Raw genomic sequence first — 115343 nt, 5'->3', positions numbered from 1 at the left:
AGCACCGGTGCCCCGCGCGCGGCCGCCTGCTGCAGTCCGGGATGGCGCTGCAGGTGTTTGGTCGCCAGCCGCTGCGCGTAGTCCTCGGCGCCGCCGAGGGTGTAGAGGTCGAGTTCGGCCGGCACCGGATCGGCCAGCGTGATCTCGACAACCTCGGCGTCGATGCCGCGCAGTCGCAGCCGCTGTCGCAGAACCACGGAATTGCCGCCGTCGCCGTAGGTGCCCATCACATCGGGCAGCACCAGCCCGATCCGCACCGTGGATTCGCTCATCGCGCCAACCGCCGATTGAGTTGGAGGAACGCCGTGTAGTTCGCGATCACCTCGACGTGGCCGGGCGGACACGACTTGATGGCGGCGAACGTGTCGTGCACCAGCGTGTGCTCGACGCCCGCGTAGCCCAGCCGCACCGCCAGATCGGTGCCGCGTTCACCGGCGGCGACGACCTGCGTGTCCTCGAAGTGTTCGAAGCGAACATCCCACAGCCACGACAGATCCTCCCCGTCGGGGACCTGCCCGTTGACCGCGATCACCACCCCGGCGCCGTGTTTGTCGACCATCGACAGCGCCTCCTGCCAGCCGGCCGGGTTCTTCGCCAGCAGCACCCGCGCGGTGTGCTCGCCGAGGTGCACCGTGCGGTAGCGCCCGGCCACCTCGTCGACCCCCGACACCGCCGCCACCGCCGCCGCCGGATCGGCGCCCATGGTCACCGCCGCGGCGACGGCCTGCGCGGCGTTGCCGCGGTTCACCGCCCCGGGCAGCGCCAGCGTCATCGGCAGCGCCAGCCCGTCGGGGCCATACAGGTGGGTGTCGTCGTACCACCACTGCGGCGTCGGGCGTTTGAAGTCGCACCCCGTCGAGTACCAGTCGTGGCCGTTGCGGACGATGACCTCGCCGGACCGGGGGCAGCTCACCGAGTCGTTGGCCCACCCGCCGCCCGCCGCGACCCAGACCACGTTCGGGCTGTCGTAGGCCGCCGACGTCATCAGCACGTCGTCGCAGTTGGCGACCACGACGGCCGACGGGTGCCGGGCCAGCCCGGCGCGCAGGGTGCGTTCGATGTGGTTGATCTCACCGACGCGGTCGAGTTGGTCACGGGACAGGTTCAGCAGGACGACGACGGCGGCCTCCACCGCGTCCAACACGTGCGGGACGTGCATCTCGTCGACCTCGAGCGCCGCCAGCGCTGCGTCGCGGTCGGCGGCGAGCGCGGCGACCAGGCCGGCGTCCATGTTGGCGCCCTCGGCGTTGGTCGCCACCGCGCCCAGGGTGCCCAGCGCCGCCGCGGTCATCCGCGTGGTGGTGGACTTGCCGTTGGTGCCGGTGATGACGGCGGTGCGCCGCCCCGCGCCGAGCTGGCCGAGGATCGTGCGGTCCAGCGTCATCGCGACGAGCCCGCCGATCATCGCGCCCGCGCCACGACCGGTGACGCGCGACGCCCATCGTGCGCCTGCGCCGGCCGCCAGGGCGGCGCGTCCTCGAGGGGTGACCATCCCCGGCAGTTTAGGGGGCCGACACGCACCGCTGCGATCCGAGATTGTCGGAGGGGCGTGCCACGCTGAGGTGGTGAGCCACGGTTGGGGAAGACCGGCGGTCGACACCGGTACAGGCTGGGCCGTCGTCGATGTCGAGACGTCGGGTTTCCGGCCCGGGCAGGCGCGCATCGTCAGCCTCGCCGCACTCGCGGTGGGTGACGACGGCAACGTCGAGCAGAGCCTGGCCACCCTGCTGAACCCGGGGGTCGACCCCGGGCCGACCCACGTGCACGGGTTGACCGCCGAGATGCTCGAGGGTGCGCCCCGCTTCGGCGATGTCGTCGCCGATCTGGCCGAACTGCTGCGCGGCCGCACGCTCGTCGCGCACAACGTCGGGTTCGACTACTCGTTTCTGACCGCCGAGGCCGAACTCGTCCGCGCCGAACTGCCGATCGACTCGGTGATGTGCACCGTCGAACTCGCCCGCCGCCTCGACCTCGGGACGGAGAACCTGCGGTTGGAGACGCTCGCCGCGCACTGGGGTGTTCCGCAGCTCAAACCGCACGACGCCCTCGACGACGCACAGGTCCTCGCGCAGATCCTCAAGCCGACGCTGGCCCGCGCCCGTGAGCGCCGCGCCTGGCTGCCGACGCGGCCGCTGAGCCGGCGGCGGTGGCCCAACGGCCGTGTGACCCACGAGGAGTTGCACCCGCTGAAGATGGTGGCCGCACGGCTGCCCTGCGCGTATCTCAACCCGGGCCGCCACATCGCGGGGCGTCCGATGGTGCAGGGCATGCGCGTGGCGCTCGCGGCGGAGGTCGCCCGCACCCACGAGGAGCTGATCGAGCGGATCGTCGCGGCCGGGCTGGCCTACACCGACACGGTGGATCCGGAGACCTCACTGGTCGTCTGCAACCAGCCCGACGTCGAACAGGGCAAGGGCTACCAGGCGAAGGAGTTCGGCGTCCCCGTGCTCTCCGACATCGACTTCCTGCGCGCGCTCGACCACGTGGTCGGCGGCACCGGCATCGAGGAGTTCTTCGACGCCACCACCGTGGGCGATCAGTTCGCGCTGTTCTGACCGGGGACGTACCGGCGGGCGACCTCCAGCCACGCGTCGAGGGCCGGCGATGTCTCGTACTCCGAGTCGAGCAGGTACAGGCTCGGCGCCGGGCAGCTCGCTCCGATCTCCACCAGCACCGGGCGCAGTGTCAGTTCCGGGGCGAGCGCATGGGTGGGTGAGCCGCCGAGCATGAGCGGGAACGTCGGGACCTGACCGAGTTCACCCTGGCCGAACTGGTCGAGGAACAGCTTCAGCAGCCCGGTGTAGGTGGCCTTGAAGGTCGGTGACGCGACCACCAGTGAGTCGGCGGATTTCACGATGTCCTTCGCCTCGGCCACCGTCGGGTCACCCCACCCGAGCAGCCCGGCGCCGAGATCCACGACATCGATGACGTGCTCGGCGGGTGAGCCGGTGAGCCTCTCGGCGACCAGTTCGGCGGCGGCCCGCGTCCGCGACTTCGGTTTCGGATTTCCCACGACGACGACGGTCACCTGGGCAGCCTCTCACGGTCAGCTGCGGGCGGCGCGGTTGACCGCGGACACCACCGCGCGCAGTGAGGCCGTCGTGATCGACGTCGCGATGCCGACACCCCACACCGTCTTGCCGCCGACCGAGGCCTCGACGTAGGCCGCGGCCTGCGCCTCCTCGCCGGCGGACAGCGCATGTTCGGAGTAGTCCAGCACGCTGATGTCGAATCCGATGGCCCCGAGGGCGTCGACGAACGCCGCCAGCGGACCGTTGCCCGCGCCGACGATCTCGCGTTCGACGCCGTCCACCTTCACCACCGCGGTGATCGTGTCGGTGCCGCCGTCGACCTCCGCGGCGTCCACGCGCTGACGCATCCGCTCGAGCGGCCGCACCGGCGACAGATACTCGTCGGCGAAGACGTCCCACATCTCCTTGGGCGACACCTCGCCGCCCTCACCGTCGGTGATCTTCTGGATCGCCTGGCTGAACTCGATCTGCAGGCGGCGCGGCAGCACCAGCCCGTGGTCGGCCTTCATGATGTAGGCCACGCCGCCCTTGCCGGACTGGGAGTTCACCCGGATGACGGCCTCGTAGGTGCGCCCGACGTCCTTCGGGTCGATCGGCAGATACGGCACCTGCCACAGGATGTCGTCTACGTCCTTGTCGGCCGCGTCCGCGTCGAACTTCATCGCGTCCAGGCCCTTGTTGATCGCGTCCTGGTGGCTTCCGGAGAACGCCGTGTAGACCAGATCGCCCCCGTAGGGGTGACGTTCGTGCACCGGCAGCTGGTTGCAGTACTCGACGGTGCGGCGGATCTCGTCGATGTTCGAGAAGTCGATCTGCGGGTCGACGCCACGGCTGAACAGGTTCAGGCCCAGCGTCACCAGGCAGACGTTGCCGGTGCGCTCACCGTTGCCGAACAGGCAGCCCTCGATGCGGTCCGCCCCGGCCTGGTAGCCCAATTCGGCTGCGGCGACGGCGGTTCCGCGGTCGTTGTGGGGGTGCAGGCTCAGGATGATGCTGTCGCGCGGGCTCAGGTGCCGGTTCATCCACTCGATCGAGTCGGCGTAGACGTTGGGCGTGGCCATCTCGACGGTCGCGGGCAGGTTGACGATCAGCGGGACCTCGGGGGTGGGCTTCACGACGTCGGCGACCGCGTTGCAGACGTCCACGGCGTATTCCAGTTCGGTGCCGGTGTAGGACTCCGGGGAGTATTCGAACCGCCACTGCGTGTCCGGGTACTTGGCGGCCTCCTCGACGCACAGACGGGCGCCCTCGACGGCGATCTGCTTGACGGCCTCACGGTCGGCGCGGAACACGACCCGCCGCTGCAGGATCGACGTCGAGTTGTAGAAGTGCACGATCGCCCGCGGCGCGCCCTGACAGGCCTCGAAGGTGCGGGTGATCAGTTCGGGACGGCACTGGGTCAGCACCTGGATGGTGACGTCGTCGGGGATCGCACCCTGGTCGATGATCTCGCGAACGAAGTCGAAATCGGTCTGGCTGGCCGACGGGAAGCCGACCTCGATCTCCTTATAGCCCATGCGCACCAGCAGGTCGAACATGCGGCGCTTGCGCTGTGGGCTCATCGGGTCGATCAGCGCCTGATTGCCGTCGCGCAGGTCGACCGCGCACCACATCGGCGCGGTCTCGACGACCTTGTCGGGCCAGGTGCGGTCCGGCAGCGTGACGTTCTCCACCTCTTCGGCGAAGCTGCGGTACCGGTGGACCGGCATGGATGAGGCGCGCTGGGTGTTCCAGGCCGGTTGGCCGGAATGCGGCGGGCCGGACGGAGTGGTGATGGCGCGGACGGACGAGTAGGCGTCTGGTGATTCAGGGGTGTTCATGGTCGATTGCTCCGGGAGTTTGGACGAGGGACTCGACCGGCGCATCGCGAAAACCCGCGACGGGAAGCCGGTCTGGTCAGACCCCGCCGCGGCGGCCGAGAAGAAGCACCCGCTGCACGTTGCCCACTGTAGCGTGCCGGGCCCCGACCGCCCAAACCCCGGTGTTCAGACGGCGGAGTCCGGGAACGCGATCACCGACAGGAATCGAATGGGAAGTTCGACCAGGTCGACGGGGCCGTGTGCACCTTCGCCGTCGATCTGCAGCGAGTCGCCGGGGTGCAGGCGGTACACCGACCGGCTGTGGCTGTAGTCCATGACGCCTTCGAGCATGTAGATGAATTCGGTGCCCGGGTGCTGGAACAGCGGGTAGGTCCGGCTCTTCTCGGACAGCGTGACCTCGAGGCACTCCAGCCGCTTGTGCTCACCGCGCAGCGACCCCAGCAGCTGGTAGTCGTGGCCTTCCTTGGTGCCGTTGCGCACGATCCGCGCGCCGGTGCCCGCCTTGACGAACGCGGCGGGGCGCTCGACGTCCGCGCCGCGGAACAGGCTGGTCACCGGCACGTCGAAGCCCTTGGCCAGCAATGCCAGGGTGGAGAGGCTGCAGGAGGTCTGCGCGTTCTCGATCTTGCTCATCATCGCCTTGGAGATGCCGACGCGGGCAGCCATCTCGGCGACGGTCAGACCGTGCTGCTGACGGAGCTGGCGCACGTTGCGCCCGATCGCCGCCTCGAACTCGGTGTCGGTGACCGGCTCCTGCGGGTCCCGGTCCCGCGCGGTGCCCGACACATTGCGCAGGAGTGGCGCGTGGTCGTCGGATGGGCTCACTGCACCTGTCTAACGCATCTCGCCGGCCCCGACGTACGGGTACGGCGTCGTGAGCAGATCACCCTCGGCGAAGCGCGACAGCCGGAAGTCGGTTTCGGGGATCCGCGGGTCGGCGCTGTGCCCGTCGACGATCAGGTCCGCCACCAGCCGGCCGACCGCGGGCGCGATCTTGAAGCCGTGGCCGCTGAACCCGGCCGCGACGATGAGCCCGTCGAGGTCGGTGCGGGAGATCACGGGGTTCCAGTCCGGGGTGACGTCGTAGCAGCCGGCGTAGCTGCTGGTGATCGACGCGTCCGGGAAACCGGGGAACCGGGTGCCCACCTTGTCGACGGTGATGTCGACGAAATCGTCGGTGGCCCGGTTGAGGTAGTTGTCCGGATCGGTGTCCTCGTTGTCGGCCAGATCGCTGTTGCCGAACAGTACGGTCCCGTCGGGTTCGGGCCGGATGTACTGCAGCGACACCAGATCGGAGAAGACCGGCACCTGGCCGAGTTCCACCCCGGGGTCGATCATCACGATCTGTTCGCGCACCACGCGGATCGGCACGTCGATGCCGTGCTGGGCGAGGAACGGCCGCGTCCAGGCGCCGGTGGCGACGACGACGGTCTCGGCCGAGATCTCGCCTCCGTCGGCCAGTTTGACCCCGGTGACGCGCTGACCGTCGGTGACGAGGCTCTGCACCGCGGTGCTCTGCCGCACCCGGACACCCGCGGAGCGGGCGGCGATCGCGAACGCCTGCGCCGTCTGATACGCATCGCCGTATCCGCCGCGCGGCTCCCAGCCGAAGGCGGCGAACGGCTCCAGGTCCGCGTACGGCCACATCTTCGCGACCTCGGCGGCGTCGATCTCCTCGGTCTGCACCCCGACCGCTCGCTGCGCGGCGAGGCTCTTGCGCATCGCGTCGACGTTCTGCGCACCGACGCCGACCACGTAGCCGGTCTGGCGGAACCCGATGTCGCCGCCGAAGAGCTGTTCGGCCTTCTCGAACGTCTCGAGGCTCGAGGTCGCCATCGCCGCCAGCGAGCTGACCCCGTAGTGGCAGCGCACGATACCGCTGGATTTGCCCGTCATCCCGGAGCCCACCGTATGGCGTTCGGCGACAACCACATTGGTGATGCCACGCTCGGTGAGTGCCCACGCGGCCGCGGCGCCTTCGAGTCCGCCGCCGACGATGACGACGTCTGCTGTGTCGCTCATCAGAAGCCTGCTCCGTTCTGTCCCGGAATCCAGTTCGTGCCCGCAAGGGGGATGCGTGCCATCGCGGCGGCCTCGATCGTGACGGCCACCAGGTCCTCGGGTTCGAGATGGCAGACGTGGGCCTTACCGCAGGCGCGGGCGATGGTCTGCGCCTCCATCGTGAGCACCCGCAGGTAGTTGGCGAGCCGGCGACCCGCCTCGACCGGATCCAGCCGCGCGGCCAGTTCCGGATCCTGGGTGGTGATGCCGGCTGGATCCCGGCCGTCCTGGAAATCGTCGTAACACCCTGCGGCGCTGCCGATCTTCTCGTATTCGGCGGCGTACCGGGGATGGTTGTCCCCGAGCGCGATCAGCGCCGCGGTGCCGATCGCTACCGCGTCGGCGCCCAGCGCGAGCGCCTTGGCGACGTCGGCGCCGGTGCGGATACCGCCGGACACGATGAGCTGCACTTTTCTATGCACACCGAGTTCCTGCAGCGCCTGCACCGCCTGCGGGATCGCCGCCAGCGTGGGGACGCCGACGTGTTCGATGAACACCTCCTGGGTGGCCGCGGTGCCGCCCTGCATCCCGTCGACGACCACGACGTCGGCGCCGGCGTGGACGGCCAGCTTGACGTCGTAGTAGGTGCGGGTGGCGCCGACCTTGACGTAGATCGGCTTCTCCCAGTCGGTCAGCTCACGCAGTTCGTTGATCTTGATGGTGAGGTCGTCGGGTCCGGTCCAGTCCGGGTGCCGGCACGCCGAGCGCTGATCGATGCCCTGCGGCAGCGTGCGCATCGACGCGACGCGTTCAGAGATCTTCTGGCCCAACAGCATTCCGCCGCCGCCCGGTTTGGCGCCCTGACCGAGCACCACCTCGATCGCATCCGCCTTGCGCAGATCGTCGGGGTTCATGCCGTAGCGCGAGGGCAGGTACTGGTACACCAGGTGCTTGCTCTGCCCGCGCTCCTCCGGCGTCATCCCGCCGTCACCGGTGGTGGTGGAGGTGCCGACCTCGCTGGCGCCGCGGCCCAGTGCCTCCTTGGCCTGGCCGGACAGCGCGCCGAACGACATGCCGGCGATCGTCACCGGGATATCCAGGTGCAGAGGGTATTTCGCATGGCGATCGCCCAGCACCACATCGGTGGCGCACCGCTCCCGGTACCCCTCCAGCGGGTAACGCGACATCGACGCGCCCAGGAAGAGCAGGTCGTCGAAGTGCGGCAGTGCCCGTTTGGCGCCCCAGCCGCGGATGTCGTAGATCCCGGTGTCCGCCGCGCGCTGGATCCCTGCGATGGTGGCGCGGTCGAAAGTCGCCGACTCGCGCAGTGCCCAGGTGCTCATCAGTAACTCCCTGTGTTGTCGACGTGGAAGTGGTACAGCTCGCGCGCCGAGCCGTACCGGGTGTAGGACGCCGTGTCGTCGTCCTCGAAACCCGCGGCCTTGAGCAGCCGTCCGAGTTCCTCGTGGTGCTCGGACCGCATCTCCTTGGCCACGCAGTCCGCGCCCAAGGAGGCGACCGATCCGCGCACGTAGAGCCGTGCCTCGTAGATCGAGTCGCCGAGCGCCTCACCGGCGTCGCCGCGCACGACCAGCCGGCCGGCCTGGGCCATGAAAGCACTCATGTGGCCGATGTCGCCGCCGACGACGATGTCGACACCCTTCATCGAGATCCCGCAGCGCGCAGCGGCATTTCCCTCGATGACCAGCAGCCCGCCGTGAGCGGTGGCGCCCGCCGACTGTGAGGCGTTGCCCTTGACCCACACCGTGCCGCTCATCATGTTCTCGGCCACGCCGGTGCCCGCGTTGCCGTCGATGACGACCTCGGCCTGCTGATTCATCCCGGCCGCGTAGTAGCCGACGTGGCCCTCGACGGTCACCCGGACGGGGGCGTCGATCCCGACGGCGACGTTGTGGGCACCGGCGGGATGCGAGATGACGAAGTCGCCGGCGAGATCAGGGGCGTGCAGCGCCGCGTTGACCTCGCGGAGCTTGGTGGTGCGGAGATCGAAGATCAACGGGTCCATGCGTACACCACCTCGGGTTCGGGCTCCCAGATCGCGGCGTTCTCGACGCCGGGCAGTCCGGACAGCGCGCGGTATTCACTGGCCATCGCGACCCAATCGGCCGTTTCTGCGATGACGGCGGGTTTGCAGGCGATCGCATCGCGGACGACCGCGAACGAGTCCCGGTTGGAGACCAGCAGCGTGTAGAAGCCGTCGAACGTGGCGCACAGCTCCTTGAGCGCGGTCTCGACGTCGCGACCCGCGGCCAGTTGGGTGGCCACGAACCGCGCCCCCACCTCGGTGTCGTTCTCGCTGTCGAATTCCACACCGGCGGCGCGTAATTCACGCCGGATGGTGGCGTGGTTGGCGAAAGACCCGTTGTGCACCAGGCACTGGTCGGGGCCCACGGCGTACGGGTGCGCCCCCGACGGGGTGACCGCCGATTCGGTGGCCATGCGGGTGTGTCCGACACCCTGCCAGCCCTCGGCCGACGCCAGCCCCCACGCCTCTGCCAGGGCACGGGGATCGCCGACGCCCTTGAGCACCGCCAGATCGGCACCGAAGCCGGCGACCAACGCGGTGGGGAACGCGGCGCGCGTCGCGGCCAGCATCGCCTCGGCCTCGGCCTCCGCGGTCACCAGGTAGGTGGCGTCGAGCACGGTCACCGCCACCGGCACGCCGAGTGCGGTGCCCACGGCGTCGGTCACCGACTCAGGGGACGCGCCGATCTCCAGCAGGGACACGCAGCTGTGGCCCGGTGGTGTCCAGGTCGGGTCGCCGTACACGGCGACACCCGCCGAATCGCTTCCGCGGTCGGACATTTCGCACAGCATTCCGGTCAGCAGTTCACCCAGCCGTGGATGGAGTTCGGGGCTGCGCAGGTGCAACCCGACGATCCCACACATATGTGTCGCTCTCTTTCGTTGTCAGGACTTCAGAACGCGGTCAGGTATTGGTCGACCTCCCACGGGCTGACCGTGCCGTGGTAGTCGAAGAACTCGCGTCGCTTGAGGTCGGCGAAATACCGTGCGACCCCATCGCCGGCGGCGTCGAGGGTGCCGGAGATGAGGGTGTCGCCCTCGAGTTCCTCCACGGCGTGCAGCAGGGTTGGCGGCAGTGTGGAACGGCTCTCGACCACCGCGCCGATCGCGCCCGGATCGGCCGAGCGCTTGATCCCGTCGAGGCCGGCACCCAGCGCCGCGGCGACCGCGAGGTACGGATTGGCGGAGCCGTCGCCGCCGCGCAGTTCGATGCGCTGGGGATCGGGCACCCGGATGTAGTGGGTGCGGTCGTTGCCGCCGTAGGTGGCGGTACGGGGCGCCCAGGATGCGCCGGAGGCGGTGCTGGTCGCCCCGGTCCGCTTGTAGGAGTTGACCGTCGGCGCGATCACCGACTGCAGCGCGCAGGCGTGGTCGAGTATGCCGCCGATGAACGCGTACGCGGTGTCCGACAGGCCGAGGCCGCGCTCGTCGGTGTCGCAGGGGAACACCGGAGTGCCGGCGCTGGTCAGCGACAGATGGAAGTGCAGACCGCTGCCGGTGCGGTCGCCGAACGGTTTTGGCATGAAGGTGGCGACCATGCCGCGCTCGGCGGCGATCATCGACAGCAGGTAGCGCAGGGTGATGACGCGGTCGGCGGTGGTCAGCGCCTCGGCGAAGTGGAAGTTCTGCTCGAACTGACCGTTGCCGTCCTCGTGGTCGTTGGCGTAGTTGCCCCAGCCCAGCCGATTCATGGCCGAGGAGATCGCGGTGAGGTGGTCGTACATGCGGGTGACCCCGCGGGCGTCGTAGCAGGGCTGGGCGGCGGTGTCGGCGCTGTCGGCGGTGGCGAGGCTACCGTCGGCGTTGCGGGTGAGCAGGAAGTATTCGACCTCGGCGCCGACCCAGGGCTCGAATCCGGCGTCGGCGGCCTGCTGAATGAGGGTCTTGAGGATGACGCGCGGCGCGTACGGCCACGGCTTGCCCTCCACGTGGGGATCGCAGTGCACGAGCGCCAGCCCCTCCTTGACGAACGGGATCGGCGTGAACGACTCGGGGTCGGGGATCGCGACCAGGTCGGGGTCCTTGGGCTCCTGACCCATGGCGCCGACGGCGTACCCGGCGAATCCGACGCCCTCGGTGGCGAGCTGATCGATGGCCTCAACGGGAACCAGTTTGGCGCAAGGCTTTCCGCGCAGATCGACGAACAACGCGAGGATGAACTTGGTGCCGGACTGCTCGGCGAGGGTGGCGAGGTCGGTAGTCATAAAGAGTAACCCTGTCTCTTGAGATGAATCACTGTATCACGATAGGAAACTCGATGGACATGCGAATGCGGCCGACACGAGGCCGTGGTGGCCCCGCGCCGGCCGCAGCACCCGATCAGACGGGTTGCATGTCGTAGGACGACTCCCGGTGGAACTTGGCGTCGATGCCCTGTTCCTCTTCGTCGGGGGAGATGCGGATGCCGACGGTCTTCTTGAGCGCGAAGGCGATCAGGTACGCCACCGCGAACGAGTAGAGCATCACCGCACCGGCCGCGACGGCCTGCTTCCACAGTTGGTCGATACCGCCGCCGTAGAACAGGCCGTTGACCCCGTTCGGCATGCCTTCGCTGGCGAAGAAGCCGATCAGCAGCGTGCCGACCACGCCGCCGACCAGGTGCACGCCGACGACGTCGAGCGAATCGTCATAGCCGAAGCGGGATTTGAGGCCGACCGCGTACACGCAGATGGCCCCGGCGATACCGCCGACGAAGATCGCGCCGACCGGCGTGACCGCACCGCAGGCGGGGGTGATGGCGACCAGGCCGGTGATCGCGCCCGACGCGGCGCCGACACCGGTGACGTGGCCGGTCTTGATCTTCTCGACGGCCAGCCATGCCAGCACCGCGGCGCAGGTGGCGACGAACGTCGTGACCATGACGATGGCCGCCGAGTTGCCCGCGGCGAGGGCGGAACCACCGTTGAACGCATACCAGCCGGCCCACAGCAGCCCTGCGCCGAGCAGGGTCAGCGGGACGTTGTGCGGTTTGCGCAGCTGACCGAACATCGCCGACTTGCCGAGCACGATCGCGACGGCCAGCGCCGCGGCGCCTGCGTTGATGTGCACCGCGGTGCCACCGGCGAAGTCGACGGCGCCGAGCGTGTTGGCGATCCAGCCGCCGACCGAGTTCTCGGTGACCACGCCGTCGAACGCGAACACCCAGTGCGCGACCGGGAAGTAGACCAGCACGGCCCAGAGCGTGGCGAAGCCCATCCAGGCGCCGAACTTCATGCGGTCGGCGACCGCCCCGGAGATGAGCGCGACGGTGATCGCGGCGAACAGCGCCTGGAAGACGGCGAACAGGCTGATCGGTAGGCCGTCGACGGTGGTCATCGGCTCGAGGAGATCCGTCATGCCGGCGAACTCGGTGAAGCTGCCGACGAACCCTCCGTACGAGGTGCCGAACACCATGGAGAAGCCGAACAGGACCCACAGCAGCCCGACGGCTGCGACGGCCCCGAAGGTCATCATCATCATGTTGGTCGAGCTCTTCACCGAGACCATGCCGCCGTAGAACAGGGCGAGGCCGGGGATCATCAGCGTGAGGCCGATGATGCAACACAGCATGAAGGCTGTGGTTCCTGTATCCATGTGAAACCTTTTCTGCGGGTAAGCGGCCCACGGCAGGCCGATCACTGGCAGTAACCGATGTTTCTGTTACAGAGGCAGGTCCGATTGTGTTGCAAGGGCGTTAATTGTGTTTCCGTCGCCGGGCTCCGAGCGCGGGGTGGCCCCATGTCCGGCTGAACGCGACGTCGTCGAGCGGCAGCCTGTCCCGCGGTCGCGCATCGCGCTCGGCGATGGCCTCGTCGACGTCCGCGTAGTCGCCGAGCACCCCGACCGCGACCACGGCCAGCGGGAGCACGCCATCGGGGACCCCGAACGCCTGTCGCGACCCCTCGGGGTCGAACCCGGCCATGGGATGGGTGACCAGACCGCGCGACACCGCCTCGACGGTGAGGTTGGCCACCGCCGCCCCCGCGTCGAACACGGCGTAGCGGGCGGTGCGCTCGTCGTCCCCCTCGTCGGCGCAGACCAGGATCAGTGCGCTCGCCGCCTTCGCGTAGCTGTTGCCGCGGCGCAGCACGCCGGCCAGTGCGTCGAACGTCGGGTCCCCGCGGCGGCCCACGACGAACCGCACCGGTTGCCTGCCGCCCCACGTCGCGGACCACCGCGCGGCCTCCAGCAGCGCGGTGAGGGCGTCCTCGTCGAGGACGGCCGCCGGGTCGAACGCGCGGGGACTCCAGCGCGCGGCGAGGTGGGGATGGATGGGGACGCGGGTGTCGGCGTGCCGATCGGTGGGCGGATTGGCCACGCGTCGACGCTACCGGGGTGGCCCTCGGCGCGACGGAGGGAAAAAGCAGGTGCGCGCAGCCCTTATCCTTGGTGGGACTTTTTCCCGCGCGAAAGGCTAGTTCAGTGGCGCTCGTCGTCCAGAAATACGGTGGGTCCTCGGTGTCCGACGCCGAGCGCATCCGCCGCGTCGCCGAACGCATCGTCGAGACCAAGAAGCAGGGCAACGACGTGGTCGTCGTCGTCTCGGCGATGGGTGACACCACCGACGATTTGCTGGACCTGGCCCAGCAGGTGTGCCCGGCGCCGCCCGCGCGTGAACTGGACATGCTGCTCACCGCCGGTGAGCGCATCTCCAACGCCCTGGTGGCGATGGCCATCGAGTCCCTCGGTGCGCAAGCCCGCTCGTTCACCGGCTCGCAGGCCGGCGTCGTGACCACCGGAACCCACGGCAACGCCAAGATCATCGACGTCACCCCGACCCGGCTGCGCTCGGCGCTCGACGAGGGCCAGATCGTGCTGGTCGCCGGATTCCAGGGCGTGAGCCAGGACACCAAGGACGTCACCACGCTCGGCCGCGGCGGGTCGGACACCACCGCGGTCGCCGTGGCGGCCGCACTGAACGCCGACGTCTGCGAGATCTACACCGACGTCGACGGCGTCTACACCGCCGACCCGCGGATCGTGCCCAACGCCCACAAGCTGGACACCGTCAGCTTCGAGGAGATGCTCGAGATGGCGGCGTGCGGCGCCAAGGTGCTCATGCTGCGCTGTGTGGAATACGCCCGCCGCTACGACCTGCCCATCCACGTGCGCTCGTCGTACACCGACAAGCCCGGCACCATCGTCACAGGATCGATCGAGGACATCGCCATGGAAGACGCCATCCTGACCGGAGTAGCCCACGACCGCAGTGAGTCGAAGGTCACCGTCGTCGGCCTGCCCGACGTCCCCGGATACGCCGCCAAGGTGTTCCGCGCGGTCGCCGACGCCGACGTGAACATCGACATGGTGCTGCAGAACATCAGCAAGATCGAGGACGGCAAGACCGACATCACGTTCACGTGCGCGCGGGACAACGCCCGCACCGCAGTCGAGAAGCTCACCTCGCTGCAGGACGAGATCGGCTTCACGCGCGTGCTCTACGACGACCACATCGGCAAGGTGTCGCTGATCGGCGCCGGGATGCGCAGCCACCCGGGCGTCACCGCGACATTCTGCGAGGCGCTCGCCGAGGTCGGCGTGAACATCGACCTGATCTCCACCTCGGAGATCCGCATCTCGGTGCTGGTCAAGGACACGGAATTGGACAAGGCCGTGGCCGCGTTGCACGAGGCGTTCGGCCTCGGCGGTGACGAAGAGGCGGTCGTCTACGCGGGAACGGGGCGGTAGCGATGGTTGCCATCGGAGTGGTCGGCGCGACCGGCCAGGTCGGCCAGGTGATGCGGACGCTGCTCGAGGAGCGCGACTTCCCCGCCACCAGCGTCCGCTTTTTCGCCTCGGCGCGCTCACAGGGCAAGAAGCTGCCGTTCCGCGGGCAGGAGATCGAGGTCGAGGACGCCGAGACCGCCGATCCGTCCGGTCTGGACATCGCGCTGTTCTCCGCGGGCGCCACCATGTCGCGGGTGCAGGCGCCGCGGTTCGCCGAGGCGGGCGCCGTCGTCGTCGACAACTCGTCGGCCTGGCGCAAGGATCCCGAGGTGCCGCTGGTGGTGTCGGAGGTCAACTTCGAGCGCGATGGCGGTAACCGTCCCAAAGGCATCATCGCCAACCCGAACTGCACGACCATGGCCGCGATGCCGGTGCTCAAGCCGTTGCACGACGAGGCAGGCCTGGTGCGGATGATCGCGTCGACCTACCAGGCGGTGTCCGGCAGCGGGCTGGCCGGTGTCGAGGAACTGTTCGGTCAGGCCAGCGCCGTCGTCTCGGGCAGCCGCGACCTGGTGCACGACGGTGGCGCGGTCGACTTCCCGGCGCCGGACAAGTACGTCGCGCCCATCGCGTTCAACGTCGTGCCACTGGCCGGATCGCTGGTCGACGACGGCTCCGGCGAGACCGACGAGGACCAGAAGCTGCGCAACGAGAGCCGCAAGATCCTCGGCATCCCCGAGCTGGCCGTCAGCGGGACGTGCGTGCGCGTGCCGGTGTACACCGGGCATTCGCTGTCGCTCAATGTCGAGTTCGCGCAACCGCTTTCGGTGCAGCGCGCCCAGGAGCTCCTGGTCGGTGCGCCGGGGGTGAGGTTGGTGGACGTGCCGACACCGCTGGCCGCCGCGGGTGTCGACGAATCGCTGGTGGGCCGGATCCGCCAGGACCCGGGTGTTCCGGAGGGACGCGGCCTGGCACTGTTCATCTCCGGCGACAACCTGCGAAAAGGTGCGGCGCTGAACACCATTCAGATCGCCGAGCTGCTGGCCGCCCAGCTCTGACAGGCGGGTGTACGGGGGCCGCGTGACCGCCGTGGCGATTCTGGCTGCCGCGCTGTCGGTGCCCGCCGCGCACGCGCAGCCACCGGCGCCCGTCCCGGGTCCCGTGCTGCCGCCGTTGGCGCCCGGGCAAGTGGTGCGCATCGGACCGACGGCCGGAACCGGAACGCCCACGCGCGATTACGGTATCGGTGCGACGGACCTGTGTGAGTTCATGGAGTTCCCGAGCGGGATCCTGCAGGTGTGCGGCGACAGCTTCGCCGGACAGGGCGTGGGGTTCGGCGGCTGGTACTCGCCGATCGCGCTGCACGTCGAAACCGACTCGATCCTCGACCCGGGCGGAGTGCGTTACGACGGCGTGACCGGGGTGGACGTGCCGCTGCTGGCCGATCCGACGCCGGCCGGGTCCTCGCAACTGCCTGCGGGTGTGGTGCAGATCAACCGCGAGAATTACATGCTGGTCACCACGACCAGCGATCTGCGGCCGCGGACCTCCCGGCTGGTCAAAGCCGAAGCAGGGCAGGGAAAGTGGCGCACGGTGCCCGGTTCGGAGCGAGACGCCGAATACGCGGAGGGGCGGCAGTCGCAGATCAGCGGGTACTACGACCCCATCCCGACCGCGGACTCACCGAGCGGGTGGGTCTACATGGTGGCCAACGACTTCGACCGCAGCGGCCCGGTGGTGCTGTATCGCGTTGCCCCGCAGGCTTTCACCGACCGTGACGCGTGGCAGGGCTGGTCGTCCGAGCGGGGGTGGGGGCACACGCCGACGCCGCTGTGGCCGGACCGCGTCGGGGAGATGAGCGTGCGCCAGATCGACGGTGAGACGGTGCTGTCGTACTTCAACGCCAGCACCGGCAACATGGAGATGCGGGTGGCCGACAACCCCGTCGGCCTGGGCGCCGCGCCGGTGACGACGGTCGTGGTGGCGGGGGACTGGCCGGACCAGGCCGAGTATCTGCCGCCGCCGGAAGTCAACCGGCTGGCCCAGCCCTACGGCGGGTACATCTCGCCGGGGTCGACGCTCGACGAGGTGCGGGTGTTCGTCAGCCAGTGGAACACCACACCCCTGGGCGACAACGCGCCGTACCGGGTGATCCAATTCGCGGTGAACCCGTTCAAGCGGTAGCCGGCCCACACGAGACCCGTTCACGCAACGGGGTGGCGGTTTTCGGCGCACATATCCGCCGTGGCGTCACGCAATCGACAGACCGCGCTCTTCACAGCGGATTCATAGCGCATACAGAACCTCCCCATCAGCAGCGCTCGCATGATCGGGCGTATGACCGAAACCCCGTCGACCCCCGCGTCGTCCCCCGATCCGCGTACCGAACCCGTCGTCACCGCCCCACCGCAGCCCACCTACGTCGAGACCCCCGAGCAGCGTCGCCGCCCGAACCGGGTGATCACCATCGCGGCCTGGGTCGGCATCGTCGCGGGCGTCGTCTTCATCGTCGCCGTCGTCTTCTTCTCCGGCTTCGTGCTGGGGAGGAGCTCCGACGGCGGCGGCCATCGTGGCGGCGGGCCCGGCCACGGCCAGATGTTCCACCGTGACGGGCCCGGCCCGATGATGGGTCCGCGCGGGCAGTTCGACCGTCCCGGCATGCCCTTCGGTCCAGGTCAGCCCGGTATGCAGACCCCGCAGCAGACCTCACCCGGCAGCCCGACGACCACCGCGCCCGCCCGACCGTGACGGGAATCATCCCGTTCGTTATCTTGACCAAGTCCAGAAACGGCGCATACTCGATGGCATGACCCCGGGGCGTGCCACCGAACCCGCGGCCCGTCTTCGGGCCGCGGGTCTGCGGGTCACCGCACCCCGGCTGGCGGTGCTGTCCGCCCTCGAAGAGGCACCGCACTCGACGGCCGACGATGTTTCCGGTCGCGTACGCGAGGCGCTCGGCTCGGTATCCACCCAGGCGATCTACGACGTCCTGCGGGCCTGTGTGTCGGCGGGCCTGGTGCGGCGGATCGAGCCGGCGGGTTCGTCGGCGCGCTACGAGACCCGCATCGGCGACAACCACCACCACCTCGTGTGCCGCGGCTGTGGCCGGGTGACCGACGTCGACTGCGTAGTCGGGGCCGCCCCGTGCTTGGACCCCGCGAGCGTCGAAGACGGGTTCACCGTCGACGAGGCCGAGGTCGTGTTCTGGGGCACCTGCGCGGATTGCCGGGCGCGGCAATCGGATTCCGCCCGTCGCATCGGGCAGTCCACCGACTGACCAGCCGGGAGGGAGCGGCGTCTTGCCGTCTGCGACCAGGCTGGCATGATCGGACACCATGAGCATCGAAGTGAAGTACACCGCAGAGTCGACGGCCAGCGGCGGCGGCCGCAACGGCCACGTCAAGTCCAGTGACGACAAGATCGATTTCGACACCCGCCCGCCCAAGGAGCTGGGCGGCAGCGGTGAGGGCGTCAACCCGGAACTGCTCTTCTCCTCCGGCTACGCCGCGTGCTTCCTGGGTGCGCTGCGCCTGCAGGCCAAGAACAACGACATCGAGATCGACGAGGCCTCCGCGATCACCGCGCAGGTCGGTTTCGGTCCCGACTCCGAGGGCGGCTTCGGTCTCACCGCGCACCTGATCGGCTACCTGCCCGGGCTCGAGCAGTCCGTCGCCGACGACCTGATGGAGAAGGCGCACGCGTTCTGCCCGTACTCCAAGGCCACCCGCGGCAACATCGACGTGAAGCTGTCGGCGAAGGTCTAGTCCGGTGCGGTTTTTGGCGGGCGTCGCCGTGGCCGGTCTCGCACTGGCCGCGGCGGCACCCGCGCAGGCCCGACCCTCCGACCCGGGCGTGGTGAACTACGCCGTGCTCGGGAAGGGGTCGGTCGGCAACATCGTGGGCGCCAACATGCGGTGGGAGTCGGTCTTCACCAATCCGGTGCAGGCCTTCTACGTCGACAACCCGGTCTGTAACAACTGGGCCGACATCGGCCTGCCCGAGGTGTACAACGATCCGGACCTGGCGTCGTTCAACGGCGCGGTCGCCCAGGAATCGCCCACCGACGCCACCCATCTGGTCAAACAGGCGGTCGGGGTGTTCGCCACCCCGGACGCCGCCGAACGCGCGTACCGCCGTGTCGTCGACCGCACCGCGGGGTGCGCGGGGCAGACCACCGCGATGCACCTCGACAACTTCACCACCCAGGTGTGGACGTTCACCGGCGGTCCGGCAGGTGCCGCGGACGCGGACTGGGTCAAACAGGAAGCGGGCACCGACCGGCGCTGCTTCACCACCACCCGCAAGCGCGAGAACGTGCTCCTGCAAGCAAAAGTCTGCCAATCAGGCAACGGCGGCCCGGCGGTCAACGTGCTGGCCGGCGCCATGCAGAACACACTGGGGCAATGACCGGGCGCGTGTGCACACGCATGTCACCAAGCTGTCACGCATAAATAGGGTGCAGTTGTCGGTCCGCTCTGGACAATGAGGACGGTAGCGGTGATCAGCCGATCCCGCTGCTGCCAACCAGCGGTCCAGTCACACGGCCCGGACCCGGGAGGGATGGGTGAGATGACTGTTCCGATCACCTGCGACCCGGGGTGCGATACGCCACCCGACGAATTCGCCTCGGCGGCCGACGCCGCCGAGCACATCACCGCGCACTGCCTCGACGACGGCCCGGTGGGGCAGGTCGGCCTGGAGATCGAGGCGCACTCCTTCGATCTCGCCGACCCCGGCCGGCGGCCCGGGTGGGGCGAGGTGACCGATGCGATCGCCGGTGTGCCGGCGCTACCCGGCGGCAGCAGGATCACCGTCGAACCCGGTGGCGCGGTGGAGTTGTCCGGCCCGCCCGCAGACGATGCGGTGACCGCGATCGCCGCGATGACCTCCGATCGGGCCGTCCTGCGAGCGGCCTTCGCGCAGCGCGGGCTCGGGCTCGTCCTGCTCGGCGCCGACCCGCTGCGTCGGCCGCGCCGCGTCAACCCCGGTGCCCGGTACTCGGCCATGGAGACCTTCTTCACCGCGAGCGGTACCGGGGCGGCCGGGGCGTTCATGATGACGGCGACGGCGTCCGTTCAGCTCAACCTCGACGCCGGTCCCCGGCGGGGTTGGGCCGACCGTGTCCGGTTGGCCCATGCGCTCGGCCCGACGATGATCGCCGTCACGGCCAACTCCCCGCTGCTCGCCGGGCGGTTCTCGGGTTGGCAGAGCAGCAGGCAGTGGGTCTGGGGCGAACTCGACGAGGCGCGTTGCGGGCCGGTGCTCGGCGCCAGCGGGGACGACCCGGCCAGCGATTGGGCCCGCTATGCGCTGCGCGCCCCGGTCATGCTGGTCAACACCCCGGGCGCGGTGCCGGTGACGGATTGGGTGCCGTTCGCGGACTGGGCCGACGGGCACACTCTCCTCGGCGGGCGGCGGCCGACGCGCGCCGACCTCGAGTACCACCTCACCACCCTCTTCCCGCCGGTGCGCCCGCGCCGGTGGCTCGAAATCCGTTATCTGGACGCGGTTTCGGATGCCCTGTGGCCGGCCGTCGCCTTCACGCTGACCACCCTGCTCGACGATCCGGTGGCTGCCGACATCGCCGCGGAGGCCACCGAGTCGGTGGCCACGGCCTGGGACCGGGCCGCGCGCATGGGACTGGCAGACCGCCGGTTGCACGCCGCGGCGACGCGCTGCGTCCTGACCGCGGCCGAACGGGCGCCCGACCCCGTGATGGAATCGATGCAGCAGTTGGTGCGTTCGGTCGAAGAAGGCAGGTCCCCGGCCGACGACTTCGCCGACCGGGCCGTCGCCTACGGGATCGGCCGAGCCGTACGCCAACTCGCGAAAGGTGAGTCTTGACCGCACGTGACACCCTGGCCGACGAACTGACCCGGGCGCGCGGCCGCACGTTGCGCCTGGTCGACTTCGACGACGCGGAACTGCGGCGGCAGTACGACCCGCTGATGAGCCCGCTGGTCTGGGACCTCGCGCACATCGGGCAGCAGGAGGAGTTGTGGTTGCTGCGCGACGGCGACCCCGGCCGGCCCGGGATGCTGGACCCGGGCGTCGAACGCCTCTACGACGCGTTCGTCAACTCCCGGGCGAGCCGGGCGAACCTGCCGCTGCTGCCCCCGACCGACGCCCGCGCGTACTGCCGGGCCGTGCGTGACCGGGTGCTCGACGCCCTCGACGCGATGCCCGACGACGCCGACGACAGCTTCCGGTTCGCGCTGGTGATCAGCCACGAGAACCAACACGACGAGACGATGCTGCAGGCGCTCAACCTGCGGACCGGGGCGCCGCTGCTCGGGCCCGGCGCACCGCTGCCCACCGGGCGGCCCGGCCTCGCGGGCACCTCCGTGACGGTGCCCGGTGGGCCGTTCGTCCTGGGCGTCGACGCCGTATCCGAACCGCATTCGCTCGACAACGAACGTCCCGCACACGTCGTCGACATCCCCGGCTTCCGGATCGGGCGCGTACCCGTCACCAACGGCGAGTGGCAGCAGTTCGTCGACGACGGGGGCTATCACCGCCCGCGCTGGTGGTCGGAGCGCGGATGGGCACACCGACAGGACGCCGGGCTGACGGCGCCGCAGTTCTGGAACGGGGACGGCACCCGCACCCGCTTCGGGCACGTCGAGGAGATCCCCGCCGACGAACCCGTCCAGCACGTCACGTTCTTCGAGGCCGAGGCGTACGCCCGGTGGGCCGGGGCGAGGTTGCCCACCGAGATCGAATGGGAGAAGGCCTGCGCGTGGGATCCCGCCGCCGGGCAACGCCGCCGCTATCCGTGGGGTGCGTCGGCGCCGACCGCGCACCTGGCCAACCTGGGCGGCGACGCGCTGCGGCCGGCCCCGGTCGGCGCGTACCCCGCCGGGGCGTCCGCGTACGGCGCCGAACAGATGCTCGGTGACGTGTGGGAATGGACCACCTCCACGCTGCGGCCCTGGCCCGGGTTCACGCCGATGATCTACGACCGGTACTCGCAGCCGTTCTTCGACGGCGCCGGCTCCGGGGACTACCGGGTGCTGCGCGGCGGGTCGTGGGCGGTGGCACCGGAGATCCTGCGGCCCAGCTTCCGCAACTGGGATCACCCGATCCGGCGGCAGATCTTCTCCGGGGTTCGGCTGGCCTGGTCGGACGCCGCCTGATGTGCCGCCATCTCGGCTGGCTCGGTGCCCCGCGCACCGTGAGCGCGCTGATGCTGGACCCGCCCTACGGCCTGCTGGTGCAGTCTTATGCGCCGCGCCGCCAGAAGCACGGTCTGATGAACGCCGACGGCTGGGGTGTCGGCTTCTTCTCACCCGAGCTCGGCGAAGGTGCGCCGCCCTGCCGGTGGCGCAGCGCCGCCCCGCTGTGGGGCGACGCGTCGTTCGCATCGGTTGCACCCGCGCTGCGCAGCGCGTGCGTGGTCGGGGCCGTCCGATCGGCCAGCATCGGCATGCCCATCGAACCGACCGCCTCGGCGCCGTTCACCGACGGGACGTGGCTGCTGTCGCACAACGGCCTCGTCGACCGGGCGGTGCTGCCGCTGTCCGCACACGCCGAATCGACCGTCGACAGCGCGCTGCTGGCCGCGTTGATCTTCGACCGGGGCATGGACCGGCTGGGCGACACCGTCGCCGAGGTCGCCGCCCGCGACCCCAGCTCACGGCTGAACATCCTGGCCGCCAACGGATCCGAGATGGTCGCCACCACGTGGGGCGACACCCTGTCGGTGTTGCGCACCGGTGACGGTGTGGCACTGGCCAGCGAACCCTATGACGACGACCCGCGCTGGGAGGAGATCCCGGACCGCCACCTGGTCCGCACCGACGGATCCGCCGTGCAGTTGACAGCGCTGAGAGGACCGGCATGACGTTCACCCTCGCCACCTACCTGGCGGCCGACTCCGCGGCGCAGGCGCTGCGCCGGGACGTGCGCGACGGGCTCACCTCGACCCCGAAGGCGTTGCCGCCCAAATGGTTCTACGACTCCGTCGGTAGCGATCTGTTCGACCAGATCACCCGGCTGCCCGAGTACTACCCGACCCGCACCGAGGCGCGGATCCTGCGCGACCGCTCAGCGGAGATCGCCGCCGCCACCGGAGCCGACACCCTCGTCGAACTGGGCAGCGGCACGTCGGAGAAGACCCGGATGCTGCTGTCGGCGCTGCGTGAGCACGGATCGTTGCGCCGGTTCATCCCGTTCGACGTGGACGCGGGCGTGCTGCGCAGCGCCGGGGCGGCGCTGGAGACCGAGTACGCCGGCCTCGAGATCGAAGCCGTCTGCGGCGATTTCGAGGAGCATCTCGGCAAGATCCCCCAGGGCGGACGCCGGGTGATCGCCTTCCTCGGGTCGACGATCGGCAACCTCACGGCCGCGCCCCGAGCGTCGTTCCTGGCCACCCTGGCCGACACCATGGCCGCCGGTGACGCGCTGCTGCTGGGCACCGATCTGGTCAAGGACACCGACCGGCTGGTCCGCGCCTACGACGACAGCCAGGGCGTCACCGCGCGGTTCAACCGCAACGTGCTCGCCGTGGTCAACCGCGAACTCGGCGCCGACTTCGACGTCGACGCCTTCGCTCATGTGGCCCGCTGGAACGCCGGCGAGCAGCGCATCGAGATGTGGTTGCGCGCCACCGGTCCTCAGCGCGTGCACGTCGGAGCGCTCGGCCTCACCGTCGACTTCGCCGACGGTGAGGAGATGCTCACCGAGGTGTCGTGCAAGTTCCGGCCCGACGACGTCGCCGCCGAACTCGCCGCCGCGGGCCTGCGCCGCACCCACTTCTGGACCGACCCCGCGGGCGACTTCGGGCTGTCGCTGGCGGTCAGGTGACCGAGACCCTGGCCGAGCGCTGGCGTGCGGCGCGGCCGCAACCGGCCGGCGTGCACCTCGACAGCGGAGCGTGCTCGCGGCAGGGTTTCGCCGCCGTCGACGCCGCCGCGCAGCACGCCCGCCACGAAGCCGAAGTGGGCGGCTACGTCGCGCTGGAGGCCGCGGCGCCGGCGCTCGACGCGGGCCGCGCCGCCGTCGCGGCACTGACCGGTCTGGCGGCCACCGACGTCGTGTTCACCACCGGGGCGAACCACGCCCTCGACCTGCTGCTGAGCAGCTGGACCGGGGTCCGCTCGGTGGCGTGCCTGGTCGGGGAGTATGGGCCGAACCTCGCGCTCATGGCGGCCAACGGGTTTCGGGTGTCGGCCCTGCCCGTCGACGACCACGGCCGGTTGCGCGTCGACGCCGCCGCCGACACGTTGGCCCGGGAACGCCCGGGCCTGGTGCATCTGACGCCACTGGGCAGCCACCGCGGCCTCGCGCAGCCGCTGAGCCCCCTGGCCGAGGTGTGCCGGGACCTCAAGCTGCCGCTCGTGGTGGACGCCGCCCAGGCCCTCGGCCACCTCGACTGCACCGTCGCGCCCGACGCGATCTACGCGGCGTCACGCAAATGGTTGGCCGGGCCTCGCGGTGTCGGGGTGTTGGCGGTCCGGCCCGACCTCGCCGAGACCCTGAGGCCACGGTTCCCGCCGTCAGAACCCGGCGCACCGCTGACCGTGTGGCAGCAGTTCGAACACGGCGAATCCAATGCCGCTGCGCGCGTGGGGTTTTCCGTCGCCATCGGCGAGCATCTCGCGGCGGGGGAACACCATGTCCGGGCGCGGCTCGCCGAAGTCGGCCGGCTGACCCGCGAGGCGATGGCCGACGTGCCCGGGTGGCGCGTGGTCGAACCGGTGGACGAGCCGACGGCCATCACGACGCTGGTGCCGACCGACGGCGCCGACCCGCACAAGGTGAGGGCCTGGCTGATCGCCGAACGACGCATCGTGACCACCGCCTGCGATGCCCGCCGCGCACCGCGCGAGTTGACGGCGCCGGTGCTGCGGCTCTCACCGCACGTCGACGTCACCGCCGGCGAACTCGATCTGACGGCCGCGGCACTGGCCGAGGCGGCGCGGCTCTGACCGCTAACCGGACTTGTGCGCGGCCAACAGGAACGCCGGGAACTTCAACCGGTCCTTCTCGTCGCGCTCGTACGGCATGTCCACGGGAGCTCCGGGCATCTGCAGCGCATTGGCGTGGATGAACGCCGGGCGGATGTCGTCGACGGTCCAATAGCGCGACACCGCGTCGCGCAGTTCGGCTTCCTCCACCTCGTGCGGCTTGGTCTCCAGGTGCGGCGGGAACGCCCCCTTGGCGAACGCCAGGATGAACAGCGTCGCGCCGGGGGCCGCGGCCCGGTGGATCGAGCGCAGATAGCCGTCGCGCCCCTCGATGGGCAGCGAGTGGAACAGCGTGCTGTCCAGGATCGTGCTGAAGCGCCCGTCATAGCCGGTGAACGCGGTGATGTCGGCCTGGGCGAAGCTCGCGGTGGCCAGGCCACGCAGTTGGGCGGCCTTGTTGGCCGCCGCGATCGCCGTCGGGCTGATGTCGAGACCGACCACGGTGTAGCCGTCCTCGGCCAACGCCAGTGACAACTCGGCGTGTCCGCACCCGGCATCGAGCACGTCGCTGCGGAACCGGCCCGCGCGGTGCAACGCGGCCAGTTCGGGCTGAGGTTCGCCGATGCTCCACGGCGGCGGGCCGCTGAAGACACCCTCGCCCCGGTACGCGCTGTCCCAATCCATCACATCCGACATGGGTCCAAACCTACGCGGGACCGTCCCAGGAGTGCACGGGCTCGTTGCTGTGCATGCGCTGGCAGTACAACCGCAGCATCTCGGCCAGCGCGGCGGGTCGGGCCAGGCCGCGTTCCTGCAGCGCGTGCACGGTGGCGATCTGCCAGGCCGCGCCGTTGCGGCCGGTCTTGGCCCGGCCCTCGATCACCCCGAGGTAGCGGTCGCGCACCTCGGTCGCGACGCCCCACCGGCGCAGACCCTCGTCGGCCATCGGAAGTAGCTGTCGCAGCACCAGTTCGTCGGGTGTCACCTCTCCCATTCCCGGCCAGTACAGCCGCGCATCCATCCCGTTCTGCGCGGCGTCGCGGAAGTTGTGCTCGGCCGCGGCGAAGCTCAACTTCGTCCACAGCGGCCGGTCCTCCTCGGACATCGTGCGCAGCACGCCGTAGTAAAACGCCGAGTTGGCGAGCATGTCGATCACCGTGGGGCCGGCCGGCAGCACGCGGTTCTCCACCCGCAGGTGCGGTTTGCCGTTCACCACGTCGTAGACGGGGCGGTTCCACCGGTAGATCGTGCCGTTGTGCAACCGCAGCTCCGAGAGTCTCGGGGTGCGGCCGGCGGCCAGTTCGGCGACCGGATCCTCGTCGGACACCTCGGGCAACAGCGACGGGAAGTACCGGACGTTTTCTTCGAACAGGTCGAAGATCGAGGTGATCCAGCGTTCGCCGAACCAGACCCGCGGCCGGACGCCCTGGGTCTTCAGCTCGTCGGGCCGGGTGTCGGTGGCCTGGGTGAACAGTTCGATGCGCGTCTCGGCCCACAGCTGATGGCCGAAGAAGTAAGGCGAGTTGGCGCCCAATGCCAACTGCGGCCCCGCGACGACCTGGGCGGCGTTCCAGTTACGCGCGAAATCGGCGGGGGAGACCTGCAGGTGCAGCTGCATGCTGGTGCACGCCGACTCCGGGGCGATCGACGCCGCCTGCAGGCTCAGCCGTTCCGGGCCGGCGATGTCGATGAGGATGTCCTCGCCGCGCGCGGTGAAGATCGAGTCGTTGAGCGCCTGGTAGCGCGTCGACTGGCTCATCCAGTTGCTCGCGAGGTGTTCGGGCATCAGCGTCGGCAGGATGCCGATCATCACGATGTGGGCGCCGTCGGAGTCGGCCTTGCCCTCGGCCGCGTTGAGGCTGGCGCGCACCTCGGCCTCCAACTCGAGGGCGGCCCGGCCGGGCAGCGGGCGGGGCGGCACGTTGAATTCGATGTTGTAGGCGCCCAATTCGGTCTGGTAGGCCGGATCGGCGATCGATGCGAGCACCTCGGAATTGCTCATCGCCGGCTGGTAGTCGGCGTCGACGAGGTTGCACTCGATCTCCATACCGGTCAGCGGACGCTCGAACTCGAAGCTCGACTGCGCCAGCATCGTCTCGAACACGTCGAGACACAGCTGCACCTTGCGGCGGTACTCGCGACGGTGCGCCCGGCTGAAGTCGGTCTGCTTCACTTCTTCGCCCACTCCGCCGATGCTAGTGACGCCCGTGCGCATAACCGGGATGAACGTGGGTAGCACGGCGTCATGGACATCACGGTGACCTTCATCGGCAACGCCACCACGCTGCTGACCGCCGGTGGCGTAACGCTGCTGACGGACCCGAACTTCCTGCACCGTGGCCAGCACGCGTATCTGGGCTACGGGTTGTTGTCGAAGCGGCTGCACGATCCGGCGCTCGACATCGACCGGCTCCCGCCGCTCGACGGGGTGCTGTTGTCCCACATGCACGGCGACCACTGGGATCGGGTGGCCCAGAACGGGCTCGACCGCACGTTGCCGGTGATCACCACCGCGCATGCGGCCAAACGGTTGCGCAGGCGCGGGTTCGGCCACTCCGTCGCACTGGACACCTGGCAGCGGCACACGATCACCAAGGGCGCCACAACGGTCACCGTCACCGCACTGCCGGGACGGCACGCGCCCACGCCGATCAACCGCGCGCTGCCCCCGGTGATGGGCTCGATGGTGGAGGTCTCCGGCGCCGACGGCCCGACGCGCCGGGTCTACATCTCCGGCGACACGCTGCTCATCGAGGAACTCGACGAAATTCCCCGCCGCTTCCCCGACATCGACGCCGGCATCCTGCACCTCGGCGGCACCCGGCTGCCGTTCGGCAGGCACCTCCCGTTCGGGCTCACGGTCACGATGGACGGCAGGCAGGGAGCCGGCGCGGCCGAACTGCTCGACCTGCCGAAGGTCATTCCCGTGCACTTCAACGACTACGGGGTGTTCGCCTCGCCGCTGTCGGACTTCCTGGAGGAGATGACGCGGCGCGGCCTGGCCGAACGGGTCATCGAGCTGGACCGCGGCGCCTCGGTCACCGTCTAGGCACTCAGAGGTCGGCCAGCGCGCGCGGGCGCAGCAGCACCGTGGCGACCACGCTGATCAGCGCCGTCGCGACCAGATAGCCGCACGCCAACCACGGCGTGTTGCCCGCGGCGGCGATCAGCGCGGTGAGGATCAGCGGGGTCAGACCCGACGAGTACACGCCGGAGAGCTGATAGACCGTCGACAGGCCCGTGTACCGGATGCGGGTGGGGAACAGCGAGGCGTAGAGCGTGCCCTGGGCGCCGTAGAACCAGGCGTGGATGACGCCGAACACCACCACCATCCCGACCGTGTAGGCGACCATGCTGCCGGTGTTGAACAGTGCGAAGACGGGGAACACCGCGGCCGCATAGGCGGCGATGCCGGTGCCGTAGACCAGCTTGGCGCCGAACCGGTCGACGAGGAGCCCGGACACCGGGAGCAGCACGGCCATCAGCAACGCCGACACCGTCACCACGATCAGCACCGGCACCTTCTCGAAATGCAGGGTCGCCGTCGCATAGGAGATCGCGAACACGCCCCAGGTGTTGAACGCGGCGCCCTCACCCCAGCGCGACAGCATGCCCAGCACCGTGGTCCTGAGCACCGGCGGACGGAAGATCTCCTTGATCGGCACCGCGGACCGCTCGTCGTCGTCGCGGACCTTCTCGAAGGCCGGTGTCTCCTCGGCCTTGAGTCGGACCACCACGCCGAAGATCACCAGCACGACGCTGACCAGGAACGCGATGCGCCAGCCGTAGGACAGGAACGCGTCGTCGGGCAGCACCACCTGCAACAGCGCGAACACCCCGGTACCCAGCGCCAGCCCCAGGGCGAGCCCGATCTGGGGAACGCTGCCGGAGAACCCGCGGCGCTTCGCCGGGCTGTGCTCGACCGCCAGCAGCACCGCCCCGGCCCATTCGCCGCCCAGCGCGAACCCCTGCGCGATCCGCAGCAACAACAGCAGGATCGGCGCCAGCACACCGATCTGCGCGGCCGTCGGCAACACGCCCATCAGCGCGGTCGCGCCGCCCATCAGGAACATCGTCAGTGCCAGCGTGCGTTTGCGGCCGATGCGGTCACCGATGTGCCCGAACACGAATCCGCCGATCGGGCGCACCACGAACCCGACGGCGAACGTCGCGAACGACAGCATGGTGCCGACGAAGGAGCTCTGGTCAGGGAAGAACGCCTGGTTGAACACCAGGCTGGCGGCGGTGGCGTAGAGGAAGAAGTCGTACCACTCGATCGTCGTGCCGACCAGGCTCGACAGCAGGGCGGTGCGCACCCGGCGGTCGTCGATGTCGGATCCCGGAGTGATCGGCGGATCGGCGATGGTCACGTTGGGCCATTAGCGCCGAACCGCCGCGATCGCGCCACAGTTGTGCGCGCGGTGATTCTTACTCGCGCCGTCTGCGGGCCACCAGCACCTGCTCGGTGAACAGTCCGCCCCGCAGTTCGACCTCGATGTCGGGGTCGGCGTGCGCGGCGAGGGCACGCAGCGCCGACGGGCTGTAACAGCGCAGTGAGCTGATCACCCCGTCGTGCACGAACGGCACGAACGGGGCGAGCGGCAGCATCGTCAGCAGCCGGACCACGTGCAGTGGGGCCGGGGGCCGCGGCAGGTCGACGATCAGCAGTTTGTCGGCCACCCGGGTGCCCTCGGCGATCGCTTCGGCGGCCTGCGCGGGTGACAGGTGGTGGAACGACAGCACGAAGACGGCGAGGGCGAATGCGCCGTCGGGGGCGTCGATGGCGGTGGCGTCCATGCGTTGCACCCGCGCCCGCGGGTTCCTGCCGAGGTCGCTCGCGGCGATCGTCGCCACCGACGTCTCGTCGAGGTCGGTGACGGTGACCTCGGCGGTGGGGTGCGCGTCGAGCAGCCTGCGCGACAGCTCCCCGTGCCCCGCCCCGAGTTCGAGCACCTTGGGGTCGGGCACGTCGGCGATCTCCGACAACGCGATCTCGGCGAACTTGTCGTGCTGGCCGAACAACGCGCCGGTGCGCTCCAGCGCCTGGACGACGCTGCGCTTGCGCGCCTCGTTCGTGGCGTCTCCATCGGAGTCGCGGTCGAGGTACTCCAGACGGTCGGTCTCCAGCAGCCGGTCCAGGCACGATGCGCGGGGGCCGCCGCGGGGCATCCGGTCGATGTCGGCGATCTGCGTTGCCATGTGGTCCATGATGGACGACTAACCCCGACACGAAGGACACGAAGGAGAAGCGTGGCCGAGTTCGTCGCCGCCATCGACCAGGGCACCACCAGCACCAGGTGCATGATCTTCGACCACGACGGCGCCGAGGTCGGTCGCCACCAGCTCGAACACGAGCAGCTCCTGCCGCAGGCCGGCTGGGTGGAGCACAACCCGGTGGAGATCTGGGAGCGCACCGCGTCGGTGCTGATGTCCGCGCTCAACCGCACCACCCTGTCGGCGAGCGATCTGTGTGCGCTGGGCATCACCAATCAGCGGGAGACCGCGCTGGTGTGGAACCGCCGCACCGGCCGGCCGTACTACAACGCGATCGTCTGGCAGGACACCCGCACCGACCGCATCGCCACGGCGCTCGACCGCGACGGACGCGGTGACGTGATCCGACGCAAGGCCGGTCTGCCGCCCGCGACGTACTTCTCCGCGGGCAAGGTGCAGTGGATCCTCGACAACGTCGACGGCGTGCGGGAGGCCGCCGAGAAGGGTGACGCGATCTTCGGCACCGCCGACAGCTGGGTGGTGTGGAATCTGACCGGCGGGCCGCGGGGCGGCGTGCACGTCACCGACGTCACCAACGCCAGCCGCACCATGCTCATGGACTTGGAGACGCTGGACTGGGACGACGAACTGTTGTCGTTCTTCGGGATTCCGCGTCAGATGCTGCCCGAGATCAAGCCCTCGTCGTGCCCGGACTGTCACGGCGTCACCCGCGAGGACGGACCCCTCGGCGGCGAGGTGCCCATCACCGGGATCCTCGGAGACCAGCAGGCCGCGATGGTCGGGCAGGTGTGCCTGTCGGTGGGGGAGGCCAAGAACACCTACGGCACAGGCAATTTCCTGCTGCTCAACACCGGCGAGAAGATCGTCCGGTCGGACAACGGCCTGCTGACCACGGTGTGTTACCAGTTCGGGGACGCCAAACCCGTTTACGCGCTGGAGGGTTCGATCGCGGTGACCGGTTCGGCGGTGCAGTGGCTGCGCGATCAGCTCGGCATCATCAGCGGCGCATCGCAGAGCGAGGCGTTGGCGCGTCAGGTCGACGACAACGGCGGGGTGTACTTCGTGCCCGCGTTCTCGGGGCTGTTCGCACCGTACTGGCGTTCGGATGCCCGCGGCGCCATCGTCGGCCTGTCCCGGTTCAATACCAACGCCCACGTGGCCCGCGCGACGCTGGAGGCGATCTGCTACCAGAGCCGAGACGTCGTCGACGCGATGGAGGCCGACTCCGGCGTGCACCTCGAGGTGCTCAAAGTCGACGGCGGAATCACCGCCAACGACCTGTGCATGCAGATCCAGGCCGACGTGCTCGGTGTCGACGTCGTGCGACCCGTGGTGGCCGAAACCACCGCTCTGGGAGCCGGTTACGCGGCCGGGTTGGCGGTCGGCTTCTGGGACGGCGCCGACGATCTGCGGCGCAACTGGCAGGAGGACAAGCGCTGGACGCCGCAGTGGAACGACGACCAGCGCGCCGACGGGTACGCCGGTTGGCAGAAGGCCGTGCAGCGCACCCTCGACTGGGTCGACGTGGAGTAGCTCGCTACTCCTCGCCGAGTACGCCGTAGATCTCGCGGCGGGCGTTGTTGACGATCTCGACGATGCGCGCCTGCTGCTCCTCGCCGGCGGCGTAGGCCGACTGCGCGACGGCGCCCATGAGTTGGGCGACGGCGTGCTGCAGGGTGGCGTGTCCGGGTCCGGCGTCGTCGGTGATCTGCTCCCACGGCGGGGTCTCGACCTTCTCCGCGGCCGCACGGCCTTCGTCGGTGAGCTCGAACAGCTTCTTGCTGCCCTCCGTCTCGGTGCCGACGATCAGACCTTCGTCGACGAGGAGTTGCAGGGTGGGGTACACCGAGCCGGGGCTGGGTTTCCACAGCCCGTTGCTGCGTTCGGCGATCTGCTGGATCATCTCGTAGCCGTGCATGGGCCGTTCGGCCAGCAGGGCGACGATGGCGGTGCGGACGTCGCCGCGACGTCCACGTCCGCGGCCGCCGCCACGACGCCCGCGGCCGGCCGCCGCGAAGCCGAAGCTGCCGCCGCGCGGGTCGAACGCGAACTCGAAGCCGGGTCCGCGGCCCGGGTGGCGCCCGAAGCCGGCAGCCGAGCCGGCGTCGAAGTCGGCACCGTGCTCGCTGACGCCGTCGCCGCGCCGCTGCTCACGCAGTTGGTCGCGGAACTCGCGGCGGGCCTGCCTTCGCTGTTCGTGCATCGCACGTCGAACGCCCGGACCGACGCCGAATCCAAAGTCGAATGGGTTGCTCATGGTGGTGAATCCTTCGGTGGCGAGAAAGCGCACTGCGCGCTTCCGATACGTTGACGATATATCGGAAACTATCGCGATGCAACGCTCAATCGTGTCGCTCGTCGATCCAGCGGGCCACGTCCCGGGCCCACTGCGCCTCCATCGCCCGCAGGCGGAGTCCGTACTCGAGTGCGGCGCGGCCGTAGAACGCGGCCTCGTCCTTGTCCCAGTGCACCGAATCGCGCATCGTCTCGAGCCGTGTGAGTTCCGTCAGTGCGTATTCGGCGACGGAGGTGAAGTGCTTGCGCGCCGCCTCGGCAGGCAACTCGCCGAGCAGGAACACGCGTAACAGGTCCGGGCGGCGCAGCGGCGGGTCGTCGCTCGGATCGGTGATCCAGCGCCTGAGTTCGGCCCGGCCGGCCGCGGTGACGCGGTACTCCTTGCGGCCGCGCGCACCGATGTCGGTGACCTCGATGAGGCCGGCGTCGGCGAGTCGGTTCAGTTCGCTGTAGAGCTGGCTCTGGGTGGCCGGCCACACGTTGGCCATCGATTCATCGAAGCGCCTGAGCAGGTCGTACCCGCTGCCAGGATGCTGGGCGAGGAGGCCGAGGGCGGCGAATCGGAGGCTCACCACGAAAGCGTAAGGGCCTGACATTCCACAAGCGGAATGTCAGGCCCTTCGTGTCGGTCAGTTGGAGACCAGAGTGGCGCCCTCGGCGACGCGCAGCGCGGTCATCCGCCACGGGCCGCGGGTCGCCAGCACGTAGTAGACGGCGAACGCCACCCCGCAACCGATGAACCAGCTGTACTGCGCGGCGCCGGCCATGCCGAACACGACACCGCCGAGCAGCACGGGGGTCACGGCCAGGACGGCCCCCACCAGGGTGGCCGCCACCGCCGCGGGGTTGTACCCCTTCGCGTACCAGTAGTTGCCCGTCTCCGACATCGTGAACAGGTCGTCGACCACGATCTTCTGCCTGCGCACCAGGTAGAAGTCGGCGATCAGCACGCCGAACAGCGGGCCGATGAACGCGCCGAGGGTCTCCAGCGTGTAGTGGATGACCTCGGGGTTGCCGTAGAGGTTCCACGGCGTGAGCAGGACGGATCCGACCGCGGCGATCATGCCGCCCATCCGCCAGCTGATCCGCTGGGGGCTCACGTTGGAGAAGTCGAAGGCGGGGCTGATGAAGTTGGCCACGATGTTGATGCCGATGGTCGCGATCGTGAACGTCAGGGCGCCGAGGACGATCGCGGTGACGCTGTCGATCCGCGCGACGGTCTCGACGGGGTCGGTCAGCAGTTCGCCGAACACCGGCACCGTCGCGGCCGCCGTGACGACGACCAGCAGCGAGAACATCAGGAAGTTGACCGGCAGGCCGAGGAAGTTGCCCTTCTTGACAGCCTCGAAGCTGCGGCCGTAGCGGGCGAAGTCGCCGAAGTTCAGCATGGGCCCGGAGAAGTAGGACACCACGAGCGCGATCGCACCGAGCATGACGACCAGCGTGTTGCCCTGCTTCTCGCCGCCGAGCGTCAGGCTGACATGCCAGCCCGACTTCCACAGCAGGTAGCCGCAGAGGATGAACATCACGACGTAGACGGCGGGCCCGCAGAAGTCGATGAACCTGCGGATCGATTCCATGCCGCGCCAGAACACGCACGCCTGCAGCACCCACAGCAGCATGAAGCTGCACCAGCCCAGCAGGGACAGGCCGGTGAAGCCGTACTGGTCGACGTCGGCGTAGGGCGCCAGGCCGGGGAACAGTTTGAGCAGCACGATGTCGAGCGCCGCGGATGCGAGGTAGGTCTGGATGCCGTACCAGGCCACCGCGATCAGGCCGCGGATGATCGCCGGGATGTTGGCCCCGAGGACGCCGAACGAACTGCGGCACACGACCGGGTACGGCACACCGGCCTGCTGGCTGGGCTTGGCGACGAGGTTGCACAGCAGGTTGACGATCACGATGCCGACGAGCAGGGCGATGAGCACCTGCCAGCTGGCCAGGCCGAGGGCGAACAGGCTGCCCGCGGTGACGTAGCCGCCGACGCTGTGCACGTCGGACATCCAGAACGCGAAGATGTTGTACGACGACCACGTCTGCTTGCCCAGCGGCGCGAGGTCCTCGTTGGTCAGCCGCGGGTCGTAGCTGTCTTTGATCAGCCCGCTGCCGACGGGATGGCCGGCGGCTTCGACGATGTCGCCCGCGCCGATGACGGCGCTCGGCGGGAGGTCACGGGTGTCTGTCATGGTGCGTTTCCTGTCCATCGGGCGAGGCGATGAACGGAACGTAGCGCCGGTGTGTTTCACCGTCGTTGCGCGGCAAATATATTTGCGCGCAATCGGCAACATGACCGACTCACGGGCCGCTCACCCGTGCGCGATCAGCCCGCTGTCCGGGGGAAGAGTCGCCACCACGGCGTTGAGCCGCCGGTGGTGGTCTTTGCTCGTCGCGAGCAGCCCGTCGACGTCGCGGTCGAGGAAGGCTTCGAGCATGCGGCCGTGGTCGGTGTGCAGCGCAACCCGCTCGGCAGGTTCGACGTGCACCATCAGCTGTACGGGTTCGGTGATGTTCCAAGCGGATTCGAGCATGTGCACCAATCGCAGCATCCCCGACGGCCGGGCCATGCCGAGGTGGAAGTGCCGGCTCTGGCGGTGATAGGAGTGCCGGTCGTCGTCGCGCACGGCCGTCTCCAGGAGGCGATGCGATGCGGCCAGCGCCGATCGGTCCGCCTCCGAGGCGTTGGCGACCGCCGCGACGAGGGCCGCCGACTCGAGCGTTTCGCGGACCATGTACAGCTCGGCGAGCTCGGTGGCCGTCAGCAGCGCGACGCTGGGGGATGGGGGACCCCGGCGGCGCGCCGCCTTCGAGGATCACCCGGCGCAGTTCGTCGACCACGGCCCGCGGCGACTCCGGCGACCGGTCGGCCACCAGTCTCGCCACCAGGGCGGAGTGTCGGCGGCCGGGCATGGCCGTCATCTTCCTCTGCGTCACCGCCCGCCGCTGATCTGACATTCCACTATTGACATGTCGCATTAGGAGTGTCAGTGTCGTGTCAGGCTTTCCCTGCCAGCCCGAGGAGTTCAGATGACCGAGACGTATTCAGCGAAAGAGGGCGTCGGCGCCGACAACCTGCCCTCCGACGGCGAGTTCTTCAACCGGGGCAACTACGCGCCGGTCGCCGACGAACTCACCGCCTTCGACCTGCCCGTCGAGGGGCAGATCCCGGCCGATCTGCAGGGTTGGTACCTGCGCAACGGCCCGAACCCGCGGCAGCCCGCCGCGCACTGGTTCACCGGCGACGGGATGATCCACGGCGTCCGCATCGAGAACGGCCGCGCCGCCTGGTACCGCAACCGGTGGGTGCGTACCGAGAGCTTCGAGAACGACTTCCCGGTCTACAACGCCGACGGCAGCCGGAACCTGCACTCGAGCGTCGCCAACACCCACGTCGTCAACCACGCCGGAAAGACCCTGGCGCTCGTCGAATCGTCGCTGCCGTACGAGATCACCAACGATCTGCGCACCGTCGGCGCATACGACTTCGGCGGCAAGCTGGTCGACTCCATGACGGCGCACCCCAAGATCTGCCCGACCACCGGCGAATTGCACTTCTTCGGCTACGGCAACCTGTTCGAGCCGTACGTCACCTACCACCGCGCCGACGCCGACGGTGAACTCACCGTCAACCGGCCGCTGGACGTCAAGGCGTTGACGATGATGCACGACTTCGCGATGACCAGCGGGCACGTGATCTTCATGGACCTGCCGATCGTGTTCAACATGGCCATCGCGCTCGAGGGCAAGGGCGACATGCCGTACCGCTGGGACGACGACTACGGCGCCCGCCTCGGCGTACTGCGCCGCGACGATCCCTTCGGCGAGGTGCGGTGGTTCGACATCGACCCGTGCTACGTGTTCCACGTCGCCAACGCGTACGAGGACGGGAACACGCTGGTTCTGCAGGCCGTGCGCTATCCCGAATTATGGCGCGGCACAGGCGGATTCGACGCCAGCGGCGTACTGTGGAGCTGGACCGTCGACCTGGTGACCGGCGTGGTGCGCGAACGCCGGCTCGACGACCGGGCGGTGGAGTTCCCCCGCATCGATGACCGGCTGGCGGGTCTACCTGCGCGGTACGCGGTGTCAGTGGGGGATCAGCGGTTGGTGCGCTACGACTTGACGACCGGCGCGGCGACCGAACACGTCTTCGGCACCGCCGACGCGCCGGGCGGACCGGGAGAGGCGGTGTTCGTGCCCGCCGCATCCGGTCCGGCCGACGAACAGAACGGGTGGTACCTGGCGTACGTCTACGACGCGCAGCGTGACGGCAGCGACCTGGTGATCCTCGACGCCGCCGACTTCAGCGCCCCGCCGGTCGCCAGAGTGCAACTGCCGCACCGTGTCCCGTACGGATTCCACGGCAACTGGATCCAGGACTGACACCCGGCGCTCAACTCGGCGGGGTGAAACCCGGATCCCGCGGGGGTGCGGCGGCGGCGTACGACGGCGCGGGCGCCGACGGGTACGCCGGCGATGCGGGCATCAGCCGGGCCAACTCCCGCCGGTGCCGTTCGGCCAGCACGGCGGCCAGCACGTACTGGGGCGGCGTCCCCGGCGGCGGTGGCGGTGAGATCCGTGCGACGACCTCGCCTGCGATGCGGTACGCCATCTCGTCTCGCAGCCCGGGTTCCAGTTGGTGGGCCCGCGCGAGGAATTGGCGGGCGCGCTCGGCCTGTTCCCCGCCGAGGCCGGACAGCTCCAGCGTGGATGCCCACCACGCCAGCGCGGGCGGCATGACCGGAGGCGGGCTCATCCGCGGCGCCCGCTCGCTGATCACGACGGTGCCGGCGAAGATGTCACCGATGCGTTTGCCCTTGGGGGACAGCAGGCTGCACACCGCGGCGGGGCCGCCGGCCAGCATCCAGAGTTCGATGAACCCGGCCAGCGCCCGAAACAGGGCCTGCCGGAACCGTTCCGGACCACCGTCCTCGGACACCACGCGCAGCCCGAGCGCCATCTTCCCCAGCGTCCGGCCCCGCGTCGCGGTCTCGAACACCAGGGGGTAACCGACGAGGGTGAGCACGGTGAAGATGATCAGCACCGCCGCCGACAGCGCCGTGTCGAAGTCGCTCAGCGTGACCGCCCACAGCACCAGGCCCAGCACGTACCCGACGAAGACGACCAGGACGTCGATCATCGCGGACAGCGCCCGGATCGGCAGCTGGGCGATCTGCACGTCGAGCACCACCGCGTCGCCGGTCACCACCGGTTCGGGCTGGGAGACCATACGGCCACGCTACTAGGCTGGCCGGCGTGGATGTCGACGCGTTCGTGCAGGCCCACCGCCCCACCTGGGACCGGCTCGACGAGCTCGTCAAGCGGCGCCGACGGCTGACCGGAGCCGAAGTCGACGAACTGGTGGACCTGTACCAGCGGGTGTCGACACACCTGTCGATGGTGCGCTCGTCGTCCACCGACTCCGTCCTGGTCGGCCGGCTGTCCGGGCTGGTGGCCCGGGCACGCGCGGCGGTGACCGGTGCGCACGCCCCGCTGTGGCGGGAGTTCCTGCGGTTCTGGACCGTCTCGTTCCCGGTCGTCGCGTACCGGTCGTGGCGGTGGTGGCTCGGTTCGGCCACTGCGTTCTTCCTCGTCGCCGCGCTGATCGGGTTCTGGGTGGCGGGCAGCCCCGAGGTGCAGTCGGCCGTCGGCACCCCCAGCGACATCGACCAGCTGGTCAACAACGACTTCGCCTCGTACTACAGCGAGAACCCCGCCGGCTCGTTCGCCCTGCGGGTCTGGGTGAACAACGCGTGGGTGGCCGCGCAGTGCATCGGTTTCGCGATCCTGCTCGGCCTGCCGATCCCGTACATCCTGTTCCAGAACGCCGCCAACCTCGGCCTCACGGGCGGATTGATGTTCGACGCCGGCAAGGGCGACATCTTCCTCGGCCTGCTGACACCGCACGGGCTGCTGGAATTGACCGCCGTGTTCCTCGCGGCGGCGGCCGGTATGCGGTTGGGCTGGATGGTCATCGCCCCCGGGCACCGGCCGCGGGGACAGGTGCTCGCCGAACAGGGCCGGGCGGTGGTCGCCGTCGCCGCCGGGCTGGTGGCGGTGCTGCTGTTGTCCGGCCTGATCGAAGCCCTGGTCACCCCGTCGCCGCTGCCCACCTTCGCGCGGATCGCGATCGGTGTCGCGGCCGAGGTCGCGTTCCTGGCCTACATCGTGCATTTCGGCAGGAAGGCGGTTCGGGCGGGTGAATCCGGCGACATCGAAGACGCGCCGGACGTGGTGCCCACCGGCTGATCACAGCCGGCCGGTGGCCTTCATCTGGAGGTAACGGTCGGCGAGTGCGGGAGCGAGTTCCTCCGGCGGGGCGTCGACGACGTCCACGCCCGCCCGCCGCAGCGTGCCCGCGACGCGGTTGCGGTCGTTGCGCGACCGTTCGGCGGCCGCCGCGTCGTAGACGGCGGCGGCGTCGTCGCGGCCCGCGGCCAGCAGGTCGACCCGCGGGTCGGCGACCGCCGCGATCAGCACATGGTGGCGTGCGGCGAGCTGGGGCAGCACCTCCATCAGCCCTTCCTCGAGTGCCGAGGCGTTGAGGTCGGTGAGCAGCACCACCAGCGCACGGCGACGGACACGGCGCTGGATCGCCGACGCCATCGCGGCCGGGTCGGATTCGACGAGGGCGGGTTGCAGCGGTGCCATCGCCGACACCAACTGAGCCAGCAGTTCGGTACGGGACGCGTTGAACACCCCGGCGCGGGTGACCCGGTCGTGGGCCAGGAAGTCGACGTGGTCGCCGGCGCGCGCGGCGAGCGCCGCCAGCAGCAGTGCGGCGTCCATCGACCAATCCAGGCGCGGCCAGCCGCCGGGGTCTGATGCCGTCGGGTCGACCCCGACCCGCCCGGCCGAGGTGCGTCCGGTGTCGAGGACGATGACGATGCGCTGGTCGCGTTCCGGGCGCCACGTCCGCACGACGACGTCGGCGCGCCGGGCCGTCGCCCGCCAGTCGATCGAACGGACGTCGTCACCCACCACGTACTCGCGCAGCGAGTCGAACTCGGTGCCCTGTCCGCGGATCAGAGCGGGCGTCGACCCGTCGAGTTCGCGCAGTCGCGCCAGCCGTGACGGTAAGTGCTTGCGGGACAAGAACGGTGGCAGTACCCGGATCTGGCCGGCCACCCGGTGCGAGGCCTGCCTGCCTGCCAGGCCGAGGGGTCCGATCGAGCGGACGGTGACGAGCGCTGACCGCAGGTCGCCACGACGGGTCGGGCGCAGCGTGGTGCGCACCGTCACCCGTTGGCCCGCAGGAAGAATCACCTCGTGAGTGCGCGGCGCGCCGTGCGCACTCGGCGGCCAGGCGTCGCGCAGGCGTCCGCGTAACCGCCGCCTGCCCGGATGGTGCACGTCCAGCACCGACTCGACGGACTGGCCGAGCCGGGCGGCGGTCTCCCCGGACCGGGTCACCTCCAACCGGCGGGGACTCGCGGCCAGCGCGGTGTCCACCACGAACGCGAGCAGCAGCGCACCGAACAGCGCCGCGAACGCCACCGACGGGACGGGCGCCACGGCGATCGGCAACACGCACAGCAGTGCGACCAGCGCCGCACGTCCGGTGAGGACCACTACCGCGGGACCGGCACGGCCGCGAGGATGCCGTCGAGCACCGCGTCGGGGCTGGCGCCTTCGAGTTCGGCCTCCGGGCGCAGTGCGATGCGGTGGCGCAGCGTGGGCCGGGCCATCGCTTTGACGTCGTCGGGGGTGACGTAGTTGCGCCCGGACAGCCACGCCCAGGACCGTGCCGTGGCCAGCAGTGCGGTGGCCCCGCGTGGGGAGACGCCCAACTGCAGCGACGGGGACTGCCGGGTGGCGCCGGCGATGTCGACGATGTAGCCGAGCACCTCGTCGGCGACCAGCACCTGCCGGACCGCGGCCCGCCCGGCGGCCAGGTCGGCCGGGCCCGCGACCGCGCGCACCGCCGACAGGTCGCGAGGATCGAATCCGCGGGCGTGGCGGTCGAGGATCGCGATCTCCTGGTCGCGTGGCGGCAGCGGCACGGTCAGCTTGAGCAGGAAGCGGTCCAGCTGCGCCTCGGGCAGCTGGTAGGTGCCCTCGTATTCGATCGGGTTCTGGGTGGCGGCCACGATGAACGGGTCGGGCAGCGGGCGCGCCTCACCCTCGACGCTGACCTGCCGCTCCTCCATCGCCTCGAGCAGCGCCGCCTGGGTCTTCGGGGGCGTGCGGTTGATCTCGTCGGCCAGCAGCAGGTTGGTGAACACCGGGCCCGCGCGGAACTCGAACTCGGCGGTGCGTGCGTCGTAGACCAGCGATCCCGTCACGTCGCCCGGCATCAGGTCCGGGGTGAACTGCACACGCTTGAACTCCAGCTGCAGGGTCGCGGCCAGGGTGCGGACGAGCAGTGTCTTGGCCACGCCCGGAACGCCTTCGAGGAGCACGTGGCCGCGGCACAGCAGTGCGATGACCAGCCCGCTGACCACGGCGTCCTGACCGACGACGGCCTTGCCGATCTCCTCCCGCAGGGTCAGCAGGGCCTGGCGCGCCGAATCGGCTGCCGCACCGCCGGTCTGGGTGGTCTGCGCTGATGGCTGAGTCACGAGTGGGCGACCTGCCTTTCGATGTCGTCGAGTTGATGGGCGATGGTGACCAGGTCGGCGTCGGTGTCCGGGGCCGGGCCGTACAGCACGTGGGCGACGCCCTGCGGGCCGGCGCCGGTCCGCTGGGCGACGGCCTGGACGACCGCCGGAGGCTGTGCGTGGGCGGGCAGGCCGAGCCGGGGCAGCAGACGGGCGCGGGTCGCGCTGCGCAGCGCGTCGGCGGCGCGGTCGCGGGCACGCCGCGACCGGTACAGCCTGCCGCGGCCCTCGACGGTCTCCGACGCCCGGATGACCACCGGGAGTTGTTCGGCCACAAGCGGTCCCAATCTCCGGCCCTGCCAGATCGCGAGAAGGACCACCGCCAGCGACAACTGCAGAACGATCCAGCTGACCTGGTCGGGGATGAGATCGGACAGGCCTGCGGTTCCGGCGGCGCCCTCCCGCTCCTGCGGGGCGAACCAGATGACGCGGGGCGCGCTGCCCGCCAGGTTCATGGCGAGCGCGGCGTTGCCCTGTTCGAGCAGTGCGGCGTTCGTCATGAAATCGGACGCCCCCACCACCGTGATCGTGCGGTCCGCGTCGGTGTAGCGCACCAGCGCACCGTCATAGCACCGGGTCAGCGCAGGCCGCTGCTCGGCCGCCCGGTAGGTCTCGGCCAGTCCGAGTTGCGCGTCACCCGCGCGGTTCGCTTCGCGCAGATCGCAATCCGGTCTGGGAGCGAACGAACTGACCCCGTCCGAGCGCACCTCCGGTGCGAGCGCTTCACGCGCCCGGGACACGGGTTCGACCAGCAGCCGGTCACCCGGCAGGCCGGCCAGCCGCCGCAAGTGCTCGTCGTCGGTCAGACGGTGCGTCTCGGCGAACACGACCAGTGTGCCTTCGCGGGCCGCCCGTTCGACGTCGGTGACGCTGCGCGCCTCCACCACCTCGACGCCGCGGTCTCGCAGCAGCGTGACCAGCGCCCGGACCCCGTCGGGTGAGGTCGACTGCGGGTCCATCGGCGCGCCGGGACGCGACGCGGTCAGCAGGGTGCCGACGGTCGCGACCGCGACGATGACGACGAGTGCGAGCAGCACCCAGCGTGAGCTGCGCCAGCGTTGTCCGACAGTCGGCCCGATCGCCGTGGCGGGATGCGTCATCGCACCTCCGCCCAACCGGTTTCGGCCCGTGGTGTGCCGGCGTTGGGGCCGGCGTGCGCGCCGGCCGAGCGGAGGTGATCGTCGAGGGTAGCCACCGAGCGGTACGCGGTTTCGGTCCCGGGCCGGTGGCCGTAGGTGACGTCGTTGAACGCCGTTGCGGCGTCGCGCAATTCGCCCGACAGCCGAGGCAGCGCGAGGCCGGCGTCGGTGGCCAGTTCCGTGGCGGTGCGGCCGGGAACCGAGGGAAGCACGCCGCTTTCCTCCAGTTGTCGGGCGATCGCCCTCAACCGGTGGCGGATCGCCAGCGCCCACTGGCCCGCCGCGGCATGCTGTTCGGCGGTCATGCGGTGTTCGGCGGCGCCCAGTTCGTGGCCGCCGTAGAGGGAGGGGCCGCGCCGGTCGGTGCGCATGGTCCTTCGGGCGATGCGCGCGGCCACCACCACCGCGACGGCGATCAGCAGGAGAAGCACGGTGATGGTCAGCCATCCGCCGGGCACCCCGGCTCCGCCCTGCGCGATGCGGTACACGAGGTCGTTGAGTAGTTCGGACAGCCGGTCGGTCAGCGACGCCCGGGGATAGATCGGCTTGTCGAGCTCACGCTGGGCGGCCTCGTGCGCGGCGTCGCGGTCGATGTCTACGGTCGGCACGTCACGGGCGGCGGGTCAGCCACAGGTGGTCGGTGGAATCGGCGGGGACGTACGGGCCCGCCGCCGCACCGGTGTGCAGCACCAGGTCGAAGGCCTCGGACCGGATCCTGCGGTCGGTGTAGAGCAGGACGACGACGCCCGCGCTGAAGGGGGCGGTGAGGATCTGGCCGATCGCCGCGCCGACCGCGACCAGGACGAGGCCCACCAGCACCCCACCGTCGGACCCCGACCCCGCGAGCAGTTGTCCACCGAAGCTGAACGGGACCCCGACGGCGCCCGCGATGACGGCCGCTGCGAGCGCGGCCAGGATCCAGATGCCCAGCACCCGCCAGAAGTCCCTCCTCACCAGCGCGAACGAGCGCCGGGCCGCGGCGACGATGCCGAGGCGTTCCAGGACGATCAGCGCCGGCGTGAACACCAGCGAGGTGGCGACGTACACGATCAGCAGGAACGCGGCGATGACCAGCGGGGCGCCGACGAGGAAGGCGGCGACACCGCCGCCGATGCTCTCGGCTGCGATGACCACCACCACGACGACCACGATGAGCAGCACGACCGCCAGCGCCTCAAGGGCGGTGAAGCCGAGCAGCGCGAGTAGCCTGCCCTTCACCCGCTGCCACGCTTCGCCGATGCTGATGTCCGCCCCGAACACCGCGCGACCCACGATGACCGTCAGCATGCCGCTGAGCACCACCGACGCCAGAGCGGTGGTGATCGACCCGGCCAGCGAGGACCCGGACAGCACGGCGACGTCGCCTGCGGTGGGCTCGCCGCCGAGGGTGGGGTCGAGGTCGCCGGTGGCGATCAGCGGGCCCAGGATCTGCAGGACGAGCGAGATGAGCTGGGCGGCGACGACCACGATCGCGGTTAGGCCCAGTGTGGCCTTGGGATTGCGCCGGATGTAGTTGACCGCCCCGTTGAAGATGTCGGACAACCCGAGCGGGCGCAACGGGATGACACCGGGTTTGAGCACCCCGGGCTGGCCGTAGCCGTGCGGCGGCGGGTAACCCGGCGGTGACGGGTAGCCCTGTTGGTAATAGGGCGGCGGATACCCCTGCTGATAACCCGGTGGCGGATAGCCGTGTTGGTAGCCGGGTGGGGGATAGCCCTGCTGGGGACCGGGCGCCGGATACCCCTGCTGATAGCCGGGGGGCGGGTAGCCCTGCGGTGCATACGGCGGTGGAGCGTAACCGGGAGGACCCTGTCCCGGCGGCGGCGGGTCGACCTGGCCGGGCCCACCGGCGTCGTTGCTCATGGCCACCATCCTGTCGATCACCACGCCAATTGACAACGTGGCGCGCGTGTTTGCGGCGACGACCGGCCTGGCCGCCGACCGCACCGGCGTAGTTTCGATGGCATGGCGGAACTCAAAGCTCGGCTGCGTGCGGACCTCACGACCGCGATGAAGACACAGGACAAACTCCGCACGGCCACGCTGCGGATGCTGCTCGCCGCGATTCAGACCGAGGAGGTCTCCGGCAAGGAGGCGCGGGAGCTGAGCGACGACGACGTGATCAAGGTGCTCGCACGCGAATCGCGCAAGCGGGGCGAGGCGGCCGAGGTCTACACCCAGAACGGGCGCGGTGAACTGGCCGCGAACGAACACGCCGAGGCCCGCATCATCGACGAGTACCTGCCGACCCCGCTGACGGAGGCCGAACTGGCCGATGTCGTCGACACCGCGATGGCGCAGGTCGCCGAACAACTCGGTGAGCGCCCGACGATGAAGCAGATGGGGCAGGTCATGAAGGCCGCGTCGGCGATCGCCGCCGGCAAGGCCGACGGATCCCGCTTGTCCGCGGCGGTCAAGGCGCGTCTGTAGTCTGCGCGTAAAGCGCAGTCGCGCAGGGTGTTTAGTGCCCGTCGTTTGCACCCCCACGCCACGGGCTACCCGGACGCCATGACGCGCTTTGGCTACACCCTGATGACCGAGCAGAGCGGACCCAAGGAGCTCGTCCGCTACGCCGCCGCCGCGGAGCACGCCGGATTCGACTTCGAGGTGTCCAGTGACCACTACTCCCCGTGGCTCGCGGCGCAGGGTCACGCCCCGAACGCCTGGACCGTGCTGGGCGCCGTCGCGCACGTCACCGAACGCGTCGAACTGTTCACCTACGTGACGTGCCCGACGATGCGCTACCACCCCGCGATCGTCGCGCAGCAGGCCGCCACGCTGCAGATCCTCGCCGACGGCCGCTTCACGCTCGGCCTCGGTACCGGCGAGAACCTCAACGAGCACGTCGTCGGCAAGGGGTGGCCCACGGTCGCCCGGCGCCAGGACATGCTGCGCGAGGCCATCCAGATCATCCGGGAACTGTTCACCGGCGAGGTGGTCGACTGGCGCGGGGAGTACTTCGAGATCGACTCGGCCCGGCTGTGGGACCTGCCCGAGACGCCGGTCGGCATCGCCGCCGCGGTCTCCGGCGAGCGTTCGGTCGAGGCGTTCGCCCAACTCGCCGACCACCTCATCGCCGTCGAGCCGAACAAGGACCTCGTCGACGCGTGGCACGACGCGCGGCGCGCGACGGGTCTGCCCGGGCACGTGCGGGTGGTCGGTCAGATCCCGATCTGCTGGGACCCCGACCGGGATGCGGCGGTCGCCCGGGCGCACGAGCAGTTCCGGTGGTTCGCCGGCGGCTGGGCCGTCAACGCCGATCTGCCCACGACGGCGGGGTTCGCGGGCGCGACGCAGTTCGTGCGCCCGGACGACACCGCGGAGTCGATCCCGTGCGGCCCTGACCTCGACGCGATCGTCGAATCCGTGAGCGCGTACTGGGAGGCCGGGTTCACCGACATCGCGCTGGTGCAGGTGGGCGACGAGGGTCAGGACCGGTTCCTGGCCGAGGCGGCCGGCCCGCTGCTGGAGAAGCTGCGCTCCGCGGCGGCCTGACCGTCAGCTGTAGGCGAGTTCGGACGAGTTGTCCAGCCTCAACTCGTCGCAGGCCCGGCGTTCCACGAGGAGCGGGATGAAATCGCGGATGAGGCTGTCGGTGAAGTCGGCGTAGGCGTCTTCGACGGCGATCGCGATGCGGCCCTCGGGCACCTCGGCGAACTTCGCGACCAGCCTGTCCTTGACCTCGTCGATCAGTTCGCGCTCACTCTTGTACGGCACGGCGTCGATTTTCGAGTGTGCGGAATCACTTGGTCAAGGTTCGGTACGTCACAACACTTGACACTCGTCAACACACTGTATGGCCGTGGTTGAGCGCCGCGTCGGACGGGTAGTCCCGCCCTGACGAGAGGAGGGCGCCCGTGCCCCGTGGAGAAGGCATCTACGACGAGGAACACGCCGACGAGCCCAAGGGCGGCCGTCCCGGCCCGACCGATCAGGGTGGCGAGGGCGGGATGGCCTCGCGCGAGGTGGCCCCGGAGATCACCACGTCGGAGAACACCGAGGAGTCACCGGAGTAACCGTCACTCGGCGTCGCGGCCTTCCCGGCTGCGGCGGTAGGCCGCGCGCCGGAAGTCGGTCAGCCATCCCGGTGCCAGCGACACCCCGGGTGCGCTGTTGAGGGTCGGGTCGAACGACAGGTCCTTGTCTGGCGGGATCACCTCGGACAGCGTCAACCGGGCCAGCGGACCGAATTCGCCTGTGCCCGCGGCTTGATCGATGCTGAACTCGAGATCGCCGCGGGCGAGTCGGTCGGTGATGGTGTCGAGCGACAGCCCCGGCCGGTCGAGTTTCGTCGACAGATGCGCCCGCACCCACCACACACCGCCCTCGTACCGCAGCGGCATCAGGCTCGAGTAGGTGGTGTTGTCCCAGGAAGCGGTGGGCAACAACAGAAAACGGTTCACAGCAGTGGTCGCCAGCAGGACATCCCACGGGCGTGAGTCCTTCGTCATCCGCCAGGCCAGCCCGGCGATGTCCGGGACCGAACCCGGCAGACCGACGGCCTTGGACACCCGACCGATTACGTCGCCCGATTCGATCGGGAGCCCCTGACCGGGCGGGGCGACCCGCTCGATGCGGCCCCGGGCGAGCACCCCGGCAGGGTGGAAGAGCCGGCGCCGGCGCACCGCGGCGCCGACTTCGACCGGAAGTGCGAGGAGATCTGAGACGTTCACGCCTGCTCGGGTGCCCGCCTCAGCAGCAGCGCAAACGGGGTGTGCGGGTTTAACAACCGCGATACAGGGCATTAATCAACCCAGCTAATGACCCCTTGACGTCGAGAGGCCGATGTGACGACTGCATACACCGACGAGCGCGACATCGTGGTCGCCGCGGACGGCGTGTACGCCCCGCAGGAAGATTCGCAACTGCTGATCGACATCATGGAGAAGACCGGTCTCGCCGTCGGTCGCCGCGCCGTCGACTTGTGCACGGGCAGTGGGGTGGTCGCGGTCAACGCGGCCCTGCAGGGCGCCTCGTCGGTCACCGCCTTCGACATCTGCCCGCGCGCGGTGCGCTGCGCGCGCGGCAATGCCCTCAGCGCCGGGGTCGACGTGGACGTCCATCTCGGGTCCTGGGCTCGGGCAGTGGAGTTCACCCCGTTCGACCTCGTGACGTGCAACCCGCCGTACGTCCCGCACGCCCCCGAAGCCGACCGGGAACCCGTGCCGTCGAGCGTCGGTCCCGCCCGTGCGTGGGATGCCGGCTACGACGGGCGCATGATCCTCGATCCGCTGTGCGAGGCGGTGCCCGATCTCCTCGCGCCCGGGGGCAGCCTGCTGCTCGTGCAGTCCGAGTTCGCCGATCCGCGGGCCACGCTCGCGGCGCTGTCGAGTGCCGGGCTGGACGCGGAAGTGATTGCCTGGCAGTGGATTCCGTTCGGCCCCGTGCTGAATGCGCGGGCCGAGTGGCTCGAGGAAACCGGGCGTCTGGATCCCGGCCGACGCGAAGAAGAGCTGTTGGTCATCCGGGCGGACAAGCCATGACCGAACCGCGCACCGTGCGGGTGGTGCAGGGCGGCCCCATCATGGTCGAGGGGCCCGTCCGCATCGAGATGCCCGACGGCAGCGTGGTGGAGTCCGACCGGTTCATGGTGGCGATCTGCGCCTGCAAACGCAGCAAGAACTACCCGTTGTGCGATACCAGCCACCGTCGGCGCCGCCGTGGCGACGCCGACGCGGCCGCGTCGTCAGCCCAGCGGCCGGCGTAGCGACGTCTCGCCGGCCGTCCAGCACCTCATCAAGTGGTCGGCCAGCCGGTCCTCGACGAGCGCATGCGCCCGGATGCCGAACACCACGTCGGTGTCGAGGTGCGGTTCCCTGGCCACCAGGTCTCCGACCACGTCGGTGCGCACCACCTGTTCGTGGACGGCGTCGGCTTCCACGTGTTCGCGGTAGAACGCCGCGCAGGTGTCCGGTGCGCCCATCCGCTCGAGCGCCTCGACCAGCCGGCGCGACCCGGGCGACGAGGTGATCTCGGTGGAGGCGAAGTGGCCGACCGCCGCTCCGCGCAGCGCCCGATGCAGGCCGAACATCGACATCAGGTTGACCGCGGCCAGCGCTTCGGCCGGTACGTCGTTGATGTATCGGAGGTAAGTGGCGTCCAGGTCCGCGGCGACCATCAGGTCGGCGAAGAGCTGCTGGTGCAGTTGCGGTCCGCGGCCGCCGCCGAACTCGTCGAACTCGACGGCGACGAACGACGCCTTCGCCTGTCCGGTCAGCCGGGGGATGGCGAAGGCGTGGGGATCGCCCTCCTTGAGGTGGTAGAGCGAGCGGTGCACGAAGTACTCGCGCATCTGCTCCCAGGTGCCCTTGTCGCGCAGGAAGTACGAGGGGCCATCACCGTCGACGGGTTCGACGGCGAGCGCGGCCATCTCGGCGGCGGCCGTCTGGTCCTCGTCGATCTCCCCGACGTCGCGACGCACCGCGCTCAGGAACGACTGTTCCATCTGACCGCGCAGGTGCAGCAGCCCGGCGTTCCACTCCCAGTGCGGGTCGACACCCGCGAAGCCGCGGTAGTGCAGTTCGTAGCAGACGTAGAGCGCCAGTTGCAGGTCGATGCCGTAGGGGTCGGAGTCGCCGAGCGACGCCTCGATGCGGGCCAGGTGGTTGCGGGGGGCTCGCTCGGCGAGGGTGTTCACCACGGCCAGCGAGAGCGGGCCGCGGGCGTCGGGCAACGTCGGTTCAACCATGATCGGCGCAAAAGTCACGCCGGGGAACTACCCGCTACTTGGTCTCTCCAATCGCTCCGCGCGGGGGCAATCGGTCTGTCAGAACCGCCAGAGGGCTTCCTGGGTGGTGCTGGCGATCAGCGCGCCGTCGTCGTCGTACAGCGAACCGACGGCCAGGCCGCGGGCGTCGCTGTTGTTGACGCCGCTGACCTCGTAGCGGTGCCAGCGGTGCGGATCGAACGGCCGGTGGAACCACACCGAGTGGTCCAGCGAAGCCGCCATCCCGGCGCCGGGTTCGTCGGGGGCGCCGGCCGGGCGGGCGGCGGGCACCGGCCCGAGGTCGGACATGTAGGTCAGCAGGCAGGCGCGGATCAGCGGGTCGTCCTCGATCGGATCGAGGGAGCGGATCCAGAACGGCGGGATCGCGAAGGGCGAGGTGTCGCTCGGATTCGCGCGGACCTCGAAACGGTCCACGGCCTCCAGATCGGGGGATTTGGGCCGGGCGTCGTCGAACGGGAGGGTCGCCTGCCGCGGCGGATGCCAGTCGGCGCTGTCCTCGGGTCGGTGGAAGGACGCGATCATCTCGAGGATGACTTTGCCCTCCTGGACCGCGGTGACGCGGCGGGTGTCGAACGAGCGGCCGTCGCGGGTGCGCTCGACCTGCAGTTCGACGTTGATGCCGTATTTGCCGCCGCGGACGAAGTAGCAGTGCAGCGACTGCGCCCGCTTGTCGGGATCGACCGTGGCGCCGGCGGCGCCCAGCGCCTGGGCCGCGATCAGACCGCCGAACAGCCGGTGTGCCGGACCGCTGGTGACCTGCGGTGCCAGGAAGGTGTCGCCGTCGCGGTCGAACTCGAGCAGGCGCGCGATCCAGCTCGCGTCATGCGGCCAGGAGGTGTCACGGAGGGCGGTCATCCTGGGCAGCTTATCGACCAACTGGTTGGGAGCACTGCCAGGGCCTACGGCGTCCGTCCACGCGCGACGTCCGCCGCGCCGTTCCCGGTGATCAGCCAGAGGGTGGCCAGTTGCGCGACGAAGTCGTCGAGGGACAGGCCGGTGCGGCCGTCGACGAACGCGAGGATGGCGTCGGCGGTGCCGCCGACGATGAACGCGGGCGCCACCCGGGCCAGCGGATCGGACTCCAGCTCGACGCCGTGCACGCTGCGTCCGTTGTCGATCAGCACCTCGGTCAGGTGGCGCATGACCACCGCCCGGTGGGAGTGCAGTTCCGCCGATGCGGCGGCCCCGCCCAACAGGATCCGCGCCCGGCGAGGATCGTCGACGAGTGCGTGCACGGCGGCGGTGACGGCGGCGAACGCCCGCGCCTCCAACGACTCTGCGGCCGCAGACTCCGCCGCCTGCACCGTTGCGGCGCGGACGTTCTCGGCGACGTCGTCGACGACGGCCGCGGACAGCGCGTCGAGATCGGCGAAGTTCTCGTAGAAGTACCGCTTGTTCAATCCCGCGGCGGCGCACAGCTTGCCGACCGTCGCGCTGCGCCACTCGTTGTGCGCCATCGCCTCCATCGCGGCGTCGAGCAGGCGCGCCCTGCGCTGACGACGGCGGACGTCCGCCGACTGCCCGCCGTAGGCACGCTCACCCGTTGACACCATCACCCGATTCTGGCACGGTTCGGTACCAGATACACCCGAGGAGGGCACCGGCGGATGACGGCACTGACCACGCAGCTCACTTCACCGACCAACACCCGCCGTCTCCAGGCCGCCGGCGCGGCCGTCACCTCGCGCTTCCCCAGCCGGGAGGAACCCCTGGCCCCGCCACCGCCGGGTTCGCACCTCAAACCGGTCATGGGCAACTACGGGTTCCCGTTCCTCGGTCACACGCTCAGCGCGCTGGCCGAACCGCTCGACTTCGCCCGTCGCCGCTACGACATGTACGGGCCGGTCTCGTGGGCGGGCGGGGTCGGGTTCCGTGTCGTATCGCTCATGGGCCCCGAGGCTCTGGAGACCGCGTGGGTCAACCGGGACAAGGTCTTCTCCAGCACCCGCGGGTGGGCGCCGGTCATCGGCCCGTTCTTCTACCGGGGCATCATGCTGCTGGACTTCGAGGAGCACCGCGATCACCGCCGGATCATGCAGCAGGCGTTCACCCGCAGCGCGCTGGAGGGCTACCTCGAACTGATGCGACCCGGCATCGACCGGACCCTGCGCAGTTGGGCTGCCACGGACGGCTTTCCGTTCTACCCGTCCGTCAAGCACCTGCTGCTGGAGCAGGCCGCGGAGGTGTTCGTCGGCACCCACCTCGGGCCCGAATCCGACCAGCTGGCCGCGGATTTCCACGACACCGTGCGCGGCGGGCAGGCCCTGTTGCGGGCGGATGTGCCGGGCGGCGTCTGGGCCAGGGGCCTGCGCGCGAGGCGGCGGCTCGAACGCTATTTCGGCGAGCAGATCGCCGACCGGCAGCGGGGCGAGGGCACCGACCTCTTCTCGATGTTGTGCCGCAGCGAGGACGACGACGGCGCGCGGTTCGCCCCCGCCGACATCGTCAACCACATGATCTTCCTGCTGATGGCCGCCCACGACACCACCGCGATCGCCCTGTCCATGCTCGTCTACGAGCTGGGCCGAAACCCCGAGTGGCAGAGGGTGCTTCGCGACGAGGCGGTCGACCGGCCCAACGACGCGCCCGCCCTGGGCGACCTGGACGGCTATCCGCTGCTCGACGCCGCGTTCAAGGAGATCCTCCGGATGTACGCGCCGGCGGGCACCCTGTTCCGTCAGACCACGCGCGACACGGAGATCCTCGGACACTTCGTCCCCGCCAAGGCCCAGGTGGCGATCAACGTCCACGCCTCGATGAGGCTCGCCGACTGGTGGCCCGACCCGGACACGTTCGACCCCGGTCGCTTCGTCGACAAGCCGGAACCCCGGGCCGCGGTGAGCCGCTACGCATTCGCCCCGTTCGGCGGCGGGGCGCACAAGTGCATCGGCCAGCAGTTCGCCGATATGACGGTCAAGACCGTGATGCACCAGATGCTGCGGCGCTTCGAGTGGCGCGTGGCCGACGGCTACCGGCTCCCGCTGACGTGGGGCACCGGGCCGACGCCGGCCGACGACCTGCCGATCGCCCTGCGCACCCGCACGTGACACGACAGAGGCCCTGACCGGACGAACCGGATCAGGGCCTCTGTACTCCCACGAGTCGGGGTGGCGGGATTCGAACCCACGACCTCTTCGTCCCGAACCACGACACCAGCGCGTTTAATCAGTCTGAGGTTGTTGAGTAGCACCGATCCGCGCACGTCGATGTGTCGGCAGCGTTGGTTATTGAGGGGGAGTGATAGACCTACTGCGGACTGACTGCGGACTCGCAACGCGTTCGTGAAGGGGGGAGTTTCTCGGTGATGAAACCTATTCGCTCGTTAGCTACTGCAACCGACCCGTTCCCAGCAGGCTATGGGTGGCCTAGCGGCGGAGAGAAAGTGAGTGACTGGGCGAAATTCTGGGCAGTTGACCTGCACGTCCATACGCCGGGTTCCGACGACGCAAGAGCCGAGAACTTCGGAACTGCCTTGGATATCGTCGACGCCGCGATTGCCGCGGGTCTTGATGCCATCGCAGTCACGGACCACAACACCGTGGCCTGGTGTCAGCAGGTGGCCGAAGCGGCTGAGGGCAGGCCGCTTGTAGTGCTGCCTGGTGTTGAAATCAGCACTTCGGAGGGCCACCTGTTGGCGCTGTGGGAAGAGGGAACAGATCCGACCCTGATCGAAGAAGTGCTCGTCAAGCTGGGGATCGGTCATGCGGATCGAGGCCGGCTCGACATTGCCGCAGATTTCGGCTTCGCGGAAGCTGCGGTGCAAGTCGAGAAGGCTGGCGGAGTTGCGATAGCCGCCCACGTCGAGAAAGACAAGGGTCTACTGACCCTTGTAGTCAAAGCGCATCAGAAGAAGACACTGCTCAACCCCGCGATTAGTGCGGTTGAGGTCGTACATATGGATACGGTCCAGGACGTTAACAACAAGATTGCCGGTGCCCGGGTGTTAGCGGCTGTGCGTGGCTCTGACACGTGGGATGCGAGCAAGAGCTGCCACGGTCTGGTCGGGATTGGAGCTCGGCGAACTTGGATCAAAGCAAGCCGTCCCGATCTCATCGGACTTCGACACGCCTTGGCTGATCCGGATCTTCGTGTTCGCTTGGAAGCTCCCCCCGATCCGGCATACCACCGGATCGAAAGCATACAGATCGTGGGCGGCTTTTTAGGAGGGGAGGCAATCGAACTATCGCCTGATCTGAACTGTCTGCTTGGCGGCACGGGCGCCGGTAAGTCACTCGTGTTGGAGTCGATACGTTTCGCCGTCAATCAGCAAGTCGATGCGAGCCGATTCCCGGCCATTCGACGCGAGATTGATTCGCGGATGACAAAGGCTTTGATGAACGGCAGTGTAGTAATTTTGCATGTTTCGAATGAAGATAACCGCTATCGGATCGAACGCGCATTCACGACAAACGAACCTAGTGCTCCGCGAATACTGCAGCAAACAGGCGCTGAGTGGGCGGAGGTCGACATCGATGTAACGGCGGTCTGCCCAATCGCGGCTTTTTCTCAGGGTGAGATTCTGGAGTACTCACGAGAGCCGGTTGGGCGAATGGCGTTGATCGATTCGTCCGTCGACCTAGAACCGGTCGGCAAGCTGATAGCGGATACCATCGGCTCGTTGCGAGCGAACGCGCGTCAACTAATCGCGGCTCGTAATCGAGCTCGTCAGCTCGCGGTCGAGGCTTCCAAGGAAGGTGATCTGTCGGAGCAGGTACGCAAACTAACCGATCTATTCAAGACAGACGCCGTAAAAGAGCAATCGAGCTGGACCCGAGAACAGACAGCATTAGTACGCATGAAGCAAGCGGTCGATTTGCTGATAGTTCCTCGTATGGACTTGCCGGAGTCTCCGATTGGCGAGTCCCTCGCGGTAAACGCTGACTTATTCTTAAGCGCGTCAACAGTGGTGAATGCGCTCAAGTCCCAAATCGAGTCCACTAGCGACCAGATGCAACGATCAATCGCGGCTGCATCCGCAGCGATGGCCGAAATTCAGAAGTCCTGGTCGGCGCGCTTCGAGGCATTCAAGACGGAGCTTAATGAGGAGCTCGAAAAGGTTGACCCCGGCGCATCCTTGGCGTCGCTGCGCGACAACCTGGAGTTGCTTCAGTCCAAGCTGACGCAAGCGGAAGCGTCTCGGTCAGAATTGGAGGATAAGGCGAAGCCCGCGCTTGCCGAGCTCGAGGATGAGCGGGAGAGACTGATCGACGTGCTTCAGAAGGCGCGGGCCGCTAGACGGGAGCTGAGGCGAACTCGAGTGGCCGAGCTCAATGCGAAGGCAGCCGGCTTCGTAAAGCTCGACATTCCAAGCGCTGGTGATTCCTCCGATTTTCGTGACGCCTTAGATAGAATCAAGATAGGATCACGAGTCAGGGATGACGTAATTAATCAGCTTGCGCTCAGAACTCATCCGCTCAACTTTGGTCGTGCCATGTGGCATGAGAGACTCAACGACATAGTAGATGTTGACAATGGAGTCGACATGTCGAGCATCGCGAGATTGTTTGCCACTATCGATGAAAAGGATCTCTGGGAGGATCTCCTCGATATTCAGGCGATCGATCGGCCGGATGTACTCACAATCAAATTCAAGAAGCCTGATGATAATTCCTATACTTCTATCGAGGAGCTCGCTCACGGTCAGCGCTGCACGGCAATCCTCGTGATACTGCTGGCCGATGGTCAAACACCGGTGCTCGTGGACCAGCCGGAGGATGCTCTTCACGCTCCGTGGATCGAGGACTACTTGGTTGACCGTCTTCGAGCACTTCGCGGGACTCGCCAATATCTGTTCGCGACTAGAAGTCCTGGCATCGTGGTCAGCGGGGATGCTGAGCAAATCGTCACGATGAAGGCGACGGCGGGTCACGGTGAAGTCGAGGCCGCCGGCTCGTTAGAGCGACATCAGATGAATCGGCTTACCCTCAATCACCTTGAAGGGGGCCCGATACCTTTCAATCGCCGTTCATCAAAACTGAGAGCATCGACGGTGTAGCCCGTCGTAATGATGTCAACTGAACTTTATGACTGAGCCTAATTTAGCTGTTTGTCGTATGGCGGAACGTAACAATTGGAGTGCGCGTACGTCATCTTCGTTGTAGTCCACCAGGGTTTGCCATTCGTCGCCTCCCGTGCGCGCGGAGTCGATCCACTGCAAGGCAGAAGCCCCGTCCGCGCTGGCGGTGCGCCACACTGCCCCAGCAGCCTGCGCGACCGTCTTGAGGCTGTAGCCGCAGGGTGCGTAAAAGTTGGGCCGAATTACATCTGCAAGCACGTCGCTCGCAAGAGCGAGCACGGGAGCAGCGGCATCTCCAAGGATTCGATTGAGCTGGTGAGCGTCAACTCTGCCGTAGTGGTAGAAGCCGATGGTCTCGCCGCGAGCTTGTGCGCGTTGTATCTGCTCTTGACACCACTCCAAGAATTCGTTCGCGACAGCGAGTTCATCGATGTCCGGAGAGGGGTCGCCAAAGCTGTGATAACTCGACTCCCCATCGGTGGTCAGTAGCGCGCCCCACAGATACACGATGCCGTTGCCGTCGTACTCGCAGTCGAAGTCAACCGCAGTTTGCGTGGAGGGCGTAGGCATACCTCCCGTGCGGATAAGTCGGATCCGATCACCGTCTGTGATCGGTGCCTCCACAGCGTCGATATCGGTTTCGTCGCGGGGAGAGCCCAACAGCTCCGCTACGCATTTGTCGAGCTTTTGTCCGGCGGGACTGGCAGCGATATGGGCGCGCAGGGACCGACGGATGGTGACGAAGTTTTCACTCTCGAAAGTTAGATCGGAAATTTCGTCTGCCAATGCTCCTGCCAATTCTGCGATCTTGGTATGTGTCGAGTTTTCAGAGCTGAAGGTGGGGATCGGTAGCTTCCACACCGCCTTATCGATATGGCGCTCGTCTTTGCCATAAGACATGAGCGGTCGAGCTAATTCTGTTGTCACGGGAGCGTTGAGAATTCCACAGAGGTAGTGAGCTTCGGCCTCGCTGGCGACGGTCGCCCAATAGAGCGTTGTGTCGACTATCGGTCTGTGGTCTGTCACCACGGCTGCGACCAGATGCATGCCGGCCTTCGAGTAAACAACCCGCCGTTGAGTAACAGGAACTTGACTAGTCAGGCCTCGCATGTGGTCGAGACGTTCGGCAAGCGTCATCGAGGACCTCTTGAGGGAATCCCAAACTTCCTCCGCTCTGCGGACCCATGTTGCCAGACCGGGGTACGCATCGATCTTGGGATCGTCGCCCGTCAGTATTCGACCATTCTGAGTAAGAGGGATAACGAACGTCTCGGCCCTACGAACGTGGAACGGAACAATCTGCTCACCTAGAAGGGCGGGCCAGACGAACTCGGACTCAATCACTCCAGTCAAGGACTCCACGCCTTTCCAAGGAGCCTTCTCAGTGGCAGAGCGCTTCGATTGAACCTTCAAGAGCCCAGAAGGTACACCCAGACCACTGGTGATTTCTTCGACGCGCCATAGCACTCTGGGGGCCAATGTGGCGCCCTGGCTGAAACATTGTGCGTAAGGCGAACTTTCGTCGTCGGCGTTCATGATCACGAGCTCGCCCAACGTTTGAGTAAGCAGCGTTGCGGCGTCAGCTGAACTGTGTCGGTGGGGGGCACGGCCAGTCCAAATAAGGGCGGTCCTAGGCATCTCCTCGGCGGATACGGTTCGGCGGCCGAAAATGACCCCGGAGCCGCGAGGGAACAAGTGCGGACGAATGCGGCGTAGGTCCCAACTTGTGGAGAACGCGACATTCGCGCCATCGAACGTTCCGCGCCGGAATCCTGCCCAATAATCCCGGTCGAGAACCGGATTAGGCACGACGAAGGCCAAGGTCCCCCCTGTCTTCAGATAGCGCTCTACTGCGCGGGCCACGAAGATACCGGCGAGATCTTGATGGGTGGCGGTGCTATCGTCGTGCCAAAATCCGCGTTCTATCGCGAGGCTCTTGAACTTCCTCTGCATCTCGTTCGTCATAAATCGGTAGGACAGCCAAGGCGGATTACCGACAAGGACATCCGCGCGGTTGGACTCGCGGGAAAGCCACGCAGGGCGGGTGACATTGCGGATGTAGTAGCCCCAGATATGGTTACGCCCCTCTTCGTGAAGTTCCTTCAGGCGGGCAAAGTTCGCGTTGAGTACCGGGACGTCGTCTTGTTTGATATTTAGACGACGTATGGTCCCAGCGCTCAGCGTCTTGGTGGACTTGCCAACTGCACGCTCGGATTCCTCAATCAACGCTTGGACAAGCTCATCGAAGTTCCTAGCGTCCTCGAGTAGATGGTCGGGGAAGCGCAGCTCTCCGGCGTAGAGCTTCTCGTCGGATTCTGTCGGAATGACGACGTAGTCGACCGTCAGCAGGTCGTTGCGCTGGTCCCAGCCCAGTGAGTCACCGAGATAGACGGGGACGCTCAGTGCGCCACGGGGCGCGTTGAGCCGCTCACGTCCGATCGCTAGTAGATAGGTGACACGAGCTAACGAAACCGCGACGGGGTGGAGATCAATTCCGATCACGTGTGAAGAGACTTTCGCGAGGGCCTCAGCGGCACCGAGCCGGCTTCCGTCTGCGGCGGCGAGAAAGTGTTTGACGGCGTAGAACAGGAATGTGCCGCTTCCGCAGCTGACATCGACCACACGCTGATTGAGCGGATCGGTGACTGCTTCAGAAACCACGCGATTGGCAAGCCAGTCAGGTGTGTAATACTCGCCCAGTGCTTTTCGAGTTTCGGTGGGGATAACGGACTCGTACAACACCTTTAGGACATCATGCTCCACCGCTGACCAGTCGAACCGACTGAGTTGTCGCCCCAGCGCCGATACGTATCCGTCGCCACCAGGAACTTCGAGAACCCAGTCGAAGAAGTCTCGATCGACAACACCGTAGATCCGGGCCATCGCGAACTGGTCACCGGACAATAAAGTGGCTGGAGCAAGCTGGTCAGCGGGTAGCCCGAGGACTAGGTGCGCGATGATCTCGGCGGAATTAACGAGCAGTGTGTGATTCAGGAATAGCTCGTCGCTGTCGATGAATTGGGTGCCCAACGCACCGCGAAGCAGCTTCGCCCACAGTTCCCTTTTAAGTTGCACAGTCGGCAAATCCCGCCCATGCGTATACAGTGCCGCGAGAGTCGAATAGTCCAATGCGTGAGCAGAGCTCTGTGCTCCGAGCTGCTCGGCGATCTTCTGCGGTGTCGGAACTACCGCGCGTCGAGTAGCTAGGACGCCCTCAAGCCATCCCAATAGAGCCTCGGCACCCGGTTCGCCTCCGGTGGCAGTGATACGCGTCGCCTCGACCAGAGTCTTGTCAACCTCGTGGTAGGCAATCCAAAGACGTCCGTCTGTAAGGATCCCGACATAACGCTGTCCAACCTCGGCGGCTCGGGTGGCGACATACCCAGATAGCTGCACGGTTGCCGCCGCGATAGCGGAGGGGGTGGCCAGCGAACGCTTGACCTCGATCACGGTGCAACCAAACTCGATATCGATACGTTTGCGGTCGCCTACCGGCGTCTCCAGATCCACTTCGAGGTTCTCTTCAAGTAGACCGAGGTGAGGGTCTAGAAGCAACATCCGAACATCGGCCTGGATCGTGGCCTCGCTGCGGAGCGCGCCTGAGCTGTTCACCAGCCTGTCCTGCAGAGCAGCACGCTGTCCCCCGGGTGACGTCATGGGCGTAAACGCTACAAGCCTGTGAGCGCAATCAAGCTAAACGTCGTCAATGGGAGTTTCGCCTGTGGATGGATGCTGGATTCGGAAGGGTCCGCTGGGTCGGCCGCGGTAGCCAGATTGAGTTGCCCGACAGCCGAAGATCAGCGACCAGCATCCTTGCTCGATGACTATCGTGCGTTAGATGCGTGCCAAGGAGGGGACCTTCCGCGATCTGATGACGCAGGACCGCCAGTTTCAGGTGCCGCTGTACCAGCGGCACTATCGCTGGAAGACAGGTCAGCAGGAAGATCTGTGGCAAGACATCGCCGAGCAATACCGAGCGCTCGCGGACGGGAGCGCGATCCCGAAGCACTTCATCGGCAGCATCGTGGCGGTTGAGAAGGACGCCGACCCGCTGCACGACTTCCGGGAGTTTCGCGTCGTCGACGGTCAGCAGCGTCTCACGACGTTATCCGTCGCGCTCGCAGCATTGCGGGATGTCGCGGCGCTCGACGATCCTGATCAGTTCGACCGGCTGAACAAGAAGTACCTGATCAATGACACGGAGCCGAAGGGTTCGGCTAAATGGGCGCGTCTGGTACCGGGCGACGAGGATGCTGCTCCCTACTGGACGGTGCTGACCGATCCACTCAACGTGTCCGGACACAGCGCGATAGTGAACGCCTATCGATTCTTCCACCGGAAGATCAGCGCGCTCCGCGAAGCCGGCGAGCTGGCCCCAGAACGGCTGGCGACGACGATCGGCGACCGATTGGCGCTGGTCTTCGTGACTGTTTCCGAAGGCGAGCGACCCCACAAGATCTTTGAGTCCATCAACGCTACGGGAGTAGGACTGACCCAATCCGACCTGCTCCGAAACTACCTGTTCATGGCGCTGGGGCCGCGCTCGAATACCGTCTATACGCAGCACTGGCGTCCGCTCGAAAAGGCACTCGGGGTGGAGGGCCTGGAGGGGCTTGTTCGCGACGACCTCCAGTCGACCGGGGAGTTCATCAAACAAGGCGATGTCTACCGAGCGGCACGAGGTCGCCTAGAACCGTCGGCAGCTGATCTCGATTTCCTCGAAGATCACGTTAAGCGGCTCGCGCGGCGAGGCGCCTACTACGCCCTCTTCATGCAACCTGCAGACCCGAGTTCCACGGCATCTGATCTGGGACTCAGCAAGAAGGCGCTGAGGCACCTGGCATTCTTGCGTAGCTGGGGCGCCGGTACGACCTATCCGTTGCTGCTGCACATCTACTCCGAAAAGGATGCAGGCCGCGTCACCAGTGCGCAGGCCGAGTCGTGCCTCGAAGCTATCGAGTCCTTCATCGTCAGGCGCTACGTCGTCGACGTGCCGACGAACGTCTTGAACCGGCTCTTCATTGCTGTAATCGGCAATCTTCCCCCGGGTGAGCCGATTGACGTGGCGTTGCGTCGGGAGCTGTCACGGGACAAACGGTGGCCCGACGACGATCGTGTTCGCGATGGCATCGCCACCGTGCATTATTACTCGAATGGGCGGCCCCATCAGCAGCGGTTGGTTCTTCAGCGCCTGGAGTCGCATCTGCGGGCTGAGGTTGATCTTGACTTTGACTCAGCCAAGCTGTCGATCGAACACGTGATGCCGCAGACCCTTAGCGACGGGTGGAAGAAGCAGCTGACGGATGCGGGGCACGATCCGCGCGAAGTCTTCGAGAGACTTGGCCACACACTGGGGAACCTGACGCTGACGGCGTGGAACTCGAAGCTCTCGAACCAGCTGTTTGAGCGCAAGCAGGAGATTCTGCAAGATTCGGACCTCAAGCTGAACGAGCAACTCGCCGCAGCTACCCAGTGGGGAGTCGACGAGATTCAGAAGCGTTCGCAGGTGCTCGCCGATGCCGCAATCGAATTGTGGTCCGCCCCTGTGCCGGGAGTTGTGACCGCGCGTTCTGGGTTCGATTGGACACGCGTCGATGAAGCGGTTTCGGCGCTGCCGGCCGGGTCGTGGACGTCCTACGGCGACCTGGCTGAACTCGCCGGAACGGCGGCACAGCCGACCGCTAATCACATCGCCCACGACCCGGCAGTAACGAACGCGTACCGCGTTCTCAGCAGCGACGGGTCCATAAGCTTCAAATTTCAATGGCATGACCCGGCGGACATCCGCGATCCGATGGAGATACTGATCGGCGAGGGCATCGAGTTCGATGACAACGACAAGGCCTCACAGGCGCAACGTCTAGGTCCACCTGAGCTCGAAGCCCTCCTCGACAATGTGCCGGGCGAGGTGCAATGACCTGTCGCTGCTGCCAGTTTGCTGATCCGAGCGTCGAGATATGACGGGCAATCGTCACTCGCAACCCTCGCGCAGTGGGTTCAGCTAAGGAACGGTCCTCCGAGCGTGGCAGTTTTGGCGGGCAGTGTTGCGCAGATTTGGTGCAAGGTCTGCAGGGCGCGAGGCAAGTGCAAATTTGGTGTCCGCCGCTTCTGCGGTCTGGCTCGTGGTCAAGACGTGCGCCCGATTTCTCCCTCGCAACCCTCGCGAGGCACGCTGCACACTCCGGCTGGACGACTGAGCAGTATCGAATTGAGGATGCTCTACATTGCCGGTAATCGAGTGCTGAGGCGGATCAAGGGGTTTGGCTAATCACCGGAATCTTGCGAACGCCGCTATCACGTCGGCTCTCAGGAAAACACGGCGACGAAGCGATCAGCGATGGTGGCTGGGTCGGATCCGGACGAGCGCTGATCTGGAGTACGTATCCGTCTGGCGCGTAACCGAATCGGTTCGGCTTATCGAATCCGTCCCGCTCGAGCACCTGCCAACCCCAGCTCTTCCAGAGTGCCCCTGTCTGATCAATGAGCACGGCGAAGTCCGTGCCCTCCGGCGGTTCGACGTCACGCCAGTCGGTCACTCTGACCGGCGGGTCGTCTCCGCTGGGGTTGTCTTCGCAGAACGAAGTTCCGTCGCCGACGATGTAGCGGGTTCCGTCCAACGTGGTCCCCTTGGGCATGGCGTTGACTGTGTCGGAAAGATAGCGATTGATCGTGTCCTGGGCTTGTCGCTGGCTCTCCGGGACGACGGGCGACGGCACGATAGGTGTTGGTTCCATTGGCCCTCCGGGTATTTCAGTGGCACCTGTCGGTACCGGCGGACCGAGTGATTCAGGCTCGGACGTCGAACATGCAGCAAGCAGGAGCGTTGCCACAGTGGCGATCGTGATGACGCGAATGATGCGGTCCTGTTCAGTCATGGGGTGAATGTGGGTGGGGTGACGTCGGTCCTGCCGGCAATGATGCGCCCCATGTTGAGAAGCGCAGGATTGCCGGGAGACCAGTAGCTGCTGTGGGCATCGATCGTCGGCGTACCGAAAGGCCCGGCCGCCCCGGGCGCCGCCTCGAACGGAATCGCGCCGAAGCCCTGACCCATTGGATCTGGACCGAGTGTTGCGTAGGTGGCGATGCCAATGAGGTCGTTCTCGGCGCGTGAGGCGAAGACGTTCGCACCGGGTGCCAGGCTGAGGTCGCTCGCATGGTCCGCGAGCACACCGGGACTACCGACGGCCACAACATTATTGGCATCAAGGTGACCGTCCAGTCCAGCTGCACCCACCAGGGTTGAACCGTAACTGTGACCGATCACTGTGTTGACGGACGGGCCAGCGGCCAAGTCATGTGAGGCGCGCATCCCGGCTTGGAAGTCGTCCAGCGCCGCGGCGCCGTCATGCGCAAAGCTAGGCGACGGGGCATCGGTGAGGATGCTCATTGGGCGGTCGTAGCCCATCCAGGTCGTCATCGAAACATCTCCAACCTTGAGGTTGCGGTCGGCTTCGAGCGTTGCCTGCAGCATTGCTTCCGATTTCGACGTGCTGTATTCAAGTCGGCTCAGGTCTTGTCCGGTACCGGGAACAAACGTGCCGTTCCTGATGGCCGTGTCAGGGTTGTTGATCGACACCGCGGCGTGGCCCTGGTCATCAATGACGCCAAGGTAGCGCTGCAAACCATCAGGTGATTCCAGCGCCCGCTGTACCTGCTCGTATCCCTGTCGCGTCTTGTTTGCGTTGTCCCACTGTGCTTTCCACTCCTGGAAGCCTGGCGGGCTGGGGTTGGGCGTGTCAGGTCGACCATCGGTCCACCCGGGATGTTCTTTGGCTAAGCGGTCCAGCTCGGCTTGATTGGCGGCCTGCAGCTCGCTGAGGTGCATCCGGTTGTAATGGTCTTTGTCCTCGAAGGGCATGCCGGGATGGTTGCCGATGGCGTGGTCCTGCTCGTACAGCCAATCCCTTTGTTCTTGGCTCAGGTTTTCCCAGGCGTCGTGGAACTGTTGCGGATCCTCGGGCGGATCAGTCAGCATGTCCTGCACTGCGGGGTCGTTCGAGTGTGGCCCCTCTGGGATCAGCTCTGCACCTGTCGCCATGGCGATTGCGCTGGCGAGTTCCTGGTCGACGCGTGCGGCCTCGGCCAGAATTGCCGTCACGCGCGCTTGTAGCTCCTGTCGTGTCGCCTCGGCAGCCAATGCCTCGACCATGTTGGCTTCCAGTGCCGGGCCGAGCAAGACCTGGTTGCTGATTGGATCGATCTCGAAGCCGGCGCTGGTGGCGTCGGCTCGCAGTTGCGTCAGGCGGGATTTGACCGCCTCGACGTCGTCGGCAGCTTTGCGGGCCGCCTGAGCGACGGCGAGTGCTTCGTTGCCGTGCGCGTCGAGATCCTTGCGGACCTGACCGATCGATTCTTTGGCTGCCTCAGATGCCTCACCGCCCCACGTTCCGAAAGCCGGTAGCTCAGCGATGCCGTCCGCGGCCTCGAAGGCCGCTTCAGCACGACTGCGAGTGGCGTGGAAGACCTCCCGGACGTCACCGGCATCCCAGCGGTCGATGTCCTCGATGGAAACGGTCATGCGGCCCGAGGATTAGGATCTGATATCGGGCCGGATCTGGTTACCCGCCGCCTGCACTTCAGCCCCGTTGTTCGTATCGGTGGTCAGGTAGGCCGTGGCGCTGGTCCGAAGGCCCGTGCTGTGGTCGACCATCCGCGCGAAGAGCGCTGTGCTAACGGCCTGCCATTTCGCGACTGTGCTGATCAACACGGCTGCTGAGCCCGCCGGGAGTCCACGCTGCGCGCCCTCGATCCGGCCATCAGCGCTTGCGTGCTTCACCCGGACAGTGTCCGCATGCATGTCCACGGTCGCAGCGGACAGATGCAGATCTTCCGGAACCACGCGAACAGTGTTCGGCACGACCCCTCCCTCGTGGCGGCTGTGATGGCTCATCCGACGTTACCGTGAGCAAGCAGACCCTCGGCGCAGCAATTTCACTTGGCCTGCCTTTGCGATTCGCTCGAAGCGAACCGGGGCCCATCAGCGCCTCCACTGAACCCAGCGTGATTCGCAGCGACGACTTGATTTAGGCCCTATTTCGGCGCTCACGGAGCTCAGCTATGCCGTCAAATCGTTCCCGGATAGAAGGCCTTGACTCTGGCGACACCGGGTGGCGCGGAGGCGGCACGCTGCGGGATCGACGCTGGCCGGTGAGCTGGAGGTGGGCGATCTGTATCCCGGCGTGAGTGACGCTGAACGTCTGGCCTGGACGGCCATTCGTTAGCGCGGCCGCGCATTGGTCACACAGCTCATGGATAGGCGGCGAGATATTCACGACCGTGACGATAGATCGGAAAGTGATCCAGGAGCTGCATGTCGTATTCGTGTCGCCGCGATGGTACGCAAGTGCGGCAGCTTGCTCCTTGGCGTGTTAGCTAGCATGTGACTTCCCGCGGCACTCGGTCAGAGACTTAGTCGTGTCTGACCGCGGCGATGGTTGGCACCGCCCGTAATGACGGCGCATCGGAGTCAACCGTAGCGGTGCTCCACCAACCCAGTATTCGTGCGTCGACGCGGTCGTGCCGGCGACGCGAAGACAGTCCGTCCTAGCTGCCCGCAATGTGCGGGCTCGCGGGTCGTCACGTTCCTCAACAACACACCTCCAGGTCTCAAACCTCAATCAATACTCCTCAACGCAACTTCAAACAGTCCTACCGAACCTGAACCCTTCATGGCCCATAGCCCACTACCAATGATTCCAAGCCAACCATCAAACCCTCTGTCTCCCAGGCAGATACAGACCGGCACATTGGCACAAGGTGTGCAATACTCGGTTTCGGGCGCTGGCGCGCCCGAACCCCGGCCGCCTGGCGGCGGCCTGTCGGGCTTGGTGAGGTGGTCTGGTGGCGGTGGGCGCGTGCTGACGATCTCGCGGCTGTCGCGCTGGAGCATCGGCTACTACAACGACACCGCTAATCAGGCCCGCCAGGCCTCGATGGACCGCCAAGCCGCCGGCGGCGGCCTGGGCGAGTACTACTCCGAAGGCGACACCCGGGTCCCGACGTGGATCGTCGTCGGGGACAAGAGCGCGGTCGGTGAGGCCACCGGATTGAACGGCGCTGCGCTCGATGGCGGGTTTGCTGACACCGAGGTAGCGGCGCGGTGGCTCGATGACGGGGTGACCCCGAATGGGGAGGTGGGGCGTGCGTTCGGGACCAACGGGGTGCACGGGTTTGACCTGATGTTCGCCGCGCCCAAGAGTGTGTCGCTGCTGCGGTCGCTGACCGATGACGTGGCCGAGAAGGTCATGCAGAACGCCCACGTCAATGCCGTCGAAGCCGCGATGACCTACCTGCATGAGCACGCTGGGTACACGCGGGTGCACAACCGGGTCACGGGGATGAAGGATCTGCAGCGGCTGCCCGGGCTGGTGGGGATTGCCTATCAGCATGAGACGAGCCGGTGTGGGGACCCGCATCTGCACACGCACGTCATCGTGCCGAATCGACAGGTCAGGGCTGATGGTCGGTTGGTGTCGATTGATTCCAAGTCGCTGTATCACGAAGCTAAGGCCGCCGGGATCATCTACCAGGCCACGCTGCGTCACGAGCTGCACGCCGAGCGGGGCTTCGAATGGCAGCCCGTCGACGAGCATTCCGGCATGGCTGAGATCGCCGGCGTCACTCCCGCAAGCATTAAGGCGTGGTCGCAGCGGTCGACGCGGCTGCGGGAATGGGCCAAGGACAACCTGGTGGTCGTCGACGGTGAGCCGACCGCCGCGCAGTTGGCGACCGCGCAGAAAGCCACCCGGCCCACCAAACCCGAGCAGCTCGCCTGGGAAGAACTCAAACAGTTGTGGCGCGCAGACGCGCGCGGTCTCGACTTAGACCGCGACGCGCATTTCGCCGCGCGCGATGCGCGGCGCACACACGCACACTCCGGTCAAGCGCGCATCGCTGCCGCGCTAGCGCGCATCGACAAGGCTGCGTTCACCCGCGCGGATGTCGTCGAACTGATCGGCGCGGTCATCCCCTACGACGAAACCCCTGGTGAAGGCCTCGATGTGCGGGCGCACATCGAGAACATCGCCGAGCGCATCGGTCTGCGCGTGAGCGCACCGCGCACCGCACATGAGCGCGAAGGACACGAGAAATACACCCTCGCCGCGCTCGTCGACGAGGAGATGCGCACCCTGGACGCTGCCAGCGCCACCGATGGCCGTGCGCGCTTGGATGTGCGCTCGAGCGAGCTGGCCGCGCTGTCGGCCGATCAGGCGCGCGCGGTGGCCGCGATCGGGACGTCACCGTGGCTGGTCAATCCGCTCTCCGCGCCCGCCGGCGCCGGCAAAACCCACTCCCTGCAAGCCCTGCGCACCGCCGCCCACCGCGCCAACAAAGAGGTGCTGGTGCTCGCCCCGACCGGGACCGCGGTCGATCAAGCGCTGGAGGACGGCGCCGGCGATCACGGGATGACCCTCGACAAAGCTCTCCACCAGCTCGACACCGGCGCCCTGGCCCTCGATGACCGCACCGTGGTGATCGTCGATGAGGCGTCCATGGTTGCCACCCCCAAGCTGCGCCAACTGCTGGAGACCGCCACCACTGCCCGCGCGAAAACCGTGCTCGTCGGGGACCCTTATCAACTCGCCCCGGTCAAAGCCCGCGGCGGCATGTTCGACCAACTCTGTGCCGAGCTGCCTTGGACTCAGCGGCTTTCGCAGGTGTGGCGCATGCACGACCCGGCCGAACGCGACGCCTCCCTGGCGATCCGCAATGGGCGCGGCAACCGGCTGCGCAGAGCGGTCGGCTGGTACCGCAGCCACGGCCGTCTGCATACCGGCGATCAGGTCAGCATGGCCGCCGACGCGATGGCTGCCTACCTCGATGACCGTTCCGCCGGAAAGAACGCCCTGCTTGTCTGCGACACCTGGGATATCGCCGATGCGCTCAACCAGCGCCTCCACGACACCCTCACCACTGAGGGACCTACTGCTCAGGTGGCCCGCGACCAAGAGGTGCGGGTCGGCGACATCATCGTCAGCCGCGACAACGACCCCACCATCACGGTGCACCGCGGCTCCCACCATCGTGAGGGCCAGACCGTCGATCAGGTGCGCAACGGCAATCGGTGGCGGGTAGCCGGCGTCGACGAAAAATCTAACCGGGTCGCCGCCGAACGGCTCACCGACAAAGCCCGCGTCCTGTTCGACGGCGCTTACCTACGCCAGCACGTTCACCTCGGATACGCCGTCACCGTGCACGCCGCGCAAGGCGTCACCGTCGATACCGCCCACACCGTGCTCGGCGAGACCGCTTCCCGCGCCCAGGCCTACGTCGGGCTCAGCCGCGGCCGCCAGACCAACCACGCCTACCTTTACACCCGTTTCAGCGGCGAAGCCGACCACGAACACAGCGCCCCCACGGCGGGGATGCATATCGCCCGTCGCGGCACTAAACACACGGCCGCACACGCACTGCAGACGATCCTGGCCAACGACGACCGCCCCTGCACCATGCACGCCGAAGCCCAACACACCGCCCGCGAACACCTCCCCGACATCATCGGCCATGTCCTCGACCTCCACGAACAACGCCGCGGCACCTGGCAGGCCGCCTGGCGCGACCACACCCGCACCCAAGAGAGCCGCCAACAGGCCTACGAACGCTTACGCGCCGGACTGGAACGCAGCACCGAACGATCACGATCGCGCTCCCGCGGCCGCGACGTCGGCGGCCTCGAACTCTAAGAAGCGTCAGCCGACTGGTGGCGCCCACGCACGCGTGGAAACTGCTACGCGAGAGGCCATTTCAATTCGCAGCAGCGGAAGTGAGCTCTCTGTCCATTGCAGAATCGTCTCCAATGCCGACTTGCGAGTCGATTCGGCCGTCCCTTGATTGGCGTGCCGCGCCTCTTCGCATCGACGGATCGAGTCGCTAAACGCGGCGCGTACCGTTGCCGCCCACTCCGGGGCCAACCACGCCGGTAGTGCCGCCAGCACCCAACCGGGCGTGGCCTCAAAAGTGGCTTCCTCGGCTGGTGTGAACGCCCGCGGACAATCACGACTGGCAAGGGACTCGGCGACCATGCGAGACACCAGCATGTCCTTCGCGCTCGCTGCTGCTACCCGAGCCAGAACACCACGCTCATCGGCGTCAGCCCAGGTCATCGCCGCGGCTGCCGCGGAAATTGTGACCTCGGCGGCCTGCTCCAACCGCCCCCACGCGTCGCTGGCCGCTGGCCCAGTCACGCTGTTCCTCGCTGCCCCGCAGCGTGTGCCTGGCCGGTCCACAGTTGGCGCTCGGCCGCGACGTGGTGAGCCAGATACACGACCTCGCGGTGATCGGGGACGCCGTGGCGCCACAACAACAGCAACTCCGCGAGCCGGGCCAGATTGTGCTGCACTCGCGCGTACGACGACGCTTCAGTGTCGGTGCCGATCCGGCCGGGCCGCTGCCCCGAGCTGTCGGTGATCGCCATCGGTAGCACGGCACTAGCGAGTTCGTCCCACTGCGATTCTGTGATGGCGGTGCCGCGGTCGAGGTGAGTGGCGATTTCGCGCAGCAGCGGCGGTATCGGCAGTGTCAGGAGTTCACTGGCCTGGGTGAACGTCACATAGGCGGTTTGGCGGGTGATCTCCAGGGACTCGCGCACATCGACCGGGGTTGCGCTGCTCAGCTGCGCATAGCTGACCGGATTGAGGGCCTGCAAGCGGTGCAGCCGGGTCTCATCCAACGGCGGCTGCACCGCACCCACCCCGGCGGGCGTATCCGTAGTCTGCATCGGGCAGTCGGCATAGTGCGGCACACCGGCCGCGCGTGCGGGTTGTGCCGATCCACCGAACCCTGTCGAAACCGCTACTGCCCACAGCTCAATATTCGGATCCAGCGCGGTCACGGACTGCGCATAGGCCACCATGGTCTGCGCCGGGTTGATCCAGCCGAACCAACGACGCCGAAAAGCATTGTCCAGACCTGCATCTGAGAACAACGACTCCACCCCTTTAGGTAGATGCACCCCCGCCGGGATGAACCCCGCGCCCTCGCCGGACGTCACTACTGTCAGGGTTTTCGCAGGTGTCTCGAACACCCCCACACACCAATCGATGGTGCCGTACTGGCGAGAAGCCTTCATCAGCTCCTCCACCAACGCGCACGCGTCGGCCAGCAACGGATCAGGCGCGGCCGATTTCGCTCCCGCCACCGCACCCGCAGCAGCCGCCGCACTTCCCGGCGCCACCACTCCGGGAGGCAGCGGTGTTCCCGGCCCACCCGCAGCCGACGACGCCGGGGCTGCTGGTGTACCAGGTGGGGCCGACGACGCAGACGCTGCAGACACCTGGCGCGGCGCAATGTCGGAGTTAAACGGCGGCAACAGACCCCCGGGCGCAGGTGCCGGTGACACCATCGGTGTCCCCACCGGCCCCCCTGGCGGCGCTGATCCGCCCGCAGACGCTGCCGGCGCACTCTGTGCCACCGGACCACCACCAGCCGGCACCGATTGCGCACCCCCAACACTCGCCACCCCGTAGGCGCCAGCCGTAGAACTCGACGGTTGCGCCGGGGGCGGGGCCACCGGCGGAGGCAGCACTGAACCACCGCCCGCCAGCCCCGCCTTGAACCCTCGTGAGAAATCAGACGGCGGCGTCGGCGTCCCTGCACTCGCCGCAGATGGCAGGCCAGCGCCCGCCGGCATCGACGACAAGCCCGCCGTCGGATTCACCCCACCAGGACCCAATCCACCGGCGCTACTGACGGGAGAAACAGACCCAGTTCCCGACAAGCCACCCGACCCCGGCATCTTCAACCCACCACCGCCCGTGCTTGCAGACGACACCCCACCGCCGCCCGCCGGTGTAGTCATCGACGCCATTGGCATCGGCGTTTCCGCCAAAGTGCCTTCTAGAGAGTCTGCGGTGGGTGGCTCGGCCTTTGGTGTGGTCCCTTCTGTGGTTGCCGGGGTAGCGGGATTCGCGCCCCCCGGGCTCTGCTCATTTGGGCTTGGCCCGTCCGATGCTGTGTCGTCGCCGGCAGCTGGTGTTTCTGAGCCGTCAACTCCCGGTTCTAACTCGGCAGCGCGTGGTGGCTGCTCTTCGCCCCGCCCGTAGCTGAAGGGTTGCGTGCTGTGCGACGTACCTGTGGGTGCGCCATCGGCGGTCGTTCCTCCGGTACCGGATCCGCTTTGTTGGCTGATTCCTTGCAGTGTCGGATTCTCGCTGCTTCCAACTGCGCCTCCCGGGTGGCCGCCTATATGGGCAGCTTGCTCGCCGATGGCGGCGGCCGTATCGGTGGCCGCCCCGAGCGCTTCGGCGGCGGCGGCGTTGATGATGGCTTCGGCCGCTGCGTAGAGTGCTGCCGCGGCGGGGCCCGCTCCCAAAGATGATGCTGCTGTGGCGAATTGTTGTTTGAGTTGGTCGATTTCTTCGTGGGCTTTACGGTCGATCTCGTCGATCCGATCTTGAGCGTGCCAGATCAGCTCAGCGCTCTCTTTGACGGCTTTGGCCATGTCACCGTATAGATCCGATTGATTGGTCACTGTCTGTGCTGTGCGGTAGCCACGCTCAGACATGGCGTCGATTGTCTGTCCGGAGTTTGAGCTGCCAAGCTCATCGACCGCCCTCCGAATCGCCGCTGCCGACGCACTGAGGTCGACGCTCTTTTGTTGAAGGGCATTCGTGGTTTCCAACCATGCTTCCGGTGAAGTCCGGGGCCACGCTGGCCCCGCAATGCGCGGCGAGTACGGCCGCGAAGGCATCGAGCGGGAACCGGCCGAGGTTGGTACTACCGCTGCCATAGTTCAACTCCTAGCGCCGCGCATACTTGAAGGGGTCCGTTGAGAGCCGCAACGCCATCTGTCCAGATTGCTCGATCAGAATCGGGTGAGGGTCCGGGGCGCAGTCCGTCGACGAACAGCCGTAGGTCGTCGATATAGCGTTGCAGCGTACGAGTCAGATATCGCGGTGGTTCGGCGTGCGCGTCGAGCACTTCCTGTGCGCGAGAGGACCAGTCCTGAGTCTTGTCAACAAAATTGGGAATTCCCGCGTTGCGTTCCGGGGAACCCGGTTCGCCTAGCCCCGTAAAATCTGTCTTGTTTCTCGAACTTTCTTTGATCAGCGGCGCGATCTCGTCGCACAGTGCCTGGTCACCCGAATCGGTGGCCGCTGTGGTTGTCGCGGGCGGTGCTGTCTCGGCCTGACTCATTTGATCGGGCTCACGGACTAATCCGATCAGAGCAACCACCAGAGCAGCGGTGGAAATGAGTACCGCCACCAATGCCAGTCGTAACGGCAATCCTCGACCGCTTCGCTGGTGAGGGGGCAGCAGTTGGGAGGCGTGTACAGGCCCCGCCCCGGGTGCGCCTGAGCTCGGGTACATGCCTCCAAGCCTAAAACCCGACACCGACGTTGGCGTGCACAAGCTTTCACGTCGTATATCGAGAGCCCTTGCAGCACTGCCGATTTAGCGCATCAGCGCAGGCACATCACGTTGAGCGCCGCCACGCGGCGTCCATAACGTCGGAATTGTTCACGTCGTTGGCGGCGTCGGCGGCGCGGTGAAGATCGTCGACCGTGATGCTGCGCGGTGTTGTTGTCCGGTCGTTGAGACCGGGCGAATCGGGGCCGGGCTGGTTCATCTGCTCGCGGATGGCAGCCACGCGAGCTGCACGTTGCGGGTCAGACAACAGTTTGGCCAGGCGGGCGCTGCCACGATCTTGGACGGTCATTCTTTAAACGTTAAATGGGTGCCGATCCAGTCGCCAGCACTACCAGCAGCTACTCGACGAGCTGAACACGCTGCGCCGCAGAATCGCCGACGACGCCTGAGGGCGGGGGAAGGGCATCGCATGCTGATCGACGACGACGTGCAAGCTCTCGACCGACGCGCGCGCGAGGTGGGAGGCGTCATCGGCTGGGATCTGCAGTTCGTTGTCGCCCCCAACGCAGAGTACGTCGGTCTGGCGGCCGGCGGCGGGGCTGAAAACGCTGACCAGATCATCGTCCTGGGTCCCAGCCGGATAACCGATCTCGCCGTCCACGAGATAGACGTCGCCCTCGACGCACTCGGCGGCGTTCAGATAGGACGCGTAGCGCGGGGTCGATATGGCTCGATCGAGCGCCGCGGTGCGACGCGCTTCTGCCTGTTGGGGGTCTCTACCACTGGACTCCTTTTCGTGGTCCGAGGTAACATAGCTGGCAGAAGTCCCCGGACACCGCCTCTCTGGCCTGGAGCCATGACGCGGCCGGGGTTTTTTCTTTGGTGCCCCACCCGCGCCTCGTAGGTCCGGCCTACTGGACCACTCGCGGACCCGGGGCCGTCAGCAGCCCCTCTTGTGTATGCGGGGGACTGTCGGCCCGACCTGGGACAATGGTGGCAGCACGGCCCGCGACCGCTCGCCTGGAAAAAACTTTCTTCAGGTTTCAGGGGATGGCGGTACGCGCGGACTTAAGAGGAAGCGACAACCGTAGGGATCGGTTGTCTCTTTCTCGCCTCCTGGAGATGTAGCCATGGATCGACCGGCACGCCGCCCCGGCCCGCCTGTTGATGCCGCGCGCTTACAACCGGACAACCAGGGCGACATCCGGGGCGTCGATGAAGGGTTGGTCGGTGCCTGGCTCGACGACCCTGATCTGGCCGCTGAACTTGCCGACGAGCTGGAACGACTCCGGCGTCTTCAAGCCGATGAGGAGCTGTTGCTAGCGCTGCAGTTGGAGCAGTTCACGGGCCGGCTGTGGGAGCGGTTTTCCCGCGAGCTGACCCGCTACGGCCTCGGCGTGCTGCGCGCCTGGATCCGTCACGGCACCATCTACGGCAAGGCCAAGGCGCTGACCGGCTACGGTCTGGGGCGCATCGAAGGCTGGCCTGAGGATGAGGCCATTGACGACATCGCCAAGGACACCGTGGTCGCCGCGCTGACCTACTTCCGCGACAAGGTGCTCAAGACCCACCGCTGGCAATCCTCGGGAGGCGCGTCGCTGGGCACCTTCTTCATCGGCCAGTGCCTCTATCAGTTCGCCAACATCTACCGCAGCGCACTGCGGGCCGAACTCGAACGAATTGAGCAGGCCACCACACCGATGGCCGAACTCCCCGAAGACCGGTTCGACATCATCAAGGGCATCGAGGAGACCATCGTCGCCAACGACACGGTGGCTGAAGCGATGGCGCTGTTGAGCACCGACCGGGCACGTCGAGCGCTGTTCCTTCAGGAGCACGGCTTCACCCAGCGGGAGATCGCCGACAAGCTCGGTCTGCGCGACGCCAAGAGCGTAGAGAACCTCATCGGCCACCAACTCCGCCAACTCCGAAACCGAAAGAGGACGTCGTGACCACCATCAAGCACCTCACCGCACTCATCAACGCCAGCTCGTTGGGCACACGCACCGGTCGAGTCGCCCGCAGGTCGGTGACCGCCGCCGAAGGGGACGCACTGGCCCGCCGCGCCGCCGAGGGCGGCCAGGGGCACGACAATTCCGAGGAATTCAGGGGTCGAGCCGACGAGCGCACTTATAGACCGGTATCCGGCTCAACACCGGGCCGGACGAACCGAAAGGACAAGACAATGGACAAGGGCCATCACCGCAGCGCGACCACCGGTCGCTACGTCAAGGCGTCCACCGCGGCGCGCAACCCCAAGACCACGGTCACCGAACGGGGCGCCAACCGCAGCAGCGGAACCCATCACCGCAGCGCCATCACCGGCAAGTTCGTGAAGGGCTCCACGGCCGCACGTCACCCCAACACCACGATCACCGAACGCGGTTGAGCATCAACCGGATTCGGCGGCGTCCCCTCGGCTCGACAGACGGGCCGAGGGGACACCAGACCGACCCACTTCCGAAAGGCAAATCCCATGATCCGTACCACCGTTGAAGCCCTCGGCGGCGCGCAAGCCGTTCCCCAGTGAGCTGATCCCGGTCCGCGAACTGCATCAGCACCTGATCGATCAGGTGGCCACCAGTGGCGGCAACGTCGTCCTGGCCGACACTGCCGGCAAGCCCGCCGCCGTTGTCATGTCCCTGCAGCGCTACGAGCAGCTGCTCGACGAGCTGAACACGCTGCGCCGCAGAATCGCCGACAACGCCTGATGGCGGGGGAAGGGCATCACGTGCTGACCGATGACGACGTGCAAGCTCTCAACCGACGCGCGCGCGAGGTAGGAGGCATCATCGGCTGGAATCTGCAGTTCGTCGTCGCCCCCAACGCAGAGTACGTCGGTCTGGCGGCCGGCGGCGGCGCTGAACACGCTGACCAGATCATCATCCTCGGCCCCAGCCGCATCACCGATCTCGCCGTCCACGAGATAGACCTCGCCCTCGACGCACTCCAGCGCGGCGAACGGCACATCATCCTCGACGACGACGGCGACCCCCGGCTGATCTGAACACACGGCCGGCGAGTTCTTCTCTACGCCTCTCCAGTCCGACCCGCATAGCGGTCCCGCGCAGCCCGACGTTCACCATCGGCGGTCTCGCTGTCGAACTCCGACGCCAGCTGAGCGTAGCCGACATCGAGGTCATCCGGGTCGGGCTCGGCTTCCACGTGAATCACTTCGACCTCATTTCCGGGGAACGCCGTAGCGGGCGCGGATCTCGTCTTCGCCGAACGTACGGCCGGCGGCGATGTCGGCATCTGCTTCTCGTAGCGACTCGCGGAGACGCGCAACGTCAACGGATGGATCATCGAAGGGCCAGTCGGCGAAATCATCAACAGACCAGTCGTCCTCGGCAGACGGCCCATCGCAGTCATCCGGGACACCAAGATCGGGTTGCTGACGCACCGACGCGGGGGAGCAGCGGCCCCGCACCACCCCGGTATCGCCGCTCTCTTCCGTCACCTTCGCAGGATAGGCCGCCTCCCCGCACACGGGGAGCTTGCCGCAGTTCGCCAACCATGCACGAACATGACCGAGAGCACGCAAAGATGTTCGGATGACTCAGAGCGACCGCATCTCCGCCGACATTCTGCTGTCGTTGCCCGTGGAGTTGAAAGAGCGGATGGTCAACACCATTACGTGGACACGGCCGTACACCGGCATCGGTCACCAGCAGAAGTTCATCCGTAAGGCGATCACCGAACTGTGCGACCGCTTTGAAGAGGAGTTCAACGCCGGCGAGGCGTTCAAGCCGGGAGCCGTCATCCCCGACGAGTGACACGCCGGGCACTTCGGTTCAAGGCTGACCCAGCCACCAGCGGGTACAGTGCATGACGTGCGGTTCGTGCGCGCAAAAACAGGGTGAACACGGTCTTCTCATGCGGACCATCTTTGATCTAGTCTGCGCTCGGCATTCCCATCGATCCATCGATGATGTCCGTCGATGCCGGTAGATTGCCGCACAGATGCCAGTAGGACGACTGTGTCCACATCCGGTCGCCGTATCAACTGCGGACGCAGCCGATACGGCAGAATCCATCGCTAATCTATTGCTGGACTGAGCTTTTCATGGCTTGACCATGGGAGGACGCGCGTAACTGCGCGTTGAAGCCGGGTCGTTCCCGGCTTTTTTTGTGCCCGACCACTGGTCGGGCACTTTCTATTGGTACACCTCGCAAGGAGGTCAATGTGGTCGTCTCGGACGCGTGGAATCTGGTCTGGATTCTGCTTGTACTGGTGATGGTCAACCGGGCGGTGTTCTGCCGGCGCGATGAGCCGATGGAACGCATTCTCGCCTTCCTCAAGGGTCTGGCCGAGATACTCGGCGCGGTCGCGACCGCGCTTCGCGAGTGGCGGCGCTAGTCCCTCCCGAATGAGCGCACTTTCCGCCGGGAGAAGCCTGCCGATGCCGCCCTAGCCCACCTGCGTGCCGGGACGACCACCCGTCAGCAGTCCCGCACGCGCACACCCCTGTTGGCTTTCGCCTCGCAGTCGTCGAATCTCGATTCGACGCGCGGGGCTTTTTCATGCCCAGATACGGCTGGGGCCGACCTCATCGCGCGAGCCGCCCGGTAGCGGGGCCTGGTTACAGAGCTTGATCCGTCGGAGGATCACCGGGTTCAGGTGATTCCTGCGCGACGAAGCTGCGGTACCGGTTCACTACTGCTGCGACTTGCTGGTTGCTCCGGATGTAGTCCGCGAGGGCGGGGTCGATGAATCCAGCGAGGGCAATGATGTTGTCCAGGTGGTGATTTGGACTGAGGGTGAAGATGTGTTCGTGGTGGGCGATCCGGTTGCGAAGTAGCTCGAAGGTGCGCAGGTGGTTCCGCAGTGGACCAGCCGACGTCATACCCGGTCCGTAGTGGGGGAAAGCCTTGTAGAGAAATGGCCGCCAGAGCTTGGTGAAGTAGTCGTAGACGTTCGCGTGCTGACGGGGGAGGCCTTCGCCGACGAGGGATACCCAGAACCCGAGGCTGAGATCGGCGACGATGTCGCCGCCGGCGGGTTCCACACGGGGCTGACCGGCGGGGTTGTTCTTGCGGTCGAACGCGTCGATCGACTTCTTGACCTTGTCGAGTTCCTTGTCGGTCAGGTGGATGCGTGGGCGGTCGGCGAGAACTTCGGGGTGCCAGCCCTCCTCGCGTGTGACGTCGAGGTGGGAGCACAGCTGCGAGTCGATGGCGTTTCGGATGGCGACTTCGACAAGGGCGATCGATGGCCAGTACGCCGCGGAGAGGTCGCAGTTCCACATGTACAGCCGCGCGGCGCGTGCTGTGTCGCCGCGGGCGGCCGCTCGATACCGCTGGTAGCGGGCGGGGGAGATCAGCTCTTCGAGGGGGAGTTCGTGGGCGTCCATGGTTCAGGCCCTAGAAAGCGTTTTGCCCTGAGGGGCCAGACACACCATTGCTGGTGCCGGGAATGCCTCAGGGCTTACGTCAACCACTGTACACCCGACACAGGGGTTTGGTGATGTGACGATGGCCATTCGTTGCCGCCGCAGACGGCCGGATGCACCGCTCGACCAGCGGAAAGGAGGTGCTGAGCTGTCATGCACTGGCGATCTTCGGGACGACGCGCAGCCGGCGCTTCTCGATGCGGCCGAACGGCGGCACCAACGTGTAGTTGTAGACCTCGGTCGTCGGGATCTTCTCCAGTGGAGTGGGCTTGTAGCTGATGGAGAGGTTCAGCAGACCGACCTCGCGCAGTTCCGCCAGGCCGCGCTGAGCGCTGGATTCGCTGATCCCGTACCACTCGGGTACCCGCTCGCCGGGCAGGATGAAGCCCGGCCCGAGGGTGGAGCCGACCAGCAGCATCGCCTTGGCGGCCAGCGTCAACGTGCGGTACCAGGCCTGCTCGTCGGTCCAGTACTCGAACGGGAGCTGGAAGTAGCGATTGGCGACGTCGCGACCAGACGGTGCGGTGTAGTCCTCGCGGCTGCCGTCCTCCCGCAGGGAAGTGAAGACCGCCCTGCGGCCGGTCTTGCCGCGGGTGATGAGGCCGTACTTCTGGTCGAGTCGCCGCCAGGTCCGCGAGACGACGGCCGCACCGTGGTCCTGGTCGGTTTCAACACCCAGCATGCGGGCCCAGACCCGAGAAAGCAGGGGCCGGCTGGTCCAAGGTTCCGCCGAGACCAGGGCGCGGTGCAGCAGGAACAGGTCCAGTGCGCGGTCGTCCTGCGCGCGAACCATCTTGTGGAGCGGCCCGGGGACGGGATGCTTTTGATCACCCCCTTGGACGAAACTGTTCCGAATGTTGACCCGCTGCGACGTGCGGGCGGACGCCTTCAGCAACGCCTCAATGGCGGCCTGCTGGCCGGGGATAGGTGCGCGATTCATGGACTCATCATGCCAGGTCACTGCGGGTCAACCTCCCGGCAGCAGCCCTGATACTTGCCGTGACAGAAGGAGCTATCGAACAACATCTAACCACCGTCTGAGTACATGTCGAAGTACCCGTCGAATCACCGGAGCCACTTGCCGGATGCCCTTGCCCTTCATCATCACGACCTGGGGTCCTTGATGGTGGCGCCGCGGGGTGATAGCCCACTTCCTTGTTTCAGGGTCAGTTCTGGTCGAAGAAGCGTGCCGCCTGATCGCGAATGCGTGCGAGCCGCTTCGATACGGCGCTGTGGCTGCTGTAACCGAGGATCTTGCCGACGTCGGTCAGGGAGGTGACTCCGCTGCGCAGAACGACCACCACTTCGCGGTCGCGGGGGTTGAGCAGGGTCAGGAAGTCGCTGCACGCGAGGTGGCCGATGACTTCGGTCTCGGGCCCGTGAACCGGCGTGGTGTCATCGAGTTCGACGAAGGTGACGCTGACCTTGGACCGCTTGTGGTTGAGGGTGCGGTCGAAGTCCTCCTTGGCGTGTGACCACCGGTCGGAGAAGTCGTCGTGGACCCGGTGGGAGCGCACGGCGTCGAGGATGTCGCGCAGCCGGCCGGTCTTGTCCGCGGCGACGACGGTGCGCTCGACGAACTCGGCGGCTTCCTGTTCCCCGGCCCACAGGTCAGAACCCACGCGGGGGCCGCCGGCGGTGACGCCTTCGAGGATCTCGCCGTTGCTCAGCCGTACCGGGCCGGTAGGGCCATCGGTGTCGACGATCGGCCAGGTCCGCATCTCGTCTTCCATGGCCTCGGTGACCGCGGGAACCCAGAAGTCGAGGTTGTGCGCCAGGATGCGGATCGGGTCGTCCTTGGTGAAGGCGATCTGCGGTGATCCGGGCATGAGGTGACGCCACACCGTGGCCCCCCACGCCCGTGATAGGCGCTGGCCGAAGTCGGCGGGCAGGTAGGGGTCCGGGTTGGTCAGCTCCGCCCAGAACGGCCATTGGCCAGCCGTGAGCATCGGCAGGCCGAAACGGTCCAACGTTGAGCGGGGGAGCAGGTGAAACAGGGGTGCGTAGTCGTAGTAGCGGGTCTGCGTGCGGGGGATGAACACGATGTTGTTGTCACCGAGATCGGCGATGCGCGCCAGGTCGGGAGGCAAGCTTGCGTAGTCGTCGGTGTCGGCTTCGAGGTCGTCGGGGAAGAAGCGGCGCCGGAACTGGGCGGCCTCCCACAGCGCATTCCACCGAGCCACCGCGAAGATCCTGGCCCCACGGGTTTCGAGGTCGGTGGTGGTGCTGCTGCTCGGCATGGGGACGCTGACGTATTCCGGGCGGTCCGGCGTGTCCGGGCGTATCACCGCCGGGAAGAAGGCCATCCCGGCCGACATGTTCCACATGCGCGGGTAACGGTCGGGACCGGCTAGGGCGTCATCAGAGTCCAGGAGCACGTTTTGGCGAGGGTCGTAGTCGTCGCTGGAGTCGGTGGTGGTGGTGGTGGTGGTGTCGTCAGACATGGTGGTCATACCTATCTCACGACACTGCTCCGCTGATCCGTTCCGAATCCGAACTGGAATTTTCCTACGCGTGGAGCGCCCGGAATACGTCAGCGGCCGAGACGTCGAGTGCTCATTAACCTGACGTGATGGGAGAGCCCACACCACCTCTCGATCAGTTGATCGGCGGCAGACTATGGATGAGCTGTTGCCAGCGGTCGCCGAACTCGGGGTCAGCCATGCCGAGAACTGGGACAATCTGTGAGAAAACCAGTCTCGAGAGAAACTCGAAGCTAGGCGTGTAGTCCCGCCGCATCAATCCGATGATGGCGTTGGCGTGATATTCGGCAATGACCATCCCAGGGTGGTCTTCAAATTCGCGGTCGTCGTTGACGATCGCGTTAGCGAGCGGCTGAGCGATGAGCTTCACCCACCGTCGCGGGACCGTCTCCACTTCAAACAGGTTCGGGTATCGAAAGAGCTCCTCGACAACTCGGTAGACGGCGATGACTACTTGGTAGTTCGGCGAGGGGTCCTCGCGAGCAATATCGATAGCTATACGTTGGTTCACATGTCTCATCGACCGTTCTAGGACATCGCCCAGCAGCTGCGCCACCCCGTCCTCAAAGTGGTGGTAGAACGCGGCGGGACTAACCTTTGCGACCTTGCAAATCGAGGCGACGGTGATCTGTTCACCGGTGCGCCGCGGCGCTGAGGCGTGATGTACGGCGCTCATGAACAGGCGCGCCCTCGTTCGATGGTTCTTCGTGTCGGCGGCCTTTTGTCGCGCCAACGCCGCCCGATCGAGGGTTTGCTGCTCAGCCATGCCCCGAAGCATAGCCCTCCACTTAACCCCCAAACACATCACACGCCCACTTGTACCAATACCCAAACTGGGCTTGTGCCCAAGTGGGGCATATGTAATATTCGACATAGGTCGGGACACGAGTGAAGGGGAGGCCCAGATGAGCGAGTCACGCTGCAACTCCGATCGGGGGCAGCAATGAGCAACCGGCGTAGCCGCAGATTCCGGGACATGACCCGGCTGGTCAATGCGCAGGCGCGCCATGCCGGCGCACAGGCACGTCAGGCGGAGGCGGAGAACGTCCGCGCACACCTGGAGGCCGAAGAACGTCGACGCCTCGATGCCATCGCTCACCAAGAACGGTTTGTCAGGGTCCTCGACGAACAGCACGCGCATAAGGAAGTCCGAGTTTTCAACTACCTCCGGCTCATCACGGAGGGCTCGTCCCACCCGGAAAGGAACGTCCCATGACCGAGAACCTGCCACGCCGCTACGAGACCGGCGCCCTGTCGGGCCGTCCGTCGCGCTTCACCAAGTCCGGGCAGCTCGAACGTCGAACTCAGCAGGTCGCCGAGACTAAGTCGGCGCAGCATTACCTCAATCTGCTCGGGCAGGCACACGACGCGGCCGAACAGGCCGATCGCATCAAAAACGCGGTCTACGTCGAGGGAGTGCTCGTCTCCGGACTGGCCGACCTCGGCGATGCCGTGACCAGCCGGCTGTCCAACGCCAGCCCGCTTAGCCACCAACTGGTCGCCGAAGCGATGCCCGGCAGTGTCGATCGGATCATGCGCCGCGCGACCTAGCCACCCACGCCTTAAGGACCCAACCCACCGCAAAAAACCGAAGGGCGGACCTGCCATCAACGAGCTAGAGCACTACCGTCCGGCGGCCGTCGAGTACCCCCGAAGGGTGGCCCGAATCAATGCCGACGCCGACCGTGCCGCTCGCAACATCCGAAACCAAGTTCGCAAGGAGGTCGCCGGGATGAACGCCATCATCGGTTGCGGTGACGCCGTCGAGCAGCTTCCGGCCGACCTTCCTGACTCACACCGCCGCATGGCGGAACGCGTCGCCATCAACGCCAGCCGAATGATCCGGAGACTCTCCCGATGACCCCACAACGCCACAGCGCCGACGAACCACCCTCATGGCGGCACACCTACCCGCGCGCGAAGCTAACCAACGACGAGCTGCGCCAACAAATCATCGACCTCCACCAGCTCGGTACGGACCGCTCAGCTACCGCATCCCCGCTCGCGCGCCAGCTCATCGAAGCCGCCCGCAGCGGCACGTATGAACGCCTGGCTCCACTGATTGCGGCCGCCGACCCGTCCTGGAACCGGGCACCGTCGAGCGCAGCGCGCACACAGCCCGCCACCCCGGTCCAGGTGGATGAGGAAACCGTCGAGCCCACCACCGCGAAGCCCGAGGCGCGACACCACCTACGTGTTCCCAAGTTCATGACCAAGCTCTTCCGACGAGACTCCTAGGGGGTGACATGCAGCGGATCGTGATCACCGCCGTCGGAGCGATCGCCTCGGCGATCATCAAGCTCATCGGAATCAGCTGGGAATTACGTGCATTCGCCGCCGTTCCCACCTTTTCCCTGATGCTGTTCGCCGCCGGTATCGCCTATTCGCTGCAAGACCCCGTCGATACGACGGCCGCACCGTCTATCTCGGTCATCAGCTGGGGCGAACGCGACGCCACCCACATCGATGACGTCACAGGTGCCCGCGGACCCGGCCACATCCTCTACGCAACAGTCGAACTCACCGCAGGAAGCGCCGCGATCAACATTCCCGACATCTACCACCCCGACCCCACCAACCAGTTCTGGCTCAAGCTCCCCACTAGCACACGACAAGCCCCCGGCGCGCGCACTTTCATCGGTCCCGACGAGGTCACTTACAGCTGGCTACCCTCCCACCAAGCGCGACTTGTGCCGTCATCGGACACTACGGCGTCGCCTTACCCCATCCCCGACGCGGCCTGCGCCTCACTAGCACCCCAACGCACCTGCCGAATCACGATGGCCTGGGAGTTCCTCGATTACGGCCCCATCGGCCCACCACAAGCGCTAGCACTGGAGACCACCGCGCACGACGAAGTCGAAATTACTTGGCCGACGCTCTCTTCTGAACCCTTATGCGGCGGCGCAATGACCATCTTCTGCGGGAACGACCCAAACACCTGACCGGATATGCGCCAAAACCGCCAACCCAGAACAAGATTGGAGGCCAGTAACTGGGCCAGCTAAATGCCGCACACACGAGGACCGTCAGCACCACCGGACTGAACCGTCAGAAGAACCAACCGAACGAAAGGAGACGTCCATGGCAAACAAGCCGAAGCCCAATTTCACCCCCAGCAACGCCAAGAGCCAGCAGTCCAAGCAGCAAAGCGCCCAGCGCAAAGCGGCACAGCAGCAGCGCGGCTCACAGAAATTCCAATCAGGCAGCAACCCGCACAACGGGGCCAGCCGCAGCCAAAGCGGGCAACCCAAAAGCCACTGAACCGAACGGTTCCGGCGCCGGGCACCTCGCTGGAGAGGGGTCCGGCGCCGGCCGTCAGAACTGACCTATAGGTGTGTCTAAGCTGGCAGCTGCGCCGCAGCCGCCGATTTTATTCGATTACTACAATGCGAACGACTGTCTCATTAGTAGAGAAACGAGACAGCAGCCAGGTCTGCCATCCTCCGACCAGTTGGGCCAGGTCGCGAGGTCTCAATTCTCGTCTCACTCCGCATGTCTCCAATCCTCACCGTCGGCGGTTCTTTCGCCGGCGCTGAGTTTTGAACTGAATCGACCTGGTGAAGAGTTTTGACCAGGTGAAACGGATTGGATGCCAGGTGTTCTCGGCGTGGTCAAGAAGCCATGTTCTTCTTGAGCGGTCTTGCCGATGTGGCGGGGCGCGAGGATTGCGAGGAACAATTCAGCCCTTTGTCTTCCTGGGGAGGACGGATCGACCACAGCAGCACATTCCGATGGTTACGGGCTCCGTCGTCCTCGATTGTCCAACCCAAAGCGCGTAGAGCAGTGGCGTTCCGCTTGAGCACGGTGGTGACGTCGCGGCCGTTCTTGGGCCATCCAATAGGCCGCCGGCCGCCGTCGCCGGTTGGCTGCACAATCGCAAGGAGCTCGGCCCCCGTCTTACCAATCAGCGGCAGGGTGCAACTGTTGCGCATCGACTCGATGAAGACATCGCCCTGAAGGCTATCTTCGCTCAGCTGGTTGGCTCGAGCCATATAGCGCGCAAGTCCATTCGTTCCCATTTCGCTATCCACTACAGCCAGTAGGCGAGCGAAATCGGCCATTCTCGGAGTGAAGCCGAGGTTGGCGAAGCAGCGGCCATTGTGGACTGTGGCCGCGAGCTGAAGTAGAGCGCCCATGATTCTCGGACGAGCCTTCGCCCACTCCTCATAGATCTCTGATTCTGTTCTCCGGGAGCGGAGATCGATCCTTTTGAGTTCCACCACAGCGAGTCGCTCGGCAAGATCTGGGCGCAATGCGCCGACATCGATCCCATTGAGAATGAGGCATCGGCGGAAACTCACGATCGATAGGCCTCCGTCCGTGTACAAAGCGCGTTTGACGCTGCCGTCTCCAGTCACCGCTCTGCACAACGAATCTGAAAGCCATGGCGAGATACCAGACAAGTTGTCCAGGGCGACAACCCAAGATCCAGCAGCCGCCGTGACCCAGGAATCGGCGTCGCGAGGTGCCTGCCGAAGAGGCACAGGCGACGGATCGATCAGATCGACAATCATTCTCGTGACAGTGCTTTTCGCGCTGCCTTGCTCGGCGAAAAGGGCCAATACCGGATGTGGCGTGTCACTACTCACGAGGGCAGCAATAAGCGTGGCCAAGAGGATGGGGCGGTCTTCGACAGCCACGTTGATAAATTCCCATAGCAAGTCAAGCTTCGGCTCACCAGCAGGAAGCGTCATTTCACCGGTCAACTTGGTTCGTAGGAATCGAACTGGCGCCGACGGAAGGAGCGACCACGTTCCGTCGCCAATTCTAAAGACCTGGCCATCGAGGCGCCCAGTGTCGACGTACACGGCATCTGCTGCACTTGCTACCCGCAGGTATAGGCGTTCGGGCTGTTCCCGCGCCGCTAGACCGTCGAGAATCGAAATGGCATCCATGAGTGCTTGACCGCCCGCCGCGGTCCCGCTATCCGAAAAGTATTGAGCAGCAAGGTCTGCGCGCAACCCGGATCGGCCACCGCGAAGAGGTATAGCAATATGCGGCTGTGACTTTCTGGCCCCAAAGGGCTCACCGTCGTCGGTGCAACCTAGGTGGTATTGCTCCTTGGCTAGCTCGACGAGTCTTACGGCAGCAGACTTCTTTTCCTGCGAGGCGGGTCTTGGGGACATACTCTCCGGTTCGCTTTGTGCATGAACGACAGGTTCGAGGTCGGCAAGACTGAAACCAGCTGCATAGTGGTCAGCAAAGTCCTTACCTGAACGCGGTTCGACGATGGTGACGCTGGATGCTATGGCATAGAGGTGTATCGCCACCGCAGACGCGTGACGGCGTCCTACTTCGTCTCTATCGGCAACAATCACGACTTTCTTGCCGCGCAACGGACTCCAGTCAAAGTTGGCTGATTTGCCCGCCCCCATCGCAGGGCAGACGGCAGTGCCTCCCGCCGCCTCGACCGCCAAGACGTCCTTCTCGCCTTCGACGACGTAGACGAGCTCGGCGTTCGCAATAAGGTCAGCACGAAATAGGCTGCGCCCACGTGTATTACCGGACTGGCGAAACCGCTTCTGAGGGTCACGATGCACCCGGCGTTCGTCGGGATAGACATACGTGGCACCGCGGGGAGCGTCGAATAGATCAGCAAGCGTCATATCAAGCGCGCGGACCACCGATTCGGTGTCGCAGCCCGCATGGCAGTAAATGAGCACCTGACCCTCTATCGCGGTGACGGCAAGTGACGGGTTCCGGTCATCGTGGGCCGGGCACTGTGCCATAGCACGGTCATCTCGGACAACGACTTGGCGATCACTGGTATTGAGCGCTGTGAGAATCCGCTGGTAGGCCGTTTCCGCTGGCTGAGGCAGTGGGTTCATCGTGTAGCACCGTGCGAGAAACCAGGGCCTTGCTCTTGTCGGTGGTGGGCAAGTTTTCGATCCTTGGGACCGCGATCGGGAGTTAAACTCGACATGAACCGTCCTCTGCGAAGGGTGGCAGTTCTCCGAGAGGCCCTGGGGCTCAGCCAGGGTCTCTCATTTTCATTGCTTCAGGCGGCGCCGTCACCTCCACGGCGGGTTGCGCTCTCTTGTTCGGCGATCCATCGCTCGACTTCGCTGCGTCGGTAAACAACTCGACGCCCCAACGTGAAACTTGCTGGTCCCGTCCCGGCATGGCGCCAGTACCGGAGAGTGCCCACTGGCACACCAGTGAGATCCGAGACTTGGCGGGCTGACATGATGCTCATTGATGTTCCTTTCACATCATAATGCTGAATCAACACCGCCAACGATCGCACTTTCCTTGGTGTGGGTCAAGCATTACAGTGTGATTTGTGCATGATGATCCTCCTCCGGGCGCTGACGAAGATTTCAGCCAGACGTTTGGGCGGAACATGCGCATAGCGCGCGGACAAAGGGGTTGGAGTCAGAGGCAACTCGCAGAGGCTTTGGAAGGCCAAGGTGTTCGACTCGACCCCTCGGCCGTTACGCGAATCGAGCGCGGTGATCGCGAAGTCAAGCTGCGGGAGGCGGCCGCGATTGCCGACTGTCTGAACACCGATCTTCAGCAGCTGCTGATGCCTTCAGGTCCGGACCGGTTGAGCGCGGTTCTCGCGGTCCGAGGGTTCGCCGAGAAGCGGATGCGGGCGGGTCGATTCGCATTCGCTGAGCTCGGCCACTACGCCCGAACGATGCAAGAGCTTCTGGAGCTAGCGCCAGAAGCCATGGATCGACTCCGCCGACTCCGTGGTCGTTCTGAGGAACTAGACGCTCATGACCACGTCGTCCTCGAACTAAAAGAGTTACTGGCCGACTTGCATTGGCAGAAGCCAGATTTCGAAGTCGCGGACGTCGATGAACGGCTCGGCGATGTACTCCAACGGGTCGTGAATGCGGCCGTCGACAACCTGTTTGTTGGCTCGAATTCCGAGGACGTCGGCGTAGACGAGCCTCGCGACGTGAACAGGGACGATGCAGAGGCGTAATCGGCGGGGTGGTGTCGAGGACCGCTGGCGCCGTGCAGACGGCAGTCCATCAGTACGTGCCGGAAAGGGGCGTCGTTGGCTGGCCCGCTACGTCGACGACCAGGGGCAAGAGAACACCAGGTCCTTCGATCGCAAATTGGATGCTCAAGCCTGGCTTGACGAAATCGTCGCCACGCAGGTCACTGGAACCTACGTGGCCCCAAAGGCCGGTCGCGTCAGCGTCGGCGAGCTTTACGCAAAGTGGCTCGGAACGCAGAGCCACCTCAAGAAAACCACCGCGTCGACGCGAAGGTACACCTGGCCGGTGTACGTGGAGCCGCGTTGGTCAGCGGTGGCTGTTGCCGATGTCCAGGCGACCGATGTGCGGGGCTGGGTCCAGTCGATGACATCATCCGGTGCGGGCCCGGCCACCGTTGAGAACGCCGTCGGCATCTTGCGCCAAATTCTGGAGATGGCTGTCGAGGATCGACGGATCGCGCGCAATCCATGCGCGGGGATCAAGCTTCCTCGACGTAAGCGGCGGCCGCGCGGTTATCTGACGCACCGGCAGGTGGAGCAGCTCGCGATTGAAGTCGGGCCGGATGCGACGGTGGTGCGCTTCCTGGCCTACACGGGACTGCGCTGGGGAGAGATGGCGGCGCTACGGGTCAGCGACGCCAAGATGCTTCGCCGTCGAGTCCACGTGCGGGAATCGGTGACGGAGGTTGAGGGCCAACTGGAATGGTCGTCACCCAAGTCCTATGAGCAGCGGATGGTGCCCTTTCCCGCATTCCTTGCTGACGAACTCGGTGCGCTGATGATCGGCAAGAAACCCGATGACCTGATCTTCGCCGCGCCAGAGGGCGGGGTGCTGCGGGTTTCGAACTGGCGGCGCCGAGTGTTCGCCAAAGCGGTCAACCGGCTCATCATGGAGGACGCGAGCTTCCCGGTCGTAACGCCGCACGATCTTCGCCATACCGCCGCTTCACTGGCCATCAGCGCCGGCGCCAACGTCAAGGCGGTGCAGACGATGTTGGGGCACGCTTCGGCGGTGCTTACTTTGGACACGTATGCCGACCTATTCCCCGATGATTTAGAGCTGGTTTCGGCGGCTCTAGACGATGCTCGAACCGAGTCTCTGGAATCTACTGCGGACCAACTGCGGACTGGAACGAAAGAAGGCCCCCCACTGGCTAACCAGTCAGGGCCTTCTACCTGCGATCACACGAGTCGGGGTGGCGGGATTCGAACCCACGACCTCTTCGTCCCGAACGAAGCGCGCTACCAAGCTGCGCCACACCCCGCGTGAAGCGTTGAAAGGGTATCGCACCGGTGCCTCGGAAAGCCAAACGGCTCCCGCCCCCGACGGGCGACACGAGTTCACACAGACCCGGAATGCCGGGGGTTGTCGGTGGCGTTGACGACAATGACGGCAGAGCGCCGCACAACTGGTGAAACGAGGCAGAGATGACCGGGTTGGGAGCTTCCCTCTACTTGGGGTTCTTCGCTCTGGCGGCGATCTGGCTCTTCCTGACCGCCGACGGGCCGCTCTCGGGCGCGTCCGACGACGAGCGCCACTCGCAGGACCGCTCGAAGTCGGCGAGCACCTCGGCCGACTCGGACGGGTCGATGCCCTGGCTGCTCAGCCACTCGTCGCAGAAGTAGGTGTCGGCGTAGCGGTCGCCGCTGTCGGCGATCAACGTCACCACCGAACCGCTCCGGCCCTGCGCCCTCATCTCCGCGAGCAGTCCGAAAGCCCCCCACAGATTCGTTCCTGTCGACGGGCCGACCCGACGGCCGAGCACCCGGCTCGCGTGGCGGGCGGCGGCCACCGACGCCCCGTCGGGTACGGCGACCATGCGATCCACCACCTCGGGCAGGAACGACGGTTCGACCCGCGGACGGCCGATCCCCTCGATCCTCGACGACGCGCCGGTGACGACGGTCGGGTCCTGCTGCGCGTACGCGGGGAAGAACGCCGAGTTCTCCGGATCGACCACGCACAGCTTCGTCTCGTATCGGCGGTAGCGGATGTAGCGGCCGATGGTCGCGCTGGTGCCGCCGGTACCCGCGCCCACCACGATCCACTCCGGGATCGGGTGCTGTTCGGCGGCCATCTGGTGATAGATCGATTCGGCGATGTTGTTGTTGCCGCGCCAGTCGGTGGCCCGTTCGGCGTTGGTGAACTGGTCGAGGTAGTGCCCGCCGGTCTCCTCGGCGAGCCGTTCGGCCTCGGCGTACACCTGCGACGACTCCTCGACGAAATGGCAACGGCCGCCCTGTGATTCGATCAGCGCGACCTTGCTGGCGCTGGTCGACGACGTCATCACCGCGATGAACGGCAGGCCGAGCAGCGCCGCGAAGTACGCCTCCGACACCGCTGTCGACCCGCTGGACGCCTCGATGACCGTCGTCCCCTCGCAGATCCACCCGTTGCACAGCCCGTAGAGGAACAGCGAGCGCGCCAACCGGTGTTTGAGGCTGCCGGTGATGTGCGTGGACTCGTCCTTGAGGTACAGCGCGACACCGCAGCCCTCACCCCAGGCCGACGGCAGCGGGTACCGCAGCAGGTGGGTGTCGGCGCTGCGCCGGGCATCGGCCTCGATCAACCGGACGGCGTTGTCGACCCATGCACGGGGTTGACTGTGAACGGCGATCGAGGACCGCCCCGTCACCGACCCGTCACCGCGCCGAGACGGTCGACGGTGACTGCCCCGCCCGCACGTCGGCGTCCCGGCCGCCGGTCGGTGCGGCGATCAGCGTCAGCAGCGTCGCCTCGGGCCGGCAGCAGAACCGCACGGGCGCGAACGGCGACGTACCGATCCCGGCCGACACGTGCAACGCCATGTCGGCGCCCCACTTCGACGCGCCCTTGGCCCGCGACCGGTCGAGCTCGCAGTTGGTGACCAGCGCGCCGTAGAACGGCAGGCACAGCTGACCGCCGTGGGTGTGGCCGGCCATCACCAGCTGGTAGCCGTCGGCGGCGAACCGGTCGAGCACACGCGGCTCAGGGGAGTGGGTCAGGCCCAGCGACAGGTTGGCGGTCGGCGTGGCCGCGCCGGCGATCGTGTCGTACCGATCGCGCTTGAGGTGCGGGTCGTCGACACCGGCCAACGCGAGGCGCAGCCCCGCGACGTCGAGTTCGCGGCGCGTGTGGGTCATGTCCAGCCAGCCGCGTTCGGTGAACGCCGCGCGCAGGTCCTGCCACGGCAGCGGCTGTCCGTGGACGCGATGGCCGGGGTTGGTGACGTAGTTCAGCGGGTTCTTCAGCCGCGGCGCGAAGTAGTCGTTGCTGCCGAAGACGAACACACCGGGCACCGACAGCAGCTCCGAGAGCGCCTGCACGACGGCGGGCACCGCCCGCGGATGCGCCAGGTTGTCGCCCGTGTTGACGACGAGATCGGGTTCCAGCCGGGCCAGATCCCGCAGCCAGGCCTGCTTGCGCCGCTGGCCGGGCCGCATGTGGAGATCGCTGAGGTGTAGCACGCGCAGCGGTGTCGAGCCGGGCGTGAGCACCGGCATGGTCACCTCGCGCAGCGTGAACGCGTTGCGTTCGATGAGCGACGCGTAACCGATCCCCGCGACCAGGGTTCCGGCGGTCACCGCAGCGGTGTTCTTCAGGAGCGTGATCGACGTCGACGTCGACGCCGTCGGTCGTGGCGAAGCAGCAGCCATGGCAGCAGCCTACTGCCAGATGGCCGCACTCACCCCTTTCCACCCGGCCACCGTGGGAAACCGCACAGCCGACCGCCGGTCAGCCGGTGGTCACGGCGGCGGCGGGGGTGGCGGCGGTCCGAGCACCGGCACGGTGATCGGCGGCAGGCCGGGGATCTCCACCACCGTCTGCCCGATCGGTGGCGGCGGCCCACCGGGCAGGCTGGGAAGGTCGGGAACGTTGTAGGTCGGGGGCGGCGGCGCGGGTGCGATGCCGTTGCTCACCTGGATGGTGATGATCGACCCCGGGATGGTCTGGCCGCTCGGGTTGGTGCCGACGACGGTGCCTGCCCGCGAGCCGCTGTTGACCGACGCGGTGCCGTCGGCGACCTGGAAGCCCGCGTCACGGAGGCGCTGGCGGGCGGCGTCCACGGTCAGGCCCGACACACTCGGCACGTTCGAGCCGGGGCCGCCGTCGACCCAACGCGGGTCGGTGGGCGGCAGACGGACCTCGCCGAAGTTGGTGGCGATCGGCTTCATCGCGGTGAACCAGGTGCGGGCCGGCTCGTTGCCGCCGAACAGGTCGCCCGAACCGCACTGACGCAGCGGGAACGAGCACAGCTCACCGGGGCTCGGCGAATCGTCGTAGACGTAGTTGGCCGCGGCCAGCTGGTTGGTGAAGCCGAGGAACGCCGACGAGCGGTTGGACTCCGTCGTCCCCGTCTTACCCGACATGGGCAGGTTCCAGCCCACCGAACCGGCCGCACCGGCGGCGGTGCCCGCCCCGGTGTCGTCCTTGCTCATCGCGTTGGCCAGGGTGTTCGCCAACCCCTCCGGCACCGCCTGCTCGCAGGTCTCGGTGGTCACCGAGACCTCTTCACCCTTGCGGTCGAGGACCTGGGCGATCGGGTTCGGCGGGCACCACATGCCGCCCGAGGCGAGGGTGGCCGCGACGTTCGACAGCTCCAGACCGTTGACCTCGAACGGGCCGAGCGTGAACGAGCCGATGTTCTGCCGTTTGATGAAGTCGGCCAGGCTCTCGTTGCTCTCCGGGTCGTAGTCGCGGGCGGTGCCCGGCAGCGCGTAGGACCGCAGCCCCAGCCGGACCGCCATGTCGACCGCGCGGGGCACGCCCACCTGGGAGATCAGCTTCGCGAACGCGGTGTTCGGGGAGGTCGCCAGCGCATCGGTGACGCTCATCGAGCCGCGGTATCCCGCGCCGGCGTTGCGGACGCACCAGGTGGCGGCCGGGCAGCCAGGGGTGTCGCTGCTGCCGAGCCCCTTGGCCTGGAACGAGCCGGGCACCTGCAGCTGGGTGTTGATGCCCATGCCCATCTCCATCGCCGCGGCGGTGGTGAAGACCTTGAACACCGACCCGGCGCCGTTGCCGACCAGCGAGAACGGCTGGGGATGCATGGTCTCGTTGGCGTCGACGTTGAGCCCGTAGGTACGGTTCGACGCCATCGCCAGCACCGGGTGGGTTTCCTTACCGGGCCGGATCACGCTCATCACGCTCGCGACGCCGGGGGTGTCCGGGCTGGCGAACTGGTTGACGGCCGACTTGACGGTGGCCTGCACATCGGGATCGAGCGTGGTCTTGATCAGATAGCCGCCCTTGGCGACCTGCTCCTTGCTGATACCCGCGCGGGCCAGGTAGTCCAGCGCGTAGTCGCAGAAGAACGCCCGGTCGCCGGCGGCGATGCAACCGCGCGGCAGTTCGTTGGGCACCGGCAGGACGCCCAGCGGCTCGTTCTTCGCGGCCCGCAGCGCTTCGGCCTCGTTCGGCAGGTTCTCGATCATCGTGTCGAGCACCAGGTTGCGGCGGGCCAGCGCGCCGTCGGGGTTGGTGTAGGGGTTCAGCGAGCTCGTCGACTGGACCAAACCAGCCAGCAGCGCCGACTGCTGCCAGTTCAGTTGCGAGGCGTTGATGCCGAAATACGTCTGGGCGGCGTCCTGGATGCCGAATGCGCCGTTGCCGAACGAGACGAGGTTGAGGTAGCGGGTCAGGATCTCGGGTTTGGTGAACGTCTTGTCCAGCGTGAGCGCCATCCGGATCTCACGCAGCTTGCGCGCCGGGGTGGTCTCGATCGCCGCCCGCTTCTCCGAGTCGGTCTGCGCCACGACCAGCAACTGATAGTTCTTGACGTACTGCTGTTCCAGCGTCGACCCGCCGCGGGTGTCGGTGTCGCCCCGCAGGTAGCCGGCCAGACCGGTGAGCGTGCCCTGCCAGTCCACGCCGTTGTGTTCGGCAAACCGCTTGTCCTCGATGGAGACGATCGCCAGTTTCATCGTGTTGGCGATCTGCTCGCTGGGCACCTCGAAGCGTCGCTGGGAGTACAGCCACGCGATCGTGTTGCCCCTGGCGTCGACCATCGTCGACACCTGCGGGATCTCACCCTCGACCAGCGCGGCCGAACCGTTGGCGACGACGTCGGACGCGCGGTTGGACATCAGACCGATGCCGCCGACCACGGGGAACATCAGGGCGGCAGTCAGCACGCTGGCCAGCAGGCAGCACCAGGCGAGCTTGACGACCGTGACTGCTGTTGGCGGACGTTCCGGCATGGGTACAGAGTAACGACGCCGCCCGGCGGGATCGCCGGAGCAGCGAGATTCCCGCCGTTCGCGGGCGCCGTCACGCCGCGCCGGGAATCACCGATCTTTAAGAAGTTGATCAGACGGCACGGTCGTCCCAAAAAAGTCGGACACAAAGTGTTGCGTAAATGTGCCCTGACCACCTAGCTTGGACACACAGTGCGATCCAGGACACACTAGCTGGCGCAATGTGGCGTAGATCGCATCAGCGGTTTACTCCGGAGGATCACCGTCGGGTGCGGCGGCAGGAACGAAGGGATCGCCGGTGTCAAGTATTCGGCCCGCGGTGCGCAAGACCACGACAACCGTCCCCTCCCCGCCTCCCGCACACGGTGCAGAGGCCGAAGCGCGGATCGCCTGGGTGTCCCAGGCCCGCTGTCGCCAAGCCGATCCGGATGAGCTGTTCGTCCGCGGCGCTGCGCAGCGCAAGGCCGCGGTGATCTGTCGCCACTGTCCGGTCATCCTCGAATGTGGCGCCGACGCCCTCGACAACCGGGTGGAGTTCGGCGTGTGGGGCGGAATGACCGAACGTCAGCGTCGTGCGTTGCTCAAGCAGCATCCCGAGGTCGTTTCCTGGGCCGAGTTCTTCTCCGCCCAGCGCAAACACCGCAGCGCGGTCTGAGCTCCTTCTTTCTTTCCATCGCCGGTCAGGCGGCCCCGGCCACCCCGGTGATCTGATCGGCGATCGCCCGCAGCGCGTCGAGGTCCGAGACGTCGAACGGCAGCGAAGGAACGCCGACGATCGCCACGTGCGGATTGGCGCCGGTGAACCGGGACAGCAGTCGCACCTCACGCTTGGCCGTCTGCGTCCGGTCGGCGTGGATGCGCAGGGCCGCGGCCGTCAGTGACTCCGGGTCCCCGGCCGCCAACTCGTCGGCGATCTCACTGGCCTTGTCCGCGTGCAGCGAGCACAGGGTGGGGTGGGTGCGGTTGAGGATCAACCCCGCCAACGGCATCCGCTCCGTGGACAACCGGTCGACGAAGAAGGCCGCTTCGCGCAGCGCGTCCGGTTCGGCGGCCGACACGACCACGAACTGCGTGCCGCGCCGCTTGAGCAGATCGTAGGTCCGATCCGCCTTCTCCCGGAAGCCGCCGAACGTCGCGTCCAGGGACTGCACGAAACCTGCTGCGTCCGAGAGCATTTGAGAACCGAGGATGGTCGACATGGCCTTCATGGCCAGACCCATCGCACCGGTCACCAGTTTGCCGATGCCGCGGCCGGGTGCCAGCAGCATGCGCCACAACCGGCTGTCCATGAAACTGCCGAGGCGTTTGGGGGCGTCGAGGAAGTCCAGGGCGTTGCGCGACGGCGGGGTGTCCACCACGATCAGGTCCCACTTGTCCTGCGCGAGAAGCTGTCCCAGCTTCTCCATCGCCATGTACTCCTGTGTGCCGGCCAGCGACGTGGCCACCGTTTGGTAGAACTGGTTGTCCAGGATGGCGTCGGCCCGGTCGGGGCCGGAGTACTGGACCACCATCTCGTCGAACGTGCGACGCATGTCGAGCATCATCGCGTGCAGTTCGCCGGGGACCTCGGGCGCCAACGGCACCCGCTGCGGGGTGTTGCCCAGGGTCTTGATGCCCAGGGCCTGCGCGAGGCGTTTGGCCGGGTCGATGGTCAGCACCACCACGGTGCGTCCGTATTCGGCGGCGCGCAGCGCCATCGCCGCCGCGGTGGTCGTCTTGCCGACGCCGCCGGCCCCGCAGCAGACCACCACCCGGTTGGAGGTGTCCTCGAGGATCGCCGCCATGTCGAGGGCGGGCGGTGTCGTACTCATCTACGGACCTCCATGGTGCTCTTCTCTTCGTTCATCGCACGCCTTGATGGGCGAGCACTTCGGCGAGTTCGTAGAGGCTGCCGAGGTCGACACCGTCGGGCAGGGCGGGCAGTTCCAGGCGCGGCACGTCGAGGCGCTCGAGTTGTTCGGCGGTCTCCGCCCGCGCCGTGATGCGGGTGGCGTGCTGGATGGTCTCGGTCAGCAAACCGGCAAAGTCGTTGTCGGACAACTGGACTCCGGCCGCGGCCAGGTCGGCGCGCACCGCGTCGGCGTCGATGTCGCCCTCAGCGGCCTTGGCCAGGTCGTCCGGCGACAGGTAGGCCGGGATGTTGCGGTTGACGATGACGCTGCCGATCGGCAGGCCGAGTTCGCGCAGTTCGTCGATGGCTTCCAGCGTCTCCTGCATGGGCAGCGCCTCGAGCAAGGTCACCAGGTGGATCGCGGTGATGTCGGAGTGCAGCACCTTCACCACGCTCTCGGCCTGGGAGTGCACCGGACCGCCCTTCGCGAGGTCCGACACGGCCTTGGTCACGTCGAGGAACCGGGCGATCCGGCCGGTGGGCGGGGAGTCCACGACGACGGCGTCGTAGACCGGTTGCTTGCCCTTCTCGGCGCGGGTGACGATCTCGCGGATCTTGCCGGTGAGCAGCACGTCGCGCAGGCCCGGGGCGATCGTCGTCGCGAACTCCACTGCGCCGATGCGGCGCATCGCGCGTCCGGCCAGCCCGAGGTTGTAGAACATGTCGAGGTATTCGAGGAACGCGGCCTCGGTGTCGACGGCCAGCGCATTGACCTGCCCGCCCCCGTCGGCGGTCGCGATCTTCACCTCTTTGTAGGGCAGCGGTGGCACGTCGAAGAGCTGGGCGATGCCCTGGCGTCCCTCGACCTCGACCAGCAGCACCCTGCGGCCGCCTGCGGCGAGCGCCAGGGCCAGTGCCGCCGCGATCGTCGACTTGCCGGTACCGCCCTTGCCGGTGACGAAGTGCAGTTTCGCCTTGGTCAGGCGCGACGGCCAGCCGACGGCTCTACCGCCATTGGTAGTTGTTGCCACCTCTGCATGCTAGCCGTGGGCCACCGGCGGCCCGATAAGCTCGGGCCATGAGCGAACCGACCCAGTGGGAATACGCCACCGTGCCGTTGCTGACGCACGCCACCAAGCAGATCCTCGATCAATGGGGTGCCGACGGCTGGGAGCTGGTCGCGGTGCTGCCGGGTCCGACCGGGGAGCAGCACGTCGCGTATCTGAAGCGACCCAAGTGACGTCCTGGGCCGAGCGGCTCGCCGACTTGGGCATCGACCTCCCCGAGGTGGTCGCGCCGCTCGCGGCCTACGTGCCCGCGGTGCGGACCGGCAACCTGGTCTACACCTCCGGCCAGTTGCCGATCGTGGCCGGTGAGCAGACCGGGACCGGCAAGGTGGGCGCCGACGTCACCCCCGAGGACGCGAAGGCCCTGGCGCGGGTGTGCGGTCTCAACGCGCTGGCCGCCGTGCACGGGCTCGTGGGCATCGACGCGGTCACCCGGGTGGTGAAGGTGGTCGGCTTCGTGGCATCGGCGCCCGGTTTCGACGGTCAGCCCGGCGTCATCAACGGGGCCTCGGAGCTGTTCGGCGAGATCTTCGGCGACGCCGGCGCCCATGCCCGCTCCGCGGTGGGCGTCTCGGAATTGCCGCGCAACGCCCCGGTGGAAGTCGAAATCGTCGTCGAGGTCGAGTGAGCGCTCCCGAGCATCCGGCCTACGGGCTGTTGCGGCCGGTCACCGAGACCGCCTCGGTGCTGCTGTGCAACAACCCGGGCCTGATGACTCTGGACGGCACGAACACCTGGGTGCTGCGGGCGCCCGGCAGCGACGAGCTGGTGATCGTCGACCCGGGGCCCGACGACGAGGAACACATCGCCAAGGTCGCCGAACTCGGCCGCATCGCCCTGGTTCTGATCAGCCACAAACACGAGGACCACACCGGCGGGATCGACAAGATCGTCGAACGCACCGGGGCGGTGGTCCGAGCGGTGGGCAGCGGATTCCTTCGCGGGCTCGGCGGCCCGCTCACCGACGGTGAGGTGATCGACGCGGCGGGGCTGCGGATCACGGTGATGGCCACACCCGGCCACACCGTCGACTCGCTGTCGTTCGTGCTCGACGACGCGGTGCTGACGGCCGACACCGTGCTCGGGCGCGGCACCACCGTCATCGACACCGAGGACGGCAGCCTGCGCGACTACCTCGACTCCCTGCACCGGCTGCAGGGCCTCGGCGGCCGGACGGTGCTACCCGGGCACGGCCCGGACCTGCCCGACCTCGAGGCCGTCACGGCGATGTACCTCGCGCACCGCGAGGAGCGTCTCGACCAGGTGCGGGCGGCGTTGCGGGAGCTCGGCGACGACGCTTCGGCACGCCAGGTCGTCGAACACGTCTACACCGACGTCGACCAGAAGCTGTGGGACGCCGCCGAGAAATCCGTCCAGGCCCAGCTGGACTACCTGCGCTCTGAGTGATTTCGGTGTAGTTCGTCGCGCTCACCGCGACGAACTACACCGAAATCACCGGGACTAGCGGGCGCGGCGGGCCAGGCGCTCGGAGTCGCTGATCAGCACGCTCTTGCCCTCGAGGCGGATCCAGCCCCGGTGGGCGAAGTCGGCGAGCGCCTTGTTCACGGTCTCGCGGGAGGCGCCGACGAGCTGGGCGATCTCCTCCTGCGTCAGATCGTGGGTGACGCGCAGCGCGCCGCCCTCCTGGGTGCCGAACCGCTGCGCGAGCTGCAGCAGCTGCTTGGCCACGCGTCCCGGCACGTCGGTGAAGATGAGGTCCGCCAGGTTGTTGTTCGTGCGGCGCAGCCGGCGGGCCAGCACACGCAGCAGCTGCTCGGCGATCTCGGGACGGTCGGCGATCCACGCGCGCAGCGCTTCCCGGTCCATCGAGACGGCGCGCACCTCGGTGATCGTGGTGGCGCTCGACGTCCGCGGCCCGGGGTCGAAGATCGAGAGCTCACCGAACATGTCGCTCGGGCCCATGATCGTCAGGAGGTTCTCGCGGCCGTCCGGGGAGCGGCGGCCGATCTTCACCTTGCCGTTGATGATGATGTAGAGCCGGTCACCGGGCTCGCCCTCGGCGAACACGGTGTGCCCGCGCGGGAAGTCCACGGGCTGCAACTGCTTGGTGAGCGCGGAAACGGCGCTGGGTTCGACTCCCTGGAAGATTCCGGCCCTGGCCAGGATCTCGTCCACGTTGCCCCTCTTAAACTGGTGGGTTGAATGACATACGAAGCCGACCTCGTACTGGTTAGCGTGCCCAGTGTAGAGGTATTCCGTTTCGCAACGTGCCAACGCTACACACGATTGGCACGGCGGGTCGGCTGAAACTGCGGATTCGGCCGGTGCGGGATCAACACCCGTGGCGGCATGTCCGCGGCCGTCGTCCGCGTCGGAAGTGTCTCGGCCGGTTCGAGGCGATTCTGGTGGCGGCGGTGCATCCCGTCGAGCGCCGGGCCCATCCCGTCGCGGGCGAGCCGGCCGACGTCGCCGGAATCGGCCTGCTGGAGGAAGTCGTCGACGTCCGCCACCGACACGGTGTTGCGGGCGAGACCGGACTCCAGGCGTTCGAGCCCGAAGGTCGCCACCATCAGCAACCAGGGGATGAAGGACACGAACAACCAGGACACAACGCAGAAGTAAACCGGGCCAAGGTCTCAGCGTGATCACGAATCGTCACCGGTATCGGGCACCTTCACCGCGGTCGCTGTCGGAGCTCTCGCCTAGTCTGGTTGCCGTGACCGCAGGTGCGCCCTCGGCCGGGGAAACGGCCCTGTCCCCGGCTGAACCGAAGCCGGCGCGCCGTGCTGCCGCCAAGAAGTGGGACAACGAGACACGGCTGGGTCTGGTGCGCCGGGCGCGCCGGATGAATCGCGCTCTGGCCGAGGCGTTTCCACACGTCTATTGCGAGCTCGACTTCACGAATCCGCTCGAACTCGCGGTGGCCACCATCCTGTCCGCACAGAGCACCGACAAGCGGGTGAACCTGACGACGCCCGCGTTGTTCACGAAGTACCGCACCGCGCTCGACTACGCCCAGGCCGACCGCGCCGAACTCGAGGAACTGATCCGGCCCACCGGCTTCTACCGGAACAAGGCCAACTCGCTGATCCGGCTGGGGCAGGAACTCGTCGAGCGCTTCGACGGCCGGGTGCCCGGCAACATCGACGATCTCGTGACGCTGCCCGGGGTGGGCCGCAAGACGGCCAACGTCATCCTCGGCAACGCCTTCGACGTCCCCGGCATCACCGTCGACACCCACTTCGGCCGGCTGGTGCGCCGGTGGCGGTGGACCGCCGAGGAGGATCCGGTCAAGGTCGAGCACGCGATCGGCGAACTGATCGAGCGCAGTGAGTGGACCCTGTTGAGCCACCGCGTCATCTTTCATGGCCGCCGGGTCTGCCACGCCCGCAAACCGGCCTGCGGGGTGTGCGTACTGGCCAAGGACTGCCCGTCGTTCGGCGCCGGACCGACTGATCGCGAGGCGGCGGCCGCCCTGGTCAAAGGTCCGGAGACCGAGCATCTACTCGCCCTCGCGGGCCTGTAGACCACCCCCGCACACTCCATGAGCACCTCGGCCCGCTGGACTGTCGCCGTGCTCGCCGTGGCGCTCGCCCTGGTGGTCGCGCTGTCGATGCAGCTGGGCGGGGGCCCCGCGCCCACCCGTCGCGACGGGACCGCACCGGCCCGCGATCACCGGGAGGCGGACACCCCGGAGGCGCTGGCCGGGCCCCGCGCCGAGGCGGATCTGCCGCCGTGTCCGCCGCCGGGCGTCGGCGCCGGGCCGGAGTCGCTGCGCGGGATCAGCCTGGAGTGTGCGGGCGACGGGCAGATGGTCGACGTCGCGCGGGCGCTGGCGGGCCGGACCGTGGTGCTCAACCTGTGGGCCTACTGGTGCGGGCCGTGCGCGGACGAACTGCCCGCCATGGCCGAGTACCAGCACCGGGTGGGCGACGCGGTGACGGTGGTGACCGTCCACCAGGACGAGAACGAGACGGCGGGGTTGTTGCGGCTGGCCGAGCTGGGGGTGCGGCTGCCGACACTGCAGGACGGACGCCGCCTGGTCGCCGCCGCGGTCAAGGCGCCCAATGTCATGCCTGCGACGGTTGTGCTGCGTCCGGACGGTAGCGTTGCCGGAATTGTGCCGCGGTCCTTCGCCACCGCCGACGAGATCGAGGAAGCGGTGGACCAGACGATGGGAGAGCCGGGGTGAGCGCGACGCGTGACGGGCACCGGTTGATGCCCGACGCCGCACCCGGATGGCTCCGACCGCTGGTCGACAACACCGACGGCGTGCCCCGCGCCTACCGACGCCGGGTGCCGCCGGACGTGCTGGCCGCAATCACCGCGGCGAACGCCACCGCGACGGTCACCCGCGCCAAACGCGACGCCGCCGTGCTGGTCCTGTTCTCCGGGCCCGAGCACGCCGGCGAGGGACTGCCCGACGATGCCGACCTGCTCGTGACGGTGCGGGCGTCGACGCTGCGCCACCACGCCGGTCAGGCCGCCTTCCCCGGCGGGGCGACCGACCCCGACGACGAGGGTCCCGTGCACACCGCGCTGCGCGAGGCCACCGAGGAGACCGGCCTCGACACCAGCCGCCTGCAACCGCTGGCGACGCTGCAGCGGATGTTCATCCCCCCGTCGGGTTTCCACGTGGTGCCCGTGCTGGCCTACTCACCGGACCCGGGTCCGGTGGCCGTCGTCGACGAGAGTGAGACAGCGATCGTGGCGCGGGTGCCCGTGCGGGCCTTCGTCAACCCGGAGAACAGGCTGATGGTCTACCGCGACGCCAACTCGCGCAGGTGGGCCGGGCCGGCGTTCCTGCTCAACGAGATGCTGGTGTGGGGTTTCACCGGTCAGGTCATCTCCGCGATCCTCGATGTCGCCGGGTGGGCGGTGCCCTGGAACACCGACGACGTCAGAGAACTCGACGAGGCAATGGCGCTCGTCGGGCACGATGACCGTTACGGTGAGTCTCAACAATGACACCGTCTCAGTGGCTCGACCTCCTCGTCCTCGCCGTTGCCTTCGTCGCCGCCGTCTCGGGCTGGCGCTCGGGCGCGCTGGGGTCCCTCATGTCGTTCATCGGCGTGGTACTCGGCGCCGTCGCCGGCGTGCTGCTCGCACCGCATGTGGTCACCCACATCAGCGGCCCCCGCACGAAGCTGTTCGCGGCGCTGTTCCTGATCCTCGCGCTGGTGGTGATCGGCGAGATCGCCGGTGTGGTCCTCGGGCGGGCTGTGCGCGGCGCGATCCGCAACCGCACGCTGCGCCTGTTCGACTCCGTGATCGGCGTGGGCCTGCAGATCGTGGCGGTGCTGCTCGCGTCATGGCTGCTGGCGACCCCGCTGACGGCCTCCGATCAGCCGAACCTCGCGGCCGCCGTCAAGGGGTCGCGGGTGCTGGCCGAGGTGGACGACGTCGCCCCGCCGTGGCTGAAGTCGGTGCCCACGAGGCTCTCCGGCCTGCTCGACACCTCGGGACTGCCCGAGGTTCTCGAACCGTTCGGCCGGACCCCGATCGCGAACGTCGACGCCCCGGACGCGGCACTGGCCAACGATGCGGTCGTCGGCGCGACCCGCGGCAGCGTGGTGAAGATCCGCGGCGTGGCGCCGGGCTGCCAGAAGGTGCTCGAGGGCACCGGTTTCGTGGTCTCGGCGAACCGGGTGATGTCCAACGCGCACGTCGTCGCCGGGTCGGAAAGCGTCACCGTCGAGGTCGACGGCCAGACCTACGACGCCTTCGTGGTGTCCTACGACCCGAACGCCGACATCTCGATCCTCGACGTGCCCGATCTGCCCGCCGCGCCGCTGCCGTTCGTCGACGAGCTGGCGCCCCCGGGTACGGACGCCATCGTGATGGGCTACCCGGGCGGCGGGGACTTCACCGCCACCCCGGCGCGGGTCCGCGAGACCATTGAACTCAACGGGCCGGACATCTACCGCAAGACCACCGTCACCCGCGAGGTGTACACCATCAGAGGGACGGTGCGTCAAGGCAATTCGGGTGGCCCGATGATCAACCGCGGCGGCAAGGTGCTGGGTGTGGTGTTCGGCGCGGCCGTCGACGACGCCGACACCGGCTTCGTGCTGACCTCCGACGAGGTGGGACACCAGCTGGCCAAGGTGGGCAACACCGCGCGGGTGCCCACCGGCGTCTGCGTGAGCTGATTCAGCGCCGGTACACCTGGCCGAGGAACCGGCCGAGCTGTTCGTTGACCTCGTCCGGCGCCTCCTCGTGACCGTAATGGCCTGCGCCGTCCAGTGATACGTAACTCCCGTGCGGTGTGAGGCGTTGGGTGCGGTACACCGGATCGCCGAGGACGTACGGGTCGGCGTCGCCGCGCAGGTGCAGCATCGGGACCCCCAGCGGCCGCCTCATCAAACGCATGAAGCGACGGCCCTCGCCGCGCAGCTGGCTGCGCACCGCCCAGCGTTGGTACTCCAGTGCCGAATGCGCGGCCGACGGGATCTGGATGGCCTTGCGCAGATGTCCGACCGTCTCCGAGAAATCCTCCGTCGCTTGCCATCTCAGGCCGGAGCGGGCCCGGACGAGGTTCTCGACCTCGGCGCCGTCGTGGCGGGTCAGCGTCCGTTCCGGCCATATCGGCGTCTGGTATCGCAACAGCGACGGCAGCAGCGCCCGGCCCTGATCGCGCCGCCTCGTCACCGACGCGCGCAGCGCCACGGGGTGCGGCGAACTGACCACCGCGATCGCGCGGACGACGCGGGGATGCAGCACCGACGTGGCCCAACACACCAACCCACCGTCGGCGTGGCCGACCAACGTCGCGGTCTGGTGGCCCAGCGCCCGCACCAGACCGGCCGTGTCACCGGCCAACGTCCACCCGTCGTAGCCGCGGGGCGGTTTGTCACTGCCGCCGTACCCACGCAGATCGACGGCCACGACGCGGGCACCGCCGAGGCCCCGCAGCTGATGGCGCCACGACCACCAGAACGAGGCGAATCCGTGCAGCAGGATGACCAGTGGTCGCTCGGTCATCGGAACGGTGGCCGCATCCGGCGACTCGGCCTCGACGACGTGGAAGCGGATGCCGTTGGCGTGGACCTCGAGATGACGCCAGGGACCGTCGATCCGGACGACCGAGGGGTCGGGCGGCGGCATTACCAGCCGGACGGGTCGCCGGTCTTGTTGTCCGCGACCGCGACCGCCTTCGGTGCCTTCTCGTGGCCCGGGGTGAGCGCCTCGCGCGTCTCCTTGACCGACTCGATCGTCTTCTGCGGGCCGCGGATCCGGCGCACCTTCAGATAGCCCAGCAGCGCCAGCAGCGCGGTCACCACCACCATGACGCCGAAGACGATCAGGAACGACGCCCACCGCCACAGCCAGGTGTCGAGCAGTTCGGCGGCGAAGAAGAAGAAGAAGAACGTCGAGTAGAACAGCACGACCAGCGCGGCGATGAAGAAGACGCTGCCGGTCAGCCCCTTCTTGACGTCACGGGTGATCTCGGCCTTGGCCAGTTCGACCTCGGCGCGCACCAGCGTCGACACCTGCGAGGTGGCGTCTTTGACCAGGTCGCCGATCGAGGGATCCGGCTTGGGCGCATGTGGATCCACCAGCGGGATCGATGTGACGGTGGTGGGCACGCCGTTCTTGCGATCGCCTCGGCTCACGGACACTTCCTCCCGCTGTGATGTCAGTCGCGCTTCATGTTGCCATGCGGGGATCGGTGCAACGATTCCGACCGGCGATAGACTGACTTGATCATGAGGCGGGTCGGGCACGTCGACGGGGGAGACACTGTGGGTACCGGACACCGCCGAGTGGCGCAGATCGTCGCGGCGGTGGCCGTCAGCATCGCCGGCGCGATCGCCACGGCCGCCGGCGCCGGCGCCGCCGGACCCGTCGTCCTCGGCGGCGGCTCGGGCATCATCGTCAACGGTGAGTCCTTCTGCACGCTGACCGCCATCGGCAACGACAACCGCGGCAACCTGATCGGTTTCACCTCGGCGCACTGCGGGGGACCCGGCGCGACGGTGGCTGCCGAGGGCGCGCAGGACGCGGGAATTCTCGGCACGATGGTCGCCGGCAATGAGGCCCTCGACTACGCGGTGATCCAATTCGACCCGCAGAAGGTCACCCCGACCAACAACGTCAACGGTTTCCAGATCAACGGCCTCGGACCGGACCCCGCGTTCGGTCAGGTCGCCTGCAAGCTGGGCCGCACCACCGGCTACTCGTGCGGTGTGACATGGGGCCCGGGTGAGGATCCGGGCACGATCGTCAACCAGGTGTGCGGCCAGCCCGGCGACTCCGGTGCGCCGGTCACGGTCGACAACCGCCTGGTCGGGATGATCCACGGCGCCTACACCGAGGGCCTGCCGACGTGCGTCGTGAAGTACATCCCGCTGCACACCCCGGCGGTGACGATGTCGTTCAACACCCAACTCGCCGACATCGCGGCCAAGGGCCGACCGGGTTCGGGCTTCGTCCCGGTCGGCGCGGTGGCCTAGATTTCGGTGCCGGCCGAGGCTAGACCTCGGCCTTGCTGGCGCGGATCGCCTCGAACACGCCCGGGTCGACCAGCGTCGAGGTGTCGCCGAGTTCGCGGCCCTCGGCGACGTCGCGCAGCAGACGGCGCATGATCTTGCCGCTGCGGGTCTTGGGGAGTTCGGGCACCACGTGGATCTCGCGCGGGCGGGCGATCGGTGAGATCTCCTTGGCCACCTCGGCGCGCAGTTCCTCGACCATGTGCTCGTGCGGCTTGTCCGCGGCCGAGGACTCGAGGATGACGAACGCGCAGATCGCCTGTCCGGTGTGGTCGTCGGTGGCGCCGACGACGGCGGCCTCGGCCACGTGCGAATGCCCCACGAGCGCCGACTCGACCTCCGCCGTCGAGATCCGGTGCCCGGACACGTTCATCACGTCGTCGATGCGGCCCAACACCCAGATATTGCCGTCCGCGTCGTACCGCGCGCCGTCGCCGGCGAAATACCAACCCTGCTCGGCGAATCGGGACCAGTAGGTGTCCTTGAAGCGCTGCGGATCGTTCCAGATGCCGCGCAGCATCGCCGGCCAGGGCTGGTCGAGGACCAGGTATCCGTTCGCCTGCTCGCCGTGGTCGCTGCCGGGCGGGAGCTGGTTGCCGTCGTCGTCGACGATCTTGGCCGAGATGCCGGGCAGCGGCGTCATCGCCGAACCCGGTTTGGCCGCCGTGACACCCGGGAGCGGGGAGATCATGATCGCGCCGGTCTCGGTCTGCCACCAGGTGTCCACGATCGGGGTCTTGTTGTCGCCGAACGCGTTCCGATACCAGCGCCACGCCTCGGGGTTGATCGGCTCACCGACCGAACCGAGCAGCCGCAGACTCGACAGGTCGTGGGCGTCGGGAATCGCGCGGCCGAGCTTCATGAACGTGCGGATCAGCGTCGGCGCCGTGTAGTAGATGGTGACGCCGTATTTCTCGATGACCTCGAAGTGCCGGTGCTCGGTCGGCGACGTCGGGGTGCCCTCGTAGACCACCTGGGTCACACCGTTCGACAGCGGGCCGTAGACGATGTACGTGTGGCCGGTGACCCAGCCGATGTCGGCGGTGCACCAGTACACGTCGGTGTCGGGTTTCACGTCGAACACGTTGTAATGCGTGTACGACGACTGCACGAGGAATCCGCCGGTGGTGTGCATGATGCCCTTGGGCTTGCCGGTGGTGCCCGAGGTGTAGAGCAGGAACAGCGGGTGCTCCGAGTCGAAGGCCTCGGGGGTGTGCTCGGTGGACGCGCCGTCGACGGTCTCGTGCCACCACAGGTCGCGCCCGTCGGTCCACGCGATGTCGATACCGGTGCGCCGCACCACCAGAACGTGTTCGATCGAGGGTTGACCCTGGACGGCCTCGTCGACCGCCTCTTTCAGGGAGGCGGCCTTGCCGCGGCGGTACTGACCGTCGGTGGTGATGACGAGTTTGGCTTCGGCGTCCTCGATGCGAGCCTTGAGCGCCGAGGCCGAGAACCCGGCGAACACGACCGAGTGCATGACGCCGAGGCGTGCGCAGGCCAGCATCGCCACGATCGCCTCGGGCACCATCGGCATGTAGATGGCGACCCGGTCGCCTGCCGTCAGGCCGAGGTCGGTCAGCGCGTTGGCCGCCTTGCACACCTCGTCTTTGAGTTCGGCGTAGGTCAGGGTGCGGGAGTCGCCGACGGGCTCACCCTCCCAGTGGATCGCCACGCGGTCACCGTTGCCTGCCTCGACGTGCCGGTCGACGCAGTTGTAGGCGACGTTGATCTTGCCGCCGACGAACCACTTCGCGAAGGGGGCGTCCGACCAGTCGAGCACCTCGGTGAACGGGGTGTCCCACGACAGTCGCTCGGCCTGCTTGCCCCAGAAGGCGAGTCGGTCTTCCTCGGCGTCGCGGTAGATCTCCGCTCCGGCGTTCGCCTGCTCGGCGAATTCGGCGGGCGGCGGGTAGCTGGACGGGACTTCGGTGTGCACCTCGGACATGGGTGTGAGCGTAGTCACCCGACGTGACCTACACATCGAGACCTCACATCACCACCTGCGGACGGCCGATCTCATGCGACGAACGTCGGGAAACCGCGGCCCAGCGGTCGACTACCGTGGGCAGCCATGACCGATCCGCTGGCCCCCCTCGTCGAGCTACCGGGAGTGGCCGAGGCCGGCGACGAAGCCCGCGCCGCGCTGGGGCGGGCGCACCGGCACAAGACCAATCTGCGCGGCTGGCCGGCCACGGCCGCCGAGGCGGCGCTGCGGGCGGCGCGGGCGTCGTCGGTGCTCGACGGCGGATCGCTGCAACTGGGCGAGACGGGCGACCCGGATCCGGTGCTGGCCGGCGCGCTGCGGGTGTCACAGGCGCTCGAGGGGGGTGCGACCGCGCTGGTCGACGTGTGGCAGCGTGCCCCGCTGCAGGCGCTCGCCCGGTTGCACTCGTTGGCGGCCGCCGACCTCACCGACGACGAACACCTCGGTCGGCCCCGCGCGGACGCGGGCGTCGGCCGGCGGTTGGAGCTGCTGGTCGGGATCCTCACCGGCGGCTCGCGGGCACCGGCTCCGGTGCTCGCCGCCGTCGCGCACGGCGAACTGCTGACACTGGCGCCGTTCGGCACGGCCGACGGCGTGGTGGCCAGGGGAGTGTCGCGGTTGGTGACGATCGCCAGCGGGCTGGATCCGCACGGCCTCGGCGTCCCCGAGGTGTACTGGATGCGCCAGTCCGGGGACTATCTGGCCGCCGCGCGCGGGTTCGCGTCCGGGACGCCCGACGGGCTGACGGCGTGGTTGCTGCTGAGCTGCCGAGCGCTGCACGAGGGGGCTCGCGAGGCCCTGCAGATCGCGTCGGGATGACCTCCCAGCAACGCGAAGCGGGCGACGATCCGATCCGAGTTCGGCTCGCCGCCCGCTAGCACGGACTCCGGTTACCAAGCGTGCTGTGGGGATTGCGTGGGTTGGCCTCGGCGTCAGTGCGATGCGCCTCGATCGACTTCTCCACCCAAAGAGTCGTCGTGATCGTCCGCTTTTCGCAATTACGCAGGCCCGCAACACTTTTGCCTATTCCGCGGCATGTGCTCCGCGTGGGTGCCGGGTTCCGTGCTGGGTTGCCTGATTCGGGAGGTGTCGCCTTCTCTTCCGGTGACATCTTGGCCTCGTCAGGCTTCCGTGCCTCCTTTGTACTCCGTGACGGCCGTCACATCAAGGCCGACACCGGCCCGATTCCCGATCGTTACGGCCTCGCCCTCAGCAACGGTCAGAGCGCGAAGCGGCGGAGCAGCGAATACGTCAGCGCGCCGGCGGCGAGCGCACTCATCCCGACCGCCGCCGTCGTGGCGACCGCGGCGCCCGACGGGGCGGGGATGCGGTCGCGCAGCGACACCGGCCGGCTGAAGGTCAGCACCGGCCAACCCCTGGCAGCGGCCTCCTTGCGCAGCGCGCGGTCCGGGTTCACCACGGTCGGATGGCCGACCGCCGACAGCATCGGCAGATCGGTGATCGAATCGGAGTAGGCGTAGCAGTGCTCGAGCGCGTATCCCTCGCGGGCGGCCAGCGCGCGGATGGCCTCGACCTTGCCCTCGCCGTAGCAGTAGAAGGCGATCTCCCCGGTGTAGCGCCCGTCTTCGACGACCATCCGGGTCGCCATCGCATGGGTGGCGCCCACTGCGCGGGCGATCGGCGCGACGATCTCCTCGCCGGACGCCGACACGACGACCACGTCGCGGCCGCAGAGTTTGTGGTCGGCGATCAGGTCGGCCGCCTCGGCGAACACGAGGGGGTCGACGATGTCGTGCAGCGTCTCGCCGACGATGGACTTGATCTGTTCGACGTCCCAGCCGGTGCACATGTTCGTCACGTAGGACCGCATGCGGTCCATCTGGTCGTGGTCGGCGCCCGACATCAGGAAGAAGAACTGCGCATAGGTCGACTTGAGCACGGCCCGCCGGTTCAGCAGGCCCTGATCGAAGAAAGGTTTGCTGAAAGCCAATGTGCTCGACTTCGCAATGACCGTCTTGTCAAGATCGAAAAACGCGGCGGTGCGCACCGGGTGATCGGGCGACGAAACCGCTCGGTGGTCGCTCGGCGACGCGGCGTCCTGCTCAGATGCGCTCACGTGGCCAGCATAAACACGAACGCCGTGACATCCGGGGTGCCAGGTGTACAAAATGGCAGATCACGACACGTGTCCTGAGGCGCAGTTTTCTCACGAATCACTCATGACAAACGCGTTCGGGACTTGCATTCCGTGGCCGTACCGTGTGTATAGTGGGCGTTACCCGGGTTATGCCGGGTGTGCATCAGCCCGACCCCCCGGGGCTGATACACGACGACCTCCGCCTCCTCCCCCCCTGGCGGGGGTCGTCCCTTTTTCGGGGGTTGCATTCGCAATCCGGATAAGTCATTTCGTGGCCGAAACGTTGCCCAACCGCAATCCGGAGCGCTCTCGGCTGGTTGTCCACAGTTGCTGGTTCATCCACAGGTGGTAGCGGAACGGGCGTCGGCGGACGTTTCGTCGACGGCCCGCGCGGCACAGTGGGGCCATGACCACCCCAGGCGTGCTCGTGATGCTGAGCGGTCCGGCCCTGCGCGACGATGTCGACCGCATCGCCGCGGCGGCGGCGGTCGAGGTGATCCACACCGCGCAACCGTCGAGCCGGAAGAGTTGGTGCGCCGCGGCGGCGGTCCTCCTCGACGTGGACACGGCCCGCCGGTGCGCCGAACGGGCACTCCCGAGACGTGAGCGCGTCGTGCTCGTCGGCCACGCTCCGCTCGACGAGGACCACTGGCGCGCGGCGATCACCGTGGGTGCACAGCGGGTGCTGGCGCTGCCCGAACAGGAGGGCGAACTGGTCGTCCTGCTCGCCGACGCCGTCGACGCGGTGCGCGAGGACGCGCGGCAGGGCCCTATCGCCGCAGTCGTGGCCGGTCGGGGCGGCGCGGGAGCATCGGTGCTCGCCGCGGCGCTGGCGCTGTCCGTCCCCGACGCGCTGCTCGTCGACGTCGACCCCTGGAGCGGTGGGCTGGACCTGCTCCTGGGTGCCGAGACCGCCGCGGGCCTGCGCTGGCCGGATCTGTCCCTGCGGGGCGGCCGGCTCGGCTACCCGTCACTGCGCGACGCCCTGCCCCGGCACGGCGGGGTGACGCTGCTGGCCAACGGACGCGGCGGAATGGAGATCGACCCGACCGCGCTGGCCGCGGTGGTGGAGGCGGGCAGCCGTGGCGGGGCCACGGTGGTGTGCGACGTGCCGCGTCGCTCGACGTCGGCGGCGGAGGTCGCGCTCGACGCCGCTGACCTGGTGATCGTGATCGTCACCGCTGAGGTTCGCGCCTGCGCCGCGGCCGGGGCGATGGTGCCGTGGCTGTCGGCGATCAACCCGAACGTCGGCCTGGTGGTTCGCGGGCCGGCGCCGGGTGGTTTGCGCGCGTCGGAGGTGGCGAGGTCGGTCGGGCTGCCGCTGCTGGCCGCGATGCGACCACAGCCCGGCATGGCCGAGGCGCTCGAACGCGGCGGGCTGCGGATCGCCGCGCGGTCTCCGCTGGCGGCCGCAGCACGCCGGGTGCTGACCGTGCTGCACCGGCATCCCGCGGAGGCGGCGGCATGACGGCATCGCTGATCGACCGGGTGCGCGAGCGGCTGGCCGCCGAAGCGTCCCCGCTGAACCCGGCCGTCGTCGCGGCCGCCATCCGGGCCGAGTCGGGCGGCGTGCTCGGTGACACCGAGGTGCTCACCAATCTGCGTGCGCTGCAGACCGAACTGACCGGCGCCGGACCCCTCGAACCTCTGCTCGGCGCCGACGGCACGACCGATGTCCTGGTCACCGCGCCGGACGCCGTGTGGGTCGACGACGGGCAGGGGCTGCGCCGCACCGGGATCCGGTTCGCCGACGAAGGCGCAGTGCGGCGCCTCGCGCAGCGGCTGGCGCTGGCCGCCGGACGCCGCCTCGACGAGGCCCAGCCGTGGGTCGACGGTCACCTCGAGGGGCTGGGCACCGGCGAGTTCACCGTGCGCCTGCATGCCGTACTCCCGCCGGTCGCGGCCGGCGGAACGTGCCTCTCCCTGCGGGTGTTGCGCCCCGCGACCCAGGATCTCGCCGCCCTCGTCGGCGCGGGGACGATCGTCGACGAGGCGTCCCCGCTGCTGCGGGACGTCATCGACGCCCGGCTGGCGTTTCTGATCAGCGGAGGCACGGGTGCGGGAAAGACGACACTGCTCGCGGCCGCTCTCGGCGCGGTCGCGCCGAACGAGCGGATCGTGTGCGTCGAGGACGCCGCCGAACTGGCGCCCCGGCATCCACACGTGGTGAAACTCGTCGCCCGCGGCGCCAACGTCGAGGGGGTCGGCGAGGTGACGGTGCGCGAGCTCGTGCGCCAGGCACTGCGGATGCGGCCGGACCGGATCGTCGTCGGCGAGGTCCGCGGCGCGGAGGTGGTGGACCTGCTCGCCGCGCTCAACACCGGTCACGACGGCGGTGCCGGCACCGTGCACGCCAACAATCCCGCCGAGGTCCCGGCCCGGATGGAGGCGCTCGGTGCGGTGGGCGGGCTCAGCAGCCCGGTGCTGCACAGCCAGTTGGCCGCCGCGGTACAGGTGCTGCTGCATGTGTCTCGCGACGGCACGGGCATCCGTCGGCTCACGGAGATCGCGGTGCTCCGGACGCACGACGACGGCCGTGTCCGGGTGGTCCCGGCGTGGCGGATCGGTCGTGGGCTCGACGCCGGTGCCGACGAGCTTCGTCGCCTGGTGTCGTCGAGGAGTCTCGGATGAGCGTCGCCGCGGTCGCACTGGCGTTGGCCCTGCTGTTCAACCCCGTCGACGTGAGCAGGCGGCTGCGCACACCGGAGGCGCGGCCGGGGCGGCGCCGGTGTCTTCGCGCGCTCGCGGTGCCGGCCATGGTGTCGGCGGTCGTGGTGTGGTCGGTGGCGTCCGCCGGAGTCGTGTTGGCGGCGGGCGTGGCAGGTGCCACCGCCGCCGCGCGGATGCGCCGCCGGCGCGCGCGGAGGAAGTGCGACCGGGAGGCGGAGTCATTGGAGGCCGCGCTCGAGGTCTTGGTGGGCGAACTCCGGGTGGGTGCACACCCGGTCGCCGCCTTCGAGGCCGCCGCGCGGGAGACCGACGGGCCGGTGGCGGACTCCCTGCGGGCGGTCGCGGCACGCGCCCGCCTGGGCGCGGACGTGGCGGCCGGCCTTCGCGACACCGCGGGGAAGTCCGCGCTGGCGTCACACTGGGGCCGCATCGCGGTGTGTTGGGAGCTGGCTCAGAGCCACGGCCTCTCCATCGTCGCGCTCATGCAGACCGCGCAACGCGACATCGCCGAGCGGCAACGCTTCTCGTCCCGGGTGAACGCCGGGATGGCGGGTGCCCGGGCGACCGCCGCGGTGCTGGCGGGTCTGCCCCTGCTCGGCATCGGCCTCGGCCAGCTGATCGGCGCCGAACCGGTGGCCTTCCTGCTCACGAGTGGGGCAGGAGGCTGGCTGTTGCTCGCCGGTGTGACGCTGTCGTGCGTCGGGCTGCTGTGGTCGGACCGCATCACCGCGGGGGTGACGACGTGAGCGTGGCGGCCATGCTGCTGGCCCTGGCCCTCCTGTTGACCGGCCGCGACGGCGGCGTCCGGATGGCGCGATTGCGCCCGCCCGATCGTCCGGGCCCTCGCCAGGCCCAGCGGGGCGGCGCCGATGATCCACTCGCCGCGGCGTCGACCTTCGACGTACTGGCTGCCTGTCTGTCGTCGGGCATGGCGGTGTCGGCCGCCGCATCGGCCGCCGCGACGTCGGCGCCGCCCGGGCTGGCCCGCATCCTGGCCAGGGCGGCCGACATGCTGGCCCTCGGTGCCGGCGCGGCGACCGCATGGTCGGACCCCGGGCCGCCGCTCGACGACCACGCCCGCGCCCTGATGCGGCTGGCCCGCCGGTCCGCGGAGTCCGGTACGGCCCTGGCGCAGGGTGTCGCCGACCTGGCCACCGAATCACGAAGCGACGCAGCCGATACCGCACGGGCCGCCGCGGAGCGCGCGGGTGTGCTGATCGCTGCGCCGCTCGGGGTGTGCTACCTGCCGGCCTTCCTGTGCCTGGGCATCGTGCCCGTGGTGGTCGGCCTGGCCGGTGACGTCCTGCAGTCGGGGCTGTGGTGATGACCGGGATTCGCGGACCGTCCGCGGACGGAAGCAAGGGAGGGCACGATGTCGGTGAGGGCGATGTTCGAGGAGTTCCAGGCGCGGCTGACCGTGCTGGCGGTCGACGACGCCGGCATGTCCACCGTCGAATACGCCATCGGGACGGTCGCCGCGGCGGCGTTCGGTGCGATTCTCTACACGGTGGTCACCGGCGACTCGATCGTGAGCGCATTGACCAACATCATCAGCCGTGCGCTGAAAACCGATGTCTGAGTGACGATGTGGGTGGCGCCACGGTCGAGGCCGCGTTCGCCGTCGCCGCGCTGGTGGTCGTGGTGGGCATGTGCGTCGCCGGGCTGTCCGCTGTCGGCGCCCAGGTGCGCTGCGTCGACGCCGCCCGTGAGGCGGCACGGTTGGCGGCCCGTGGTGACGAGCGGTCGGCCACCGAGATGGCGGGCAGGATCGCCCCCGACGGGGCGGCGGTCGATCTCCGGCGGGACGGGGGAGTGGTGGTCGCGCGCGTCAGCAGCAGGCCTCCGATCCTGTTGGGCCTCACCATCGCCGCACAGGCGGTCGCGGCGACCGAACCCGGCGTGCGATGACCGCGGCGCGGCGAGTCTCATCGCGGTCGCCGCCGTGGCGGTGCTGGTCGCCGTCACCGGTGGTCTGGCCCAGATCGGGTCGGCGGTGGTCGCACGCCACCGGGCGCAGGCCGCCGCGGACCTCGCCGCGTTGGCGGCGGCAGGTCACATCACCTCGGGAGCCGAATCGGCTTGCGCGCAGGCGAGATTCGTCGCCGGGTCGATGGACACCGCGGTCGCCGACTGCACCGTCGAGGGTCTGCAGGTGGTCGTCCACGTCGAGGCCGAACCGGGCCTGGGGGTGTGGCGGCTCGGTCTTGCGCGCGCGGCGGCCCGGGCGGGGCCTGCGCTACTCCGGTGACGACGACGACGGCGGTGCGGCGGCGGCCGCGAGACGCGCCTCGCGCAGTTCCTCGTCGGTCGGCAGCCGCACCGACGCGAGGCCGGCGATGGTCCCCGGTTCGAGTTCGATCCGGTTGATCGTGACGTGCACGGGCGCCCAGCCGCCGTCGGCGGTCCGCAACCGCAGGACCGCCGTGGTGGCCCGGTCGGCGAGTTCGGTGATCATGCGCGCCAAGTGGGCGTCGTCATCAGGGTGCACCTCGTTGGCGCGCCAGTCGTAGAACGGGGCCGGCGGGTCGAGCCACTTCAGCAGCTTCCAGTTGTCCAGATCCACCAGCGCCCGGTGCAGGCCGGCCTGGGCCAGCCCGTCGAGGATCCGCTGGGCCAGGTGGTCCGGCGGCGGGTGCTCGGGACCCTCGCGCTCCGCGCGCCAGTTCATCGCCCGGCAGACCAGCTTCTCCGCGCCTTCCTCTGCCTCGAGCAGGGCGCGCGCGCTGAATCCGACCGCGATGGGCGTCCCCTGATGATCGGTGACATCCCAGGTGCTGCAGAACGTCTGACCGGGCTCCGGCCGGATCGCCATCGAGAGCACCTTGGTCTCGCTCGGATTGAGGTCGCGCATCGGCAGGTCCTCGGCCAGCGCCCGGCCGTGGGTGTCCTCCGCGCCGGGGTCGCGACCGCTGTTGGCCAGCGACTGCGTCGTGGCGGTCGCGATACCGGTCGTCAGATCCCACTTCAGCGGTCCGGGCAGCGGGCGCTCGGGTGGGTCCAGCTTCGGAGGGCCGATCCAGACGTGGACGCCGTGGATGCGGCCGTCGGACATCTGCACCACCTCCGTGCGAATCACACGGTCGTTCTTCGGGGTGATGCTGGACAGGCCCTGACCTGCGCGGACGGTTTCGGCGATGGCGGTCTGCACCGCCATCAGATGGGGATTTCGCCGTAGGAACGCGCTGATCGGAACCATCTTCTCGGTTCGGCGACCCTGTGCGACGACGACGGGCTCACTCCCCAGTGTCTCCACCAGCAGCCAGTCGTGGCTCATGTCCGAGATTTTAACGTGGCACGGACCGCCACCGAATCCGTCGCGCAACCGCCGCGGTCACCGGGCGGCGGCCCCAAAAACGGCCCGGTTTTGGTGGCGAGCCGTGCGTCAACGAGGTATTTTGCTTCCAGCCCGGTTCCGGGTGCACGAAACGGATTGCGTGTGAGGAGTCGACCGTCGAGGGGTCGGTCGGTTCCCCCTGTCAACGGCGACGATCGCCCAGCGCGTGCAGCACCAGCCGCAGCACCCGCACCGCACCCGCCTTGTCGAGGGGGTCATTGCCGTTCCCGCATTTGGGCGACTGCACACAGGACGGGCAGCCGCCTGGACACTCACACGCCTCGATGGCGTCCGCGGTCGCCCTCCACCAGGTACGGATCTGCCGGAACCCGCGCGCGGCGAACCCGGCCCCGCCCGGATGGCCGTCGTAGACGAAGATCGTCGGCAGGCCGTCCTCCGGGCCCACCGCGGTCGACACCCCGCCGATGTCGCCGCGGTCGCAGCTGGCCACCAGGGGCAACAGTCCGATCGCGGCGTGCTCGGCGGCGTGCAGCGAACCGGGGAACCGCAACGGGTCGATCCCGTTGTCCAGCAGCGCTTCCGGGGTGATCGTGCACATCGCCGCCATGGTGTCCAGTGTCCGGGTCGGCATGTCGAGCTCGACGAAATCGATGACCTCACCGTTGAGTCGGCGGCGCAGATAGCCGACCACGGTGTTGGACACCGACACCGGGACCAGGCCGACGGTGACCGCGCCATGAGACTCCCGCTCGCCGGCGCCGGTCACCGCGATGTCGGTCACCTCCCTGGCGAAGGTGGTGTAGCCGGGATCCTCGGCGTGCACGAACGCCACCCCGTCTTCGAAGGACAGCGAGTCCACGACGTAGCTCTCCCCCTGGTGCAGGTACACCGCGCCCGGATGCACCGACGCCGCCGCCGCGCCGGCGTTCGCACTGCCGAGCATGCGCCCGGTGTCGGCCTCGAGGATGGCGATCTGCCCGCCGGTGGATCCACGGATGTCCACGGCGGGATGGGGATCGAGGCCGGGTACGGGGAAGTACCCGTGTGCCCGCCGACGCAGCAGACCGTCGTCGACCAGGGATTCGGCGACCGTCTCGGCGTCCCACATCCGCACCTCGGAATCGGTGAGCGGGAGCTCGGTGGCCGCGCAGAGCAGTTGCGGGGCAAGCACATAGGGGTTGGCCGGATCGATCACCACCCTTTCGATCGGCCGGTCGAGCAGGGCCTCCGGATGGTGCACGAGGTAGGTGTCGAGGGGGTCGTCGCGGGCCACCAGCACGATCAGCGCGCCCTGGCCGCGCCTCCCCGAGCGGCCCGCCTGCTGCCAGAACGACGTGACCGTGCCCGGGAATCCGGCCAGCACCACGGCATCCAGCCCCGCGATGTCGACGCCGAGTTCCAGCGCGTTGGTGGTGGCCAGTCCCCGCAGTCGCCCGTCGGCCAGGGCGCGTTCGAGTTCGCGGCGGTCCTCGGCGAGATAGCCGGCCCGGTAGGAGGCCACCTGCTCGACCAGTTCGGGTGCGACCTCCTCGAGGCGCGCCCGCGCGCCGAGCGCGGTGAGTTCGGCCCCGCGGCGCGACCGCACGAACGTCAGCGTCCGCGCCCCCTCGGCCATCAGATCGGCCATCACCCGCGCGGCCTCCGCGCCCGCGGATCGTCGTACCGGAGCGCCGTTCTCGCCGACCAGGTCGGTGAGCAGCGCCGGTTCCCACAGCGCCACCGTCCGCGCGCCCTGTGGTGAGCCGTCGTCGGTGACCTCCGCGACGGTCTGGCCGATCAGCTCGGCCGCGGTCGCGGCCGGTGCGGCGGTGGTCGCGCTGGCGAAGATCACCGTCGGGCCGCCCGCGTCGGCCGAGTACCGCGCGCACAGCCGCAGCAGGCGGCGCAGCACCAGTGCCACGTTCGACCCGAATATGCCTCGGTAGTAATGGCATTCGTCGACCACGATGAACTTGAGATGGCGCAGGAAGACGGCCCAGCGGGCGTGGTTGCGCAGCAGCGACAGATGGATCATGTCCGGGTTGGAGAAGATCCAGCGCGACCGCTCCCTGGCGAATCGCCGGACGTCGACGGGGCTGTCGCCGTCATAGGACGACGGCGCCACGTCGTGCAGGGCCGGGACGGCGTCGGTGAGGGCCTGGGCGGTGCGCAGCTGATCGTGACC

113 protein-coding genes, 1 tRNA gene and 4 pseudogenes (2 of these 118 cut by a window edge) are annotated in these 115343 nt (G+C 67.7%); 59 read left to right on the top strand and 59 right to left on the bottom strand.

Going from position 1 to position 115343, the window contains the following annotated elements; genetic code table 11:
• Positions 1-272 carry the start of a type 1 glutamine amidotransferase gene (locus AU196_RS01955; protein WP_059093377.1) on the bottom strand. Its footprint begins 445 nt before the window's first position, so 272 of the gene's 717 nt are visible here — the first part of the coding sequence; the start codon lies at positions 270-272; its stop codon lies beyond the left edge, outside the window.
• Positions 269-1492 carry a Mur ligase family protein gene (locus AU196_RS01950; RefSeq protein WP_059093376.1) on the bottom strand — a complete coding sequence of 408 codons (1224 nt, stop codon included), beginning with the start codon at positions 1490-1492 and terminating at the stop codon, positions 269-271. Before AU196_RS01950 ends, AU196_RS01955 begins: the two co-directional genes overlap by 4 nt.
• A gap of 70 nt (positions 1493-1562) precedes the next feature.
• Here AU196_RS01950 and AU196_RS01945 point away from each other — a divergent pair, with 70 nt between their 5' ends.
• Positions 1563-2555 (top strand): DEDDh family exonuclease, encoded by a 993-nt coding sequence (locus AU196_RS01945; protein WP_059093375.1) that lies wholly within the window; start codon positions 1563-1565, stop codon positions 2553-2555.
• Here AU196_RS01945 and AU196_RS01940 read toward each other — a convergent pair.
• From AU196_RS01940 to AU196_RS01895, 10 genes are all read right to left on the bottom strand, one after another.
• The gene (locus AU196_RS01940) at positions 2537-3028 is read right to left on the bottom strand and encodes an NADPH-dependent FMN reductase (RefSeq protein WP_157545938.1); all 492 of its coding nucleotides are present in this window, start codon (positions 3026-3028) and stop codon (positions 2537-2539) included. The two genes, AU196_RS01945 and AU196_RS01940, sit on opposite strands and share 19 nt — an antisense overlap.
• A gap of 18 nt (positions 3029-3046) precedes the next feature.
• Entirely contained in the window at positions 3047-4852 is a 1806-nt protein-coding gene (gene leuA, locus AU196_RS01935; protein WP_059093374.1) for a 2-isopropylmalate synthase, read from the bottom strand.
• A 165-nt stretch (positions 4853-5017) separates the two neighbouring features.
• Positions 5018-5677 (bottom strand): helix-turn-helix domain-containing protein, encoded by a 660-nt coding sequence (locus tag AU196_RS01930; RefSeq protein ID WP_059093373.1) that lies wholly within the window; start codon positions 5675-5677, stop codon positions 5018-5020.
• A gap of 9 nt (positions 5678-5686) precedes the next feature.
• Entirely contained in the window at positions 5687-6874 is a 1188-nt protein-coding gene (locus AU196_RS01925) for an NAD(P)/FAD-dependent oxidoreductase (protein WP_059093372.1), read from the bottom strand.
• A complete protein-coding gene (locus AU196_RS01920; protein ID WP_059093371.1) occupies positions 6874-8196 on the bottom strand; it encodes an FMN-binding glutamate synthase family protein in 1323 nt (440 codons plus the stop codon). Before AU196_RS01920 ends, AU196_RS01925 begins: the two co-directional genes overlap by 1 nt.
• Positions 8196-8879, bottom strand: coding sequence for a protein glxC (locus AU196_RS01915; RefSeq protein ID WP_059093370.1), 684 nt, complete (start codon positions 8877-8879; stop codon positions 8196-8198). The genes AU196_RS01920 and AU196_RS01915 overlap by 1 nt, the downstream gene beginning before the upstream one ends.
• Positions 8867-9763, bottom strand: a complete 897-nt coding sequence (locus AU196_RS01910) for a class II glutamine amidotransferase domain-containing protein (RefSeq protein ID WP_059093369.1) — start codon at positions 9761-9763, stop codon at positions 8867-8869. Before AU196_RS01910 ends, AU196_RS01915 begins: the two co-directional genes overlap by 13 nt.
• 29 nt (positions 9764-9792) lie before the next feature.
• Entirely contained in the window at positions 9793-11103 is a 1311-nt protein-coding gene (gene glnT, locus AU196_RS01905; RefSeq protein WP_059093368.1) for a type III glutamate--ammonia ligase, read from the bottom strand.
• A gap of 115 nt (positions 11104-11218) precedes the next feature.
• Positions 11219-12472 (bottom strand): ammonium transporter, encoded by a 1254-nt coding sequence (locus AU196_RS01900; protein ID WP_059093367.1) that lies wholly within the window; start codon positions 12470-12472, stop codon positions 11219-11221.
• A gap of 100 nt (positions 12473-12572) precedes the next feature.
• The gene (locus tag AU196_RS01895; protein ID WP_059093366.1) at positions 12573-13196 is read right to left on the bottom strand and encodes a nitroreductase family protein; all 624 of its coding nucleotides are present in this window, start codon (positions 13194-13196) and stop codon (positions 12573-12575) included.
• Positions 13197-13300: 104 nt separating this feature from the next.
• Here AU196_RS01895 and AU196_RS01890 point away from each other — a divergent pair, with 104 nt between their 5' ends.
• The 12 genes from AU196_RS01890 to egtE all read left to right on the top strand — a co-directional run bounded on the left by AU196_RS01890 (position 13301) and on the right by egtE (position 24474).
• Positions 13301-14566 carry an aspartate kinase gene (locus AU196_RS01890; protein ID WP_059093365.1) on the top strand — a complete coding sequence of 422 codons (1266 nt, stop codon included), beginning with the start codon at positions 13301-13303 and terminating at the stop codon, positions 14564-14566.
• Positions 14567-14568: 2 nt separating this feature from the next.
• Complete coding sequence (locus AU196_RS01885; RefSeq protein WP_059093364.1) at positions 14569-15603, top strand: aspartate-semialdehyde dehydrogenase; 1035 nt, start codon at positions 14569-14571, stop codon at positions 15601-15603.
• 22 nt (positions 15604-15625) lie between these two features.
• A complete protein-coding gene (locus AU196_RS01880; protein ID WP_059093363.1) occupies positions 15626-16729 on the top strand; it encodes a DUF4185 domain-containing protein in 1104 nt (367 codons plus the stop codon).
• Between the two features lie 141 nt (positions 16730-16870).
• Entirely contained in the window at positions 16871-17293 is a 423-nt protein-coding gene (locus tag AU196_RS01875; protein ID WP_059093362.1) for a hypothetical protein, read from the top strand.
• 58 nt (positions 17294-17351) lie between these two features.
• Positions 17352-17822, top strand: a complete 471-nt coding sequence (locus AU196_RS01870; RefSeq protein WP_059093361.1) for a Fur family transcriptional regulator — start codon at positions 17352-17354, stop codon at positions 17820-17822.
• A 58-nt stretch (positions 17823-17880) separates the two neighbouring features.
• Positions 17881-18309 (top strand): organic hydroperoxide resistance protein, encoded by a 429-nt coding sequence (locus tag AU196_RS01865; protein ID WP_059093360.1) that lies wholly within the window; start codon positions 17881-17883, stop codon positions 18307-18309.
• Positions 18310-18313: 4 nt separating this feature from the next.
• Positions 18314-18952, top strand: coding sequence for a sensor domain-containing protein (locus AU196_RS01860; RefSeq protein ID WP_059093359.1), 639 nt, complete (start codon positions 18314-18316; stop codon positions 18950-18952).
• Positions 18953-19114: 162 nt separating this feature from the next.
• On the top strand, positions 19115-20389 hold the full coding sequence (gene egtA, locus AU196_RS01855; protein ID WP_059093416.1) for an ergothioneine biosynthesis glutamate--cysteine ligase EgtA: 1275 nt from the start codon (positions 19115-19117) through the stop codon (positions 20387-20389).
• Complete coding sequence (gene egtB / locus AU196_RS01850) at positions 20386-21681, top strand: ergothioneine biosynthesis protein EgtB (protein WP_059093358.1); 1296 nt, start codon at positions 20386-20388, stop codon at positions 21679-21681. Before egtA ends, egtB begins: the two co-directional genes overlap by 4 nt.
• A complete protein-coding gene (gene egtC / locus AU196_RS01845) occupies positions 21681-22388 on the top strand; it encodes an ergothioneine biosynthesis protein EgtC (protein ID WP_059093357.1) in 708 nt (235 codons plus the stop codon). The genes egtB and egtC overlap by 1 nt, the downstream gene beginning before the upstream one ends.
• Positions 22385-23350: an L-histidine N(alpha)-methyltransferase gene (egtD, locus tag AU196_RS01840; RefSeq protein ID WP_059093356.1), complete on the top strand. Its 966-nt coding sequence runs from the start codon at positions 22385-22387 to the stop codon at positions 23348-23350. The genes egtC and egtD overlap by 4 nt, the downstream gene beginning before the upstream one ends.
• Positions 23347-24474, top strand: coding sequence for an ergothioneine biosynthesis PLP-dependent enzyme EgtE (gene egtE, locus AU196_RS01835; protein ID WP_059093355.1), 1128 nt, complete (start codon positions 23347-23349; stop codon positions 24472-24474). Before egtD ends, egtE begins: the two co-directional genes overlap by 4 nt.
• Positions 24475-24477: 3 nt before the next feature.
• Here the strand turns inward: egtE and AU196_RS01830 are convergent, their stop codons facing one another.
• Together AU196_RS01830 and AU196_RS01825 are read right to left on the bottom strand one after the other, a co-directional pair.
• Positions 24478-25149: a class I SAM-dependent methyltransferase gene (locus AU196_RS01830; RefSeq protein WP_059093354.1), complete on the bottom strand. Its 672-nt coding sequence runs from the start codon at positions 25147-25149 to the stop codon at positions 24478-24480.
• Between the two features lie 10 nt (positions 25150-25159).
• Entirely contained in the window at positions 25160-26638 is a 1479-nt protein-coding gene (locus AU196_RS01825; RefSeq protein WP_059093353.1) for a glutamate-cysteine ligase family protein, read from the bottom strand.
• A gap of 60 nt (positions 26639-26698) precedes the next feature.
• Here AU196_RS01825 and AU196_RS01820 point away from each other — a divergent pair, with 60 nt between their 5' ends.
• Entirely contained in the window at positions 26699-27502 is an 804-nt protein-coding gene (locus AU196_RS01820; RefSeq protein ID WP_059093352.1) for an MBL fold metallo-hydrolase, read from the top strand.
• A gap of 4 nt (positions 27503-27506) precedes the next feature.
• Here the strand turns inward: AU196_RS01820 and AU196_RS01815 are convergent, their stop codons facing one another.
• Entirely contained in the window at positions 27507-28823 is a 1317-nt protein-coding gene (locus AU196_RS01815) for an MFS transporter (RefSeq protein ID WP_059093351.1), read from the bottom strand.
• A 58-nt stretch (positions 28824-28881) separates the two neighbouring features.
• Positions 28882-29661, bottom strand: a complete 780-nt coding sequence (locus AU196_RS01810; RefSeq protein WP_059093350.1) for a class I SAM-dependent methyltransferase — start codon at positions 29659-29661, stop codon at positions 28882-28884.
• Positions 29662-29754: 93 nt separating this feature from the next.
• Here AU196_RS01810 and glpK point away from each other — a divergent pair, with 93 nt between their 5' ends.
• Entirely contained in the window at positions 29755-31221 is a 1467-nt protein-coding gene (gene glpK / locus AU196_RS01805) for a glycerol kinase GlpK (RefSeq protein ID WP_231737281.1), read from the top strand.
• 4 nt (positions 31222-31225) lie between these two features.
• Here glpK and AU196_RS01800 read toward each other — a convergent pair whose 3' ends face one another.
• From AU196_RS01800 to AU196_RS01785, 4 genes and pseudogenes are all read right to left on the bottom strand, one after another.
• The gene (locus AU196_RS01800; protein ID WP_059093415.1) at positions 31226-31945 is read right to left on the bottom strand and encodes a PadR family transcriptional regulator; all 720 of its coding nucleotides are present in this window, start codon (positions 31943-31945) and stop codon (positions 31226-31228) included.
• 85 nt (positions 31946-32030) lie between these two features.
• Complete coding sequence (locus tag AU196_RS01795) at positions 32031-32555, bottom strand: PadR family transcriptional regulator (protein WP_502687198.1); 525 nt, start codon at positions 32553-32555, stop codon at positions 32031-32033.
• Positions 32556-32612: 57 nt separating this feature from the next.
• Positions 32613-34169, bottom strand: coding sequence for an NCS1 family nucleobase:cation symporter-1 (locus AU196_RS01790; protein ID WP_059093414.1), 1557 nt, complete (start codon positions 34167-34169; stop codon positions 32613-32615).
• 120 nt (positions 34170-34289) lie between these two features.
• A pseudogene (locus AU196_RS01785) lies at positions 34290-34797 on the bottom strand (GntR family transcriptional regulator).
• Here AU196_RS01785 and AU196_RS25985 point away from each other — a divergent pair.
• Entirely contained in the window at positions 34760-34927 is a 168-nt protein-coding gene (locus AU196_RS25985; RefSeq protein ID WP_231737283.1) for a hypothetical protein, read from the top strand. The pseudogene AU196_RS01785 and the gene AU196_RS25985 overlap by 38 nt on opposite strands.
• 80 nt (positions 34928-35007) lie before the next feature.
• Positions 35008-36363 carry a carotenoid oxygenase family protein gene (locus AU196_RS01780; RefSeq protein WP_059093347.1) on the top strand — a complete coding sequence of 452 codons (1356 nt, stop codon included), beginning with the start codon at positions 35008-35010 and terminating at the stop codon, positions 36361-36363.
• Positions 36364-36373: 10 nt separating this feature from the next.
• Here the strand turns inward: AU196_RS01780 and AU196_RS01775 are convergent, their stop codons facing one another.
• Positions 36374-37210, bottom strand: coding sequence for an RDD family protein (locus AU196_RS01775; RefSeq protein ID WP_059093346.1), 837 nt, complete (start codon positions 37208-37210; stop codon positions 36374-36376).
• Positions 37211-37236: 26 nt separating this feature from the next.
• Here AU196_RS01775 and AU196_RS01770 point away from each other — a divergent pair, with 26 nt between their 5' ends.
• Positions 37237-38229, top strand: coding sequence for a stage II sporulation protein M (locus AU196_RS01770; protein ID WP_059093345.1), 993 nt, complete (start codon positions 37237-37239; stop codon positions 38227-38229).
• On the opposite strand, the gene AU196_RS01765 is transcribed toward AU196_RS01770, so the two are convergent.
• The 5 genes from AU196_RS01765 to AU196_RS01745 are packed head-to-tail and all read right to left on the bottom strand — an operon-like array spanning position 38230 to position 43591.
• Positions 38230-39552: a DUF58 domain-containing protein gene (locus AU196_RS01765; protein ID WP_059093344.1), complete on the bottom strand. Its 1323-nt coding sequence runs from the start codon at positions 39550-39552 to the stop codon at positions 38230-38232.
• Positions 39552-40541: an AAA family ATPase gene (locus tag AU196_RS01760; RefSeq protein ID WP_059093343.1), complete on the bottom strand. Its 990-nt coding sequence runs from the start codon at positions 40539-40541 to the stop codon at positions 39552-39554. Before AU196_RS01760 ends, AU196_RS01765 begins: the two co-directional genes overlap by 1 nt.
• Positions 40538-41680 (bottom strand): DUF4350 domain-containing protein, encoded by a 1143-nt coding sequence (locus AU196_RS01755; RefSeq protein ID WP_197415670.1) that lies wholly within the window; start codon positions 41678-41680, stop codon positions 40538-40540. Before AU196_RS01755 ends, AU196_RS01760 begins: the two co-directional genes overlap by 4 nt.
• Positions 41677-42327, bottom strand: coding sequence for a DUF4129 domain-containing protein (locus AU196_RS01750; protein ID WP_059093342.1), 651 nt, complete (start codon positions 42325-42327; stop codon positions 41677-41679). Before AU196_RS01750 ends, AU196_RS01755 begins: the two co-directional genes overlap by 4 nt.
• Position 42328: 1 nt before the next feature.
• Entirely contained in the window at positions 42329-43591 is a 1263-nt protein-coding gene (locus AU196_RS01745) for a DUF7847 domain-containing protein (RefSeq protein WP_082695589.1), read from the bottom strand.
• Positions 43592-43684: 93 nt separating this feature from the next.
• Here AU196_RS01745 and AU196_RS01740 point away from each other — a divergent pair, with 93 nt between their 5' ends.
• Positions 43685-44149, top strand: coding sequence for a GatB/YqeY domain-containing protein (locus AU196_RS01740; RefSeq protein WP_059093341.1), 465 nt, complete (start codon positions 43685-43687; stop codon positions 44147-44149).
• Positions 44150-44227: 78 nt separating this feature from the next.
• Positions 44228-45214: an LLM class F420-dependent oxidoreductase gene (locus AU196_RS01735; protein WP_059093340.1), complete on the top strand. Its 987-nt coding sequence runs from the start codon at positions 44228-44230 to the stop codon at positions 45212-45214.
• A 3-nt stretch (positions 45215-45217) separates the two neighbouring features.
• Here the strand turns inward: AU196_RS01735 and AU196_RS01730 are convergent, their stop codons facing one another.
• Positions 45218-45436 (bottom strand): three-helix bundle dimerization domain-containing protein, encoded by a 219-nt coding sequence (locus AU196_RS01730; protein ID WP_059093339.1) that lies wholly within the window; start codon positions 45434-45436, stop codon positions 45218-45220.
• 140 nt (positions 45437-45576) lie between these two features.
• Between AU196_RS01730 and AU196_RS25775 the strand changes: the two genes are divergently transcribed.
• Positions 45577-45735 (top strand): hypothetical protein, encoded by a 159-nt coding sequence (locus tag AU196_RS25775; protein ID WP_172800506.1) that lies wholly within the window; start codon positions 45577-45579, stop codon positions 45733-45735.
• A gap of 3 nt (positions 45736-45738) precedes the next feature.
• Here AU196_RS25775 and AU196_RS01725 read toward each other — a convergent pair whose 3' ends face one another.
• Complete coding sequence (locus AU196_RS01725) at positions 45739-46464, bottom strand: hypothetical protein (RefSeq protein WP_059093338.1); 726 nt, start codon at positions 46462-46464, stop codon at positions 45739-45741.
• 42 nt (positions 46465-46506) lie between these two features.
• Here AU196_RS01725 and AU196_RS01720 point away from each other — a divergent pair, with 42 nt between their 5' ends.
• Both AU196_RS01720 and AU196_RS01715 read left to right on the top strand, forming a co-directional pair.
• Positions 46507-47202 carry a HemK2/MTQ2 family protein methyltransferase gene (locus tag AU196_RS01720; protein ID WP_059093337.1) on the top strand — a complete coding sequence of 232 codons (696 nt, stop codon included), beginning with the start codon at positions 46507-46509 and terminating at the stop codon, positions 47200-47202.
• On the top strand, positions 47199-47426 hold the full coding sequence (locus AU196_RS01715) for a CDGSH iron-sulfur domain-containing protein (RefSeq protein ID WP_059093336.1): 228 nt from the start codon (positions 47199-47201) through the stop codon (positions 47424-47426). The genes AU196_RS01720 and AU196_RS01715 overlap by 4 nt, the downstream gene beginning before the upstream one ends.
• Here AU196_RS01715 and AU196_RS01710 read toward each other — a convergent pair.
• From AU196_RS01710 to AU196_RS25770, 3 genes are all read right to left on the bottom strand, one after another.
• Complete coding sequence (locus tag AU196_RS01710; protein WP_231737265.1) at positions 47406-48407, bottom strand: iron-containing redox enzyme family protein; 1002 nt, start codon at positions 48405-48407, stop codon at positions 47406-47408. The genes AU196_RS01715 and AU196_RS01710 overlap by 21 nt on opposite strands.
• Positions 48408-48485: 78 nt before the next feature.
• Positions 48486-49301: an acyl-CoA thioesterase gene (locus tag AU196_RS01705; protein WP_059093334.1), complete on the bottom strand. Its 816-nt coding sequence runs from the start codon at positions 49299-49301 to the stop codon at positions 48486-48488.
• A gap of 44 nt (positions 49302-49345) precedes the next feature.
• A complete protein-coding gene (locus AU196_RS25770) occupies positions 49346-49999 on the bottom strand; it encodes a TetR/AcrR family transcriptional regulator (RefSeq protein WP_059093333.1) in 654 nt (217 codons plus the stop codon).
• 54 nt (positions 50000-50053) lie between these two features.
• On the opposite strand from AU196_RS25770, the gene AU196_RS01695 reads away from it, so the two are divergent.
• Positions 50054-51493 (top strand): cytochrome P450, encoded by a 1440-nt coding sequence (locus AU196_RS01695; RefSeq protein ID WP_059093332.1) that lies wholly within the window; start codon positions 50054-50056, stop codon positions 51491-51493.
• A 335-nt stretch (positions 51494-51828) separates the two neighbouring features.
• A complete protein-coding gene (locus AU196_RS01690) occupies positions 51829-54441 on the top strand; it encodes a PHP domain-containing protein (RefSeq protein ID WP_059093331.1) in 2613 nt (870 codons plus the stop codon).
• 15 nt (positions 54442-54456) lie between these two features.
• On the opposite strand, the gene AU196_RS01685 is transcribed toward AU196_RS01690, so the two are convergent.
• Positions 54457-58119 (bottom strand): N-6 DNA methylase, encoded by a 3663-nt coding sequence (locus AU196_RS01685; protein ID WP_082695581.1) that lies wholly within the window; start codon positions 58117-58119, stop codon positions 54457-54459.
• A gap of 181 nt (positions 58120-58300) precedes the next feature.
• On the opposite strand from AU196_RS01685, the gene AU196_RS01680 reads away from it, so the two are divergent.
• On the top strand, positions 58301-60379 hold the full coding sequence (locus AU196_RS01680) for a GmrSD restriction endonuclease domain-containing protein (protein WP_059093330.1): 2079 nt from the start codon (positions 58301-58303) through the stop codon (positions 60377-60379).
• Between the two features lie 334 nt (positions 60380-60713).
• Here the strand turns inward: AU196_RS01680 and AU196_RS24975 are convergent, their stop codons facing one another.
• The 3 genes from AU196_RS24975 to AU196_RS01670 are packed head-to-tail and all read right to left on the bottom strand — an operon-like array spanning position 60714 to position 63319.
• The gene (locus AU196_RS24975; protein WP_082695580.1) at positions 60714-61337 is read right to left on the bottom strand and encodes a hypothetical protein; all 624 of its coding nucleotides are present in this window, start codon (positions 61335-61337) and stop codon (positions 60714-60716) included.
• Positions 61334-62980, bottom strand: coding sequence for an alpha/beta hydrolase (locus AU196_RS01675; protein WP_059093329.1), 1647 nt, complete (start codon positions 62978-62980; stop codon positions 61334-61336). Before AU196_RS01675 ends, AU196_RS24975 begins: the two co-directional genes overlap by 4 nt.
• A 12-nt stretch (positions 62981-62992) precedes the next feature.
• A complete protein-coding gene (locus AU196_RS01670; protein ID WP_157545932.1) occupies positions 62993-63319 on the bottom strand; it encodes a hypothetical protein in 327 nt (108 codons plus the stop codon).
• Between the two features lie 997 nt (positions 63320-64316).
• Here AU196_RS01670 and mobF point away from each other — a divergent pair.
• Complete coding sequence (gene mobF / locus AU196_RS01665) at positions 64317-67145, top strand: MobF family relaxase (RefSeq protein ID WP_059093327.1); 2829 nt, start codon at positions 64317-64319, stop codon at positions 67143-67145.
• Between the two features lie 497 nt (positions 67146-67642).
• Here the strand turns inward: mobF and AU196_RS25980 are convergent, their stop codons facing one another.
• The 3 genes from AU196_RS25980 to AU196_RS24965 form a co-directional block, all read right to left on the bottom strand.
• A complete protein-coding gene (locus AU196_RS25980; RefSeq protein WP_231737264.1) occupies positions 67643-68599 on the bottom strand; it encodes an EspK C-terminal domain-containing protein in 957 nt (318 codons plus the stop codon).
• Positions 68600-70176: 1577 nt separating this feature from the next.
• Entirely contained in the window at positions 70177-70665 is a 489-nt protein-coding gene (locus AU196_RS24970; RefSeq protein WP_231737262.1) for a hypothetical protein, read from the bottom strand.
• A 211-nt stretch (positions 70666-70876) separates the two neighbouring features.
• Positions 70877-71119, bottom strand: coding sequence for a hypothetical protein (locus tag AU196_RS24965; RefSeq protein WP_197415669.1), 243 nt, complete (start codon positions 71117-71119; stop codon positions 70877-70879).
• Between the two features lie 120 nt (positions 71120-71239).
• Between AU196_RS24965 and AU196_RS25975 the strand changes: the two genes are divergently transcribed.
• From AU196_RS25975 to AU196_RS01635, 5 genes are all read left to right on the top strand, one after another.
• A complete protein-coding gene (locus tag AU196_RS25975) occupies positions 71240-71674 on the top strand; it encodes a hypothetical protein (RefSeq protein WP_231737259.1) in 435 nt (144 codons plus the stop codon).
• Between the two features lie 226 nt (positions 71675-71900).
• Positions 71901-72722, top strand: a complete 822-nt coding sequence (locus tag AU196_RS01650) for an RNA polymerase sigma factor (RefSeq protein WP_059093324.1) — start codon at positions 71901-71903, stop codon at positions 72720-72722.
• Positions 72719-73159 carry a hypothetical protein gene (locus tag AU196_RS24955; RefSeq protein ID WP_082695578.1) on the top strand — a complete coding sequence of 147 codons (441 nt, stop codon included), beginning with the start codon at positions 72719-72721 and terminating at the stop codon, positions 73157-73159. The genes AU196_RS01650 and AU196_RS24955 overlap by 4 nt, the downstream gene beginning before the upstream one ends.
• Positions 73160-73262: 103 nt before the next feature.
• Positions 73263-73481, top strand: coding sequence for a type II toxin-antitoxin system Phd/YefM family antitoxin (locus tag AU196_RS01640; protein ID WP_231737258.1), 219 nt, complete (start codon positions 73263-73265; stop codon positions 73479-73481).
• A 20-nt stretch (positions 73482-73501) separates the two neighbouring features.
• Positions 73502-73777 carry a hypothetical protein gene (locus AU196_RS01635; protein WP_231737255.1) on the top strand — a complete coding sequence of 92 codons (276 nt, stop codon included), beginning with the start codon at positions 73502-73504 and terminating at the stop codon, positions 73775-73777.
• Positions 73778-73951: 174 nt separating this feature from the next.
• Here the strand turns inward: AU196_RS01635 and AU196_RS25970 are convergent.
• Positions 73952-74050, bottom strand: a pseudogene (locus tag AU196_RS25970) (hypothetical protein); the annotation flags it as partial.
• 274 nt (positions 74051-74324) lie between these two features.
• Between AU196_RS25970 and AU196_RS01625 the strand changes: the two are divergent.
• Positions 74325-74546 (top strand): hypothetical protein, encoded by a 222-nt coding sequence (locus AU196_RS01625; protein ID WP_059093321.1) that lies wholly within the window; start codon positions 74325-74327, stop codon positions 74544-74546.
• A 410-nt stretch (positions 74547-74956) separates the two neighbouring features.
• Positions 74957-75130 (top strand): hypothetical protein, encoded by a 174-nt coding sequence (locus AU196_RS25760; RefSeq protein WP_197415668.1) that lies wholly within the window; start codon positions 74957-74959, stop codon positions 75128-75130.
• A 223-nt stretch (positions 75131-75353) separates the two neighbouring features.
• On the opposite strand, the gene AU196_RS01620 is transcribed toward AU196_RS25760, so the two are convergent.
• The 4 genes from AU196_RS01620 to AU196_RS25430 all read right to left on the bottom strand — a co-directional run bounded on the left by AU196_RS01620 (position 75354) and on the right by AU196_RS25430 (position 79412).
• Complete coding sequence (locus AU196_RS01620) at positions 75354-76124, bottom strand: Abi family protein (RefSeq protein WP_059093320.1); 771 nt, start codon at positions 76122-76124, stop codon at positions 75354-75356.
• A 190-nt stretch (positions 76125-76314) separates the two neighbouring features.
• A complete protein-coding gene (locus tag AU196_RS01615; protein WP_059093319.1) occupies positions 76315-77103 on the bottom strand; it encodes a hypothetical protein in 789 nt (262 codons plus the stop codon).
• A 226-nt stretch (positions 77104-77329) separates the two neighbouring features.
• Positions 77330-78616, bottom strand: coding sequence for a hypothetical protein (locus AU196_RS01610; RefSeq protein WP_059093318.1), 1287 nt, complete (start codon positions 78614-78616; stop codon positions 77330-77332).
• 145 nt (positions 78617-78761) lie between these two features.
• Positions 78762-79412, bottom strand: a complete 651-nt coding sequence (locus AU196_RS25430) for a TetR/AcrR family transcriptional regulator (RefSeq protein WP_157545926.1) — start codon at positions 79410-79412, stop codon at positions 78762-78764.
• Between the two features lie 210 nt (positions 79413-79622).
• On the opposite strand from AU196_RS25430, the gene AU196_RS25425 reads away from it, so the two are divergent.
• From AU196_RS25425 to AU196_RS25420, 6 genes are all read left to right on the top strand, one after another.
• A complete protein-coding gene (locus tag AU196_RS25425; RefSeq protein WP_157545923.1) occupies positions 79623-79862 on the top strand; it encodes a hypothetical protein in 240 nt (79 codons plus the stop codon).
• Positions 79859-80197, top strand: a complete 339-nt coding sequence (locus AU196_RS01600) for a hypothetical protein (protein WP_059093316.1) — start codon at positions 79859-79861, stop codon at positions 80195-80197. The genes AU196_RS25425 and AU196_RS01600 overlap by 4 nt, the downstream gene beginning before the upstream one ends.
• A gap of 181 nt (positions 80198-80378) precedes the next feature.
• Positions 80379-80507 (top strand): hypothetical protein, encoded by a 129-nt coding sequence (locus tag AU196_RS26255; RefSeq protein ID WP_286140970.1) that lies wholly within the window; start codon positions 80379-80381, stop codon positions 80505-80507.
• Entirely contained in the window at positions 80504-80884 is a 381-nt protein-coding gene (locus AU196_RS01590; RefSeq protein WP_059093314.1) for a hypothetical protein, read from the top strand. The genes AU196_RS26255 and AU196_RS01590 overlap by 4 nt, the downstream gene beginning before the upstream one ends.
• An 8-nt stretch (positions 80885-80892) precedes the next feature.
• Positions 80893-81591 carry a hypothetical protein gene (locus AU196_RS01585; RefSeq protein WP_059093313.1) on the top strand — a complete coding sequence of 233 codons (699 nt, stop codon included), beginning with the start codon at positions 80893-80895 and terminating at the stop codon, positions 81589-81591.
• Between the two features lie 139 nt (positions 81592-81730).
• The gene (locus AU196_RS25420) at positions 81731-81910 is read left to right on the top strand and encodes a hypothetical protein (RefSeq protein ID WP_157545920.1); all 180 of its coding nucleotides are present in this window, start codon (positions 81731-81733) and stop codon (positions 81908-81910) included.
• A 350-nt stretch (positions 81911-82260) separates the two neighbouring features.
• Here the strand turns inward: AU196_RS25420 and AU196_RS24945 are convergent, their stop codons facing one another.
• Positions 82261-84477 (bottom strand): AICE element replication initiation protein, encoded by a 2217-nt coding sequence (locus tag AU196_RS24945; protein ID WP_082695576.1) that lies wholly within the window; start codon positions 84475-84477, stop codon positions 82261-82263.
• 170 nt (positions 84478-84647) lie between these two features.
• The gene (locus AU196_RS24940) at positions 84648-84845 is read right to left on the bottom strand and encodes a helix-turn-helix transcriptional regulator (protein ID WP_074377345.1); all 198 of its coding nucleotides are present in this window, start codon (positions 84843-84845) and stop codon (positions 84648-84650) included.
• Positions 84846-84932: 87 nt separating this feature from the next.
• On the opposite strand from AU196_RS24940, the gene AU196_RS01580 reads away from it, so the two are divergent.
• Complete coding sequence (locus tag AU196_RS01580; RefSeq protein ID WP_157545918.1) at positions 84933-85583, top strand: helix-turn-helix domain-containing protein; 651 nt, start codon at positions 84933-84935, stop codon at positions 85581-85583.
• A pseudogene (locus AU196_RS26310) lies at positions 85570-86583 on the top strand (tyrosine-type recombinase/integrase); the annotation flags it as partial. The gene AU196_RS01580 and the pseudogene AU196_RS26310, both read left to right, overlap by 14 nt.
• A gap of 209 nt (positions 86584-86792) precedes the next feature.
• Here AU196_RS26310 and AU196_RS01570 read toward each other — a convergent pair.
• From AU196_RS01570 to ponA2, 4 genes and pseudogenes are all read right to left on the bottom strand, one after another.
• Positions 86793-86866 (bottom strand) — tRNA-Pro (locus AU196_RS01570).
• Positions 86867-87136: 270 nt separating this feature from the next.
• Positions 87137-88237: pseudogene (cds1, locus tag AU196_RS01565) on the bottom strand (L-cysteine desulfhydrase Cds1); the annotation flags it as partial.
• Positions 88238-88244: 7 nt separating this feature from the next.
• The gene (locus AU196_RS01560; RefSeq protein WP_059093309.1) at positions 88245-89237 is read right to left on the bottom strand and encodes a metallophosphoesterase; all 993 of its coding nucleotides are present in this window, start codon (positions 89235-89237) and stop codon (positions 88245-88247) included.
• Positions 89238-89327: 90 nt separating this feature from the next.
• Positions 89328-91781 carry a transglycosylase/D,D-transpeptidase PonA2 gene (gene ponA2, locus AU196_RS01555; RefSeq protein ID WP_059093308.1) on the bottom strand — a complete coding sequence of 818 codons (2454 nt, stop codon included), beginning with the start codon at positions 91779-91781 and terminating at the stop codon, positions 89328-89330.
• Positions 91782-92076: 295 nt separating this feature from the next.
• Here ponA2 and AU196_RS01550 point away from each other — a divergent pair, with 295 nt between their 5' ends.
• Positions 92077-92433 carry a WhiB family transcriptional regulator gene (locus AU196_RS01550; protein WP_059093307.1) on the top strand — a complete coding sequence of 119 codons (357 nt, stop codon included), beginning with the start codon at positions 92077-92079 and terminating at the stop codon, positions 92431-92433.
• Between the two features lie 25 nt (positions 92434-92458).
• Here AU196_RS01550 and bagB read toward each other — a convergent pair whose 3' ends face one another.
• Together bagB and bagA are read right to left on the bottom strand one after the other, a co-directional pair.
• Positions 92459-93589: an ATPase BagB gene (bagB, locus tag AU196_RS01545; RefSeq protein WP_059093306.1), complete on the bottom strand. Its 1131-nt coding sequence runs from the start codon at positions 93587-93589 to the stop codon at positions 92459-92461.
• Between the two features lie 31 nt (positions 93590-93620).
• Positions 93621-94640 (bottom strand): ATPase BagA, encoded by a 1020-nt coding sequence (gene bagA, locus AU196_RS01540; protein WP_059093305.1) that lies wholly within the window; start codon positions 94638-94640, stop codon positions 93621-93623.
• Between the two features lie 47 nt (positions 94641-94687).
• On the opposite strand from bagA, the gene sp36 reads away from it, so the two are divergent.
• Genes sp36 through AU196_RS01530 form a run of 3 tightly spaced genes read left to right on the top strand, consistent with a single transcriptional unit; the run spans position 94688 to position 96083 of the window.
• Positions 94688-94849 carry a Sp36 family protein gene (gene sp36, locus AU196_RS25415; protein ID WP_157531067.1) on the top strand — a complete coding sequence of 54 codons (162 nt, stop codon included), beginning with the start codon at positions 94688-94690 and terminating at the stop codon, positions 94847-94849.
• Positions 94846-95304: a RidA family protein gene (locus AU196_RS01535; RefSeq protein WP_059093304.1), complete on the top strand. Its 459-nt coding sequence runs from the start codon at positions 94846-94848 to the stop codon at positions 95302-95304. The genes sp36 and AU196_RS01535 overlap by 4 nt, the downstream gene beginning before the upstream one ends.
• Entirely contained in the window at positions 95301-96083 is a 783-nt protein-coding gene (locus tag AU196_RS01530; protein ID WP_059093303.1) for an MBL fold metallo-hydrolase, read from the top strand. Before AU196_RS01535 ends, AU196_RS01530 begins: the two co-directional genes overlap by 4 nt.
• Positions 96084-96137: 54 nt before the next feature.
• On the opposite strand, the gene crp is transcribed toward AU196_RS01530, so the two are convergent.
• Positions 96138-96812, bottom strand: coding sequence for a cAMP-activated global transcriptional regulator CRP (gene crp, locus AU196_RS01525; protein ID WP_011562195.1), 675 nt, complete (start codon positions 96810-96812; stop codon positions 96138-96140).
• A gap of 101 nt (positions 96813-96913) precedes the next feature.
• Positions 96914-97246 carry a hypothetical protein gene (locus tag AU196_RS01520; RefSeq protein ID WP_059093302.1) on the bottom strand — a complete coding sequence of 111 codons (333 nt, stop codon included), beginning with the start codon at positions 97244-97246 and terminating at the stop codon, positions 96914-96916.
• 236 nt (positions 97247-97482) lie between these two features.
• Between AU196_RS01520 and nth the strand changes: the two genes are divergently transcribed.
• From nth to marP, 4 genes are read left to right on the top strand one after another with little or no spacing between them, the layout of a single operon-like run.
• A complete protein-coding gene (nth, locus tag AU196_RS01515) occupies positions 97483-98163 on the top strand; it encodes an endonuclease III (RefSeq protein ID WP_197415679.1) in 681 nt (226 codons plus the stop codon).
• Positions 98164-98181: 18 nt separating this feature from the next.
• On the top strand, positions 98182-98829 hold the full coding sequence (locus AU196_RS01510; protein WP_059093301.1) for a TlpA family protein disulfide reductase: 648 nt from the start codon (positions 98182-98184) through the stop codon (positions 98827-98829).
• Between the two features lie 26 nt (positions 98830-98855).
• On the top strand, positions 98856-99605 hold the full coding sequence (locus tag AU196_RS01505; protein ID WP_502687200.1) for an NUDIX hydrolase: 750 nt from the start codon (positions 98856-98858) through the stop codon (positions 99603-99605).
• Complete coding sequence (marP, locus tag AU196_RS01500; RefSeq protein WP_059093299.1) at positions 99602-100789, top strand: acid resistance serine protease MarP; 1188 nt, start codon at positions 99602-99604, stop codon at positions 100787-100789. The genes AU196_RS01505 and marP overlap by 4 nt, the downstream gene beginning before the upstream one ends.
• A gap of 1 nt (position 100790) precedes the next feature.
• Here the strand turns inward: marP and AU196_RS01495 are convergent, their stop codons facing one another.
• Both AU196_RS01495 and AU196_RS01490 read right to left on the bottom strand, forming a co-directional pair.
• Complete coding sequence (locus tag AU196_RS01495) at positions 100791-101744, bottom strand: alpha/beta fold hydrolase (RefSeq protein ID WP_059093298.1); 954 nt, start codon at positions 101742-101744, stop codon at positions 100791-100793.
• The gene (locus AU196_RS01490) at positions 101744-102253 is read right to left on the bottom strand and encodes a phage holin family protein (RefSeq protein ID WP_059093409.1); all 510 of its coding nucleotides are present in this window, start codon (positions 102251-102253) and stop codon (positions 101744-101746) included. The genes AU196_RS01495 and AU196_RS01490 overlap by 1 nt, the downstream gene beginning before the upstream one ends.
• Before the next feature lie 129 nt (positions 102254-102382).
• Here AU196_RS01490 and AU196_RS01485 point away from each other — a divergent pair, with 129 nt between their 5' ends.
• Positions 102383-103093, top strand: a complete 711-nt coding sequence (locus tag AU196_RS01485) for a S1 family peptidase (protein ID WP_059093297.1) — start codon at positions 102383-102385, stop codon at positions 103091-103093.
• Positions 103094-103112: 19 nt separating this feature from the next.
• On the opposite strand, the gene acs is transcribed toward AU196_RS01485, so the two are convergent.
• Positions 103113-105077, bottom strand: coding sequence for an acetate--CoA ligase (gene acs, locus AU196_RS01480; RefSeq protein WP_059093296.1), 1965 nt, complete (start codon positions 105075-105077; stop codon positions 103113-103115).
• A gap of 126 nt (positions 105078-105203) precedes the next feature.
• Here acs and AU196_RS01475 point away from each other — a divergent pair, with 126 nt between their 5' ends.
• Entirely contained in the window at positions 105204-105935 is a 732-nt protein-coding gene (locus tag AU196_RS01475; RefSeq protein WP_059093295.1) for a hypothetical protein, read from the top strand.
• Between the two features lie 400 nt (positions 105936-106335).
• Here AU196_RS01475 and AU196_RS01470 read toward each other — a convergent pair whose 3' ends face one another.
• A complete protein-coding gene (locus AU196_RS01470) occupies positions 106336-107124 on the bottom strand; it encodes an HAD-IB family hydrolase (RefSeq protein WP_231737279.1) in 789 nt (262 codons plus the stop codon).
• Positions 107125-107620: 496 nt separating this feature from the next.
• On the opposite strand from AU196_RS01470, the gene ssd reads away from it, so the two are divergent.
• Genes ssd through AU196_RS25955 form a run of 7 tightly spaced genes read left to right on the top strand, consistent with a single transcriptional unit; the run spans position 107621 to position 112132 of the window.
• Positions 107621-108682 (top strand): septum site-determining protein Ssd, encoded by a 1062-nt coding sequence (ssd, locus tag AU196_RS01465; RefSeq protein WP_059093293.1) that lies wholly within the window; start codon positions 107621-107623, stop codon positions 108680-108682.
• Positions 108679-109845 (top strand): TadA family conjugal transfer-associated ATPase, encoded by a 1167-nt coding sequence (locus tag AU196_RS01460; protein ID WP_059093292.1) that lies wholly within the window; start codon positions 108679-108681, stop codon positions 109843-109845. The genes ssd and AU196_RS01460 overlap by 4 nt, the downstream gene beginning before the upstream one ends.
• Positions 109842-110630: a type II secretion system F family protein gene (locus AU196_RS01455; protein ID WP_059093291.1), complete on the top strand. Its 789-nt coding sequence runs from the start codon at positions 109842-109844 to the stop codon at positions 110628-110630. The genes AU196_RS01460 and AU196_RS01455 overlap by 4 nt, the downstream gene beginning before the upstream one ends.
• The gene (locus AU196_RS01450) at positions 110627-111208 is read left to right on the top strand and encodes a type II secretion system F family protein (RefSeq protein WP_059093408.1); all 582 of its coding nucleotides are present in this window, start codon (positions 110627-110629) and stop codon (positions 111206-111208) included. The genes AU196_RS01455 and AU196_RS01450 overlap by 4 nt, the downstream gene beginning before the upstream one ends.
• Before the next feature lie 48 nt (positions 111209-111256).
• A complete protein-coding gene (locus AU196_RS01445; protein ID WP_059093290.1) occupies positions 111257-111463 on the top strand; it encodes a DUF4244 domain-containing protein in 207 nt (68 codons plus the stop codon).
• An 8-nt stretch (positions 111464-111471) separates the two neighbouring features.
• On the top strand, positions 111472-111792 hold the full coding sequence (locus AU196_RS25960; RefSeq protein ID WP_231737253.1) for a TadE family type IV pilus minor pilin: 321 nt from the start codon (positions 111472-111474) through the stop codon (positions 111790-111792).
• The gene (locus tag AU196_RS25955) at positions 111677-112132 is read left to right on the top strand and encodes an Rv3654c family TadE-like protein (protein WP_286140973.1); all 456 of its coding nucleotides are present in this window, start codon (positions 111677-111679) and stop codon (positions 112130-112132) included. The genes AU196_RS25960 and AU196_RS25955 overlap by 116 nt, the downstream gene beginning before the upstream one ends.
• On the opposite strand, the gene AU196_RS01430 is transcribed toward AU196_RS25955, so the two are convergent.
• Positions 112121-113158: a PAS domain-containing protein gene (locus tag AU196_RS01430; RefSeq protein WP_197415667.1), complete on the bottom strand. Its 1038-nt coding sequence runs from the start codon at positions 113156-113158 to the stop codon at positions 112121-112123. The genes AU196_RS25955 and AU196_RS01430 overlap by 12 nt on opposite strands.
• 202 nt (positions 113159-113360) lie before the next feature.
• On the bottom strand, positions 113361-115343 hold the 3' portion of the coding sequence (locus AU196_RS01425) for a DEAD/DEAH box helicase (RefSeq protein ID WP_059093287.1). 345 nt of this gene lie beyond the right edge of the window; 1983 of the gene's 2328 nt are visible here — the last part of the coding sequence; the start codon falls outside the window, past its right edge — the gene reads right to left on this strand; its stop codon occupies positions 113361-113363.

Source organism: Mycobacterium sp. IS-1742, from assembly GCF_001500125.1.
GTDB lineage: Bacteria > Actinomycetota > Actinomycetes > Mycobacteriales > Mycobacteriaceae > Mycobacterium.
The sequence above is the reverse complement of the archived record's forward strand: the minus strand, read 5'-3'. Positions and strand labels throughout refer to the sequence as shown.

Coding starts and splice junctions, on each gene's coding strand:
- AU196_RS01790 (WP_059093414.1), bottom strand. CDS start 34,169: ATGACAGACACCCGTGACCTCCCGCCGAGCGCCGTCATCGGCGCGGGC.
- AU196_RS25430 (WP_157545926.1), bottom strand. CDS start 79,412: ATGGCTGAGCAGCAAACCCTCGATCGGGCGGCGTTGGCGCGACAAAAG.
- AU196_RS01710 (WP_231737265.1), bottom strand. CDS start 48,407: ATGGTTGAACCGACGTTGCCCGACGCCCGCGGCCCGCTCTCGCTGGCC.
- AU196_RS01495 (WP_059093298.1), bottom strand. CDS start 101,744: ATGCCGCCGCCCGACCCCTCGGTCGTCCGGATCGACGGTCCCTGGCGT.
- AU196_RS01590 (WP_059093314.1), top strand. CDS start 80,504: ATGACCCCACAACGCCACAGCGCCGACGAACCACCCTCATGGCGGCAC.
- AU196_RS01780 (WP_059093347.1), top strand. CDS start 35,008: ATGACCGAGACGTATTCAGCGAAAGAGGGCGTCGGCGCCGACAACCTG.
- AU196_RS26255 (WP_286140970.1), top strand. CDS start 80,379: ATGAACGCCATCATCGGTTGCGGTGACGCCGTCGAGCAGCTTCCGGCC.
- AU196_RS01735 (WP_059093340.1), top strand. CDS start 44,228: ATGACGCGCTTTGGCTACACCCTGATGACCGAGCAGAGCGGACCCAAG.
- AU196_RS01460 (WP_059093292.1), top strand. CDS start 108,679: ATGACGGCATCGCTGATCGACCGGGTGCGCGAGCGGCTGGCCGCCGAA.
- AU196_RS01830 (WP_059093354.1), bottom strand. CDS start 25,149: ATGTCGGATGTGATGGATTGGGACAGCGCGTACCGGGGCGAGGGTGTC.
- AU196_RS24965 (WP_197415669.1), bottom strand. CDS start 71,119: ATGACCGTCCAAGATCGTGGCAGCGCCCGCCTGGCCAAACTGTTGTCT.
- AU196_RS01445 (WP_059093290.1), top strand. CDS start 111,257: ATGTCGGTGAGGGCGATGTTCGAGGAGTTCCAGGCGCGGCTGACCGTG.
- AU196_RS01600 (WP_059093316.1), top strand. CDS start 79,859: ATGACCGAGAACCTGCCACGCCGCTACGAGACCGGCGCCCTGTCGGGC.
- ssd (WP_059093293.1), top strand. CDS start 107,621: ATGACCACCCCAGGCGTGCTCGTGATGCTGAGCGGTCCGGCCCTGCGC.
- AU196_RS01695 (WP_059093332.1), top strand. CDS start 50,054: ATGACGGCACTGACCACGCAGCTCACTTCACCGACCAACACCCGCCGT.
- AU196_RS01505 (WP_502687200.1), top strand. CDS start 98,856: ATGCCCGACGCCGCACCCGGATGGCTCCGACCGCTGGTCGACAACACC.
- AU196_RS01800 (WP_059093415.1), bottom strand. CDS start 31,945: ATGAGCAACCCATTCGACTTTGGATTCGGCGTCGGTCCGGGCGTTCGA.
- AU196_RS01685 (WP_082695581.1), bottom strand. CDS start 58,119: ATGACGTCACCCGGGGGACAGCGTGCTGCTCTGCAGGACAGGCTGGTG.
- AU196_RS01920 (WP_059093371.1), bottom strand. CDS start 8,196: ATGAGCACCTGGGCACTGCGCGAGTCGGCGACTTTCGACCGCGCCACC.
- AU196_RS01745 (WP_082695589.1), bottom strand. CDS start 43,591: ATGGTGGCCATGAGCAACGACGCCGGTGGGCCCGGCCAGGTCGACCCG.
- nth (WP_197415679.1), top strand. CDS start 97,483: ATGAATCGCGCTCTGGCCGAGGCGTTTCCACACGTCTATTGCGAGCTC.
- AU196_RS24945 (WP_082695576.1), bottom strand. CDS start 84,477: ATGAACCCACTGCCTCAGCCAGCGGAAACGGCCTACCAGCGGATTCTC.
- AU196_RS25425 (WP_157545923.1), top strand. CDS start 79,623: ATGACCCGGCTGGTCAATGCGCAGGCGCGCCATGCCGGCGCACAGGCA.
- AU196_RS01455 (WP_059093291.1), top strand. CDS start 109,842: ATGAGCGTCGCCGCGGTCGCACTGGCGTTGGCCCTGCTGTTCAACCCC.
- AU196_RS01820 (WP_059093352.1), top strand. CDS start 26,699: ATGGACATCACGGTGACCTTCATCGGCAACGCCACCACGCTGCTGACC.
- AU196_RS01915 (WP_059093370.1), bottom strand. CDS start 8,879: ATGGACCCGTTGATCTTCGATCTCCGCACCACCAAGCTCCGCGAGGTC.
- AU196_RS01950 (WP_059093376.1), bottom strand. CDS start 1,492: ATGGTCACCCCTCGAGGACGCGCCGCCCTGGCGGCCGGCGCAGGCGCA.
- AU196_RS01740 (WP_059093341.1), top strand. CDS start 43,685: ATGGCGGAACTCAAAGCTCGGCTGCGTGCGGACCTCACGACCGCGATG.
- bagB (WP_059093306.1), bottom strand. CDS start 93,589: ATGAGTACGACACCGCCCGCCCTCGACATGGCGGCGATCCTCGAGGAC.
- AU196_RS25985 (WP_231737283.1), top strand. CDS start 34,760: ATGGGGGACCCCGGCGGCGCGCCGCCTTCGAGGATCACCCGGCGCAGT.
- AU196_RS01675 (WP_059093329.1), bottom strand. CDS start 62,980: ATGACCGTTTCCATCGAGGACATCGACCGCTGGGATGCCGGTGACGTC.
- AU196_RS01870 (WP_059093361.1), top strand. CDS start 17,352: ATGACCCCGGGGCGTGCCACCGAACCCGCGGCCCGTCTTCGGGCCGCG.
- AU196_RS01925 (WP_059093372.1), bottom strand. CDS start 6,874: ATGAGCGACACAGCAGACGTCGTCATCGTCGGCGGCGGACTCGAAGGC.
- acs (WP_059093296.1), bottom strand. CDS start 105,077: ATGTCCGAGGTGCACACCGAAGTCCCGTCCAGCTACCCGCCGCCCGCC.
- ponA2 (WP_059093308.1), bottom strand. CDS start 91,781: ATGCCGGAACGTCCGCCAACAGCAGTCACGGTCGTCAAGCTCGCCTGG.
- AU196_RS01910 (WP_059093369.1), bottom strand. CDS start 9,763: ATGTGTGGGATCGTCGGGTTGCACCTGCGCAGCCCCGAACTCCATCCA.
- AU196_RS01885 (WP_059093364.1), top strand. CDS start 14,569: ATGGTTGCCATCGGAGTGGTCGGCGCGACCGGCCAGGTCGGCCAGGTG.
- AU196_RS01560 (WP_059093309.1), bottom strand. CDS start 89,237: ATGGCTGCTGCTTCGCCACGACCGACGGCGTCGACGTCGACGTCGATC.
- AU196_RS01810 (WP_059093350.1), bottom strand. CDS start 29,661: ATGGACCACATGGCAACGCAGATCGCCGACATCGACCGGATGCCCCGC.
- AU196_RS25975 (WP_231737259.1), top strand. CDS start 71,240: ATGCTGATCGACGACGACGTGCAAGCTCTCGACCGACGCGCGCGCGAG.
- AU196_RS25770 (WP_059093333.1), bottom strand. CDS start 49,999: ATGGTGTCAACGGGTGAGCGTGCCTACGGCGGGCAGTCGGCGGACGTC.
- AU196_RS01755 (WP_197415670.1), bottom strand. CDS start 41,680: ATGACGCATCCCGCCACGGCGATCGGGCCGACTGTCGGACAACGCTGG.
- glnT (WP_059093368.1), bottom strand. CDS start 11,103: ATGACTACCGACCTCGCCACCCTCGCCGAGCAGTCCGGCACCAAGTTC.
- AU196_RS01615 (WP_059093319.1), bottom strand. CDS start 77,103: ATGAATCGCGCACCTATCCCCGGCCAGCAGGCCGCCATTGAGGCGTTG.
- egtD (WP_059093356.1), top strand. CDS start 22,385: ATGACGTTCACCCTCGCCACCTACCTGGCGGCCGACTCCGCGGCGCAG.
- marP (WP_059093299.1), top strand. CDS start 99,602: ATGACACCGTCTCAGTGGCTCGACCTCCTCGTCCTCGCCGTTGCCTTC.
- AU196_RS25420 (WP_157545920.1), top strand. CDS start 81,731: ATGGCAAACAAGCCGAAGCCCAATTTCACCCCCAGCAACGCCAAGAGC.
- leuA (WP_059093374.1), bottom strand. CDS start 4,852: ATGAACACCCCTGAATCACCAGACGCCTACTCGTCCGTCCGCGCCATC.
- AU196_RS01620 (WP_059093320.1), bottom strand. CDS start 76,124: ATGGACGCCCACGAACTCCCCCTCGAAGAGCTGATCTCCCCCGCCCGC.
- egtA (WP_059093416.1), top strand. CDS start 19,115: ATGACTGTTCCGATCACCTGCGACCCGGGGTGCGATACGCCACCCGAC.
- AU196_RS01475 (WP_059093295.1), top strand. CDS start 105,204: ATGACCGATCCGCTGGCCCCCCTCGTCGAGCTACCGGGAGTGGCCGAG.
- AU196_RS01725 (WP_059093338.1), bottom strand. CDS start 46,464: ATGCCCTGTATCGCGGTTGTTAAACCCGCACACCCCGTTTGCGCTGCT.
- glpK (WP_231737281.1), top strand. CDS start 29,755: ATGATCTTCGACCACGACGGCGCCGAGGTCGGTCGCCACCAGCTCGAA.
- AU196_RS01585 (WP_059093313.1), top strand. CDS start 80,893: ATGCAGCGGATCGTGATCACCGCCGTCGGAGCGATCGCCTCGGCGATC.
- AU196_RS01510 (WP_059093301.1), top strand. CDS start 98,182: ATGAGCACCTCGGCCCGCTGGACTGTCGCCGTGCTCGCCGTGGCGCTC.
- AU196_RS24940 (WP_074377345.1), bottom strand. CDS start 84,845: ATGAGCATCATGTCAGCCCGCCAAGTCTCGGATCTCACTGGTGTGCCA.
- sp36 (WP_157531067.1), top strand. CDS start 94,688: ATGAGCGAACCGACCCAGTGGGAATACGCCACCGTGCCGTTGCTGACG.
- AU196_RS01650 (WP_059093324.1), top strand. CDS start 71,901: ATGGATCGACCGGCACGCCGCCCCGGCCCGCCTGTTGATGCCGCGCGC.
- AU196_RS01865 (WP_059093360.1), top strand. CDS start 17,881: ATGAGCATCGAAGTGAAGTACACCGCAGAGTCGACGGCCAGCGGCGGC.
- AU196_RS01430 (WP_197415667.1), bottom strand. CDS start 113,158: ATGAGCCACGACTGGCTGCTGGTGGAGACACTGGGGAGTGAGCCCGTC.
- egtC (WP_059093357.1), top strand. CDS start 21,681: ATGTGCCGCCATCTCGGCTGGCTCGGTGCCCCGCGCACCGTGAGCGCG.
- AU196_RS01610 (WP_059093318.1), bottom strand. CDS start 78,616: ATGACCACCATGTCTGACGACACCACCACCACCACCACCACCGACTCC.
- AU196_RS01715 (WP_059093336.1), top strand. CDS start 47,199: ATGACCGAACCGCGCACCGTGCGGGTGGTGCAGGGCGGCCCCATCATG.
- AU196_RS01875 (WP_059093362.1), top strand. CDS start 16,871: ATGATCGGGCGTATGACCGAAACCCCGTCGACCCCCGCGTCGTCCCCC.
- AU196_RS01705 (WP_059093334.1), bottom strand. CDS start 49,301: ATGACCGCCCTCCGTGACACCTCCTGGCCGCATGACGCGAGCTGGATC.
- AU196_RS01775 (WP_059093346.1), bottom strand. CDS start 37,210: ATGGTCTCCCAGCCCGAACCGGTGGTGACCGGCGACGCGGTGGTGCTC.
- AU196_RS01900 (WP_059093367.1), bottom strand. CDS start 12,472: ATGGATACAGGAACCACAGCCTTCATGCTGTGTTGCATCATCGGCCTC.
- AU196_RS01625 (WP_059093321.1), top strand. CDS start 74,325: ATGACTCAGAGCGACCGCATCTCCGCCGACATTCTGCTGTCGTTGCCC.
- AU196_RS24975 (WP_082695580.1), bottom strand. CDS start 61,337: ATGACTGAACAGGACCGCATCATTCGCGTCATCACGATCGCCACTGTG.
- AU196_RS01680 (WP_059093330.1), top strand. CDS start 58,301: ATGCGTGCCAAGGAGGGGACCTTCCGCGATCTGATGACGCAGGACCGC.